We start from the raw sequence: 115343 nt of genomic DNA, 5'->3' as shown, positions 1-115343 counted from the left end.
ATCTAAGTTAAAATTTGAATTTATGTTGTTAAGTATTAAATTTCTTGCTTTGTAAGGTGATACATCTTCATATTTCATTTCACGATCATCTACAGGTATTCCGCTTACCATAACATGAAACTGATAATTTGGGCTCTGATTATACCCATTCACAATATAATAACCGTTTTTTTTCATAACAATATTCTTATTTTTATGAATCCAGATATCGTCATATGAAAATTGTTCATCATAAACAATATCGGTACCTGCTCCTTTATTAGCCTCAGGTATAAATCTGAATATACTTTCATAATATTTATTCCACCATTTTATTATATTTTTTAAATCAGGTATATCATTTCTCATTTCGTTAAATTTGGAATGATCTTCTTTAATCTGTTTGATGATTTTAAGAGTCCTTCTGGTATTATTAAAAGATTTAGTGAACCATGTCCCCTGTTCTTCCTTTAGAAAATTTTCTTTTACTGTTTTGGTTAAATTTATGGAAAATTTATCGGCAATTAAAGCTGCATAAACACCTATATATCCTGAATTAAAAATTCTTTCTTTTTCTGGTAACCTTTTTGAAATAAAAGTTATAAAATCTTCGAAATTTTTAATCTTTGCCAGATCAGCTTTATTTCCTATTTCACTTTTAAATATTATAAATAAATTGCTTTTGCTTGTCATATTCCTCCCAATTCTGCCAAATCTTTGAATAAAATTCTTTAAATCCAATCCAGTCTCTATGATAAAATTATTAAATTTTTTAGGAGGGTTAATACCTTGTTCTATTATGTTTGAACCAATAACAATCCTTGGTCCTTGTTCAAATATATTCATATATGATTCATATTCAGGATCATGGAAAGCATCAACTAGTGCTATTTGATCATCACTGATATGAGATTTTATAACTTTATAAATAGAATCAATGTTTCGAATTGAGTCAGCAATTATAAACCAGTAGCCAGATTTTAGCAAATCAATATTTTGCTCAATAAAATTGGCTGTATTATGATTATCTGGAATTGATATCGATATGGGGCCCTGTAGAAGCACATTGTCATTTTGTTGATAGCTTCTTTCCACATTAATAATCTCAGTATTGCATTCGCCAAAAAGTTCTATTATTAAGTTTTTAATATATATAGGGATTGTTGCACTTGAGAACATTATCTTTATGTTCTTATTTATTAATTTTAATACAGCTAATAATATATTTAACTGGTCTCTTGTATAAATATGAATTTCATCAACTATTATAATTTTTAAGCCGTTTATTATAAAATCAGTTAGTGAATCTGAACTTCTGCCATTTTTATAGTTATTTAACATAATATAATAAAAAATTTCAGGATTTGATATTATTATTTTTTTTCCTGTTATAATATTTTTGATTGCATCATCTTTTGTGCACTCTGCATAGCCACTATTTTTAAAATATTTTATTTCATTATTAATGGCATTTGAGTTTAAAATACTGACAGCTGTATCGGTTTTAAAATTTTCATAAACCTCATTCGAAAGGAGGTTATTTGGGAGTAATATTAAAATAAATCCCTGTGTAAGCATTTTTTTGAATCCATATGTTTTCCCAGATCCTGTTGGAGCATTTAATATTGCAATTTCTTTTTTATTTGTTGCAAAATCTTCCATTTTTTGCTGGAAATCACGGCTTATATATGTTGGAACAAGATCTAATTTAATCATCATATGCCCTAACAACCTCATCTTTTGTATAATAACCCATTAAATAATATTGTAAAACTAAATGAGATACATAATCTGATTTTTTCTCAATATGCTTGCCCAAAATATTTTGAACTGTATATAAGTTGATTACAGCTTTAATATCTACATTTGTTCTGGCTATCTTGAGCATGCCTGTTCTATTGTTCCCCACTCTTACAACTTCGGGTATTTTTAAATTTTTAAAATACTCTGAATCATAAAGCAAATAGGAATAAAAAACATTTCCTGGTTTTATTGGTTGCACAAAAAAGAAATTTTTATACATTAATGATCCGGTTTTAAATGTTGGATCAACGTTGGAACCATTATAATCTGCTCCTTGCATGGTATTCCTTATCATATTCTTCATAAATACAGTTTCATTACCGGATTCAAGAGCCATTTTTTCGGAAATTGCAGTAGTAAGCCAGAATGGAAACTCCAAGAGTTCCCTATAAGTTGGCCTTGTTTTGTTTAATTCAGGAAATTTAAATAACCCCATCTGCCTTAGGAAGGCATACTTTAAAGCGATATCTCCAATAAAATTAGATGTTCTCATACCTCCAGCTGCCGCAATATAAAAATATTGTATTGGTGATATTACAGTCATTTTAATGGGAATACACTGCATTTAAATCACTTCCAGAACTCTTTCCAGTCATTTTCCATTTTGGCATTAATAACCTCGCAGAGGCTCTGCAGTTCTTTACTATTATTTTTTATAGCTATTACTTCATTTAAAAAGTTTTCCAGGTCATCTCCCATTATGACGTTTTCTTCCCCATAGAAGGAAAGCATTGAAGATTTAATCAAGTTTTCTCCTTCATATTTACCTGATTCCCATGCCTGTTGCATAAGTTCGTAAGATGAAATGGGTTTATCTCCTTTTGAAAAGCCAATAGCAACTATGTGATTTGCAACATTATCACCCAATATCGCCGTTCTTGCACCATATCTTGTTGTACCCAATATTGCAATAAGTTCAAGTTTTAGCAATTCTAGGGAACAATTTTCAAGGGTTACAAACCTTATAAACTTAACACCGGGCTTTATGTATGGAATATTATAAATTGCATTTGATTCTGTTTTCCCCTCAATTGAATGCAATATGGTGCCATCCTCCGATAAAGTGTTGTGTGTAATTCTTGTTGATATCTCCCCAAGTGGTTCAAAGCTGTATGCCCAATCATAGAAACATCTTGAGGCAATTGATCCCATATCCTTACCTGATCCAATGGATGTATCTCCATATAAAAGGCTTACTGGATTTTTTAGATATGTTTTTACTTTATTCATGTTTCTGGCATATCCATCCGGTATCACATTTCCGACCTTGCGAAGTTCAGATAGGAGATAACTTCTTTCAGCCGCTCTCCATTTCTGTGCCGGCACCAGGGCCCTCTCATCATTAAGAAAGTTTTCACTTGTTAATTCTGTGGCATCATTGTTTCTTGATATCATAAATCCTATGGTCTCAGAGATTATCCCTATTTTGGCATAGTATCCATGATTTTTCTTTAGATCAATATTCTCTATTTGTGCAAGCAATCCTCTACTTATTATTTCATTTATTTTACTTATCATTTACCCACCTCTTTTTTTTCTCCATACGCTTTCCATTTTTTATCTGATGCTATATAATATTCTATTTCAAATCCGTCGATTAGATAGGATCTGGTATTTCCCACAGGAATTCTACCCTTAAATTCAGTCATAATTAAATTAATAAGTTCATTTGCAAAATCATTGATTTTGTTGATGTCAGGTTTATATTTTGAATTTGGATTATCACGCAAATACAACCTATTCATTCCTGAATATAAATGCCCGGATACGAATTCCTTTAGTTCCTCCAGATTTTTTGCATTAGTCTCAGCTTTCATCTTTTCAAGCACTTCAAGGCTCTCCCGTAACATCCATCCCCTATCACTTGAACTGCTATCATATCTTAAAAGATAAAGATCTGCAGCTATATTACCTAAATTTTCAATTTCTTTCATCATTTCACCTCTTTTATCATAAACAAGTTTGTGAAAAACATCATAATCGTCTGTTGAGTCTGAAAATCTATAATGGCCTTCAAATATCTGTTTATGAACATAAGAATTAAGCGAGAGATTATTCCTTATATAATCTCTTATAACATTTGCACAGTTATCATAATCAAAATTATTATTTGTTTTTGATACACTCATGAAGAAGGACATCTGGTTTTTAACTGAAGCTAAATTGTTGCACCTCAATTTATTCCATTTCATGCTATTTAATATTGAACTTTCGATTTCCATATTTATTGTTTCGTTCCATGTATTATAAAATAAATTATTAGAAAAGCTAATTAAAACGTGTAGTTTTGACTTGCTTGCTATATCTATGCACATCCTTAAATTTTTTATAAAGTCTGCATCACTTTTTGGATCTGGAAGATATATAAAGTAAGTTGTATCAAACTTAAAATTGTTCATTTTAGCATTATTTTCTTCAATGGTTAATCTAATGTTTCCAACCTGTAATACATCGGTTTCATTAAAGACCTGTAAAAATTTTCCAATGTCCATAAAAGGCACGGCTCCAGGAAATGCTAAAAACAGAACAGTCGATGAATATTTACTATATAATTTCGGCGCAATAATTGATCTTATTGAAAATTCGAATATAGAATACTCATCTATATAACCATTGGCTATTCCAGAAGTAATGATTCTATTGTTGAAAGAATTAGTGCCAATTCCAAATAGATTTTCTTTTGATGCTATTCCACTTTTTCCCTCTTTTCTAGGATATCCATTTATCATAGACATGTTTTTTTTGTCCGGCACTTCTGGGAGATTTAATTCATTATATCCAAGTATTATATTAATAAGTTCTCTAATCAATTTTTGATTTTTTTCACTGTCAAATTCAATGTTAATTTGTTTTAATACACCATTTAAAATGTTATCCCAATTTATGTTTTCGTTATCAATTATTAAGGGTATTAAAAGTGCAGATTTTTCCTGATTATTCTTTGGCAATATATTGGATAATAAATTTTTATTGGACTCAAGTTGAGATTCAAGTAATGACCTAATAAAATTTATATCTTCTCCGGCAAGATCTGAATTTAATTGAATAAATCTAATTAAAAATGTATGCAGTCTTTCTGTTATTTTATCAGCTTCAAAATCCTGTATCTCGTCAAGCTCTAAATAATCCCTTATGGAACGTTCTTTCTTTTTGGTCTGTGTTACACTTGGCAAATCCTTATAGAAATTAATTTTATAGGATTTTAGTTTGGAAAGAATTAGATCCGAATACATTTCTGCATTTTTACGAAAATCGTCTTTTAATATAATATTTTCTAAATGGACGACCTGTTTAAACTTATCATTGTCTAAAACAAATTTTTTAAGTGTCTCTAAAGATATAAATCCTATTTTATTGCTTGATATGTCCACTCTTCTGTCTGTAAATGCTATACCATTTTCTAGATGAGCAATATTGCTAATTTTATTCATGACCAGCTTGGCAAGTTCATCATAATTTAATTCAATTGGATTTTCGCTCACATAGTAGATTGTATTTAAAGTAGACCATAAATAGAATCCATCATTGATATTCTCTTTTCCCCTCTTTATGATTTCTTCTGTTAGTACCACTTTAAGTATGGACGTCAAGGTAATATATGGAGTCGCATTTATTCGAATTTTATGTATATTATTTTTAGGTATAACCGGTTCATTGTTATATTTGATATCGTGCAGAACCGGATTATCCTCTAGAAAAATTGAGGAGAGCTGATCAGCAAGTCTTGAAAAGTTACTTTCAAATGATAGATCTGATTCTGGATTTATATCTATTGAATTTGCATGAAACTGTGTCCCTTTTTCTGTTGAAAAAGCAATAAAATATACATCGTTAGAAGTAAGTTTTAGATCAGTTAATTGGTCTTTAAAATCGTTGATAAGTTCACTTAATATGTCTTTATTATCCATATTTATATTATTGCTGTAATCCTGAAGTTTGTTATAATCATGGAACATATATCCTAAAATAGATCTTTTTAACCTTAGTTCAGTTTTTTCAATGTCATTTGGTTTTGATTTTGTATATTTATAATCTGCTATTTTCAATGCCATTGCTGTCCCACTAAAGATATGTGCAGCATAAAACATATCTGGCTTATTTTTGTAACTTTCCCTTTCATCTCCGCCCTTCGCACATTTCATCCATTCCGGGTTATTCCAAATTTTTGAAAAAAGATTTTCAACTGCCCAATCCATTACATCTGTTATGAAATCGTTCCTAAATGTCATTATATTGCTCAAATTTGCATTTTTATGTTCTTCCATTCAAATCTCCTCCCAGCAACCAAGACCAAGGGATGTTTTTGAACCCAAACCTCTATAATATAATAAAGATAGAGCATCTGGTGTTCCTCGAATTCTGCCGTGTAGATTGAAGCCAGTAGTAATACTCTCCTTTTTCCCATTGCTAGAAATCCTAATTGTCTTTTTTTGGACTTTTAGATCTTCAAATGTAACCTTTGGATTTGGTATTCCAAAATAATTTTTTAATTGATGATATGCCAGTAAATTAAGATTATCTGATACCTCACCCTCATTGCTTAAATATAGTTTTTTATCTTTAAAATTTCTAACAAGAACAGGAGATATGCTTTTAAATTCAATATCATTACGATTTAAATCTAAATTGTTATTAACAGATTTGACACTTTCTATTTTATATGATGTACCTTTAATTTCAATTATAGGGTTTTCGAGGATACCCAACCTTAAATAAGAAATTAAAGCATCATCTATGGATCTGAATATAATATATCCTTGAGGTATATCAAGCCCATTAGCACCATAATTAAACCCCTTTGTAGTTATAATATTACTAAATGTATATAATCCAATTTGGGAGCTGGAATGTAATTTTCTAATATTATTCTGATAAAGTAATAGTTTTTTGTATAAGGATATCCCTATAAAATAATTATATTCGTAAGGTATAATTTTACCATTTTGGCGTTTAATAATCAGTTTGATAGTCTGCATAGTAAACTTAATATATACGAAATATATTAATCTTTCTATGGTACAAAATGACGAAATAAATTCTTCGCTTAAAAATATCGATTTTATAACCTTTGTTGGATTTAAAAGACATCTGGTCTTGAGGTTCCTAGAAGATAATTTAAAGAATTATTTTCCAAATAATATTTATGTTTTTACATCAAATATGGATGAACCATTAGATGAAAATTTTAGAACAAAGCAAGAGATACTCCTGGAATTAGAAAAACTGGCTGATCGGAGACAAATAAATATAAAAAAATATTTTCAAAATGATTTGTGGAATATAAAATATTATTATAAAACTCTAAATTCATTGCCTAATAAGACCCGATATATAATAAATATAAGCGCAGGTCCATCCGTTTTTGCTGCAGCAGGGATGTTATGGGCTTTACAACATAATTATTATGTTTCTTATAGCGTGGAGCATTATGAACACAGGCAATTAATTTCCTGCGTATTTAGGAATATAAATATGAGATCAGTATCAAATTTAACATTTAATACAAATAATGTTGATAAATTTATAATAGAAGCACTTAAAAATGGGATGAATAATACAAATGGAATCAGGCTATTTTTATTAAAAAATTATAATTATCAGACTGGATTAAGAAATATCCAAGAACATATAAAAAAACTTGAAGAATTAGGGCTTATAAGATTGAGTGGAAATAAAGGCTGGGAAATCAATTTTTCAGATGATTTAGAAGCTTTAGGCTATACTGTTCCTAGCTTTTTAAAAAGATAAGTAGCCTTTAATAATTTTTAACGTTATATGGAATATAAAGTTAAAATATAACCTTAATAGGATTGACAAAAAATAATTCCATATAGTGATTGAAATGTAATACCATTTAAAATAGAACCTTAATAGGATTGACATAGAAATATGTCATTAAATGAATTTATATAAATAGCGTGTAAAATAGAACCTTAATAGGATTGTAAAGGCTTTTCCCATATAAATTATTTATGTCATCTGTTTGTATAAGTCTTATAGAACCTCCTTATAATTATTGTGTGATTACTTTATTGTTAAACGGAATCCTGGTATATCATACTCTACTGATTCCGTAATACTTAATACAAATACTATTATTCTTTATTTACTGTTTCCCTTCTTAAATCGAAGAATAGTCCATCCAACATTACAGCAATATACCTATTATCAGGCTTTCGAGTAACAAATTTATTTACCCCTTCCAATGTTAAATCTGTTATTTTTGATATTGATGATGAATATTTATTATTGAATATATCCTTTAATATATTGGTATTCTTCTTTTTGACGAACCATTTAAATACATTGATGTTATAATTTCTCACGGCATACTTTTTGATTTAATTCTATTATGGGACTGTGGAATTTATTAGCCACGTTTACTGGTTTGATAAATCCTTAATCTCATAGTACTTTGTTTTTATATTCGTCTTAGAATAAACCTTTTTTATTTCGAGTTTTCCTCTAAATATTGATCACACACCCTATTTTCATAAGTATTCCTCCTTTTATTTAATGATCATTTAATAATTAACATCGGAATTTATAATTACACAAAATATGGGACACAACCTTTACCCTCTCATAAGTCGACGAAAATTACTATAATTATTAAATATAAATTATATTTTTAAATAAATAATTACATTCGAATTCAATCAAAAAATATTTATTATGTTATATATTATAACTTTATGCAATGCCTGGAATTCAATTCGGTAACAAAAAAATATGGAGATAAATATGCCCTAAATAATGTTTCATTTTCACTTGAATGCAATAAAAGCTATTCATTAATAGGTCCAAACGGTGCAGGAAAAAGTACAATATTAAAAATAATTTCCGGCCTTATAAGCCCTGATGCAGGAAATGTATCAATAAAGGGCAATAAACCAGGGTCCGATGAGGCAAAAAAAATTACAGGATATCTTGCCGAGGAGGCGTTACCGTATATTAATTTAACAGTTAAGGAAAATTTGCTTTACATAGGGTCTTTAAGGAAAGTTAATGATTTAGAAAAAAGAATTTCATTTTTAATAGACCTATTCGGCCTTGATTCTTATTTAAATTCCATGGTGTCAAATCTATCAAGGGGAACAAAGCAGAGACTCTCCCTGGCATTGTCAATAATACATAATCCTGAAATTGTTCTTCTTGATGAGCCATTCAATTATATAGATATACCAACACAGGAAAAGATTATAAAATATTTTAAAACAATGAATTCAACATTTTTAATTTCAACCCATGTGATGTCAATTGCAGAAAATTTTACGGAAAATATCATAATGATAAATAATGGTAATATAATATTTAATGGAAAATTATCGGAAATCGAGGAAATGAAATCAGGTAATGAGACAATAGAAAGTTTGATAGCAAGGATGATGTCATGAAATATACATTGACAAGATTATTTTTAAAAACAAAAATTCCCTTGGGCTACTATATTCTGATAATAATTGTAACATTAATGGTTATTCCAGCCTTATTTACATTTTATTCAGCCAATATTAACATCCATCAGGAAAAAATTGCAACACTTTTAATCTCCATAATTGCCATTATAATTGTTATGTTCTCAAATTTGTATACAAATAAATCCGACCGTGATTTTTTACTGGATATGCCATTAAAAAAAAGAGATATTTTAAAGGCATATTATGCATATAATTTTATATTAATGTATGTTCCCATCATATTACTTATGCTATTCTCAACACTTTCAATTAATTCTGGTTTAATATTTTTCTTAATGTCATATAATATATTATTATTTTTTACTTGCATTAATATGAGTATTATTTATAAATACATTTTAAGGCATGGATATTTTATTCCACCATTATTTTTTATTTTTCTGATACTTCCGGAGTTTATTAATTTCAAATACAGCATAACATCAATATTTTACGGCCATATAATAAATGGTATACTAATCCTGATAATTCTATATATCTTAACATTATTTTATATAATAAAAAATGGTAATAAATTTAATTTGTATTACAGGGAAGACAAAATTAAAAATAATGTAAAGCCTATGAATATTTCAGGATCGCCATTAAGGGCCCTTTACATGAAAAATGGTTTTTATATAAATACATTATATGCATATAGAACATTTTCAAATGTAAAAATACACTATATTAGAACAGAAATATACAAACCTGTTTTAATATTTTCATTTATAGGCATTATTTATTTTATATTAAACATTAAATTATACAATACATTTTTAATTTTGCTTATTGACCTTTATATACCATTTTTACCGGGACTTGTGTATTCCATGCTTATATCCCAGTGGCCGGTATTGCTTGAAAGGCCCTGGCTTTCATTTACATCGATGAATGCATATAAATATATCAAAAATTTAGTTATATCCGTAATATTGTCAGTTTTTATTGCAACATGTCCAATGATTTTATTTTCAGGACTTCTGCTTATTTTTCATTTTAATATATTATATATAATGATATTCTTATATCTGCTGGTAATGCCATCCATAACAGCTGCAATAATCATATATTCATACATGCTTATCGCACCTATTCAGATAACAGATTATGATAATATACGCAATTTTGCCAGTAGCGGACAGAATATGGAACGGTTAATCCCCTTTTTTATTCTTTATATTTCCTTTACAATAACATTTTTGCTTTCAATATTTTTAAAAAATATAATTTACATATCATTATTTTACCTAATAATTATAATAATAACATTTTCAATCCTCAATTCAAAAAGGATAATAAATTATATGGCAAATAAATTAATAAATGCAGATTTAATATAAATAACCAAATTTTAAGGTTATATAAAATTGATAAATTCCATGTTATTTTCTATTTCCTTTATATTTTTCCTTGAAAATAAATGAAATCATATATGAAAATAAGTACAGCATATAAATAGAATTCAAATTATGATTATAATAATAGTTTAAAATTTGCAAATAATAATTTAAAAATTATTGCGCATAATTCAATTTTTAGAAAAACATTTTCAGAGGATAAAAATGGTTTATTTGAAATAAGCCCGGATTTCACTGAAAACGAATTAAAAGAACACGGTGCAAAGTTTATTCCAGTTGAAAAACCTTAAAATATTTGATAACAACATAATTGTATGAGGTGAGATACCAAGAAACTTGGGTCCAACCCATAATGGCCACAGGTTTGATGAAAACGGTGGGGAAGATTTAATAAAGGATGATATGGCACTTTATTTACAAACAAAGAACGGACTTGCTATGATAACTGGATGCGGCCATTCAGGCATAGAAAACATAATGGAATACGGCATTGAAATAACAGGAAAAATAAAATACATGCAATAATGGGTGGCCTTCATTTTCTTGGCATTGATGATGAAAGAATATTAAGAACATACATAAACTTGTATGATAAATTATTAAATTTAGTTCAAACAATTAACCATCTAACACTATTCGGGTTTAAATGTTACTATTAACATAAAATATCCAAATATACCATAAACTTTAAACTCTAATGTTTCATCAAGTAAGGAAATTCATAATTTTAAATTAAAAATAATTTATAAAATATTTAGTTTGTTCTCCTTAATTTTATTGATTAATCTTTTATCCGATGTAATTAGTGGTATTGATAATGTTATAGCCAAAAAAACATAAGATGAATCATAAACTGTAATGCCCATCTTCACGGATAAGGAAAAAGCACCCTTAACAATTTCATTAAAGCTGTGTATTTTCATTAAATTTAAAAATGAATAAGCTTTATTCATAATGGTCTCGCCGTCATCAATGGTTATATTATTTCTCTGTATCCTCTTCCATACAGTATTTAAAGATTCGTAATAGGTAAGATCTAATATATGAAAATAATCAAAATTGGATATTTTATTTTCTATATTTTCTGTTGTGCTATCTTCCATTAAAAGCGACATTAAGGCTGACGTATCAAGAACTGCCTCCTTTTTATCTATCACGGTCATCCCTAATTAATTTGTATGAATCATCAAAAATACCATATTTTGCTTTCATTTTATTCCTGTTGTTATTTATATCATTTAATTCTTCCTTTATATGTTCCTTTTTAACCAATAATTCAAGATAGTTTCGAACCTCATTGTTATAATTTATATTATATTCTTTTAATTCTTTTTTTAATTCTTTAGGTATTCTTATAGAAATAATATCCATATTTATTATATATTATAAGATTATATAAAGTTTTCATTCTAGTTTATAATAATGTTTACAGACTTGTATAACCAAGACAGACTATAATAAACTAATAAGCTCTGGTTTAAACAATTAACTATTAACACTCAAATTATATAATGCCATGAACATAAAAATATCTAAATATACTATAAACTTTAAATTCTAATTTTTCATCAAGCAGGAAAATTAAAAATTTTAAATTAAAAAATAATCATCTATAAAATATTTGGGCTGTTTTCCCTCATTTTATTAATTAATCTATTATTTAATGTAATTAATGGTATTAATAGTTTTATAGCCAAAAAACATGGGGTGGATTATAAATTATGATGCGTATCTGAACTGATAATGAAAAGGCAGCATTAATACTTTCATTAAAGTTATGTATTTTTAGTAAATTTAAAAATGAACAGGTTTTATTTATAATGACCATAAAGTCATCATTACCCATATTATCTCCATGTATCATCTTCCATAAAGTTTTGAAAGATTCATGGCAGGTAAGATCTAATATATTAAAATGCCTAAATAATGTTTAATAAACCTTAATAATTTATTAATCATAAAATTATATAAAATTTATAAATTCCATATTATTTTTGATTTCAATCATTTTTTTGCCTGATAGGATATAAAAATCATATAATATAAGCAAGACAGAATATAAATAAAATGCAAAATAAATCAAATCACTTGATGTGAAAATAATTATGAATGGAAATATAAATGGTATGGAAACTATTATCATAGGTGTTAATGCCTTCCTAAAATTGTTCATGACCAGTGAACTGCTAGGATATGAGGATAAATCAAGGGCCTGAAAGGGATAAGATATGCCAGAAATATATATTCCTGCAAGCATCATGGATGCGGGAATGGTTAAAGAGTATATTAATAACATTAGGTTAAAATTATCAGGATGAAATAAATAAACAAGGCCCATTGATAAAATAAGGGGGGACATCATCATGGGTATTGCCAGGGACCTTGATATCATGTAATGCCTTATGTATCTGCACGGATTCATGATTGAAAATGCCAGCCATGCCCTTTCAGATGCCCACGGTGTGGCAATTCTGAATATTAGTGGATAGAATGTAAGCTCCCATGTATAAAGAAACAGGTCAAACCTTGGAATGCCTGTAAAATCAAAAATATAATTTAGCATAAAATATCCTGTGCCCAAACCTGCATATATTATTAACCAGAAATATATGTTTCTCGAAAAATGGTAACGTTTTTTGGATATGCCAAAAAGGTATACTGTGTTTGAATATATTGTATTTAGCTTATATATCACATTTAATGGTTTTCCTCTTAAATTTCTTGATTTATATGTTTTTTCCGATGGTTTTTCATACATCAGGAAATCAAGTTTATAAGACCTTGAAAATATGTAATAGAAGATTATAATAAAGATAATTATTGATGATGCACTTCCATATATAATATTTCCAAAAAATACTGAATTTATATTAAATTTATAATTATATATTAATGGGCTGAATAAATATATAATGAATAATATTAATGGATACTTTTTATGAATCATGTATGAAGAAATATATGATAAACCAATGGATATTAGATATAACAATAACGCATCAAAAATTCCTATAATTATTTTATATGAATTAAGTGCAAGCCCTATTAAATATAAAAATATTATAAATACAATTGAATATTTTATGGATGAGAAGAAGAAATATGACTTAAACAGATCTTTCTTTTTCAATGGAATATTTAGGAGAAAATCATTATCTGACTGTATAATTATATTGCCGGACAAAAATAATGGAATTATTATAAAGGTTGATATGAGTACAATTACGAGATACCCCAGTATATAAGGCCTTTGAAAATTATATCTGAAATATAAAATATTCACAAAAAATGAAAATATTAAAAGAATCAAATAAAATATGTATCTTGGCGATTTCATTCTTGTTTTAATTATGAATTTTGTAAGGTTTGAAAGCACACAAATATAACATAAAATAAGATAAAAATTTTTTGGCGGAATACACAATTTTTTTTAAATTTACCATAAATTTAACCATTTCAATGAAATTATTACATTTGAAATGGTTTGTATATAAATATTATAATAATAGAAAAAAGGATTAAAAAGTTGAGTTTAAAAAAAATATTTTTTATATCCTTTTGATGATTTTCAGCCTACTGTATATTCTCGTGATAGAGCATTTTTCTTCCAAGGTATGAATATATTAAGCCTATTATAAGCCACACCACAAATGTTATGCTCGCAATTATAACCACAGAATTAATGCTTATAAAGCTTCCATAGAATACAAAGGCAAGAATAACTATGGATATTGCCGGAAGTATCACATCAGCAGCGATATTCAATTTAAGTTTTAACTTATATACAATTCCAGGAAGGGACGCATTTGCAATCATATGAACTGCAAGGGCACCAAGTGTTGAGGCTATTCCAGTGAATAAAAATGCGTTAAAACCGCCAAGGGTGACCACACTTACAGTACCTATTATAAACGCTATGATAACCATTAATCCGGCCGCCCTGTGTGGTGTTCTTCTTTCTGCGTGCACGCTGGAAAGTATCCCTGGAAGAACATTATCCCTGCTCATTGAGAATACGACCCTTGACAGTGAGTTGGTGAAAACCACAGAATCGGTAAATAAACTGTTTATAAAAAAAGCTGTTATTATTATTGCACCTATTAACCCTATATAGTTCTTTGTAAGTATTATTCCGGGAACTAGTTCAGTAGAATAGCTTAACATATTTGCCGGACCCCAGCCCACTGTAAATGCATATGATGCAAGTATAAAGAACAGTCCAAGGACAACAGAAGAGGCAAGGACACCACGGCCTATGACCTTTTTTGCATTTTTTGCCTCCTCACCCAGAGGGGTGGCAGTTCCAAAACCTGTAAATGCAGTGTACATAAATAAAACTCCAAGCATAACACCTGTAAAGCCATGGGATGCATATACTGGTGTAAAAACAGAAAATGTATTTACGGTTGGCTTTGATATTATTATTATAATGCTTATTGCTGAAACAACAGCAACCTCAAGGCTGGCCATAACCATTGCATATCTCACAGAATTTTTTACACCTGAGAATGAAACGAAGTAACCAAATGCCAGCACAATTATTAGCAAAATCACCCACGAATATGACGGTATGGTTATTCCAAATACCGATGAAAGCAATGCTGGAAGGAATATGGCTATACTCAAACCTATGAATGCCAGGGACATTACCTGATATAATATGTACATCCATCCGGTATATATGCCCGCAAAATTTCCTAGCCCCTCCCTGGAATATGCATAGTATCCGCCGGCGCCGGCCACATGTCTGGAAATTCTGTTTATAATCACAGCATTAATAAATACAATTACAAATGCGACCACAGCTGATAGTGGCAGTGATCCGAGGGCAAATGCGGCAGAGCCCGTCAGAGTTGCAACTGCCGCACCAGCGGGGGCAGATCCAGCCACTCCCTGAAAAATAACATCATATACATTTAATGTATCTCTTTTCAATGTTTTTGCTGATCCTTGCATGATATCTCACCCCATAAATAAATCTGGATTTATGGTTATTGCAGGGAATATTTATGCACATTTATGTCCGTATATAATATTTTATTAAGGTCAGTTTTATTGAATTTTTTATGGTTATATATTTTTTTATATTGATTTTTAATTGCATGTAATTTTAATTTACTTAAATGTTTATTATGATAGACTATAACATGCATTGTTCCCTGTTCCATATATAGCCTATTCTGTATGCATTTATTGTATTTCTATGTATTTATTTTATTACAATAAAAATTTTTGAAATGTAACTAAATAAAATATACAAAATTTATTATTTATCGTTTTAATTTCCCGAAAATTAGGGATTTATACCATATTTGAAGGGGGTTCTCCGGATAAATTATTAGACGTGATATCCAGGTATCCATGCAGTTCGGTTATTTCAGTATTACATATTTTAAATTTTTATCAGTTTTCACCATCAATAATTTTACATTTAAATTTTGAATTTATATTCAGACTGTTCATAAATTTACTATTTTTCTTACATATTCATGGTTCTCAATAAAATATTTTCGTATCTCTAAAGCTGTTTTAAAGCCATTTAGATTAATATTCCAGAATAAGATTCCTAAATATTCTTATTATGTATGCATATATATGATTTCAAGGCCCAATTCTTAGGTTACCGGGATAATAAATTTAAATTCTTTATTGTTGAAAAAATTTTTCAAATTTTACATTATAAATTAAATCTTTTTTTGACCACATTTATAACATCATATATATTTACTATGGAAAAATCCTTATGATCTGCATCCTTTTTTGCACCATGGGTTACAAGAACCGCAGTCATACCAAGCCTTTTTGCGGGTATGAGATCATTATCGATATCACCAACCGCAACAGCATTATTGGCACTAACATTCATTATTTCCAGCGCCTTTAAATATGGTTCCACATCAGGTTTTCCATTTTTTACATCGTCCATTGTTACTATCGCATCAACATTAATTTTTAGCCTGCTGACCATGGCCCTTCTTGACGATGTTACTATGGCAATCTTAAATCCCATGTTTTTTAATTCTTTAAATGTTTTATCAACATCTGGAAAGAATTTTACGTAATTAATGTAATTTCCAAAATATTCCTCCTCACTTTTTTCTATATTTGGGTCCCTGCCATTAACTGCCTTGATGAGCATTGTGCCCGGATATCCAATTAATAATCTAATAATTTCCGGGTCGGTATCAATTCCATAATCATGAAGTGCCTGCTTCCATGCCTTAATTCTGTATTCCACCGAATCCCATATCGTGCCATCTAGATCAAAAATAATGCCATATGTTGGAATTCCCATTATTTGGTATTGAATGTATGTTATTAATTTTAATTGTTAAACAATCTTAATTTAATCAAATAAAATTCCATGAAATTATTTGATTATACAATATTATAAATATGCCTGTTTCAAATTTTCTCGCTTTTTGAAAAATTTTATCAAATAATACTATTAATACATTAGATATATTTATTAATACCAACTTCATTATTTTTTATGGAACCAAAAAAAATTTTTGATCTGTCTGTGGAAATTAAAACAAATATGCCGTGCTGGCCAACAAATCCACTTGTAAGGGTGGATCCAATAGGTCTCCTTGCCAGGGATGGTTATACCGTTGAGAAATACGAATCTGTCACGCATACCGGTACACATATTGATGCGCCCTACCATATGATAGACAATGGAACCACGGTGGATAGGATCCCTCTAACACAGCTTGCAGGTCCTGGATACTGCATCAGACCTCAATACGATGGAGATGAAATTCATGCAGATGCACTTAAAAAGATCTGGAAAAGGGAATATGATGGAAAAATTATACTGGTAAACACTGGATGGGATAAAAAAAGGGGTTACACAAAGGAATTCCAGTATGAATTTCCGGGATTTTCATACGATGCTGTTGATTTTCTTCTGGAACATAAACCAAAGGTTCTTGGTATAGATACTCTTGGAATAGACCCATATTCACATGCTGATTTTGGTGTTCATAAGGCACTGCTTGCAAAAAATATGGCGTTTATTGAGGATTTAACAAATCTTGATCTCCTTGAGGAGGGTAAGGAATACTTTGTTGTTGCTTTACCGTTAAAACTTTATGGGGCAAGCGGTTCAATGGCAAGGGTAATTGCCATGGAATTTTAATATTATTTTAAATAATCTTTATAAATTATATTTAATATATTTAAATAGTATGTCAATATCTTAAATCCATGGTCAGCGTTAAAAAAGATTCAGAAAAAAAGGTTTATGGAACATACAGCAACCGGTATTTTGATTCGCCGGTGCCGGAAAATAAATTTCCAGAAAATGGAATGCCTTCCCAGGCAGCATATGAAATGATTCATCAGGAATTAAATCTGGATGGAATACCGGAGCTTAACCTTGCCACATTTGTTACAACCTATATGGAACCGGAAGCGGATAAACTTTACATGGAAAATGCCCATAAGAATTTTATTGACTCTTTTGAATACCCGCAGATAAAAAAGGAGGAAAATAGAATAGTGAATATACTGGCCAGGCTCTATAATGCACCTGAGGAAAATGAATTTATAGGTACCTCAACAATTGGATCATCAGAGGCAATAATGCTTGCACTTCTGGCGCATAAATGGAACTGGAAGCAAAAAATGAAATCAAAAAATAAGGATTATTCAAGTCCCAATATTGTATTTGGTGCAGACACCCATGTTGTGTGGGACAAATTTGCAAAATACTTTGATGTTGAACCGAGAATAGTGCCCATAGATAAAAAAACCATGGTATCAAGCCCTGAGGAATTAATTAAAAACATTGATGAAAATACAATAGCCGTTGGTGCCGTGCTTGGAACAACATTTACTGGAGCATTTGATGATGTTCTTTTACTGAATAAAATGCTTAATGAATATGAGGAAAAAACCGGAAATTTTATACCATTGCATGTTGATGCTGCCAGCGCTGGATTTATAACACCCTTTATTGAGCCCGATCTTCTATGGGATTTCAGGCTAAATCATGTGGCCTCAATAAACGTCTCGGGGCATAAATTTGGACTTGTATATCCAGGTCTTGGCTGGCTTATATTCAGGGATAAAAAGTATCTCCCAGAAGACCTTATATTTTATGTTAATTATCTGGGAAATGAGATGCCCACATATACCCTGAATTTCTCCAGGAGTGCATCAAATATTGCCGCACAGTATTACAATATATTACGAATGGGGATATCAGGATATAAAAGAATTGCAGAAAATATGATGGCAAATGCCCGGTATCTGGCAAGTGAGATTAAAAAAATGGATAACATTGAACTTGTAAGCTCAGCAGAACATATACCGGTAATAACCTTCAAACAGAAACATAAGGATGCCTTTGATCTCTTTGACCTATCATCGGAATTAAGAAAGTTCGGATGGATCATACCTGCCTACTCTCTTCCTGATAATGCCAGCGGTACTGTTTTAATGAGAATAGTTGTGAGGGAAAGCTTTTCAAGGGATATGGCTAATTTATTGATAAATAACATAAAACAGGCACTAAATAATATGGGAAGAAGGCAAAAATTTGAAATGAAATCACCTAGAAGGGGACATGCGGTTACCTAAAAGTATTCTAATATATTTTATATATTAAATAAATCATTAATGGGTCATTTAATGAAAATACTGGAAATTGCATACAAACCTCCAGAATTTGGCGGTGGGATTGAGAGATTCGTAAATGGTCTTTCCAAATATTTAACTTTAAATGGAAACGAGGTTTCCATTATGATTTCCGGGACGGAAAATAAGATATATATAAAGAATAATATTAAATTCATTCAGATTAAGGTTAAATTTCCTTATTTTAAAAAACTCATTTATAATATAAAAGTTTATTTTTATGTTAAAAAAAACATGAAAAAATATGATATGGCGCATATTAACGGTGACAATGGATGTTTTATTTCCAGAATTAATGATTTAAACAAAATCATGACCCTGCACGGAACATCACTATTTTCTGCCGGTGTAAAACAAAATTATACTAAAAAATCTGTAATTAAATGGGGTTTAATCCATCCAAATTTATTTTTTTCATATCTAATGGAAAGATATTCTGTTAGGCATTGCAACACTGTTATAACCGTATCTGCCAGTCTTTTGGATACCTTAAAAAAATTGTATTCTAAAAACGATATAACAGCGATTAATATTGGTATTAATACAGGTTATTTCAGGCCAGGAAATAAAATTCAAATTAGGCATGAATTAAACATGGAAAATAAAGTAATTTATGCACTCTGGGTGGGCATGTCTCCAGAGAGAAAAAGGCTTAATTTTGCCATAGAATTAATTAAAAATTCAAAAAATATACATCTTATATGCATAGGCAACACTGAAAAATATGCTGGTAATGATAGAATCCACATTCTGGGCCGTGTATCCGACGACATTTTATTAAAATATTATCAGGCCTGTGATTTACTTTTATTGCCATCTGTTTCAGAGGCTTTTAGCCTGACCATCGTCGAGGGGATGGCATGCGGTCTTGTTCCCGTGACGGGTAAAAACGTTTACATGCCCGGTCTTAAGAATAATATAAATTCGTTCATTGCCGGTACAGATGATGATTATAAAGATATAATAACGAAGATTGAGGATAAACCTGATATATTAATTAAAATGTCTGAAAACGCTATTAAAACGGCATATGAATATTCAGATGAGAAAACATATTCCAGATACCTGGATGTAATGCAAAAAATAGTATATAAAAAATAATTTATACAGAATTCTTATAGCATTTTTAATGGAATCAGATTTTATCTCTGTTATAATACCGTCATATAAACCAAATAATCTTGTATATAAGGCCATAGAAAGTGCATTAAACCAGTCTCTGGGCAGGGATTTTTATGAAATAATTGTAGTTTTAAATTATGAGGATCAAAAAATTTCAGAAATGGAAAATGAGCATTTAATAAAAGTTTTGCATGTAAATGATCTTTCCCTATCCTCAAAGTATATTGCTGCACTGAGGATCAGCCATGGAAATATTTTATCATTTCTGGATTATGATGATCTTTTTTACAGCAATAAACTCGAGTATGTATATAATAGCTTTAAAAATAATAAAAATCTGGTTTACTTTCATAATAGATGCACATTTATCAATGATGAGGGGAATAGCATTGATGAATATTATTACAGCCCTGATTTTAATTTATCATCAATTTCCATTAAAAAAGATATAATAAATATGGAATATCTATCAAAGGTAAGGGCCCTGTATGATACCTTTTTTTATTATATATCCCTTGACTCCGGTGGGGAAATAGAACTCAGCCGTGAATTTTTAACATATTATAGATTCCATGAAAGTACCAGCAATACAAATTTGCGTGGAATAGATAGATGGAAAATAAAAATGGAAACATATTTAAGATACCTGAATTCTCTGGAAACCATGTATAAATTTTTAAAAACCAAAAAGTCCCGGATGCTTGCCAGGGATTATATAATATCATTAAAAATAGAATTAAACATGCTTTCAGGGTTATTAAACTCAGGAATAAAATACGATCTGAACTATGATGATGTCCTTCACTGGCTTTCTGTGGCAAGCTATAAGGGAAACAGATTTCATTATCCATTTAAATTCATAAAAATATTTCAGTATAAACTTCCATTAAAATACAATAGAAGGGTTGAGGATTATCTTTTAAAGATATAGGAAGATATTTATAATGAACAATTGCATTCCATCTTATGGCCATGCCTAAAATTTTACAGATATGCCACGGGCAGATCATACCTGAATACATTAGTGCATATTCATTAAGATGCCATAACCTTCTTAAAAATTATGAAAATAGGCTTTTGGTTTCTGCTGGCGGGCCTGTGCTGGTTGATAAAAATATGGGTAATTCCAGGCAGTACAGGTCAGTTTTAATTATGATTATGTCCTATTTAAAGGGAAACCGGTCATTTGAAGTTTTTCTCTCCATGGGCAAATATTTACGTAAAAAATATGTCCATGAGGTTATAAAGGAAATTAAAAAAAGTGATATTATAATATTTGAGGGGCCCTGGCAGTATCAACTCTTCAGGCCATACATAAAAGATAAATTTATAATATACGATGCACACAACTATGAAACGGGGCTCAGATCTGGCAACCCCTATGAAAATTATGTCTCCAAAATAGAGCAGGAATTGTTGAAAAATGCGCATATGATATTATCACTTTCAGTAAATGATATAATGGAGTTCAAAAAAATTATAGATGAGTCCAAACTATTCTATATACCACTGCTAACTGAAAATAAAAATATAGAATGGAATGGTATGGAAACAAATAATATAGTATTTATCGGGTCCCTGTACCAGGCCAATATAGATGCTGTCAGGCATATTTTAGAAATGTCCGCAAAACTTCCTGAATTTAATTTTATTATAATAGGAAATGTAAAAAATTATAAATTTAAGGAGTCACAAAAAAATGTGAAATTCCTTGGAGTAATAGATGATGCCAAAAAGGATATGGTGTTAAGATCAGCATGCATGGCTGTTAATCCTGTGATCGAGGGCAGTGGAAGAAATTTAAAGGTCCTTGATTATCTTTCATATGGCATACCGGTGGTATCAACAAAAATTGGCTTAAGAAGCTATGAGGAATATAATACTGATAATAACATAATCATATGTGATATACAGGAATTTCCAGAAAAAATAAGATATTTATGTAAAAATAGAGAATTACTAAGGATACAGTCATTTAAAAGCCTTGAGATGTACAAAAAAATTATAAAGTCTGAGGGAAATATAAATACAGCTAAAATAATTTTAAATGAATATAAAAAATTAAATCATGATATTAATTGATCGTTCAATAAAAAATCCTCGAAATTATATTCATCCCTATTTTTATTTTTTATGGCCTGTAATTTTATTATTTCATTATCTAGAAATAATTTTATCTGTATTTTATTATTTTTATAATATAGAATTAATGGAAATTCCTCTGTGTATTTAAATTTAGCCCCAGGATAAATACCTAAAAGATGCCTGAAAGCCTCGTTGTATGCAAGCCTTACAATATCAGATTCTGGATTGTTTAATGTAAAACAGTTGTCTGATGTAAATATTTTAAAATAATTTCTATTTTCACCTGATTTAACTGTATATATTAATCCAGAATCTATTAAAGCGTTAAGGATTTGATTCAATTCATTTTTATTAAGTGCAAATCTATGCATTAATGATTGCATATTTAATTCCATTGCAGGGTTCTCAAGAAGGAATTTAGAGACATTAAAAAGCCTGTGCTTATTTATGCAGTACTTTATGGATAATCTGCCGATTATTTCATTGAGAAACATCATGGGATTTATGTCATCGTGAATATAAAAATCAATAAAACCGCCATGCCTTAGGTAATAGATTAAATCTTTTTTGAATCTTTCATTAACAGTTTTGTAATCCATTGGGGTATCAAAAACATCCAGGTGCCTTTCATGTAAATTGATTTTATTTTTTAAATCCAGAATTGTACAGCTATAACCTGAACGCAGTACGGATATGCCAGCTAGGGATGGTTTAACCATTATATGTTCTCCATCATGGACCTGCAAATAGGCTGGAATGCTGTGATTATACCTTCCAAATTCTGCTATGTAAACTTTTTCCTGAAATGCGGGCAAATTCTTTATTAGAAATTTTAAATCGGATTTATATGGAAAATCTTTATTAGATGCAGATTTAATTTGCACACATTTTATACCTTCAAGCATAGTTATTCTTTTATTATTTTATGGCTTATTAATTTTTCTGTAACATTAAGCCTGCTGTCGTATATCTTTTATATGTTAATATTAAAAATACATAAGGTTTAGCAGATTTTAATATATGTTTTGCATACATTATCGCTAAAAGTTATTGATATATTAATAAGGCATTGAAAGATAAGAATTACAGTAAAGAAAAATGTCCTATGAGATTCTAGGCATAATAACATTATTTTAGCCAAAAAAGAATTATTCAAAATACCTGTATTTTTTATACAATATTTATATATTTTTAGATTTTTATAAGTTTAAACCATCCATAATGAATGCCAAAAAGTAGGTACCCTAAATAAATACACAAAATATTATACACGGGCATGACCATAAACAGTATTAATACTGGAACCTGGTAAATAAAGTAAATAAAAAAATTTATTCTTCTTCCACATCTTTGAACGTGTGTGCCTCCTCATTTTCGTTTATTGTCTCATCCTCTATATATTCAAGAGATTTATCCTTTGTTTCTATTGCAAGTATGTAAAGTATTATACCTGCTATTACCGGCATTATTGTATCGAAAAGCACCGAATTAATCGGGCCCAAAAAGGCATATAGTGCAAAGGCACCAGCCGCTGTTGGGAACTCCCATAATTTGTCCCATCCCATTGATAATCCTCTGTTTCTTGTACCTCCAAGTTCGGCAGCAGGAACATATTGAAGGGTACCTATTGTTCCAACGTTAATAAAATAAAATATCGCAAACATTGACATTATAAGTGGAAGGGTGGCAAAATGAAGTGTAAATGCCACATACATTACTCCCATGGGTATGGAGCTTAATATAAACCCAGCGACGCCAATGTTTTTTCTTCCGATTTTATCTACTGTGATCATAACAATAAAGGTTCCTAAGAGTCCAAGGGCTGCACTTATAACAGAACCAAGTAATGATAAGGTGGATGTCGCGCCAAGATCACTAAGAAATTTTGGTTCATAAACAGAAACCAGGTTAATGGTCATTGAATAGGCTGTTCCAAGCCAGAATATGTAAATTAATGCCCTGGCATTTGGCCTTGAAAAGAATTTCTTTATATTATCCTTTATGGATGTCTCCTCGCCAAGGTCATTCTTATCGACGTTTACCTTTATTCCGTAATTATTGAGCCTCTTTTTAATACTTTTAACACGCTCTTCTTTTCCATTTTCCACTGCCCATCTTAAGCTTTCTGGCATTGATTTTCTCAGGAAGAATAATATAAATACTGGTATGGCAGCAGTTATAAATATGTATCTCCATGCAAGATAAACACCAACAAGTACTGTTAATGCAAGGCCCTCGCCTATTGCCAGTAAGGCTCCAAGTGTGAAAAAGAATTTTTGAAATGATAACTGCTTTCCACGATCTTTTATGGGTGAGTATTCAGATATTAACGGTAGGGCAGCAACATAGTCTATGCCTATAAAGAAACCCAGTAAAAGCCTGGAGAAAAAGAAGAATGTGCCTGAAAATGATATGGCACTGATCAGTGCAAATACGCCCATGCCTATTGTATCATATACAAACAGTGTTTTTCTGCCTATTTTATCAGAAAATATGCCACCTATCATTCCTCCGGCGCCAACACCTATCCAGTATGATGCAAGTATTAGTGAAGACATGATTGCTGATAGATGGAATAAAACTGCAATTGCCAGTAATGCCGTTGATGCACCAAATTCATTGAAACCATCTGTAAAAGGACCAACTGCAGCCAGTACTGAAAGTTTTTTCTGGAACTTATCCGTAACTCTATCATCCAAAAACTGGTAATCCATAAATATATAATAAATCATCATATAAAAAATTTATTAATTAATACTCAAAAAATTATATAATCTAGAGATATTATAGAAGTTAACTGAAATTATATTTAAAGATTTATTTAATTTTTTTATTTCAATATATCGTAAAATTTATATGAAAATCCTTAAAACTCACAATATATAATAATAAAATTTTAATTTAATTCATGGAATTATCCATGAATTTTTCTGTAGAAAAATATTTAATAAATATAAAAAAATATAAAATAATGAGGGCGGCAATACTGGAGTCCCAAAAAAATTTAAAAATCAGGGATATAAAGAACCCGGATTATGTACCGGATGGATATGTAAAGATAAGGGTAAAATCAGTGGGTATCTGTGGTTCTGATGTTCATTATTATTCCAGTGGAAGGATTGGTGATTTTATTTTAAAATCCCCAATGATACTTGGCCATGAAACTGGAGGAATAGCAGAATCTGATGGTGATAATATTAAACGTGGTGATGTTGTTGCCATAGAACCCGGAATACCATGCGGGAAATGCATTTATTGCAGATCTGGAAGATACAATCTATGTTCCGATATTAAATTCTTTGCCACACCTCCGGTTGATGGTTCAATGAGGGAATATATTGTTCATCCTGAGGGCTTTGTTTATAATGCTAAAGGGCTTTCAACCTCAGAGGCAAGCCTTGCAGAGCCAATGTCTGTTGGTGTTTACGCAGTAAGAAAGTCCCTTATAGGACCCGGTGATTCTGTACTCATTACAGGATCCGGTTCCGTTGGTATATTGACTGCATTTGTTGCGGAATCAAGTGGTGCCAGTGTAACATTAAGTGATGTGGATCCAAAAAAGATGGATTATGCCAGTAAATGTGGCTTTAATGCCTATTTGAATGATAAAATTAGGGACAAATTTGATGCTGTTTTTGAATGCAGTGGATTTGCCTCAGAATTTGCCCTTGAACATGTAAAAAGGGGCGGTGACATTTTTCTGATTGGAATGGGTAATGAAGATGGCCTAAACAATTTAAAAATAACATCAAATGAGATCACTGTTCATGGGATTTTTAGATACAGGAATACATTTGAAACTGCCATTAGCATAATAAAAAAATACCGTGAAAGGATGAAACCTCTTACAGAAAAACACATAGGCCTGGAACAGCTTCCTGATTACCTTGAAAACGGTGAGTATGCAAAATATATTAAAACTATAGTTGATTTATAGATTCATTAAATTTTTAAACCAGATTTATTAAATAAGTTTATATAAAAAAATATATTAAATTCATAAATGTCTTATCTCGGCATAGATGTGGGTACAAATGCAATAAAGGCAGTTATGATTGACAGTTCAGGAAACATAATTTTTGAAAAATCAATAGATTATAAGATTTATTTTAATAATTGTTATGCAGAGGAAAACCCATATGACTGGATAAACGGATTTAAAAAAATCATGGAATCACTGCCTGAAAGGCCAGAATCAATGGCCTTTACAGGCCAGATGCACACATTTGTAATAACAGACGACTACGAAAAGCCAGTGAGAAATGCCATTTTATGGTCAGATTTCCGAGGATATAAATACTCACAATTTCTTATCAAAAAATATGGGTTAAAAAATTTAATTAATGAAACTGGAAATTACCCACTCTCAAATTTCAGCCTGCTTAAACTTTTATGGATAAAATATAATGAAAAACAAAATTTTAAAAAGATGAAAAATGCATTTATAGCAAAGGATTTTGTTAAATATTATTTAACAGGGAAAAAATCCATAGATGTAACTGATGCATCAGGCACATATCTTTTAAATGTTAAAAAAAGATCATGGACCCGGATATTTGAACATTTAGACATATATCCAGAAATATTCGGGGATTTAAATGAATCATACGATACTGATTCATATTATGATGGAATAGAAATAAGGGCCGGTGCAGGTGATCAGGAGGCATCTGCCATAGGGATGGGGCTTGGACCAAATGACCTCGGTATAACACTTGGCACATCCGGTGTCGTTTTTAAGCTTTTAAAGGAATATAAAATTCCCAAAAATAATTCACTGCATTTATTCTGCCATGCACAAAAAAATAAATGGCATTTAATGGGTGTAACACAGTCAGGTGCATTATCATTAAAATGGATAAATAGCATTTTAAATTTAGGTTATAAGGAATCAGAGAAACTCGCCATGTCTTCAGACCCTGGAAGCAATGGCATTCTATTTTTTCCATACCTTAACGGTGAGAGATCACCATTTAATTCAAGCACCGTTCGTGCATCATTCTCCGGCATTAGTTCAGGCAGCAGCAGAAATGACATAATAAGGTCTGTAATGGAGGGCATAGCATTTAATTTAAAACATGTATATAAAGAGATGAATCAGGGGGCAGAAAAAATAGTAATATCCGGTGGTGGTGCAGAAAGCAAACTGCTGGTTCAAATAATATCAGATGTTTTCAATAAAACTGTTTATTTAGGCAATGTGAACAGCACAGCATACGGCGCTGCCCTAATATCAATGGGGCATGACGTTAAACAGGATTATCATGAAGTTTTTGAACCATCCCAAAATGCTGCATTGTACCAGGAACTATTTTTAAAATATTTAAGGTCTTCAAGCTTTATAAGAAAAATTTAGTTTAAATTCAATGAATTATTTATAAAAATATAATAAACACTTAAATATAAATTATGTATGTAAATTAGGTTACAATGAAAATATTTCTGGATTCAGCAAATATTGATGAAATAAATAATATAGCCCGTTACGGCATTCTGGATGGCATAACAACAAATCCGTCAATCTTATCTAAGGAAGTGGATGACAATAATGATACTGCGGGGATCATTAACAATATTATAAAACATGTTAATGGTGAGGTGCACATACAGGTAACATCAGATGAATACGACACCATTTTAAAACAGGCGATGAAAATACATTCTCTTGGACTTAATGTAATAGTTAAGATTCCAGTTACACAAAATGGGATGGCTGCAATGGCCTCATTAAGATCCAGGGGCATTAAAATTAACGCAACCACAATATTTACCCCTCTGCAGGCTTTGGCCGCAGCAAAAAATAATGCTGAATATTCAACTGTATATTTAAGCAGCATAGATGATTCAGGTAACAGTTCATATAAGGTTATTCAAACAATAAGAACCATGTTTAATAATTATAATATGAAAACAAAAATAATGGGGGCTGCAATTAAAAATCCAGTTCAGATTATCGAGTGCGGAATGGCAGGTGTTGACGCTGTTACAGCACCATATGGAGTATTAAAGCAGATGCTCGACCACCCGGAAACATTAATGAATGTTAACAGATTTATAAAGGACTGGAATTTAATACCCCAGAACAGTAAAACATTTTTTAACCAATGATTTGGATTCCAGCATTTTTAAAAGTATGAATGAAGTATATAAGATGTTTTTACTTTTTATAATAAAAAAACATTAAGTATTTTCATTATATTATAAAAATTATGGAAATAAATAATGTAAAAGTCTGCCCACATTGCAATATTGATATGCAATTAAAGAATGCTCCCTACCATCAAAATAATGAATATATAGGGGATTTTGAGGCGTATGTTTGCCCCAGCTGCCACAGGGTATATTACACATCCAAAGGATTTTCTGATATGGGAAGTGTATTAATGAGGAAAAAATAAATAAATTTAATTTTATGGTAAATGTTATTTATAGTTCTATTATATTTAAGTTATGGAACATTACGATGTAATTACAATAGGTGCTGGTGGGGCATGCTATCCTGCCGCCTTCAGGCTTGACCAGTCCGGTTACAGTGTGTTAATGGTCGACAAAAAGGGTGTCCTATCTGGAAACTGTCTTTCAGAGGGATGTGTCCCATCAAAAACAATCATTGAAAACGTGCACAATTACGCCAGAGTTAAAAAATTTTATAGCTTTAATATTGACTATGAAAAAATAATTGAAAGAAAGGATTCAGTTCAGAAAATAAGATATGCCAATCACGATCGTGAGATTAAAAATTCAGGAGTTACGCTTTTAAGGGGTGCAGCGTCCATTGTTGACGAACATACAGTAAAGGTTAATGCTGATGGCGTGGAAAAGCTTTACAGTGCAGACTATATAATAATAGGCACTGGAACAGATACATTTGTTCCAGACATACCAGGAAAGGAATATGCATATGTAAGTGGTGATATATTCAGAATAAATCCAAGTTTTAGAAAAATTCCCGATTCTGTTGTTATAATAGGTGGCGGATACATTGGCCTTGAAACAGCATCATTTTTATCAATCCTTGGTTCCAGGGTAAAACTGGTTGAGGTAAAGGACAGAATTCTTATAGATATGGATAAGGAAATTATTGATAAGCTCTATCCCCTGCTGCCGGAGATGGATGTTTATTTTAATAATGAGGTTAAATCAATAGAAAAGGTCAATGAAAGGTATAAGGTTAATTTGTTACAGGATAATGGTAACAGGGAGAGCATTTATGCTGATGCGGTAATAATGGCAACAGGTCGTGAACCTGTTTTCCCGGATGGACTTGATAAAATTGGAATAGTATATGATAGACATGGCATAAAGGTAAATTCTGGAATGCAGACGAATATAAAAAATATTTATGCCACAGGGGATGTGAATGGCATTACACCGTTATTCCATGCGGCAAAACGCCAGAGCCTGGTTGCGGCCCATAATATAATGTCTGATGGAAAATTAACTGATTACTATGACCCATTAAGTGTGCCGTATACATTATATACCATACCACAGATGTCCTATGTTGGCATTACACCTGAATATGCCATAAGAAATAATATTGAATACACAGAGGTTAAATATGATCTGAAGGAGGATACACTTGCCGAGGCCTTTGATGAAATGTACGGAGAAATAACATTGCTTGTTGACAAACGTATGAAAATTATAGGTGGTTATGCAATAGGAAACGATGCAGGGAACGTCATTAATGAAATAGCACTTGCAGTTAAAAATGGCCTTACAGCAAGGGATTTTGCAGAGATGGCACACCAGCACCCAATGACGTTTGAGGGGCTTGATACCGCTGCGAGAAAACTATTTTAAAGACATAACTTTTTATAAATTCTTTTAATTTCATTTAACGGTATGCCTATCCATGATGGCCTGTTTTTAATTTCATATAATAGTTCATATGAGGCTTTTTGAAGCAAAAAGAGGTCAATGGAGTTAAATAAATACTCTGGCATAATACCGATACTGCACATCACATTTTTATATGCATTTAGGAATTTTACTGAAACATTATCTAATATATCATTTATATCATCGGGCCTGATGCATGATGATGAATAAATAAGGTAGCTCAATGATCTGAGCATGCCCGCAACATCTCTCAGGGGTATCTGCCTTACGGATCTTTCTGAAAGTTTTCTAAGGGGTTCTCCCTCAAAATCAATAACATAGTACTTTTCTGAATATATTATCTGGCCCAGATGATAATCACCATGTATCCTTATCTTATATATACCGGTGTAATCGAGACTTTTTATCATAATATTTAATTTATTTTTTAAACTTTCTATAATGCTATCTTCTATAAGTCCAGATTCTCTCAGATTATTAATTGTTTCTTCCATAACAGAATAAAAATCATCCATGGTGGCCAGAACCGGAATAAAATCCTCCTCACCTGAATAAAAAAGTACCCTGTGCATCCTTCCTGTTAATGTTCCAAGGTCACCTGCCATTCCAGTTAAAAAACCTTTTATTTTTTTCTCCAGTTCACTGTAATCTGAGGCCTCACTGCATATAGATGATATTTTTTTATTTGAATATGACCATAAATCTATTGAATTATAAATATATTCTGATATATTTATTAAGTAAATATTCCCGGAACGTGATGTGTAAACGGCATATCCCATGGGTGCAGGCACATTATCAAATCCATTTTTTATCAATACAACAGACATTCTTATATCAGGGTTCTCACCATACTGAAGAAATCTGTAATTTTTGCAGATTATATTTCCCATGATGAATGAACTGTTACTCTGTTCTGCCTTTATTGTCGCAAAATTGTTAGAATTGTTAAAATTGAAAAACTGTGTTTTTATGAATCCTAAAATGCCATTTTTTCCCTTTAATTCAGTTTCAGACATGAATAGCCTTAAAATGGCATCTGCATAATCTTTGGAATAAAATGCATCATAAATTTTATTGTTATCCTGGCAGGAAATTAAAATTTCTCCGGAGCCTATGCTAACAGGGAAATAATAAAGATAACTGCCCATATTTGTCTGGAATTTTAATATCAAAAGTAGAAAATTATCAACATTAAATGAATCATAAACACTTACACCTGTAATTTCATCATTTTTATTTGAAAACCACCTCCGTGATTTTATGTAATTTATTACCTCATTATTTAAGATTGATTCAGGATTGATCATAATCATCCACCAGGTCAAATGAATCGTCGCGTTCGGGCACTATTAAATTAAACCAGAAAAATGACCTTGGGGTCATTGTGATGAAATAATTTAGGTCACCTATTCTTGGAAATGCTGCCTTTGTTATGGCCTCTATTGGCTTCAATCCTGCATATTCATGCAAATCTAGTTCAACATAGGTTGGACTTCTGGAGAGGTTAAAAAGGCATAGCATTCTCTGGTTTTCATATTCCCTTATATAAACAAGAACCCTTTTGTTTTTCTGATTTATAAATTTGATTGACCCCCTGCCAAGAAGTTCCTTGTAATCCTTTCTTATATTGATTATTTTGATCATCCATTTTAATAACGATGAATTCAGCCGCATCTCGGCCTCAACATTTACGCTCTCATAATTATAATTTGGATTTGTAATGACGGGTGAGTAAAGTTCCTCGGAATCTGCGGTTGAGAATCCAGCATTTCTATCATATGACCACTGCATGGGCGTCCTTACACCGTTTCTGTCACCCAAATAAATATTATCACCCATGCCTATCTCATCACCGTAATATATAATTGGCGTTCCAGGCAGTGAGAATATTAATGCATTAAGGAGTTCTATTGTATTTATATCATTATCCACAAGGGGTGCAAGCCTGCGCCTGATTCCAAGATTAAGCCTCATTTTTGGCAGCTTGGCATATTCCCTGAACATTATATCCCTTTCGGCATCAGTAACCATTTCGAGTGTGAGCTCATCATGGTTCCTTAAAAACGTGCACCAGTCGCAGTTATCTGGAACCGGAAGCGTCTGGTTTATAATATCCTCTATCGGATAATAATCCCTTTTTGCAAGTGCAATAAAAATTCTTGGCATCAATGGAAAATTAAATGCCATATGGAATTCATCCCCATTGCCAAAATATGCCCTTGCATCCGTTGGCCACTGATTCGCCTCGGCCAAAAGTATTGTTCCAGGATATTCACTATCCATCATTTTTCTTATTTCCTTGAAGAAATTATGTGTTTCTGGAAGGTTTTCACAGTTGGTACCCTCACGCTTGAAAAGATTTGGCACGGCATCCGCCCTGAAGCCATCCAGGCCAAGGTTCAGCCAGTACCTGATAATTTTTTTTACCTCCTCCCTTACCTCGGGATTATCATAATTAAGATCTGGCTGTGATGAATAAAATCTGTGGAAATAGTACTGTCCCGATTCCTGGTCATATGCCCAGTTGGATTTTTCAGTGTCTATGAATATTATTCTGGCCTCCTTGAATTTATCAGGAGTATCACTCCATATAAACCAGTTTCTTTTTGGGCTGTCCCTGCTTTTTCTGGCCTCCACAAACCATGGATGCTGGTCTGATACATGGTTTAAAACCAGATCGGCTATTACCCTTATATTCATTGAGTGCGCTGTTTCTATAAACTGTTTAAAATCATCTATGGTACCGTATTCTGGTAGGATTGAATAGTAATCTGATATATCATAACCATCATCCTTAAGGGGCGATTTATAGAAGGGTAAAAGCCACAAAGCGTCAACACCAAGGTTTTTAAGGTAACCAAGTTTCATTGTGAGCCCCCTAAAATCGCCAATTCCATCACCGTTGGAATCATAAAATGATTTTACAGGGACCTCATAGAATATGGCATCCCTGTACCATAGTTTATTGCCGTCATCTAGCATTTTATCACCATTATATGTGCCTGCCTTTTTCCAGGAATAAGCCGGACATAATTATATTCGCCATTCCACTTATATTTATTGTTATTTAGGACATCAACTGCATCATAAATATAATTATTAATTTTAAGCGTCCCCAATGGAACCCTTACATAACCAGACTGTACATTATCAGTATCCATATTTAGTATCACAAGAACTATATTTTTAAAATCCTGAGAATATCGTGCATACGCCAGTATGGAATTATTCGTTGTTTCACAGAAATATATATTACCATGTGTTTTTAACGCAGGATTTTCCTCCCTTATTATATTAAGCTTTGAAATTATATCTTTGATATTACCAGGAGAATCAAAATCTCTATGTTTTATTTCATATTTTTCAGAATTTAAATATTCTTCAGTATCCCCCAGATGATCATTTTCACATAATTCAAATCCTGAGTAAATGCCCCATAATGGCGATAGCGTTGATGCCAGAACCGCCCTTATGATAAATTCATTTCTTCCCTTCCATAGATCCTTTCCAAGAATATCCGGTGTATTGGTAAACAGCATTGGCCTGAAAAAGTAATTTAATGGTTCTGAATTTAATTCAGAAAAATAGGATGTAATTTCTTCAGGCGTAACGCGCCATGTAAAATATGTGTATGACATTGTAAATCCACGCTTTGAAAGCTCAAACATTAGGTTCTCCTTTGTAAATGCCTCGGCAAGAAAAACAACATCCGGATACCTTGACTTAATCTCATTTAAAAGCCATTCCCAGAAATCCAGTGGTTTTGTGTGCGGGTTATCTATTCTGAAAATTCTTATGCCATGGTTTATCCAGTATATAATAATATTTCTCATCTCATTCCATAGTGCCTTTTTATTTTTTATTTCAAAATTTAAAGGATAAATATCATAATATTTTTTTGGCGGATTTTCTGCATATCTTATGGAACCATCAAGCCTGTGGTAAAACCATTCAGGATGATCATGAACATAGGGATGATCAGGCGAACACTGAAATGCAATGTCCATGGCTATTTTAATGCCGAGTTTTTCGGCCGATTTTACCAGGTCTTCAAAATCGTCCATGGTACCAAGCTCGGGATTAATTGAATAATGGCCCCCTGAGGAATTGCCTATTGCCCATGGGCTTCCAGGGTCACCAGGTGATGCAGTTCTGGAACCGTTTTTTCCACGCCTGTTTGTTATCCCAATTGGATGTATTGGCGTTAAATATATTACATTAAAATTCATGGATTTTACATAGCCTAAATGATTAATTAAATCCCTAAGCGTTCCTGATCTGCCATTATTTCCAAGAGACCTTGGAAAGAGCTCATACCATGAGGCATAGCCACCATAAACTGGATCAGATATGAGCCCGAGATTTTTGCAGTAACTAGTTTTTTCAGGTTTTTTCTGATATTTTTTGACTATGGCAGAAAAATTTTGATCCTTAAGCATCTCTATTTTTTTATCCACATTTAATTTTTTAAATTCATTTATGCTTGACCTTAAAAATTTTTTATCATCCCCCCTTGAATTATTATAAGAATATCTTATAATTTCCATGATAACTTTTAGGTCCTCCTCCACATTTTCCCCTGCATTATACCATGATTGTATATCCTTCAGGAGGCTGCCGTATGAATCCTTCCATGCCTCAATTGTATATTCATAGAAACCAATGCCATCCGTTTTAAATTTTGCGGTAAATATATCATTTGGATTTGAGTCCATTGGGATTATATTCCACCTTCTCTTACCCTTTTTCCTGTATTTTAGCACAGCATATACAAGGTCATGCCCGCTCTTAAAAATCTCTGCACTCACATAAAAATCCTGTCCTTCTATTGTTTTTGCCGGATACCTTCCACAATTGATTTCAGGCCTTACATTCTCTATTGCAATTGGAGCCGTCATAACGCATCATTCCTCAGATAAATGGCTGATAATGGTGGCAAATTTATCTCTATTGAATATTTTCTCCCATGCATTGAATAATTGCATGATTCTATATTTTTATTTATATGATTTGAACCGCCGTACCTTGATGAATCGCTATTAAAAATTTCTGTATATGTTCCAGGACTGTCAACACCTATTGCATAATTTTCCCTTTCAACAGGTGTAAAATTAAATATGCATACTATATTTCCCCTCATAAAACTGATCACGGTATTATTTACATCATTAAAATCTATCCATGAAAAGTTTTCATCTATATGGAGGTCGTCATATTCTTTATATAAACTGTTGAGGTCATTAATAAGGTTTAATAAACCCTCCTCAGATTTTCCAATGGCATTCCACTGAAGCTGTGAATTTGAATCCCATTCATTCTTCTGTGCAAATTCATTTCCCATGAATAGTAATTTTTTGCCCGGATATGCAAACATATAAGACATAAACAATCTAATATTGGATATTTTTAGGTTATAATCACCGGGCATCTTCTGATAAAGTGAACCTTTGCCATAAACAACCTCATCGTGTGATATTGGCAATATAAACCTCTCACTGTATGCATACATTACTGTAAAGGTTAATTTCCCAATGTTATATTTCCTGTAAAGAGGGTCTGTATGAAAAAAATCCAGTGTATCATGCATCCATCCCATATTCCATTTGTAATCAAAGCCAATGCCAGACCTTGACGTTATTCCCTTATATGTGCTTGATTCCTCGGCAACTGTTATGACCCCATGATACTTTTCATGCACCGTTGAATTAAGCTCTGTTAATAGTGATACAGCCTCAAGGTTTATGTTTCCACCGTATATATTTGGAATCCATTCCCCTGGTTTTCTGGAGAAATCCAGATATATCATTGATGTTACCGCATCAACCCTGATGCCATCTATATGAAATTCATCAATCCAGTACATAATTGCAGAGATTAAAAATGACCTGACCTCATTTTTGCCAAAATCAAATATATTTGTTCCCCAGTCCGGGGTTCTTCCCTTTCTGGGATCTGCGTAATCATACAGGTGTGTGCCATCAAACATGTATAATCCATAATCATCATCCGGAAAATGTGCCGCAACAAAGTCAAGTATTACCCCAATGCCATTCCTGTGCAGTTCATTTATAAGGTATTTTAAATCCTCCGGCCTGCCGTATCTTGATGTGGGTGCATAATAATTCACGGCCTGGTATCCCCAGGATATATCCAGCGGGTATTCAGTTAATGGCATAAATTCCACATAATTAAATCCGGTTTTTTTAAGATATTCAATCAGCATTGGTGCTATTTCCCTGTAACTGTAATATTTATCGCCATTTTTCCTCCAGGAACCAAGGTGCATTTCATAAATTGATACGGGATCATTGTATCCCAAAATATTTCTTTTATTTATCCATTCGCTGTCATTCCAGTTAAAATCATGGCCGATTACTATTGAGGATGTTCTTGGTCTTTTTTCAGTATAAAATGCATATGGGTCTGTTTTCATTTTAATCCCAAAACTGCTTGTATTTATTGCATATTTATAAACCTCATTTTCTGAAATACCTGGTATAAAAATAGACCATATGCCTGAGTCATTTATGTTAATCATTGGATGCATTCCGGGAGTCCAGTGGTTGAAATTTCCAACAACTGAAACTGAAAGGGCGGAGGGTGCCCAAACAGTGAAATTGCAGCCAGAAACCCCATCAATTTCAATTAAATGTGAACCAAAGGTCTTATATGATTCAAAAAGTTTGCCCTCCTTAAAAAGGTAAATATCATAATCAGATACTGCAGGCCTGAAGTTATATGGATCGTAATACTTATGCTCATAACCTGAACTGTCAGTATATGAAATCATATACTTATTAATCTTATCATTAAAATTGGCCTGAAATATTTTATTATCGGTCTCAATCATTTTATATTTTTTATCATTAATAATTACGTAGGCATTAACAGCTATTGGTAGATATGCCCTTATAACATAACTTCCATTCTCAAAGTGCATGCCAAGATGTTTTTCCGGATGGTTACATTTGACATTTTTCAGGCACTCATATATCCCAGACATGATAATTTAATATAATTATTTTATATATTAATTTAACCTGAGATATTTTTATGAATATTTTAAATGATAAATTTATATTAATTATACCGTAAATCAGTCCAGAATGGATTCAATTATCTTTTTTTCTGCATTTCTTATGTGGAATAAAACCGTTGGCTTTGAGAGTCCGTATTCATCTGCTATGTTTTGCAGGCTGTATGTTCTTGGCCATTCATAATATCCATTCTGAAGTGCTTCCTTTATAAGTTTTCTCTCCAGTGCGGTTATTTTTAATGTGTGAACCATGGAATATATCTTTTTTGAAATATCAAGGATGCCATCCCCTGATTTTAGATTTACGTAATCGTATTCTATTATTTTATTATGCGATTTTGATATTGAATTAAATATGCCTTCAATAGAATTTTTATCATATGTAACTATAAAATAATGTTCAAGACCTGTGAAAGAAAAAAAGGGGAAAATTGGCATGGCATCATTTTCAGCAATTGCATTCATGATGCCATGGCCCCTTTTATTCCCACTGAATGCTATAAAATTCTTTCCAGCAGTGAATTTAATTTTATTAAAATCTTTATGATATTTTTCCTTAAAATCATCATTTACTGCAAAGTATCCGAAAATAGAATTAAAATATTTACCTGTCTTTCCCACATAGGATAGTATTATTTTTGAATCATTATTATATGTTGATTCAGAAAGGCTGCAGCTGCTTTTAGTCTTTACATTTATTAAATACATGTTTGTTTAAGTATTTAATAATATTTAAAGTATGTGCATGGCTTAAATAAGATATATAATAATTTTAATAAAAATAATGTTCATTTAATATTTAATTTTTAGATAACATTATCCCTGCACTCATCATTTACAGGTATTATATCCATATTTTTTGTATAATTTATTACACAAATAAATTCTAAATCCTCACTGCCATTATTTATTAATTCATGTTTAAATCTGGAATCTATAAAAATAAAATCTCCAGATTTTAATTCCATTGAATCATTGTTAACGCAGGCAATGCACTTTCCCCTTATTATGTATAAACTTTCGTAATAATCATGGTAATGCATCTGTATTATACCATTTGGTTTTATAATAAATCTTCTCATGGCATAAGATTTTTCCTGCCTGTCCGTGATAAGCCACTGTATGTATGCATCCCTTGAATTGCCTATTTTGACCTCAGAGCTTTTAACATCGTTTATATTTCCCCTATAATATCCATCCATATTATTATAATAAAATATTCGTATAAAATGTTATTTTATTAAATATTCTAAATAATATGAGGAAATGTTTTTAATAAGTTAAACACTTTAAGTTTATGCAGCTTCTGCAGGGTGTTAAGGAGGCAATAATATCTGACAATATTAATCATAATATAACAAAAATACTGGAGGATAGCATAAAAAAGAAAACTTTTGATGTTCCGGATTATTTATATGTAACAGACCTGATAAATCCAGTCAATTCATATTATTCAAGAAAATACAAGGAAATCGAAATTAGCAATGACATATATTTAAGAATGAAGCTTGGTGAGGAATACCATTTCATGGCCAGGGGCTGGTTCGAGCAGATGGATGGTTTTTCGGGTTATGAAATACCAGTGAACGGCTCCCATCTTAATTTAAATGTTGTTGGCAGAATTGATTTTATGATAAATAATTCAGTTATTGAATTTAAGCTTAAAAGCAGGGAAAACATAGAAATTGAAGACCTTTATAAAGATTATTTATCCGACCTTGAGCAGCTGTTATTTTACTCAGTTTTAAATAAAAATTACAGTGACATAAACTATCTTGTTTTTTACTCGTCTGGAAATTTTTATGCCTATAAAATTCATATTAAAAACAGGGATAATATAATAAATGAGATGGTTTACAGAATTGATTTAATAAAGCGTGGCCTGTATAATGATGATATTTCAAATTTTCCAAGATGCACTTATTTTACGCATGGATGCCCTTTTCAGGAAAATAATGTCTGCAATTGCAGTAAATTAAAATTAAAGGATGATAAATGGATAATTAATTCAATTAATATATCAGAGGATGGGGAACTTGAGAATAGTTTAAATAATTATTCCATTGAGAATACAAGGCTGGATATAAGGAACATCGATTTAATATATCCAAGGAGATATTACCATAGGATAAGAAATGACAGGGAGATACAGGCAGAGAATAGATTAAAATCAACATTTAATTATGATAAGAATAATATAAAATTTTTTATGATGGATGCCATAGAAACATCTGCACTTGCAATATCCTCACAGGAATATGCATTAAAAAATTCGGTAAATACACTTGGGCTATCAGGTTATGAAAAATATTTGATAAAAAACATTTACGATGAAACCTCAATTGTGCCATATATTCTAAAGATAAATAATTCTGTTTATACAAGCAATATACCTGATACATACTATTCAGAGCTTGCTGTAATATGCGCAAAAAGGAATATAAATTCTGGATTAATAATTATTGTCTACCCAAAACTTAACAATTCGGTAATTGTGCATGAGATCATATTTAATAATGAAAAACTTATAAATTTATGCCTTACTAAAATTGAGGATATAAAATCAGCTGTTAAAAATTCATATCCTTATAAACTTGACATGTGCCCGCAATTTACCATAAACTCGTGTAATATAGAAAACTGCAGCTGTAAAATGGAAATATACAAAAATTTAAAAAATAGCTAAATTTTTAATTTTTTTCTCAAAAATTACGGTAAATGTTTATATGTTTAAAGGTAAAGTTTTAATAATAATTGTATATATATTTTTATGATTATGAGGGATTCTGAAAAAACTGGCGATTATAATAAGATTGCCATGGAAATATCCAGAAAATATAAGGGGAAAATAAGAATACTGCCCAAGGTTCCAATAAACAGCCTTGACGATTTTTCTTCCCTTTATACACCAGGTATAGCGGAGGTATCCAGGCAGATTAAGAATAATGATGATCTGGTTTATGAATTAACAGGCAAATGGAATTCGGTTGCCATACTAACAGATGGCACCAGGGTATTAGGCCTGGGAAATGTTGGAACCCACGCATCCATACCTGTTATGGAGGGGAAGGCCCTGCTTTTTAATTACCTGGGAGGTGTAAATGCTGTACCAATACCGTTAAATGTTAAAAATAATGATGAGTTTATAACGGCTGCAAGGGCCATTGAGCCTTATTTTGGCGGCTATAATTTAGAGGATATAGAATCACCAAGATGCTTCTTTCTGCTGGAAAATCTTCAGAAGCAGATGGATATACCTGTATGGCACGATGACCAGCTGGGAACAGCATCAATAACACTTGCAGGAATTATTAATTCATTAAGGCTTGTTAATAAGAAAAAGGAGGATGTTAGGATTGTATTTAATGGTGCAGGTGCGGCCAACATTGCGGCAATATATCTATTCGAGGCCGCAGGGTTTAAAAAGGAAAATATGGTTGTTATAGACTCCCATGGAATTCTGGAGCCGGAACGTGAGGATATAGATTCATTAATGTTAAAAAATCCCTGGAAATACCACATTGCGCTTGAAACAAATAGGGAAAGAATCAGGGGGAATACAGATAATGCATTCAGGGGTGCTGATATTATAATATCAGCTTCAAAATCCGAGCCTGGCACAATAAAAGCAGACTGGATAAAATCCATGAATAGGGATCCAATTGTTTTTGCCCTTGCCAACCCCCTGCCAGAGATATGGCCACAGGATGCAATAAATGCCGGCGCCAGAATAGTTGCAACAGGCAGAAGCGATTTTCCAAACCAGATAAACAACAGCCTTGTTTTTCCGGGTGTCTTCAGGGGTGTTCTGGATGCACGGTCTAAGGGTGTTAATTTTAGGGTCATGGTTGCAGCATCTCAGGCAATTGCCGATTATGTAAGTGACATATCATATGATAAAATAGTTCCAACAATGGATGACCTTAATTTATTCCCGGAGGTTGCGGCAACAGTTGCAAGGAAAACTGTGGATGAGGGCCTTGCAAGGAAAACTGATTCCCGTGAGGGATTTTTAAAAACTGCAACAGAAATAATCGGTTCAAACAGAAAAATCTATAAAAAGCTGTTTAATGAAAAGGACGGTGAGTAAATGGATTATAAGATCAGGGAAATGACAGATAATGATATAGATCAGGCAATGGACTTGCTGTTAAGACTCAAGAGATTAAATTCAGAATTTGATTATGCATTAAGGGTGTCATCAAATAATGAGCAGGAGATCAGGGAAAAATTAAAAAAAATAGTTAATGACCGTGATAATCATATTTCACTGGTTATAGAATCAAATAAAAAGATTGTTGGAATTTTGATTTCTGATATAATATTCAGAATATATTATGACCCAAAATATGAGGCCAGAATAAGGGAAATTTATGTGCTTCCAGAATTCCGTTCAAAGGGCATTGGCAAGGAGTTTATCGATAAATTTACAGATGTTGTCAATGACCGTGGAATTAACATGGTAACTGCGGAATTTCCATCCCTCAACACAATGGCCATTAATTTTTATAAAAACCTTGGTTTCAGGGAATTAATAAAAATATATTCAAAAATACAATAATGCAAATTATAAATAATCAAACAAATTTTCATTAATTTATTTTTTTCCCTGTAATATTAATCCCGCATTTTGTCCCAAAAACTCCAATAGTCTTATAATATATTTTTATAAAAACTATTGTTTTTATTCTTTCCATTTGATACAATTCGATTTTCCTGATGCAGTGCTGGTATTGAGAGTAATTGTGACAAATTGTTTCAATGTTTTTATAATACTATTTTTATTTTAATTGAGAGATACAAATATCAAAAATCAAAACGGCGGATTTTTATTACATGCATAAAATACTTTGTATTAATTGATTAAATATTTTATTTTATGATATAATAAAATAAAAAATGATTGTATACAGAAATATGTTATTCATAATATTATTAAAAATATCTTATAACATAAAATCTTATATATAATTATATTACATAAATTAAATATGAGGATAGGAATAACCACCGATGAAAATAACAATTTAATAAAGCTGGAGGATTCCAGATATTTTTTAATTTTTGATGATGAAACAAAAAAGGAGGAAAGATACGACTCACCTGCATATAAAATAACGCCAAAGGGACAAGCACGAGATGTTGGAATGGATGAATTGTTAAAATATAAACCTGAGATGATGGTAATAACATCAGATTCATTATGCAAATGCACATATGCAACGTCACTACTGGCCAAGGTTAGATATATATTAATAGATGAAAAAATGAATGCAAAGGACATAGAAAACAGAATAAATGAATTTAAGAATAAAGCCCTTGACGTGCTAGAGCCAGAGTTATATAACAGATAAAAATTTATTTATCATTAAATATTAAATCCAATATTATATTAAAAAATTTATTTAATCTGTTCTGATATATACTTGAGTATATTTCCAGATTTTATGTAATTTAATTCTGCATCAGTATATATCAGTGCCTTTCCATGAATTTCATTACTGTTTATTCTTATGGTTAAATCCTGATTTTTATTTATATTTTCAATGCCATCTATGCTTATTAGCTCATCACCCTTTAGTTCAGGCATTTTATCGATCTGGACTGGTATTACTCCCATGTCCACAAGATTGTTTCTGTGTATTCTTTCAAAGCTCTCGGCAATTACTGCCTTTATGCCAAGCAATGCTGTAACCTTTGCTGCCCAGTCTCTGGAGCTTCCTGATCCGTACTGTTTTCCTGCAAATATGACCAGCGGAACATTTTCACTTTTATACTTCATTGCAGCATCATAGAAAGACATTTCCTCGCCTGATGGGTAAAATATTGTGTACCCACCGGTTTTATCAACCATTAGATTCCTTATTTTTGGATTTGAGAAGCCACCGCGCATCATTACCTCATGATTACCGCGCCTTGCACCGAATGTATTCATTTCAGACACACCAAGCGAGGAAAGGTATTTACCTGCAACAGAGTCCTTTGCTATTGGCCCTGCTGGTGAGATGTGATCTGTTGTAATCTTATCACCAAATATTGCAAATATTCTGGCATTTTTTATGTTTTTTACAGGATCAAGATAAAGCCATGGTGGCTCCCTAATATATGTTGAGGAATCATCAAATGTAAATAATGTGCTTTTTGACGATTTTAATGAATTCCAGTTTGCGTCACCCTCGAAAACCTCGGCATATTCCTTTCTGTATGCCTCGGGATCCATTGCCAGATAAAAGTATTTTTTAATCTCCTCACTGGATGGCCATACATCCCTTAGGTAAACCGGTCTGTCGCCATCAAAACCTATGGGCTCATTTTCAAAATCTATGTCAACCCTGCCTGCTATGGCAAAGGCAACCACAAGAACAGGGGATGCGAGAAAGGCCCCTGCTATGTATGGGTTAATCCTGCCCTCAAAGTTTCTGTTTCCGCTTAAAACTGCATATGTTTTTATATTATTTTTTAAGATATCTTTCTGTACCTCAGGTATGAGAGGCCCGCTGTTGCCTATGCATGTTGTGCAGCCATATCCAACTATATCAAAGCCTACTTTATTTAAATAGTCAAGAAGGCCTGCGGCCTTAAGGTAATCTGTAACAACCCTTGAACCTGGAGCCAGGCTTGTTTTTACATAATCCTTTGATGTTAAATGGTGTTCATATGCCTTTTTGGCAAGTATGCCGGCGCCAAGCATAACTGTGGGATCGGATGTATTTGTACAGCTGGTTATTGCAGCAATCACAACAGACCCATCATTAACAACATCACCATGGTTGTTTTCTATTAGACCCTTTACTGTACCTCTAAGATCCTTTAATTCAACAAGCTCATCCGGGTTTTTTGGACCTGCCACAGAACTTTTTATTTCTGAGAGATCAATATCTATAACCCTATTATACCTCTTCGGACCATTATAAAATAATCCCTGCGCCTTAAAATAGGCCTCAACTGAATCAGCATCCCTGTTTGTTGCCCTTATATACTGAAGTGTTTCATTATCCACAGGGAAATAACCGATGGTTGCACCGTATTCCGGGGCCATGTTTGCAATTGTTGCCCGGTCCTGTGCGGTGAGTTCATTAATATTTCCAAAAAATTCAACAAATTTATTAACAACGTTCTCAGACCTTAGCCTTTTGGTTATATAAAGCACGGTATCTGTTGGCGTTACCCCGGCATTTAATTTTCCCTTTAAGTTTACACCTATTACCTCTGGAACAGTCATAAAATATGGCTCATTAAGCATGGATGCCTCGGCCTCAAGACCACCGACGCCCCAGCCAAGCACACCGATACCTCCTATCATTGTTGTATGTGAATCTGCACCTATAAGGCTTTCAGGGAATATTGTGCCGTCCTTTTTGACAGCAAGTGAGGAAAAATATTCAAGATTTATTTGATGTATTATGCCATGGCCTGGCGGGACTATTCTAACATTTTCAAATGATTCCTTTGCCCATTTAAGAAAATTATATCTTTCTATGTTTCTTTCAAATTCGTCCTTCATGTTAATTATTATCGGCTCTGTATCCTTAAATGTATCAACAATTACTGAATGATCGATAACCATATCTGACTGCACTGCCGGATTTAATTTTTCAGGGCTTACATTTTTACTGTTCAAATATGACCTCATTGCTGCAAGGTCTAAAAGTATTGGTATTCCGGTATAATCCTGAAACACAACCCTGGATGGTTTGAACGCAATTTCTGATCCTGTTTTCATTGATGCGGTATTATCAATAGATTTTTCATTTATATCAATTCCATCAAAATTTCTCATCATATTCTCAAGTAAAATTTTAAAGGAGTATGGAAGGCTGTCAACATCGTACTTTTCATTGAGCTGCGCGAGAGGGTAATACCTGTATTCATTTCCGTTTATTTTTATTGTATCAGTTTTAAATTCCATATCTCAATATATGTATATTAAATTTTAACTTTATTATTGGATGATTACTGCCTTAATTAAATCCAACTTAAAATTCAATGTATTTTGTATATCATAGAAAAATATATAAGATAATAAAATTTATTGAAACAAGGGATTTTAATGGATAAAATAATTTTTACCGGCGAAAAATGGCGGGTTCCAGACAATCCAGTTATACTTTATACGGATGGTGATGGCATTGGCCCTGAAATCATGGATGCAACCAGAAAGGTCGTTGATGCTGCGGTTAAGAAGGCTTACAAAAATAAAAAAATAGCATGGAGGGAGGTCCTGGTGGGCGATAAGGCCCTGAATCTAAAGGGCGATAGGTTTCCTGAGGAATCCATAAAGGATATAATGGAATACAGGATATTACTGAAGGCCCCACTTGGAACCCCTGTGGGCACAGGTTTCAAGTCCATAAATGTAAGAATACGGCAGATGCTAGATTTATATTCAAACATAAGGCCGGTAAAGTATGTGAATGGCCTTCAGAGTCCGCTTGAGCACCCAGAAAATGTTAATTTAACAATTTTCAGGGAGAATACAGATGACCTGTACATGGGTTATGAGTGGAAATATGATAGCAGGGAGGCACAGGAAATAAAGGCATTTTTTAAGGAAAAATTGGGCATAGATCTTGGTGATGATACTGGCATAGGGCTGAAGCCAATGAATAAATATAAAACACAGAGAATAACAAGGGCGGCAATTAAATTTGCAATATCAGAAAATAAGAAAAAGGTCACAATTATGCACAAGGGCAATGTAATGAAGTATACAGAAGGTGCATTTAGGGAATGGGCATATGAAACCGCATTAAATGAATTTTCTGATTATGTTTCACAGGATGGCAGTAAAAAAATACTTATAAATGACATAATAGCAGATAATATGTTCCAGCAAATTATAACAAGACCCGGGGAATATGATGTTATTCTTGCTCCAAATATTGATGGTGACTATATATCTGATGCCGCCGGGGCACTTATTGGAAATATAGGCACACTGGGGGGCGCCAATGTTGGTGACGATGGTGCCATGTTCGAGGCAGTGCATGGAACAGCCCCAAAGTATGCAGGTAAAAATATAGCAGACCCACTTGGGCTCATAAGGGGTGCCCAGCTTATGCTGAAATATATGGGCTGGACAGAGGCAGAGGATATAATTGAAAGGGCTGTAAACAAGGCAATAGAGGAAAAAACTGTAACTGCAGACCTTGCAAAATTCTTTAATGTGAATCCACTTGGAACAGCAGAATATGGTCAGAGGCTTGTTGAAAACATAAATTCATTTTAAAAATTATTTTGTATATATTTTATTAATTCATCATTCAATTTTATATCAGCATATTTTATATTCTGCATTACATGTTCAGGATTTGATGCACGCGGAATTGGAAAAACATTATCACTTATGCTTGTAAGGTACGAAAGGGCTATGCTTGTACTGGGTACATCCCCAATTTTTGACCTTATATAATTAAATTTTTCCTCAAGATTCTTATTCCTTGCTGTTTTACCATGGGCTATGGGAAAATACGCCATTAATGCAATATTATTCTTCTTTAAATAATCTAAAATATTATTCTCAACGTTTCTGTGCAATATATTATAATTAAGCTGCACGGCGCATAAATTGTATTTTTTAAGATTTTCCACAGTGTATTTAATAAGCTTAAAACTAAAATTGCTTACACCTATATTTCTTATTAATCCAGCCTCTGTTAATTCCTCCATTTTTTTTAATGTTTTCTTAAGATCAACCGCATAGTTTGGAAAATGTATTATGTATAAATCCACATAATCCATATTTAAATTTTTTAGGCTTCTTTTCAGTGCCCTTTCAAGGGATTTTGGTGATAAATGTGTTGGAAGCACCTTTGTTGATATAAATATTTCATCACGCTTGAAATTTTTTACCGCCTCGGATACAATACCCTCTGTATGATAAAATTCAGCAGTGTCTATTAAATTAATTCCATTTTCCAGACCAGTTTTAATGGCATTAATCTTTGTTTTCTTATTTGAATATATCCCGGCATATGTTTTAAAGATCCACCGCATATCATAATATGTTCCCATTCCTATTGCCGATGCTTTAAAGCCTGATGTGCCAAAGTCTCTGTAAATCATGTAATAAAATGCATTATATCCTTAAAAATATTTTTAACCATACTTTTAGCCTGAAAAATAATATTAAATATGGTCTAATCATTTAATTTCGATATATATGAATCTCTATGAATACATGGGGAAGGAAATTTTTAAAAAATATGGAATACCAGTTCCAGATGGCTATGTTGTTTCTGATATTAATGAGATCAGGCCCTATCAATATCCAGTGGCCGTAAAATCCCAGATACTTTCAGGAAAGCGTGGCAAATCAGGTGGTATAAAATTTGCCAAATCACAGGAGGATCTAAAAGAGGCTGCAAAAACCCTGCTGGGAACAACTATAAACGGTTTAAAGGTAAATAAACTATTAATAGAGAGAATGATAAATATTAAAAAAGAGTTATATTTAAGCATAACCCTTGATAGATCATCAAAGGGGCCACTTTTAATGGCATCTCCTGATGGCGGGATGGATATAGAGAGTGTACCAGACAGCAGAATAATAAAAATAAAGATAGACCCATTAATGGGATATTCTGATTATATATCACGGGAGGTTTCTGAATTTCTGGGCCTTTCCGGCAGTTTGAAGTCGCAGCTTGGTACTTTAATAGGATTACTTTATAATGCATTTAAAAAGGAGGATTCTCTACTGATGGAGATAAATCCTCTTATAATCGATTCATCAGATAATATTATTGCCGGTGATTCCAAGGTAATTATAGATGATAGTTCCCTATACAGGCATAAGCAGTATATTTTCCCTGATCCTGAGAAGACAGAGCTCGAAAATGAATCAGCATCAAAAAGCTTTACATTCATTGAAATGGATGGTGACATCGGTGTAATAGCCAATGGTGCGGGGCTTACAATGGCGACGCTGGATGCCCTGACGCTTCACAAACTCAGGCCAAGAAATTTCCTTGACCTAGGTGGAACTGACAGTACGGGTATAGTTGAGGATGCATTCTCATTTGTTTTGAGGGCAGATCCAAAAATATTTTTTGTGAATATATTTGGCGGTGTTACCAAGGCTGATACGGTGGCCAATGGCATAGTTGCAGCAAAGAATAAATTCAATATAAAACAGAAAATTGTTGTTAGGCTTAGCGGTGTTCATGAGGATGAGGGCAGGAGGATTCTTATGGACAATGGCATAGATGCCTATTCAAATATGAATGATGCAATCAATGAGCTTGTGAAATTAAATGGGGGTAATTAAAATGGTGCTTATAACAAAAAATACAAGGGTAATAGTTCAGGGAATGACCGGTCACCAGGGTTCATTTCATTCAGGTGAAATGATAAAATTTGGGACAAATGTTGTTGCAGGAGTTTCTCCGGGAAAATCTGGCGGCACTGTCAATGGCATAAAAATATATGAAACTGTTATGGACACACTTGAACTTATGCCTGAAGCCTCAATGCTGGCAGTGCCGGCTCCTTTTGTCAGGGATGCCGCCTTTGAGGCAATTGATAATGGACTTAAGCTTATATACATACTGGCAGAACACGTTCCTGTACATGACACCATGGAAATTGTTGCAGAGGCAAACAGAAAGGGTGTAACAGTTATAGGCCCAAACAGCCCCGGAATTACGGTTCCTGGTGAGGCAAAAATAGGGATCATGCCCAACCATATATTTAGAAAAGGAGACGTTGCAATTGCATCAAGAAGTGGAACATTAACATATGAAATTGTTAAGGCTGTTACTGATGCTGGATTTGGTGAGAGTACAGTAATAGGACTGGGAGGAGACCCTATTGTTGGCCTTACCTTCCTTGATGTAATAAAAATGTATAACGAGGATAAAAACACCAAAAGGATTGTGCTTGTTGGTGAGATTGGTGGAAGTGAGGAGGAAAGGGCTGCCAGATATGTAAAGGAAAATGTCAAAAAGCCTGTTGTTGGTTACATAACCGGAAGGAGTGCACCACCAGGAAAAAGAATGGGGCATGCAGGTGCAATAATTGAACGTGGGACAGGCACTGCAGAATCAAAAATAAAAGCGTTTATGGATGCTGGAATTAATGTTGCAGATTATCCGGATGATATACCCAAGCTTTTAAAATAATTTTTATAAACATTTTCAAAAAAAATATACCTTTAATTACATTATAAAAATTAGTATGATATGAAAATATTATTTCAAATATCTGAAAGTGAGAAAATACCTTTGTCATATCTGGCAATATCCAATATGGCAAAAATGAATGATGTTGAAGACATTGTTGCAGTTTATTCAGAAACTGGTATATTTGGCGTTCTTAAATCCGAATCTGAAAATATAAACAATTTGCTTGGCAATCATAAAATAAATGTATACGCATGCGGTGTTGCAATGAAATCAAACAACCTTTCAGATGCTGATCTGGCACCCGGTGTTAAAATCGCTCCTGTTAGCTTTTATGAAATTGCAAAAAGGCAAAAGGATGGCTATATCTACCTAAGGCTTTAAAATTTTAATTTTTATCTTCCAGCTTCAAAGTATCCTGCCCCAGTTATGGTATAATATCTTTATTTAAACCATGATTTTATTAATAAAAATTTTTTATACTTAATAATATTATAACATTAAATTGATAATAAATATACATGTGTACAGGGGAACAAAAAATAGACGAATAAAAGAAAATGGTCTTGATGTATACATGGATGAGCCGATGGAAAATAACCGGGCAAATGCAGGTATTATAAAACAGCTATCCAAATTTTATAATGTTAATTCAAAGGATATAAAGATAATCTCTGGCCTTAAATCTAATAATGTAATACTTTTACTGTAAATTCAAATGACCCTTTACCATTATACCTAATCAACCAGCCTTATCAGTGAATCACCATTGGGAAATGCACCTATCTTTTTAATCCATCTCTTTAATTCCCTGTTGAATCTCTCTGTTACATTGTTTGTATGCAGCTTTCTCTGATGTTCTTTTGGAAATGATATGTATGAATATAAAGAATCATACCATTTATAGAACATGTCAATGGACTTATTTAACTTCATTTCCTCCATCCTATCCATGGCCATCCTAAATAACGATTCATCCATTAGTGCCTCTGACACTATTTTTGATACATCCTTCCAATACTCATTATTCATTGTCTTTCTTAGATTCTTCATGAAATGGAAATGGCAGTACTGCCACAGTGATCCGGGGAATGATTCTTTTACTGCCTTCATTATTCCCCTATGGCCATCTGATATTACCAGTTGTACTCCTGTTAATCCCCTTTCCTTAAGCCTGAAGAAGTTGCTCCAGTCCATTTCATCCTCTGAATTATAAATATCCATTGATAATATCTGCCTTATACCATTGGTGTTTACACCTATTGATGTGTATAATGCCATTGATTTATATTTACTATTTTCCCTGACCTTAAAATAAGCAGCATCTATGTATAAATATTTTATTTTATCCTCTATTCTATTCTCTAAGAACTCCTTAACCTTGGTATCAAGCTGCCTATTCAGTGATGATACGTACTCAGGAGATACATTTACACCTAAATTATTTATTATACTGTTTACTGATCTTTGACACACCATTGATGTATGATTCTGCTATTACAGAGTTTAAAGCCCTTTCCACATTTGAATACCTGTCAAATATCTTGATTGTGAATGATCCTGACCTTATATCAGGCTTGTCCAATATTAATTCACCATCCAAAGTCTTTAATTTCCTCTTCTTGTAACCATTCCTGTAGCCTGTCCTTTTATTATTCCTTTCATATCTTACAGCATTTAACTGTTCAATGGCCTCTTCATCCATTACATTGTTTAGAAACCATGTAATCAGTTCCTTCTTTCCCTCTTTTCCGTCATTTATGAAAACCTTTATTAATTCCTCTATACTTATTAATTGATTCTTTGCATTTGTCATTTTTTCATTTCCTAATGAATTTATGATATTGCAAAGAGTCATTTTAAATTTACAGTAGATTAATTACATTATCGAAATAAATCCCGTTTTAATAATAAAGATTACGTAATTACATAGAAAATTTCTATATTATCAAGAATTTTATTTGCATTGACTTAAATTTAAATATTAGTTGAATATAAAGTATTATACTTATGTCTCAACAAAAATTTATTGATAGAGAAGAGGAAATGGAGATATTAAAAAATCAGTATGATATGGAAGGATCAGGGCTTATTGTTATATATGGAAGAAGAAGGGTTGGTAAAACAGAACTTATAAATAATTTTATGTCAGGCCATGGTTTATATTTTCTTGCAACCAATGAGGGGGATACTGAAAATATAAGAAATTTTCAGAAATTATTATCAGAGTTTTTAAATGACAAAAGCATTGAATATGCCTATTATAATGACTGGTATTCACTTTTTTCATCCATTGTTAATAACAAAAATTTTATAGAGAAAACAAAAAAATCAAAAATTATTATTGCAATTGATGAATTTCCATATTTAATAGAGGCAAACAGGTCTATACCATCTATTTTTCAGAAAATTTATGATTCATTTCTTAAAAATAATAATGTTTTTTTAATTCTTTCAGGGTCATCTGTAAGCATAATGGAAAATGATGTTTTATCATATAAATCCCCGTTATATGGCAGAAGAACCGGGCAGATTAGAATTAAACCATTAAAATTTAAATTTATTAATAATTTTCTGAAATACAACATTGAAGATCTATGCAATAGCTATTTTGTCCTTGGTGGAATACCAGAATATATATTAAAGTTTAATACCAATTTATCATTCTGGAATAATTTAAAAAACAATTTTTTAAACCGTGGCAGCTATCTTTACGAGGAGGCAGAGTTTTTATTAAGAGGCGAGTTAAGGGAGGCCAGGAATTACTTTACAATTTTAAAGGCAATAGCAATTGGAAATCACAGGCTGAATGAGATATGCTCATATACCGGAATGGATAAAAGCATGGTATCAAAATATATTGATGTTTTGATATCCCTTGATTTTATAGAACCGGAAATACCATTTGGGTCAGATAAAAATTTTAAACGCAGGCTTTACTGGATTAAGGACAATTATTTATCATTCTGGTTCCGCTACATATTGCCAAATAAAAGCGAAATAGAAAATTCAAGAACAGAAAGGGTGTTTAATTATATAAAAAATGATTTTAATACATACGCGGGAGAAAAATTTGAATATTTAATAAGGTCATTAATATACGATGGCCTTACCGGAAAATATTATGACAATGTATCAAGGTGGTGGGGTAAAAACAAATTAAAGAATAAAGGAAATGATATTGAGGAAATAGACATAGTTGCGTATTCATCAGAAAGAAATGAACTGTTATTTGGTGAATGCAAGTGGACAAATAAAAAGATATCAGCATCATTAATAGACAAATTAATGGAAAAATCTAAAATTTTGCTTAAAAATTATAATAACTGTAATGTTATATATGCTTTATTTTCCAAATCTGGCTTTATTGAAAATAAAAACACCATAAAAAATAAAAACATAATTTTAATGGATTTAAATGATGTAAAGAATTTTATTGAAAAAAATAAAAGTTAATACACGCTTTAAAGCTGGTTGTGTATATTTTACCTATATATTACATAATGGTACATAATTATATATAAATATTCACATTAACAGTTTCAACCCTATTACCTCATTTAAATGCTTTAATCCTGATGCCCTGGTATTGATTTTTTAAGTATGCAAGAGCATACTATGCCTTTGACATACCCACGGGCCTTGAAATTGATAAAATTTTTTATTTAAATTTATATAGGTTAATGGAGAATATGCTATTATTTTTATATTGTTTTTGTCGCAAGTCAGAAATCTAAGCATTTTTGTTTAAGAATCACTATCCAACATCAAAACAATCAGAATTTTTACACAGATACCTTTTAATAAACTAATAAAACTAATTAAAAACAAAGGAGAAGAGAATGGAATAGATGTTATTTTCAGGAAGAATCATACACTTCTAAATGCTCTTTTCTTGATAATGAAACAATAGAAAAACATGATAAATATCTTGGAAAAAGAATAAAAAGAGGATTGTTTAAATCTGCAAAAGGAATTTTAATAAATCCAGATATTAACGGTTCTTACAATATAATAAAAAAGGCATTCCAGAATGCATTTGACGGGATAGGCGGGTTAAGGGTTAATCCTGAAAGTTTAAGCATCTTTAAATTATTAGAGATGACAACTTTCAAAGATGGATGTTAACAAATGTTAACAGAAATCTTAACCTAATATTATGATTTGAACCATGATTTTATTAATAAAAATTTTTTTATACTCAATAATATTATAACTTTAAATTGATAATAAATATACATGTGTACAGGGGGCCAAAAAATATACGCATAAAGGAAAACGGTCTTGATGTATACACTGCCGAACCAATGGAAAATAACCGGGCAAATGCAGATATTATAAAACAGTTATCCAAATTTTATAATGTTAATTCAACGGATATAAAGATAATCTCTGGCCTTAAATCTAAAAAGAAGTCCATTTTAATTAAAAACAAATAAGGTTTACTCGTGTTTATATTTCATCTTTTAATTATTTCCCTGTATGCATCCAAATTTATACTTTCATCTATTGTTTCCATCTTTCTCCTCAGTTCTCCCGGAATTTTTGATATATAAATATCATCCTTAATGATAAAGGCGTTAACAGATGAAAGTTCCAAAAGTAAAGATTCAATATAGCTCATTCTGCCCGGGTGTATAAATGTCGAATGCCTAAAAAATGATAAATAAAAATTAAGCGCTATTGTGTTTATTATTACATAGCCATCTATCGCCCTGCTATCAATCCAGTAAACGCTATCAGAATAAAGCCTGAATTTTGAGTATGATACAATACGGTCTATAAAATTCCTTAGGTTGATTGCCTGATAAATAAGATTATGATTTATGTCAAGGTTTGATATGGCCATTTTTAAATTTCTTACCTTCTTAAATTCAATAAAATCCACATCCTCATTTCCCTCATAAAATATATAATATAACAATTTTCCAATCCTTTTTTCTGAGAAAAATATGCTTTTTTTTAAAAGTTCATTATAATCCCTGTAAAGTATAATCTTCTCCATTTTAAATCTGTTTTTAATTTTTATAATATCATTTTCATTTCCCTCTATTATGAAATTAATATTATTTTTCATAAGTTTTTGTATGTTTTTTGGTGTATTAAAACCGGATTCCAGAATCAAAACACCACCATTATTAACAGACCTGGTCATATTAATGAACTTTTCAATATTGTAAAATTTATCGGTAATATAATCTGAATTTATTATATTAAGGCTGATGGCATCTATAAGTATATCCAAAATAACCACATTAAATTCATTTTTTTCCTCAATCTGTGATATTATTGATATCTCAATGTGAAGCAAAAGCATATCCTCTTTTATCTCCATAAGGTTCTCAAATTTATCACGTCTCCTTGACAGATACCTTAAAACATAACTTATATTGTTATTCATAATCTTAAGGCGTGGCCATATTAGGCTAAGTATGCTTCTTTTATAGTAATATCTTGAGTAACCAAGCGGGGATTTATAAAGTGCAATTATTAATGCAAGTGCCTTAATTTCATTATTGTATTTGTCAAATATATTATCTATTTTATCAAGTGACTGCCTGTTAAGGGTCATAATTGCCGCTATGTCCCCATACTGTAATGCCCTGTCAGGAACCACGAACTTTTGGTTTATAACTATATTCCCGTTATCCAGCCTTCCCAGATATCTTGTTTTTTTAATCTCCCTTTTATTCCTTTTATCCCAGATGTTTAAAGTATAGTATGCATAATATTTATTTTTAATATTTTTAATTTCAATCTGGCCAGATCTGCTCATAAAATATATAAGCCTTGGTAATATATTAAATGTTTTTCCAGGATATAATAGATTTATATATTACAATTAAAAGTGTTAACCTCCATTTTTTAAATTTAATATATAAATGCTTGTTAATATAAATTAGTGATAAAAAATGGTCAAATTTATAGAGAGTGCAAAAAATCATAAATCAAAAAGAAATAAGATAATACTAATAGCAGGGATAATCATTGCACTTCTATTGTCCATGACTGCGGGTTACATGGCACTAAACTCATCAACTGTTACTGCAAAACCTGTGACACTGACTGATTTCGGGATTACAGCATCTGAAATGATTTTAACAAATGCAACAATTACGACATTAAATGTTAGTGGACAAACTGAATATCATGTTGTAATGCAAAAGGTATCAATAAGCAACCTTGTTTTAAAAAAGTATATTAACGGGTCATTGTACGCAACAATTAAATCATCGATGGCAACAGGATTAAATGTTACACTGTATGCAACACACATATATGCAAATAATACATCGTATACGAACCTTATTATAAATGAGCAGCCAAATTTTACCATAACAGCAAGTCAGATAATAATGTATAATGCCACAATAAATGCAACTTACCAGAAAGCCTCATCATTTAGCATGTCAAAAACAAACCTTGGATTCAACAGCCCTAATTTTATACTGGCTGCATACACGGTGAAGTCCAGGTGATTTAATGATGGAAGAAATTACTGAAAAACTGGATGATATACTAAAATTAAATTATCCACCATGGGTACACAGGCACATTGATATACCAAAGATAAGCTTATATGATGCCTTTTCCCGGTCTGTGGATAAATATAAGAATAATATAGCAGTAGACTTCATGGGACTTAAAATAAGCTATGGGCAATTAAGGGATGAGGTGGATGCCCTTTCATTCAGGTTATCTGAACTTGGAATAACAAAGGGAGACAGAATTGCAGTTATGCTGCCAAATATACCACAGTACATCATATTTTTCTTTGCAATATCCAAGCTTGGTGCAATTATCGTCCAGGTTAACCCATTATATACAGAGAAGGAGATAAGGGAGGAACTATATGATTCTGGGGCACGTTCAATGGTTGTCATGGATGAATTTATAAATAAGGTAATAAAATTTTATCCTGCACATTTAAAAAATATTTTTGTTGTAAGGGTTAAGGATTATCTTCCCGGTGTAATATCTGCAATTTATTCCCTGATAACCATAAGAAAAAGGCCAAAAATTCCTGCAGCAGATAAGATATATATCTGTAAGAGGCCAAATAGAATAAAAGTATCTCCTGAACAAGTACATATAGACCCTCAGAATGATCCTGCCCTGTTCCAGTACACTGGAGGCACAACAGGCGTTCCAAAGGCTGCGGTGCTAACACATTATAATTTAATAGCAAACGCATACCAGATAATAGAATGGCTTCCACCGAAGTACAAGGAGAATTTATCATATCTATCATCAATACCATTTTTTCATGTTTACGGCATGATGACCGCAATGCTAACACCATTGATACAGGGATCCAAAATTATTCTTGTACCAGACCCAAGGGATATTAAAATGACAATTAATTTAATGGAAAGAAAAAAACCAACGGCATTTCCTGGAATACCAACGTTATACCATTCAATTACCCAGTTTAAGAATATTGAGAAGAGGAATATCAGGGATGTAAGGGTATGCATTTCCGGGGCCGCACCCCTGCCTGTGGAACTGCAGAAAAAGTTTGAGGAACTTACAGGTGCAAAGCTTGTTGAGGGCTACGGCCTCAGTGAGTGCTCACCCGTGGCTAACATCACACCAATTTACGAAGAAGACAGTGATAAATACATAAGGCCAGGTTCAGTTGGCATGCCTGTTCCAGACACATATGAAAAGATCGTTTCAATAGACGATGGCATTACCGAGGTGCCCATTGGGTCTCCGGGTGAGCTGTTAATTAAGGGTCCGCAGGTCATGAAGGGCTACTGGAACAGGCCCGATGAGAATAATAATGTTTTAAGCGATGGCTGGCTCCATACAGGTGACATAGCAAAAATGGACAATGATGGCTATGTTTACATACTTGACAGGAAGAAGGACATGATCATAGCCGGAGGCTATAATATATACCCCAGGGAGATAGAGGAGGTTTTATACCAGAATCCCAGGATATCAGAATGTGCTGTAATAGGCATAAGGGATGAGCACCGTGGTGAAACGGTAAAGGCTGTAATAGTAAGGAATGATAATACATTAACTGAGAAGGATGTTATTGATTTCTGCAGGGATAAGCTTGCAGTTTACAAGGTGCCAAAAATCATAGAATTCAGGGATGAGCTGCCAAAAACACTTGTTGGAAAGGTGGATAAGAAGGCATTGCGTGGTGAAAATGAGAACAAATAAAAAATATCTAAAAATTGTGGTCATTTCACTGGCATTAATAATCATATTAAGCTTTATTCCCTATTATGGAAGTTTTCTACATCAGGGCAGGAATGGAAATGAAAACAATTCCAGTACGGCCAGTGACCCACAAAATTTCTTTTTTATAAATATAACCAAAATAACACTTCATGATGCAGTTATTACACCAGAGTTGAATGGAACCTACCATATTACAGCTGCCTCTGCGTCATTTAATAATCTTACCCTGCAGCACACCGTATTGGGAAATAAAATTATAACCATAACAGCACCATATGGAAATATTACAGGCCTGAATGTATGGTCAAACACCCTTAGCTTTTCAGCAATTAACACACTGGTAAATGGTATATTAAATGTAATAACCACCATAACTGGAATTTTAAGCGGGAATCTAACCGTGTATAATCTATCAATTGAGGCAACCTATTTTAGTGCATCTAGCCAGCAATTAAATAATGGAAATGTAACATTATAATGGATTTTATTAGATATTATTTTTAAAATTTTAATTTTACATATATAAAGAAATTCTTAGCCTAGATATTTACTATAAATTTAAATAACCAATTGTTAATTATAATTATGCATGGCCTTATTTTGATAATTCATAAATGTATTAATTAGAAAACAAAACCTTATAATTTAAATTTGGGCAATAAAATAATAGAGATATAATTTCCATTTAACAGGAATTATATACTATTTAAAGATGAATTTTTATGACTTTATTCTGCACTGAAGAATGGGCTGAAGAATTTGTTGACCTATTAAATAATAATAAAGAATATTATATTAATGGAAAAGACTGGAACGATACAATTACCTTTGGAATAAATGCAGATGACAAACATCCAGAAAACTGGTATCTTTATTTAAAACTTTCCGGAGGAAAATGCATTGAGTATAAATGTTCTGAAAATCTTAACAAGCTCCCCGAATCAACATTTTTATATTATGGAACCTATTCAAACTGGATAAAATTAATAAAATCACAGATTGATCCCATACAGGGATTAATTACTGGTGAGTTCCATCTGAGGGGACCAATGATGAAGATTATGAATTATACAAAGGCTGCAGAGGAAATGGTTTCAACTGCAAGCAAAATTAAAACTGAATTCTTATAATTAACACCAAAAAATAATTTGATATTTATCCATTTATGATATTTAGCATTTCAAGTGCATTTTTTGGTGCCATTGCGTTGTAATCATTATTAAAATAAATAAATGCTTTTTCAGGCTTTATGTTTATGATTTCATTATAGAAGGCTTTTAATTTATTACTTGAATAATCTGTTGCATAACCGTTTTCATCACCATGAAGCCTAAAATATATTATATTATCATCAGGGAATATCAGTGGTAAATCTTTAGAACTTACCGAGGCGACATGTATGCCATTGGCAATTATATTTTTTATTATATTCATATCAAACCATCCACGGTGTCGGAACTCAACAATTCCTCCAGCAGGAATATTGTTTAAAATTCTTTCTAGATTTTCATCTGTATATTTAAATGATGGCGGCATTTGGTATAATATAAATGCCAGTTTCTCCTTCAGATTCTTTATTGCCCCTAAAAATGTATTAAGGGTATCAGTACAGTCATTCAATTTTTGAATGTGGGTTATATATCTATTTGCCTTAACACTAAATAAAAAATTTTTTGGAGACATTTTATACCATTTAATTACACGCTTGGCATCTGGCATGGAATAAAACGTTGAATTAATTTCAACAGTGTTAAACCTTTCTGAATAGTATTCGAACCATCTCCTTTTGTTCAGATTTGATGGATAAAAAAGGCTATTCCAGTGAAGGTAAAACCATCCCGAGCAGCCCACATGAAATTCTATCATAATTTGTTAATATCAATTAATATAAAAGTTTTGAAGCATATTTTAAAATAATGTAATAAAATATAAATAATATAATATAAATTTTAATTCTTATTACATAATTCAGAGTTTGGATTTTTTAGCTACTAAAAATTTATATATTTATCTTATATGGCAACTTGGTGGTTTAATCGATTATAATAATTCTAAAAAGGGTCTTATAGAAATATTATCGTCAACTGTAATATGGGGTTCCATACCTGTTTTTGCCATCTGGTCAATGCTCCCATCACCCGTTTTTGTTTTCTTTAGAGTTTTAATATCATTTCTGTTATTATCAATAATATTAAGGAAGAATCTGATAAAAATATTAAAGAAATTATCCAATTTTTATGTAATTTTATCCGGTATATTATTATCATTAAACTGGGTTTTTTTATTTTATGCAGTTTTTATGATCCCTGTTTCAGAGGCAATAATATTTTATTATACTGGCCCGGTTATAGCCATATTATTCTCACCATTTTTGAAGGAAAAAATAAATAATGGTGGGTTATTGAATATTTTTGTATCCTTCACAGGAATAATAATAATGTCACTGGGGTCATTGAATTTAAATATAATTGGCATAATATTGGCATTGCTATCTGGGATAACATACGGTTTATTATCTGTAACAAGCAAATTTTCCTCCAGATATGTAAATTCAATAGATTTGGTGTTTCTGCAGTCGGTAATATCAGCAATAATATTATTACCGTTTTTATTTATAACCAAATTCATAATAAACTATGATGTAATAATAATTATAATAATATCAGGATCCGTGCAGACTGTCCTTGCATTATTTTTATGGTATGATTCATTAAAAAATTTAAACATACAAATAGTTTCAATACTGAGCTATCTTGATCCTGTTTTTGCAATAATATTTGCACTGATATTATTAGGGCAGATACCGTCATTGTATACAATAATAGGAGGCTTGCTATTAATAGGCAGTGGAATAATAACCACTGGCAGTACCATCAGAAGATACAATGTAAAATCGTTTAATGTCATGGATAGGCCATAAATATAATTTAAAGTCCAATTAAGAGCAGTTAATTTATACATTTAAATATTATAAATAATAAATAACAATATCAAATCATTGAGGGTGGATTAAAAAATTAAAGATGGTTATTTATTTTTAATCATAAAATATGGGTTTTTCTGTTTGTTTGCATAGACTATTTTATTGGAAGTTTCAAGAATTTCCTTAATCCTTTCCTGTGAAATTTTCATTTTTTTCCTTCCATATGAATAAAGATCATAGGTTCTAAATAAAAACCTTGGAAAGGAAAAAAAATCCCTCAGATATACCGGCATCATTTTTAATATGAACTGTGTTCCATTATCTATTAATTTTTTCTTAATCCCGCCGAGCCTGTCATTACGTATCTTTCCTATAATAAATTTATAAATATAAAATGAATATGATGCATAGAACTGTATAATCTGGTCCAGAACAGGGCCAACCTTTGTTTTCATTACGGGAGTTAAAACATCATACCTGTCCCAGTCAAGTGTAAACAATTCATTATTTTTTAGTGCATTATCGAATATCCTTGTTCCTGGCAATGGGGTGTATATTGAAAATTGAACGGCATCTGCACCAGCCCTTCCAAGCTTTCTGGAAAACCTCACGGTTGATATGGCATCCCTTAACCTCTCATATGGTGCACCTATCATCATACCCACCAGAACAACTATATTATTCTGGGACAGTATCCTTACAGCATCCACCGACTGCGGTGTAAACTCACCCTTATGCATTTTTTTAAGAATTTCCTTGCTTCCGGATTCAACACCCAGGAATGATATACCCATGCCAGCCTCTGCTGCAAGTTTAATTAATTCAGGATTTTTTGATGTGACATCAGCACGCATTTGAACTATCCACTTCATATCTATTTTTTCTTCTATTATTCTTTTAAATAACTCCTCACGCTGCTTAACATTTGGGAAGACTATGAAGATATCATCTGTAAAAAATATCCATGTGTACCCTGCCCTTTTGGCCCTCTTCATCTCCTCTATGATGCGGTCATTTGATTTATTGCGCCACTTATTTCCCCATGTGGGAGTTACAGAGCAGAAATCACATGCATATGGGCATCCACGTGAGGTTTCAAGGCACATAACCTTTTCATGCTCACCATATACCTTAAATGTATATTTACTGCTGTCCAGGAGCTCCAGTGGTGGATATGGCAATGAGTCAAGATCCGATATTAGTTCCCTGGGTTCAGTTTTTAATATTCTATTACCATTTCTGTAATAAATTCCCTTAACAGTGGAAAAATCGTGGTGATTAATTATGGCCATGGCTATATCATAAATTGTTTCATCACCCTCACCAAGAACTGAAATGTCAAAACCAGAATTTATGATTTCTACAGGAAGAAATGTTGCATGATGCCCGCCTGCAACCATAACCGTATCAGGTAAACTTTCCTTAATTTTTCTGGCTATATATCCTGCATTGTTATGTGCGGCAGTTGCGTGCAGTGTTATTCCAACAAGGTCTGGTTTATAATTTACTGAGGCTGAAACAACATCATCCAGTGTAAGATTATCACCCTCCATATCTATAATTTTAACCTCTGCTTCAGGTATCCGTAATATTTCTCCAGCAAGGTCTAAAAGGCCCAGCGGTGCGGGAAGAAATCCCCATTTTGTCATATATGCACTGCCAGTTGCATTGCTAGGCCTTATGAATAATGCCTTAAATGCCATATTAAAAAATGAATTAACAATTTAAATACTTTTCTTAATCATTAAATATACACAAAATACTTATTTAATGAAGAGTTTATACCTGAATATTTTATATAAAATAGCTTAGTCCCATAATTTAAATAAGGATAAAATTTGCATTTTATTATATGTCCATTAAAAATAATATATATTATTATCTATACCCATGAGGGTGCAAAGATATTGAATAATTACATTATTGGAGATTATAAGCAACAAAAAGAGATTTATAAAGATTTCCTGAAAAACATAGTCGATAAATTTATTAAAAAAAATTATAAAAAACCATTTATAATAGGTTTAACAGGCAGCGTTGCATCCGGAAAGACAACATTATCATATATATTCCAGGAAATACTTAAAAATATGCTACCCGGTAAAAATATATGCCGTGTTAGCACAGACAATTTTTTAAAAAGTAATGAAGAGCTTATCAGGGAAAATATCCTTAACCGGAAAGGATTCCCTGAAAGTTATAAAAATGAACTGTTCTGCCAATTTTTTATGCTAATAAAATCTGGTATTAAATTTATATCCATACCTGTATATTCACATTTATATTATGACATAATACAGGAAAATTACATTATAAGAGACCCAGATATTATAATTCTGGAAGGCCTTGGTTTTGGAAATAATTTCAATAAATGCCACGTTTATGAACATGTGGATGTATTAATATTCATTAAGGCAAGGATGAATTATGTAAGGTCATGGTATATATCAAGATTTTATAATCTTATATATGAATCAAATAATGACCCCAAAAGCTTTTACTACAAATTTAGGTCAATGAATGATGATGAAATTATGAAAATCATAAATTACGCATGGTATAAAATAAATCTCCCAAATTATTATAAAAACATTGTTAGGCTGCAGAAAAAATCTAACTTTATTATTGTTAAAACAGCAAATCATGTTGTATTGAATATAATAGACAATAATCAATAAAAAATAAATTTATTGCATAAATTTTATCTATTACATTGCCATGCTATAGCATGGAAGATGATATGAACATACATAATAGCAAAATGCTTGGAGGTCATTTAAGATGGACCGTCATACTTTTTGCCTTTGGAATAATAACATTTGATTATATTGATAGGGGGATAGTATCAACAGCCCTGCCAATACTTACATCTGAATTTAATTTAAATCCTTATTTTCAGGCTCTGGTGGGGGATGGCTTTACCTATGGCTATTTAATTATGAATCCTGTGGTGGGCTATTTTCTGGATAGATTTGGTGCAAAGAAAGTATTTGCGTATTCCGGCACAGGCTGGGGAATTGTGCAGTTAACTGCTGCAGGTGCCTTTTCCGGAATATATCTTGTTATTAATAGAATTCTTCTAGGCATAGGTGAGGCTGTTGGTTTTCCCGGAATAACAAAAATAACCGCTGAATGGATGACAAAAAGTGAAAAGGCGCGAAGTGGCACAATTGGTGATTCTGGTGTTAATGCAGGTGTGGTTCTGGGAACGCTATTACTTCTTGCACTGACGTATGTGGTGAATAATAATCTGGCTTGGAGGCTGGCATTTATAATCAGTGGCGGGTTAACAATATTTTTAATACTTTTACTTGCATATTTTCTCTATGATTCTCCAGAAAAGGATCCAAGAATTAGCAGGGAAGAATTAAATTATATAATAAAGAACCGGGATGATATAAAGGAGCAGAAAAAACTTCCGGTACGGTCATGGCTGGTTACCAGAGATTACTGGGGAACAATGATGGGACTTGGAGCTCAGGCAGGGATATTTTTTGGCCTTTTAACCTGGCTTCCACTGTATCTTTTTTATGCCAGGCATCAATCATTAAATTTAACCCTTGGTTACACAGCATTAGTATGGGGAATGGGATTTATTGGAGAAATAATTGGTGGTTTTATTGTTGATTATTTGAACAGATCATACGGTCCAAACAGGGGAATGAAGGTGGGATTTTCTGTCAGTTCACTGGGTGTTACATTTGGAATACTTGCCACAATATATGCAACAAGTGCATTTGAGGCTGTCTTAATTCTGGCCATTACATTCTTCCTTTTAAGATGGTCAGGCATACAGTGGGCGGTTAGCTCCTTCATTGTTCCAAGGGCCTATGCAGGCCAGTGGGGTGGACATATAGGATTTTGGGAAACACTCTGGGGAATAATTATTCCACTGGTTTTTGGTGCAACTGTTGCAGTTACAAAGGCATATACAGAGGGCATGTTTATATTTGTTTTCATAGGTATTATCTACTTTTTGGGTGCGGTGGTTGTGACAAGATATAAAAAATTAAAATCTTACAATGTTGATTGAATTCCCATAAAGGAAAATAGAACAATCATAATTAATTCGGCAAATTCACATATCAATCAAATGGGAAGCCACTGAGCTTAATATATATGAATTTTTAAAATTTTTATTGGTAAATTTTTTTTTACTTTCTAGATTATATACCAATATTAAATTACAAATTTATGGTTAAAACAATAGAATTGAGAGTTTATGGAATGACGTGTGATGACTGTGTGCTTCATGTTAAAACAGGCCTTTTAGGTGCAAGCGGTGTCAAAGACGCGGAGGTTTCCTTAAAGGATGGCATGGCACTGGTGCATGCTGATGATACAGTAAAGCCAGAAACACTCCTAAGCCTTGATGTTTTCAGAGGGAAGTATAAGGCACAGTTGAGAAGTGTTAAGAATGAATGAATACGATCTTGCAATTATAGGCTGGGGTGCTGCAGGATTTGCAGCGGCCATCAAGGCAAGCGAACTAACAAATAACGAGATGAAAATAGCCCTGATCGGCCATGGAAATCTTGGCGGTACATGTGTTAATGTTGGGTGTGTTCCCTCAAAATATTTAATAGAGGCATCAAAAGTTTATAAAAACCTTAAAAATCCATTATATGCAGGTATATCAGGTGATGGAAGCCTTAATTTTAGGGAATTTATGGAATCTCTAAGAAATTTTGTTTCAGATGAGAGAACAATAAAATACGAAAATGTTATAAAAAATTTTAAAAATGTGGACCTAATCAACGGGAGTGCGTATTTTAAGAATAATAATACAGTTTATGTAAATGATACTGAAATAAGGGCAACAAATTTTATTATTGCCACTGGGTCAAGGCCTTTAATACCTGATATCATGGGGCTCAATAATAATTATTATACAAGTGATAATATCTGGACAATTAAAGATCTTCCGGAAAAGATTGCAATACTGGGGAGTGGTGAGGTTGCCATAGAACTGGCCTATGCATTTTCAAGTTTTGGATCTGAGGTTCATATTTTTAATAGGTCCAATAGAATTTTAAAGAACTTTGATGATGATATAACATCAGAATTAATAAAGAGTTTAAAGGAAAATCATATAAATTTTCACCTTGGAAGTAAAATTTTTAAGATTAATGATTCCGGTTCCGGCGAAACATCCATACAAACAGAGGATGGAATTTATAAGGGTTTCTCACATATACTGGTTGCCACGGGAAGAATTCCAAATATAGACTCACTCAATCTTGATAAAGCAGGCATAATGTATAAAAATGGCATAATCGTTGATAATCATCTTAAAACGACAAATGATATTGTATATGCCGCCGGCGATTGTGTGGATCAGCCAATTAAACTGGAAACACTGGCAGGCAAGCAGGGTGTTACTGCAGTAAATAATATCCTGGGCGGAAGCGAAAGCATTGACCTGCACGAGGTTCCATGGGCTGTTTTCTGTGAACCCAATGTTGCCTCAATAGGATACACCGAGAAGGAATTAAGAGATAAAAATATAAAATACAGCACCCGAATAATAGGGCTAAAAAACGTTGTTAAGGCAAATATATTAAAAAACAATAGTGGTCTGGCAAAGATTATTGCAGATGATGAAAATAAAATACTTGGCATTCATGTGCTTGCACCCAATGCTGCGGAGTTTATCATAGAAGGAGTTTACATTATAAAAAATAAACTAACATATAATGACCTTATAAATTCCATGCACATATTTCCAACGGTATCTGAATCCATTAAAATATGCGGACAGTCATTTATAAGGGATGTATCCAAAATGAGCTGCTGCATGGATTAATACAGTATCAAATTCTGAATACCATATTATTTAAGTTTTTTAATTATTATATCATAATAATATTTTTTATAATATAAAGTAGATTGTATTTTGTCCAAACATTTATTTTAATTTTAGCAAACTTTTTATAATTATAGATATTTATTATACTATGGAAAGTAATTTACCTTTTAATGAAAAACACAGCATAAACATGGTACATTATTTTGAGACCTATAAAAAATCCCTTGAGAATCCGGATGAATTCTGGAATGAACATGCATCCATAATAGACTGGTTCTCACCATACACAAAGGTTCTTGATGATTCAAAAAAGCCATTCTACAGATGGTTTATAAATGGAAAGACGAATATGTCATATAACTGCCTTGACAGGCATATAAACACGTATAAAAGGAACAAGGTTGCATTTATCTGGGTATCAGAATCGGGGAATGAAAAGGTTGTAACATACTATGGATTATACAAGAGGGTAAATGCATTTGCCAGGGCATTATTAAACCTTGGAATAAAGAGGGGTGATAATGTTACAATATATCTGCCAATGATTTTAGAGGCACCGGTTGCAATGCTTGCATGTGCAAGAATCGGTGCGGTGTTCAATGTTGTATTCTCAGGCTTTGGAGAGGAGGCACTTGCACAGAGGATAAATGATTCAAGATCAAAAACAGTAATAACAGCAGATGGTGCATACAGAAAGGGCAAATTAATAGATTTAAAGAGTATAGTGGACCGTGCTGCTGATTTAAGCACCGGCATAGACAATGTAATAGTTGTAAGGAATGCAAATAATAAAATAAGCATGGTCAGTGACCGTGATTATTACTATGATGAAATTCTGGAGGATTCATATGTTGAACCCGAAAGGATGGATTCAAATGACCCATTATTTATTCTATACACATCGGGAACAACAGGAAAGCCAAAGGGCATAGTGCATGGCAATGGCGGATATCCTGTGTGGGTTGCAAACACACTTAAATGGGCATTTGATCCAAAGGAAGAAGACAGATACTGGTGCACAGCAGACTTTGGATGGATAACTGGCCATAGTTTTGCGGTGTTCGGGCCCTTAATACTTGGATTAACATCAATAATATACGAGGGTGCAATAGATTATCCAAAACCTGATAGAATGTGGGAAATCATAGAAAGGTATGGTGTAAACATACTATACACATCACCAACGGCAATAAGGTTATTAATGAAATATGGTGAAAAATATCCGGAATCACATGATTTATCATCGCTAAAATATCTGGGCACAGCAGGGGAGCCAATAAACCCTGCGGCATGGCACTGGTACTATGAGGTAATAGGCAAGAATCGGTGCCCAATAATAGACACATACTGGCAGACTGAAACTGCAGGACCTGTTCTGTCACCATCCATATATCTTGGGCTTCCAGACCTTAAACCAGGTTCTGCAACATTTCCAATGCCGGGCATAGAACCTGATGTGCTGGATGAAAATGGAAAGAGGGTCAGGGATGGTGAAAAGGGATATATGGTAATAAAAAGGCCATGGCCAGGCATGATGCTTACAGTAAATGGTGATGAGAATAAATATAGAACCAACTACTTCCCGTTTAATGATGAGATTTATAAAATGGGAGATTATGCCATAAGGGATTCAGATGGATATTATTGGCTGCTTGGAAGGAGTGATGAGGTATTAAAGGTCTCAGGGCACAGGATAGGTACAATAGAGATAGAGGATGAGCTTGTATCCATGAAAGAGATAGCAGAGGCTGCAGTATTTGGAAAGCCTGATACTGTGAAGGGTGATGCAATAATAGCATTTGTTACATTAAAGGACGGCTATGAAAAATCCTCGGAGTTAATAGAGAAAATAAAGAGGAAGGTTAGAAATGACCTTGGCCCAATAATGGTTCCGGAGGAGATACACATAGTGAATTCACTTCCAAAGACAAGGTCAGGAAAGATAATGAGGAGGCTTATAAGGTCCGTTTATCTTGGTGAAGAATATGGGGATACAAGCACCCTGGAAAATGAGGCCTCATTAAATGATATTAAGAGCATAAAGATCAGATGATTATTCAAATATTAAATAACCACCAGAATTTCTCCATACCATATGTTTTCTTTCTGGAAGCACTGTTTTATTGGAAAGACCAAAAACAAAGGATTCATACTCGCCTCCCTCACCAGCTATATTTATTCCATATTTTTTGTGCAAATCCTTTAAATGCTCTAAATATTCATTATTAATTTCCTTGCCCAGATCATTTTGTGTGAAACCCTCGGCTGATACTGAAACAATCATTGCCCTTATATTCCTTAATAAAAGTTCATTTATTACCATTTCCTGATCAAGGCGCCATAAGGGCGAGTATACTATAACATTATTTTTATAACAATTTTTTTCAATTCTTGTTTTTTGGTAATCAGATGCAATTGCCCCTGTAACGAGTGCCAAATTCTCAAGGCTACCAAGATAATCCTCAAACTCTTCCTCCCTAATGTATTTTATTTTAATTCCAAGAAGGGATGCAGCATGCCGTGAATTCTCTGCATTTGGATAATGAAACATCATTGAATATTCCTCCGGTATTATTGTAATTCCATACTCTATTTCATATCCCTGTTCAAGGGCAATCATTGCTGAAAGGAAGGAGTCCTTGCCTCCTGAAAATAGTGAAACTGATCTCATAAAGGCTGATTATATTCATGCTGATAATATTATTGTTAATATTAAAAAGCAAGAAAAACAATTAGTAAGCAAAAAAGTATTAATATTAAGATAAAATTTAAAGGTGTGAGGCTGTGAGGTTCATATATATTTATTTAATTTTAACAATTCTTGCGATTCTATCATTTATTTATTATGTTTTAAATGTTTATTATGCTGAGAAATACAGACCTGAGATAAGCAATAAAAAGCCTGATATTTCTGAGGCAACCATATTAATTCCGGTTTATAATGAGGATGAAAATATTTTTAGAAATGTCTTAAGGAGTGTTAAATCACAGGGAGTAAAATTTGTTGTTGTCGGTGATGCGTGCAATGAACCATATAAATCCATAACAGAGGAATACGGAGGTAAGTTCATTCTTCTGGAACAGCACGGTGGAAAAAGAGCCGCCATGGTGGAGGGAATCAAACATATAAATACAAAATATGTTATGTTTCTTGACAGTGATACAGAACTGCCAGATAATGCAGTGTATGATGTTCTTAAATATTTTAATAAGAATGTTGGTGGCGTTAGTGTTAATATCAGGATTAGAAATAATGGAAATAAAATATCATATGCATCAGAATTTATAGAAAGAACCAGGGAGATAGTATTCAGGGCAATGTCATACCATGGAAGCATAATGATAGCGGTGGGCAACTGTGCTACATATAAAACAGGTATAATCAAACCGTTTTTGCTATCAGATGAATTCAAAAATAAGCATGTGATGGGCAGAAAAACCGTTCTGGGTGATGATATTCAGATAACCAGTTACCTTATTAAAAATGGCTATAAGGTTGTTAAGGATTACAACGTTACAGTAGAGACATCAGCTCAGGATAATTTTAAAAAATTTATTCATCAGCAAATCAGGTGGGCAAAAAATGGATGGTACTACTTTTTTAAAAATCTTTCCAACGGTACAACAAAAAAGGCCGGGTGGTTCTATGCATTTAATGTGCTTTATTTATACATAGTGCCGGTGGCCGGTTTCCTCTTATTGCTTTACAGGCTTTATTTTATGACCATACATTTTGGATACTATGATTCATTAACCCTGCACAGGTTTTTAAGGCACATTATGTTCCAGATACTTCCACTGGAGCTGACACATAAAATTAGAAATCCAGCGGTGATATTTTATGCTCTTAACAAACTCTTTATAGATTTTCTTGGAATAGCCGGTAACTCTATATTTGTTATGGCTGTAATGGCAAGGGTACCAAAGGAAAGGCTTAGAACAATATCATATGGTGCTCTTGGAATCCTGATAATGTTCTTTGCGAATCTTTATGGACTTTTAACATTCTGGAAGCAATCAAAATGGGCAACAAGATAAAATGATATCCCCTAAGGGCATAAATTACATCCAGTTCAGGTCCACTCTTTTTTATGTAAATTAATATATCATAAACTTTATGTTTTCATCCCCCTTATGGAGGGGACTTCACACCTTAAAATTAAAATTTATTCAAAATTCAAAATCAACATTAACCTTTATAATATCACCATCTTTTAGTGACAGGGCCTGCCTCAAATATTTATCAGAAATTACCTCAATAATATCTGTGTAAACGCTCCTTTCAGGAAATATGAGATAGCATTTTATCCCATCAATATGTGCATTAAAGCATTTTACACCACCAAAGGTCCTCTCACGATCCTTAAATCCGGATATAATAATTCCATCGGCACCACGCACCTGCCTCAAAATATTTTCATATTCCGGATTTATTTTTATGTTTAATGTGCCTGGAAATGGCTCCATTTTTAATTTTTCCTTAAACTGATCCATGTAACCTTTCTTGGATATATAGTATTTCCCCTCTCCAAGGCCATTTTGTACCGTACCCTCCATTTCAAATGATTGATTGATCTTTAATATTGAATAAAGTTCATTTAATTCTCTGTAAAGTAAATCAAGTGCCTTTTCCTGTATTATTATCTTTTGCCTTCTATTTTCCATTGTTCTGTCTATATATTTCTCCTTTATTAATTCAAGAATTATTCTTGATGCCGTTTGCTGGCTAACGCCCATCTTCCTTGCCAGCTCTGATGATGAAATATATGCAATATTTTTGCTACCTGCAAGATTTTTTAATTCTTTTATTGCTGAATATAAGGTTTCGTTCATGCAGGTTAATATTTTTTAAGTATAATAGTATTGTTTATTATAATTAAATAAAAAAGCATACTGATTCCAACATTAGGATGTTAAGTTTCTGTGCGGTTTATTATAAATAATTTTAGACCTTATTTAATTTTATACAATGAATAATTTTGAGTTAAAGGAAAATTTACGATATTTAATTAAATATTATTTTAATCGTAATAAGATTTGAATAAAATGATTAATTAAATTTTTTTTGCATTTTCATTAATAAAAATCAACAAAAAAATCATGATTTTATGCATATAATTCTTATTTCCTAAAAGCAATATTTTTAATATTCCGCGGGATAACGGTTTATGGGGCTTAAAATAATTGTTTCCATAAAGCAGGTCCCGGATGCAGATGATTTAAGAATTGATCCGGTGACAAACAACCTGATAAGGGAGGGTGTTCCAGCCATTATTAATCCCCCTGACCTCCATGCAATAGAGGAGGCTATAAGGTTAAAGGAAAAATATGGTGGTACGGTAACAATAGTTTCAATGGGGCCGCCCAGAGGAGACATTTCAATTAAGGAGGCAATAGCCATGGGTGCAGATGATGCCTATCTTGTAACAGATGCTGCCATGGCAGGGTCTGATACATGGGCAACATCCTATACAGTAGCACAGGCCATAAAAAAGCTTGGTGGTGCAGATGTAATTCTTTTTGGCAGAAGGGCAGTTGATGGTGAAACCCAGCAGGTTGGCCCGCAGACCGCCGTCTGGCTTAATGTTCCGGCTGTGGCCTATACAGATAAAATTATTGAAATAGACCAGAAAAATAAAAAGGCAGTATTACAGAGAACCACGGAATTCAACACAGAAATACTTGAGGTTCCCATACCGTTTGTTGCCACCATATCTGAGATTTCAAATACGCCAAGGGAGCCGACACTTGAGGGTTTAATAAAGGCCAAAAATTACAATGTATCAAGGCTGTCCAAAACAGATATAAACGCGGATCCCAAGCACATTGGGCTGGCAGCATCACCAACAAAGGTTATCAGGGTAAGGCCCCCACCAAAGATGAGAAATCCAGAAATTATTAAAAATGAGGATATTAATAAAACCGTTGACTGGATTATTTCAAAAATTAAAATAGCGGCCACCGGGATGAAATCATCCGGTGAGGATTATGTTAAGCCCAAGCCTGTTGCAAAGGCCACCGGTAAAATCTGGGTTTACATGGATCATACAAATGGTGACATTAATAAAACCTCACTTGAGATTCTTGGAGCAGCCAGAAGGGTGGCTGATCTAATGGACACACAGCTTGGGGCGGCGGTAATAGGTGACGATGCAGAGAATATTGTGGACATGGCATTTAAGTATGGTGCTGATGAGGCCTTTTACTGTGAAACCCCTGGTGTTGAATATTACGATAATGATGTTTACACAAGGGCTCTTGAAACACTGATAAAAAAATACATGCCAGATGCCATATTCTTTCCGGGTACATCAAATGCAAGGGAGCTGGCATCCACCACCGCAATAAAGGTTGATACCGGTTTAATAGCCGACTGCATTATATTTGATGTTGACGAAAAGGGCCAGCTGCTGTCAACAAGGCCAGACTTTGGTGGAAAGGAAACCTCCACAATTATCTGCCCCAATAACAAACCTGTAATGGTAACAACAAGGTCCGGAGTTTTTTCTGCATTAAAGGAGCGCGATTACAGGGGAAAAGTTCAAACGGAAACATTAACGGATACATCAACAAGATTCAAAATAAAGGATTTTAAGAGCATAGAGTATAATAATCCACTGCTTGGTTCAAAAATAGTTGTTGGCGTTGGCAGGGGAATTGTTAATAAGGAAAACATTAAACTGGCCGAGGATCTGGCAGACAAACTCCACGCAGTTGTTGGTGTTAGCAAGCCCCTGGCAGATGCTGGCTGGTATCCAAAGGATCATCAGGTGGGCCAGACAGGTACAACAATAAGGCCTGATCTCTACATAGCCCTTGGAATATCAGGGGCAATACAGCATCTTGTTGGAATTCAGGGGTCAAAAAAAATACTTGCAATTAACACAGATGAAACTGCTCCTATATTTGATAACTGTGATTACGGCGTGGTTGGAGATATATTCCAGATAGTGCCAGAACTGATTAAAAAAATTGGTGATATAAATGCTTAATTATGATGTTGTTGTTGTTGGCTGCGGCCCTGCTGGGTCAGCTGCTGCATTAAGGGCTGCAAAGGCAGGTAAAAAGGTGCTGGCAATTGAGAGGGGCCCGGAACCAGGTTCAAAAAATGTATCCGGTGCAATGATAAGGAAGGACTATGTTTCTTCTGTATTTGGTGATGGCCTTCCATTTGAAAGGGAGGTTCAGAGAATAAAACTATCATTATATAATGGTGATAGTCCTGTGGATATTGAGTTTTCTCCGGAAAATTTGGTTACAACGGGGAGGCTAAAATTTGATAAATGGCTTTCATCTGTTGCTGAAAATGCCGGGGCCATGGTTATAAGCAAAACAACCGGGCTTGAATTAAAATGGGAGAATGGAACTGCAAAATCACTTGTTACAGACCGCGGTGAGGTTACAGCAGATGCCTTTGTGCTTGCTGAGGGCGTAAATTCATTGCTTTCAATGAAATCAGGCATAAAAAAGGATTTTACCCCTGATACTGCGGTACAGGCCGTAAAGGAGGTTTATGCAGTGAAAAAGGAGGATATAAATTCAATGTTCAATCTTCCTGATGAATCTAAGGGACTTGCATGGAGATTTGTCATGACAGACCCGCTTATAGCAGGATTCCTATATACCTATAAGGACAGTGTTGCGGTTGGAATTGGATCACCAATAAAAGAGCTTGTTTCAAGAAAAATGAGGCCAGAAAAAGTACTTGATGATTTTCTGGATAAAACCGGACTTGCAAAAAAATTTGAGGGCTATTCATTAAGAGAATATTCTGCGAAAGTCATACCTGAGGGCGGTTTTCCATCAATGAATCCAGGAAAGGGAAATGTGTATTTATGTGGTGATGCCCTTGGACTTGTGGACCCACTTACATTCGATGGCATAAGCCCTGCAATAGCCTCAGGAACACTTGCAGGGGATGCTGCAGCGTCTGGATTATCCCAGGACATATACCATTATAATCTGGTTAAGGACCCGGAGATATCAAAAATAGTAAAGGAAAGGCCACTGGAAGGGCGCATGCTTGGAACTGATGCTGCATCAGGATACATTAATATGCTGTCTTCGGCATTAAACAGCTGGGCTTCCGGGGATCTTCTTGGCATAGGAAAAATAATATCCTCAAATTTCAGAAACGTTATGCCAGACCTTATAGAATTTATGACGAAAATGAGGTGATAAAATGAGAACGGAGGAAAAACTGTACACATTAAGGTATAAGAAGGATGAAAAGCCACACCTTTCCATAAGGGATTCCGGACTGTGCCTTGAATGTGAAAAGGAAAATGGAAATCCACAGCCATGTATATTAATATGCCCCGCAGGTGTGTATACATGGGAGGATAAAAAAATAGTTGTTGGTTATGAAAACTGTGTGGAATGCGGTGCCTGCAGGATAGCCTGCCCATACGATAATATTAACTGGGAATATCCCAGATTTGGCAGGGGTATTGCATTAAGATATGCATAGATTTATTTTTTTATTTTTAAATTTTAAGATGTAAAAATTATTTCTTTACAACCTTTTATGCGTTTAATAATATCATTTTATAATAAAAATTGCATCGTTCCATTGCCGAGTTTTATGAGAGTTTTAAAAAATTTAATAATTCTATTAAGTATTATAATCAAAATACATTAATTTAATTCATCATAATTCTCCATAATATATGAATCCACGGCCCTTCTTCCACTGATCATTGCAGATCTTATATCATACTGGTTTTTATCAAATATATTTATATTGTATGAATCCTGTTTAATGAATTTAATTCCATGCCTTTCTGCAAGTTTGATGTAAAATTCCCTTCTTGACCTTTCGAGGATTTCCAGTGATTCTGGATTGATAATTACTGTATTTTTTTTCGAAATTTCCAGTGCATCATCAAAGTATCTGTATATATTTGTGTTAATTGAAACATCCCCCATATTTTTAATATCAGGATAAACCTTATCAGGAGAACAGTCTATTCCTGATGTTCCCCTTGATTTTTCTACTGTTATCCCGCGCCTATCAAGTTCATTTAAATAATAATCCACAAGTGCCTTAAATTCAGTTCTTTTATGTGGTTCTAAAATATCGTTAATCTGCCCACCGGGGACATTTTCCTCATAAATCACTGGTTTTAATCCAAGTGAAAGTGCATAAAGTGCGGCCTCCAAACCTTTTATACCCGCACCATCTATTTCTATTTCTCCAATTAATTTTTTGTTCCTTCTTATGGTGCTGTACAGCTCAAGGCCTGTATCAATGTTGACAGTGCAGCGTACCTCGTTAAGACCTAACCTCCTGCAGTCCTGATTGCACCTGATGCATGGCCTTGGATTGTGACCGTGCAATAATTTATACGGAAAGTATGGATCAGCCAGGGCCTCACGGCCGGTTGCTACAAAATCTGCCTTCTTCAATATTTCGTTCGCATCGGCAGCATTTATTACAGAACCAACCAGAATGGTTGTTTTATCCGGTCTCCTTGGAAGCCTTGCATAAATATGATTATGTTCATAATAGAATGGTGCAGACGATGCTGGGGGTGCGAATCTGCCAGCAGAGTAATGAATATAATCAATTTTCCTTATTGATTCACCCACCTTTAAACCGTAATCGGGACCGTAGCCATCAGGGTCATTTTCATACAGGCTCAGTCTTATTCCTAATGGTATATCATAATAATTCTTTATATTTTCAGTCATTTCGTTAATTATCCTAAGCCGGTTTTCCAATGAACCACCGTATTTATCATCCCTTTTATTAAGGGCAGGGGATATGAATTCCTCAAGCAAATAACCATGGGCCCCATGAAGCTCTATCCCATCAAATCCTGATTTGTATGCTATGTCTGCTGCCCTGTAGAATTTTTCCTGAACATTAATTATATCCTCAATACTCATGGTCTGAGGCACATTCCCCATATAATCCATGGCTGTCGGTGCAAATATTTTTTTGGTATTAAGGCCCTGTAAGGCCTTGGCACCTGAATGAACAAGCTGAACAAAAATTCTGGAATCGTATTTATGCATTCTCTCGGTTAACCTGAAAAATTTTGGAGTCTGTGAGTAAGAAAACATCCCTAGCTGGTTTGGCGATCCCTTACCATTTAGTTCATCCACATATGTATATTCAGTAATTATTAATCCATAACCACCACGTGCACGTTCTTCCAGATATGCTATGTGATCCTCATTTGTATTGCCATCTGGAGAGGCCAGATTGGAGATCATTGGCGCCATGACAAGCCTGTTTTTAATTTCCAAATTACCTATGGTTCCGGTGCTAAAAACATCCATGTTTTTGTATATTCGTATTCATTTAAAAGTGTTTATTATATGAAAATAATAACATCATGTTTTATATTAAAAGTTTGAAAAACAAAATTAAAAATTAATTTATGCATTATCTATATATAATATTTTAATAAAAATAATTTTATAAAAAAGTTATTTCTGATTAAATAGATAACTGTCTTATATGATAATATCACAAAATTATTTAAAGTTTATATGTGAACATTTGCCTAACATTATACTTTTCTTTATTTATGCAATTTGGAATTATGGCAATAATAAAGGCAGAAAAGGTAAGCAAAAAAGTAGTTATAGTTGGAAACCTGAACAGACAAAAGATAGTTAATTCCCTCCTTGAGAACCCAGTAAAAATATCAGAATTTGCGGGTTACACTGCATACACAGGCAAATATGGCAATGAGGATATTACCACAGTCTTTCATGGAATAGGAATTCCATCATTAACACTGGTAACAGACGATTTAATATCTCTTGGTGCCAGAGAGATAGTAAGATTCGGATCAGCCACAGCAGTATCAGACAGCATGGAACCGGGCACTGTGGTTCTTCCCATTGGATATTCTTATAACCCTGGAGGCACATTTAAACAGTATCTGAATTCTGACTTTTCAATGGCCCTTACACCAGACTTTGAATTTCTTGCCTCTGAAAGGGAAAAATTGAATAACGCTAATATTAAAACTGAAATAGGAAATGTATTTACAAGTGATGCATTATTTGCCCACACACCAGAGTTTATTAAAAAATTGTCAGAAACTGGTCACATTGCAGTTGAACTTGAAGGTGCCGGACTTTACTTTATTTCAAGGCTTAAAAATGTAAGGGCACTATCAGTGCATTTAATTTACTCCAATGCAGTAACCGGGAAATCAATGGAACAAAACAATATTAATGAATCAGAAAATAAAATAGCCAAAACTATACTGAACCTTCTCACAGGAAAAAATTAATTTTTTATAATTTTTAGGAAATTACATTAGGTTGTTTAAACATACGTCAGCTCACTATATGCATTATTTTCCTACCTTGGACCCCACTCATTTTATTTTTCATTACAACTCAGTGGTATGCAATTATTATTTTCAACATATAAAAGACATAAGAGGAGAGAATCATGAAATTATAAATATAAATTTAAATTCAATGGACAAATTAAAAAATTATATTCAATAAATATCTTGAAATAAAAAATGATAGGAATTTATTAATATCAATATATAATGAAGATTACAAGGGTAAAAAATTAAGAAAATTGTGTTGTTATATTCCTCCGGGAGGTAAATGGTGGTTAATATGAAGCATATTATGGAGGGCTTTGATAAATTTATTTCATATAAAGAAGCTGTTAATATTTTTAATTCTATTAAATGGGAATATCCAGCATATGAGAATGTAGGTATAAACAATTCTATTAATAGAATTATATATAATGATATTTTATCAAATATGGATGTACCTGAATTTGATAAAAGTGCTGTTGATGGCTATGCTGTTAGATCGGTGGATACATTAAATGCCTCTGTGAATAACCCTTCAAAGTTAACTATAATTGGGTCAGAATCCGCAGAGGAAAAATTTGATCAGAATTTAAATATAAATGAATGCATAGAGGTTTACACCGGTTCAGAGATTCCACAGGGTGCGGATTCAGTAATAAAGGTAGAGGAAACAGAAAGGTCTGGTAATTATATATATGTTTATTCCTATTCTGGTGAAAATAAAAATATATTCAAAAAGGGTGAGGATTTATCCAAAAATTACAGAATACTTAAAAAGGGCGATAAAATACTGCCCCAGCATTTAGCTGCAATGGCATCAGTTAAAATAAATAATGTTAATGTATATAAAAAAATAGTAATAGGCATAATTAACACAGGAAATGAAATTATAAACAAAAAAATAGTAAATTCCACAGGTATTCTCCTTAAAAATTATTATTCAAGGCCATATACTGAAGTAGTGGACGGTGGCATATGCGGTGATGATGAGGAATGCATAATTAACCATATAAATAAAATAATTGATAAGTGCAATATAATTATAATTACTGGAGGTACGAGTCTTGGAAGAAGGGATAAAACAACAGATGCAGTGTCCAGAATTGGGAGTATTCTCTTTTCTGGTGTGGCAATAAAACCTGGCAGAACAGTTGCATTATTTAATATAAAAAATAAGCCAGTTATTTCGGTATCTGGATTGCCTGTTGCAGCACTCATCTCATCATTGGTATTTGTAAATATGTATATAAAAAAAATATCTAATTTTGATATTTATGATAAAATAAATGGAATTCTTGATGAAAATATACATAATAAAATAGGATTTACAACATTTCAAATATGCAGAGCATATACAGTAAATAATAGAATTCATATCAAACCATTAAGAACAACAGGTTCCGGCATATTATCATCAATAATATATGGAAATTCCATTGTTATGGTTCCAGATTATAAAGAAGGAATAGAGGCCGGTAATATAATAAATGCATATAAAATAGGTGATATAGAATGGGACTAATATTCCATGATTTAATAAAATTTGATGATGCTTATAAAATAATAAATGAAAATATGGAAAAATTATCAGATTCTGAGATTATTAATTTAAGTGAAGCATACAATAGAATAAGCGCAGAGGACATTTACAGCAAAAATAATTTACCTTTATATTCAAGATCACAGGTTGATGGCTATGCCGTTATATCATCTGATATTAAGGATGCAAGTTATAATAATCCTGTTAAACTTTTGCTTTCAGGCGAAACATTTATTGGTGAAACACCTGTGAATCATCCCGGAAGCGGGAAATGCATAAAGGTTCCAACAGGCGGTGCAATACCAATAGGGTCAGATGCCATGGTTCCATTTGAGGATACAAATATAAATGGAAATACTGTAATATTTTATAAATCTGTTCCAAAATTTAATGAAATTTCAAATGCAGGTATTGATGTTATAAAGGGTGAAAAAATATTAAACAAATACACAATGCTGGATTCAAGGCATATAGCAGTGCTGGCAGCCACAGGTCTTGATAAAATAAAGGTTCTAAGGAAAATTAACATAGGAATAATAAGCACCGGAAATGAATTAATTTATCCCGGTGATAATTATATAGATGGGAAAATATATGATTCCAACGCTATGGCAATAGAATCAGAACTTAACAGCCTTAATAATTTTAATGTAAAAAATTATGGAATACTATCAGATGATTATGAATTAATAAAAAATGCAATTGATAAATCGGTAAATAATAACGATATAACAATTACAATTGGGAGTACATCTGCAGGCGATAAGGACATGGTTTATAAAATATTGGGTGAATATACTCCAGGGATATTATTCCATGGCGTTAGGGTAAAACCAGGGAAACCATTTATTTTTGCAAAATCAGGCAAAAAAATAATCTTTGGTCTTCCTGGTTTCCCGGTTTCTTCCATGATGATTTTGTATTCACTTATTATACCGAATATATTCAGCATTTTTAATTATAATTATAATTATAATAAAATAAATGCATATACAAAAGAAAATTTTGAGCTGCATGTTGGCAACACTGATTTGCTTTTAATAAAATTATTAAAAAAGGATAAAAAATATTATGCATATCAGGTTCATGGCAATTCAGGGTCAATATCCCGAATAATGAGGGCCAACGGTTTTTCTATCATAAATTCAACGTCAGAATATTTAAAGAAAAATACAGAAATTAAAGTTAATATTTTTAATAATAACATACCTGATATTCTTATATACGGTCAGTATTCACCATTAATTGAGGATATGCCGTATAATATAAGATTAAAATCAATATTCATAGAATCAGGATACAATGACATTATAAGATCCATGGAGAATAATGAGGCTGATCTATATATTTTAAATTATAAAAATAACCCTGAAAATAAAAACTATGATATAATTAAAATTGGTACACCATACGGTTTTGTTTACAGCAAAAGAAATTATGACACAGCTGCGATTTTATATAAGGGATCAGGCCTGTATGATTACTCGTATGATAAATTGAATACCAAAAATATTATTTATCTTGATAATCCCAATATAATAGCCGATTACGTCAAAAATAAGCGTTGCGATGTCGGGATAACATATAAGAATTATGCTGAATATTATAATTTGAATTTTGATTTCATTGATAATATTTATTTTTATTTTTATATAAATAAGAACAGTATTTATTATAATGAATTAAAAGCATTTATTAATGATAATCTATGATGGCAATAATATTTGCTAAAAAAAGTGAAAGATTAAAAGACAAGCATAATAAAATAATATGCAATGAAACGATGATAAATAGAATTTCTAGAATATTATATGAAACAGGTCTATTTGATAAAATTACACTCTTTACAAAAAATTTTTCTTTGCAGTGCAAATACTGTGATGTATTATATGATCATACAAATGGCGTTTTAATAAATTCAATACTTTACTGCATTAAAAATTTCAAAGAATTTTTTGCCGTCGGCGGGGATATGCCGCTTATAGATCATGATATAATAAAGGAATTGATTGATAATTATAATAAAAATACAGTATCGGTTTTAAATCATAATTATTATGAACCATTATTTTCTATATACAATTATAAAATATATGATAAAATGGAAAATTACATAAACTCTGGAGGCAGCAGTGTTAAAAAATTTATGGAACTAAATAACATAAGTTATATTAAAAAAGATACAATAAAATTAAAAAGTGTTAATTATTATGATGACTTAATTTTTGTAAACAAATACTTAAACTGTATTTAAAATAATGCTTAATAATTTATCAAAATCATCTGGGTAAATAATGCATTTTTTATTGTATTCATTATTGTTTGCTTTTATTATATAATTATGTTCATATTTTAAAAAATCTTCATTACCAAGCACAAGGAATTTTATGGCTTTTTTATATGATTTAAAACCCTCAATAAATATTATATCCGCATTATTTTCAGCTATTATATCATCAATATTTAAATGAGAATTAATCATCTTATATGACTTTGACGGCGTTAATCCATATGTAATATAAGCACCTGCATTTTCCATTTTCCATGTATCCTTGTTTTCTGTATCCAGAGATATATTATCATGTGGTATATCCTTTATATACATTATTTTAAAATCCTTATGCAAGCGTTTTATTAAATCATATATTACTGTTGTTTTTCCAGATTTTGAGGACCCAAAAAAGGAAAAAATTGCCATCCATAATACATAAAAATTAGATATAAAATATTTATCAAAGAAATAAATGATATCCAAGTGCAAAATTCATTGCTGCTGCAAACATGAGATACATTAGCCATATGCCGGTTATAAACTGAAAGAATGCTTTTGTTCTTCCCCATGTCTTTGAATGAGCAAGACTTGCAGGTATATCATTTATATATATTAACGCCAGAAGTACAAAGAGTATACCAACAGGTACATCCTTTCCCAAAAAGAATATTAAAGCACCCACTATGGATATCCAGAGGAAACCGATGGCCATGAAGCCATCCACAGTTGTATCTGCATCCTTGTATTTATTATATCCAAGTGCAAACCAATGAACACCATATGCCGTAAAGGCAAGGGCAGCCATATAAAGTATTGGTGAAGATCTGAAGGCATGAAAAATTGTTAACCCCAACCAAAGGTATGTTCCTGTGAGAAATTGCATAAAACCAGGCATCATTATTCCCCATAAACCCATGGAATGATTTACCCTCTCATTAGCCTCTTTAGGGTATTTAAAAAGGCCTGCACCGCCATAAACAAAATAGCCTATTCCTAGACCAAAAAATCCAACCGCCAATGGAGGCAAAGCTGCATACATGTTTTATCTAAAATAAATTATAATTGATTATTTAAAAATTTATACAATATTCTGAGTATAAATGTATAAATAATAGTAATTTATAATTAATTAGATGATTTAATGCCAGAATTAAGAGTTTTTATAGATAAAAATGAATATAATGTCGAAAAAGGTAAAACTATTCTAGAAACCATGATGGAAAATAATATAGATATACCGCATGTATGCTTTAACCCAGCTCTTGGACCAATAGAATCATGTGATACATGCATTGTTAAAGCAAATGGCAAATTTGTAAGGGCATGCTCCACAGAAATTGAGGATAATATGAATATATGTTATGAGATAGAAGATGTAAAATCAAGGCAGTTAGAAGCAGTGAATAGATTACTTACGAGACACAATTTACACTGCACTGTATGTGAAAATAATAACGGTGACTGTGCATTGCATAATGCAGTTGATAAGTTAAATTTGGAAAGGCAAAAATATCCGTTTGAAAAAAAGGGGTATGAACCGGATTATTCAAATCCATTTTACAGGTATGATCCAGATGAATGTATATTATGTGGGCGGTGTGTTGAGGCATGCCAGGATGTTGAGGTAAATGAGACTTTAAGCATAGACTGGTCACTTGAGAAACCACGTGTTATATGGGATGATAATAAACCAATAAATGAGTCTTCATGTGTTTCATGTGGCCACTGTGTTACCGTTTGCCCTGTAAATGCCTTGATGGAAAAATCAATGCTGGAAGAGGCGGGCTATTTTACATCGCTAACAAAAAAAGCCAAAGATAATTTGGTGGATTTTGGAAAAGGATTGGAGAAACCAATAGGTATTGGCATGATAATGAAAATAAGCAACATTGAGGCACAGATGAGAAATGAACAGATAAAAAAGACAAAAACTGTATGTACATACTGTGGTGTTGGATGTTCATTCACTATGTGGACCAAGGGAAGAAAAATTTTGAAGGTACAGCCGGAGATTGAATCACCGGCGAATGGTATATCCACATGCATAAAGGGTAAATTTGGATGGGATTTTGTAAACAGCAAGGAAAGATTAAAAAAGCCACTTATAAGGAAAAATGGCAAATTTATTGAGACATCATGGTCAGATGCAATAAGGTTCGCTGCCAATGGATTAAAAAAGGTTTCTGAAAAATACGGCAATGAATCAATAATGTTTATAGCATCATCAAAGGGAACTAATGAAGAAGCATATTTAATGCAGAAACTTGCAAGACAGATATTTCACAACAATAACATTGATAATTCCTCAAGGTTTTGTCAGGCTCCTGCAACAACAGGACTGTGGAGAACTGTAGGTTATGGTGGTGATGCAGGATCAATAATGGATATTTACAAATCTGATCTTGTGTTTATAATAGGGGCAAATACAGCAGAATCCCATCCAGTTATTGCAACAAGAATAAAAAGGGCGCATAAATTAAATGGGCAGAAATTAATAGTTTCTGATTTAAGAAAAAATGAGATGGCAGAACGTGCAGATATATATTTGCATCCTGCACCTGGAACTGACATTGTACTGCTTTCCGCCATAACAAAATATATTATAGATAAAAAATGGCATGATAAAAAATTCATAGATGAAAGAGTAAATAATTTTGATGATTATTATAAAAGTCTATCATCATTTACACTGGAAAATGCTGAAAAAATAACAGGAATACCAAGGAATCAGATTATAAAAACTGCAGAGATGATTCATAGTGTTAAAAATATGTGCATACTATGGGCCATGGGTGTTACACAGCATTCTGCAGGGTCTGATGAATCAACTGCAATATCTAATTTATTACTGATAACCGGCAATTACGGAAGACCAGGCACAGGAGCGTATCCTTTAAGGGGACATAACAATGTACAGGGTGCAAGTGATTTCGGTGCAATGCCAACTTATCTGCCTGGATATCAGCCAATAAATGATAAAAATGTTATACAAAAATTTGAGAAGGCGTGGAATACAAAGCTTTCGGTTAAGCCAGGAATAGATAATGTATCATGCATAGAAAACATAGATAACGATAAAATAAAAGCAATGTATATTGTTGGACAGGAATTTGCCAGTACTGGTCCAGATTCTGAAATGGTAAGAAAATCACTTGAAAATCTTGAATTCTTAATAGTTGAGGATGTATTTTTCTCAGAAACTGCAAAATTTGCAGATGTTGTTTTGCCGGCAAGCGTAAGCCTTGAAAAGGAAGGTACATTTGTGAATACTGAAAGAAGGATACAGAGATTGTACAGAGTCATGGAACCATATGCTGAAACCAGACCTGACTGGGAAATAATTCAGGATATTGCAAATGAGCTTGGAGCGGGATGGAATTATAAAAATCCATCTGATATAATGGATGAGGCATCTGAATTGTGCCCCATATTTAAGGGCGTTAATTATTCCAGGCTCGAAGGATTTAAGAGCCTTCAGTGGCCCATGAAGGAAAATGGTGAGGATTCTGAATATTTATATGAGGATAGATTCAATTTCCCTGATGGCAAGGCAAGACTATACATACTTAAATACAGGCCTCCATTAATGGAGGATGAAGAATACCCGCTTCACCTAAACAATGGAAGAATGCTTGAGCATTTCCATGAGGGAAATGAAACATTTAAAACCCCCGGTATAAGGGAAAAAGTGCCTGACACCTTTGTTGAGATATCAAATGACCTGGCAAAGGATTATGGCATAGAATCCGGTGATTATGTAAAAATAGTCTCAAAGTGGGGCAGTGTAAAGGTACGTGCCCTTGTAACCGATAGAGTGAGTGGAAATGAGCTGTATATGCCTATGAATGCTGCATATGACGAGGAGGGCATAAACATGCTTACGTCATATAACCGCGATCCTGATTCAGATACACCGTCATATAAGGAATTGCCTGTTAAAATAATTAAATTAAAAGATAAGGGTCCATCTCCACTTCCAAAAACAAATCCAAGATTTGGAAAACGTGTTCCACAAAAAGGAATAAACATAGAAATGAAGTGGAAGAGAACAGATTATGTAAAATTAACGGATGATTAAAATGGCAAAACCAATAGAATATATTGAGGAAAATGAAAAAAACGAAATGGATATAACAGACATGCTGCCTGAGGAATATAAGGAAAGTTTCAGCAACCTTCTTAAAACAGTTAAAAATCTTAACGATTCCGGGTTTTTTTCACTTATTAATGCATTAACATCAAATTATAAATATATCATAGACACATTATCAGACCAGCTAGAATCAGAGGATACAAAAAGATCCATGACAAATATTTTTAGTATATTCCAGCTTTTATCAAAACTGGACACAGATAAAACTGTAAATTACATGTCAGAACTTGGAAATGCAATAAGTAATGCTAAAATTCCTGATAGAAGATATGGGCTTATGGATATAGCGAGGACTATAAATAATAATGATACTGCCAGGACTATTATATTACTGTTGAAGATACTATCAGATACATTTGGTAAAAAATGAATCCATATATTAATAAAAAAATTATAAAATGTATCGATGGAAATAAATATTTTACAAATGATTACATAACATCAGAAGAACCCCTGGAAATAAGATTATCAGATGGCAAAAACACAGAGCCGGTGTCGGTTATAATGAGAACACCGGTTGATGATTTCCCACTTGCCGTTGGATTTTTATTTGATGAAGGAATGTTAAAAATAAAAGATTTTCAAGGCGTAAATTATGATTATGGAGCTAAAATAAACGAAAAAAATAATATAGTTATAGTAAGTGTAAATAAAATTGATTATGATTTAACAAATCAGAGAAATTTTTACGTTAATTCAAGCTGCGGTGTATGCGGTAAAACAAATATAGAGAATGTTTTTATAAAAAATTCCAAATTTGTGAAAATAAAAGATAGGGTAGAACATAATCTGATTTCTTTGTTACCAAAAAAAATGAGGGAAAATCAGGAGATATTCAGATATACAGGTGGTATACATGCCGCTGCCATATTTGATTATAATGGAAATTTGATATCCATATCTGAGGATATAGGAAGGCATAATGCCGTTGATAAATCCATAGGAAAACTTCTTCTCAATGGTATATCAAGGATGGAGGACACAATAATGCAGGTGAGTGGTCGGGCAAGTTTTGAAATAGTACAGAAAGCGGCTATGTTTGGCATATCAATTATTAGTTCAGTCTCTGCACCCTCATCGCTTGCGGTGGAACTTGCAGATACATTTAATATTACATTAATTTCTTTTGCACGCGATAATAAATTTAATATATATACTCATGATGAAAGAATACTTTAAAATAACATTATAAATTTTATATTAATCATCTTGATGTTGGATATATAATCATATTTATTAGTATAAAGACCCATAATAAAAAAATGCCCCAGGATCCCGGAAATGATTCCTTCACTGCATTGATTATTCCCCTATGGCCATCTGATATTACCAGCTTTGCTCCTGTCAATCCCTTTCCTTGAGTTTAAAGAAGAAATTATTCCAGTCCATCCCATCCTCTGAATTATAAATATTAATGGAAAGAATCTGTCTTATTCTATTGCTGTTTACACCTATTGATGTGTATAATGCCATTGATTTATATTTATTATTTTCCCTTACCCTAAAGTATGATGCATCTATATAGGTATATTATTTTATCATCTATCCTTGTTTCTAAGACTTCCTTAACCTTGGCATCCAGTTCCTTATTCAGTGATGATACATACTCAGTAGATACACTGACACCAAGATTATTTATTATACTGTTAACAGATCTTGTTGATACACCATTAATGTATGATTCTGCTATTACAGAGTTTAATGCCCTTTCAACAGTGGAGTATTTGTCGAATACCTTAGTTGTAAAAGATCCTGACCTTATATCAGGCTTGTCTAATGTTAATTCACCATCCAAAGTCTTTAATTTCCTTTTTTGGTTCCATTCCTGTAGCCTGTCCTTTTATTATTCCTTTAAGATCTTACAGCATTTAACTTTCAAATGGACTGATCCATTACATTGTTTAAGAACCATGTAATCAGTTCCTTCTTTCCATCTTTTCTGTCATTTATGAAAACCTTTATTAATTCCTCTATACTTATTAATTGACTCTTTTCATTTGTCATTTTGTTTACCTCATTATAATATTGCAAATAGTCATTTTAAATTTACAGCAAAAGAATTACACTATCATCCTTTTTAATGATCATATCATTATTAACATGGGGTTTATAAATACACAAAATACGGTACACAACCACTCATTATCAAAAGAGCTTAATATTTCTAAGGAGACATTAATAAATTATTTTGGTTATTTAGAATATTCATTGATTATTAAATTGATATTAAATTTTAGAAGATCATTTACATCAGCATCACGGAAAATGAAAAAGGTATATTTTTATAATTCAGCCTTTGTATGCAATTATAAAAACATTATGGATTATAGTTATTATGAAAAATAGTTATTATGAAAAATTAATAGAAAATTTTGTCATGCAGGAACTTGATTCGAAATATTATTTCAGGGATAAAAATTATGAAATAGACTTTATTTTAAAAAATGGTAATATTATACCTGTGGAGGTTAAATATAGAAATAATGTAGAGATAAAAAATTTTATAAAAGTTTTAAAAAACTAAATTTAAATTATGGTGTAATTATAAGCAAGGATGAATTCAGGGAAGAAATTATTGATAACATCAAAATTAAAATTTTACCGGTATGGTATTTACCCATAATTAATATTAAAATTTTAAAATAAAATAATTATATGCTATGTTAATCCAAACTTTTATAATATCTTATTTTAAGCTTTTATATGGCATAAGTTAATAATCAAAAAAATAACGAACCATATAAATAATACCATTAAATAATGGTTTATGAATAAACTAAACAACAGCAAACATGTTTTTCTCTTATATTCCATAATATTAATTTTAATGGCAATCTCAATGAGATCAACTAACAATATGGTTGTGACAACCGTGCCTTTATTCTCCAAATACATTCTTCACTTTTCCTATATATTAACCGCACTTGTTACTGCAGTAATATATCTTGGCACTGTAATAGCCACATCATTTTTGAATCCATTAATGAACGCCCGGTTAAGGAAAAAGGTATTTGTCTTCTCAAATTTTTTATTAACATTGTTTTTAATACTTTACTATTTATCAAATAGCATAAGCGTTTTTATTATTTCATTTTTAATTGGGCTGGCATACGGTATAATTCTGCCAAATATAGTTACATCTGCAAGCCTCTATCCTGATCAAACAGGCAGGGAAAGGCTTTTAAGCATCTATTCCGTTGGTCTAAGTTTTAGCCTTGTCTTTGGCCCAACCCTGGAATCCTATTTGCTCAAAATTATAAGTTATAGAACTATATTTCTTTTCTTTGCACCAATTGGCATCATAGGATTTATATCATCATTTTTCATGGAATTCCCGGAAAATAAAAGGGAAACACATGGGAAATCCATTAGACATAATAGTGGCCTATGGACATCAATACTAACAATAACCACCTATAATGTTCCATTTGCCGCCCTGACCGTTTTTCTTGCCATATTTGCAGAAACAAGATTCCAGGTAAGCAGATACATGGCATACCTTCCATTTGTATTCTTCTTTACAGTATCGTTTTTTGTTAGGATTTACCTTAGCATAAGGCCAATAAAAAATATCAGGTACGCAATAATTATTGCCCCGGCAATAACAGTTATAGCCCTAATACTGTTCCCGTTTCTTCCAAATTATGATACATTTATACTTGTTATGATGCTTCTGGGTATACCGCACGGTTCCATATTTCCACTATCCACCATTGAAATATCACGTGGATCATCCATATATGAAAGGAATGCGATAAATTCTTATTTCTATTCCTATAACATGAGCCTTTTCATGATTATACCATTAATCTTTGCGGCCATAATACCTTACATAGGCTTTGAAAAAACCTTTGCGATTCTAATTATCCCTGTTATTATTTCAGTGGCAGTAATTATTAAGAAATTCTGGAAGGACGATAAAATCTTCGGGGTTAATAAAAGCATGCTTTAACATAAATTTTATAAAAACCATTATATTATCTAATCTGTTATATTATAATTTAATATAATCAAATATTATATTTAACCCATGATTTCTGATGATACTTTGAGGGAGGGAATGCAGGCACCAGGCATTGCATTCACTGTAAATGAAAAAATAAAACTTGCCACAATGATATCTGATGCTGGAATTAAAAAAGCCCTGGTTTCATATCCATCTGCCCACGAGTCTGAAAAGTATGTAACTCAGGAAATAGTTAAAAGGGGAATTTTTAAGGATGTTTATGGTCTTGGAAGAACATTAAAATCTGATATAGACGAAATATACTCCACTGGAGCAAATATATCCCTGCATTTACCCTTCATAATAAAAGATATTAACACAATTTTGGAAAATATAAGGTATGCATCAAGGCTTTGCAGAAAACTTGAGGTCGCCCTGGTTGATATTGACCAGTACACCATAAATGATTTAATAAAAATATCAAGGTTAATACATGACTCAGGTGCTGATATTATCCAGATTCCAGATACAAAGGGAATTACGGAACCAAATAAATATGGAACGATAATTAAAAGGATTAAAAATGAGGTAAAAACATCACTGGAAATACACTGCCATAATGATTATGGATATTCAATAGCCAATGCAATTGAGGGATTAAAAAACGGTGCAGATTATGTTGATGCAAGTGTATTTGGCCTCGGTGAGAGGAATGGCATCACAGATATTGCAGTCATATCAAATTACCTGAATAACCTGGGTAAAACCAGTATAAATATGGAGAAAATGAAGACTTTATACAGTTTCATGCATGACCTAATAACAGAAAAGGCAGGCCAGCAATTTTTTTATGATAATATACCAGTTTTTGGCAAAAATATAAATTACAATACTGCAGGGACACATGCCTCTTATGGCAATATTTTTACCGGTACTGATTATTCAGTAAATGTTTATACAGGGAAGGCCATGATAAGGAATATTTTGGCAATTAATAATTTAAACCTTAGCGATGAAAATCTTAATTTATTAATAAAAAAGATAAAAGACCTATCATCAGATACTGGAATGGTGTTAAGTGCGGAGGAAATAATTAAGCTGGCCGGTGATTTAAATTGATTACCGTGCTTGAAATTGGCCAGGTGGTTGCAGGCCCAACTGCAGGTTTAATATTTTCAGATCTTGGGTTCAGGGTAATTAAGATTGAGAATCCCAATGGTGGCGATATATCAAGAAAATTGACAGGTTCAAGCTCTGGTACCTTTGAATATTATAATCGGGGCAAGGAGAGCATTGCACTGGATTTCAGGACAGATACTGGCAAAAAAATACTGGAAGGCCTAATAAAAAATGCAGATATAATTGTTGAAAATCTAGGTCCTGGATCTATGGATAAAATAATTAATCAGGACCGCATAAAACAGTTAAACCCAAAAATAATATATTTATCAATAAAGGGCTATATGTGCGGGCCGTATGAAAATAGAAAATCGCTTGATTTCCCAATAGAAATAGAATCTGGCATTGCATATATGACCGGACTTAAAAATAAACCAATGAGGATAGGTTCATCAGCCATAGATATGGCCACTGCCATGATGGGTGTAATGCTAGTCCTTGATAAACTCAGAAGGCATGAATCAGGGTTCATAAAAATAGGTTTGTTTGAAACCGCCATGTTTCTTGTGGGTCAGCACATTGTAACATACCAGAAGGAGAAAAGGGATTTAATGCCATTAAATGAGGAAAATTTTGCATGGGGAATATATGATTTTTTTATGTCTTCTGATAACAAAAAAATCTTTATAGCAATATCAACGGATACTCAATGGGGTGATTTCTGCAGGGCATTTAATATACCTCCAAGGGATGAATACAAATCCAACATTCAAAGATATAACCAGCGTGATAAATTAATTCCGGAAATCCAGAAAATTTTAATTTCATATAATTTAAATGACATAATTTTAAGACTGAATAAATTTAATATAAGCTACGGAATTTTAAACAGGCCGTGGGATTTATTAAAAAATGAACACGCACTTATGCACATGGTTAATGCAGAATATAATGGCACTGATTTTATTATGCCATATGTTCCCGGTACAAGAAATAATAAAAAAAATATAGAAAACCTTGGATGCTCGTCATTAAAAATTCTAAGAGAACTTGGCTATACAGCTGAGGAAATTAAAAATTTTATAGATTCCGGTGTAATTAAATAACATTTATTATCTCATTAAATATTAAAATGCGTTAAAAGTTTTATTTAATATGTTAGAATATGTATTTTAATACTATTATATATTTGTAATTACATGGATGGGAAACCATACGCTGGTAGCGTGTCTGATAGACTGGAAAGACTCCCATGGTCAGGTGTTCACAGGAATTTTCTGCTTATGGTCGCCGGTGGTGAATGGGCAGAGACACTCATGCTTCTGGGAAATGGTGCCATACTGGCACTCATGGTAAGCGTGCTTCATTTCAGTACAACTGTTGGTACACTCATAATCCCAACTGCATTTTTCCTTGGAGAATTTACTGGAAGCATTTTCTTTGGATGGCTTGCCGATAGAAGGGGCAGAAAATTTGTGTTTTTATACAATCTGCTTGTATTTTCAACAGGAATGTTTATTGCAGGCCTAATGAGTAATTATCTTGCCATGGCAATATTTATTTTTATAGGTGGCATTGGTGTCGGTGGGGAATTCCCTCTTGTTGATTCATTTACAACAGAAATGATGCCGGGCAAGGTCAGGGGAAACAGACTTGCACTTGTTTACACAATTGCTGTTACCGCCGGTCCATTTATAGCATTTCTGACATTTGCAATGCAAAAATATGCACCACCATTTTACTCATGGAGAATTATATTCTGGTTCATGGGTGCTGTTGGAATTGCAATATGGGCAGTAAGAACCAGGCTTAAGGAATCGCCAAGATGGCTTGAAACTCAGGGCAAATATAAAGAGGCTGATGAAATAACCACTGAATGGGAGGACAAGACCAAAAAGGACCTAAAGTTAAGCAAGCTACCGCCTGTGGAAACAGAAACAGAGGTAAATGAGGCTAAAAGCAGGTTTAAGGATATATTTGAACCTGATTTAAGAGAGAGAACAACAATGATGCTTATATTCCAGTTCTTTCAGTCTGGAATATTTTATGGATTTACTGCACTTGCACCAACGTTTTTGATAGCAAAAGGTTACACAATAGCATCAACCCTTGAGTTTACATTTCTGATATTCGCTGGCTTCTTCTTTGGATCGGTGTTTAATTTATTTATAGTGGATAAGATCGAAAGGAAATGGGGAATTATATTAACAGCTATTCTTGCAGGGGTCTTTGGAACTTTATTTGGAATTGCCACAAATGTTTACATGGTGATTATATTTGGTTTCATAACAACGTTTATTCTCTGGAACTTTTCAAACTTTTTCCATGCATACCAGGCAGAAATATTTCCAACAAGGGTAAGGCCAACCGCGGCAGGCACGGTTTATTCCGTAAGCAGGGTATCCACATCAATACTGGTTTTATTCATAGCGGCAGTTATACTTCCTCATGGGGTGCTCGCCAGCTTTGGAATAATATGGGTCTTCATTGCCATAGTTGTAATTGACCTTGCACTGATAGGTCCAAAATCAACCGGCAAACAGGTTGAAAAAATTATAGAATAATTTTTTTATTTTTCCCCGTAAATATAGGAGAATTTATTATGCGCATTTTTTGTTATACTGGCCGTAAATCCATATTTTTCCAGTTTGGCCTTTACAACCTCCGGATCTGCATATGATTTAACAGCTATTCTTTTAATCTTTTCAAATGAATCGTTTTCCTCTGATAAAAATTTGTTTTCACATGTTTTTGCATCTATATAAACATAATCTGCATCATTGCAGTACTTTTCAAATATTTCTGAGAGTTTAATATTTTTACCATCGGAGTATTCACAGTTAATGAATTTTATTCTCCTATCAACCTCATTTATGTTTAAATTTTTCACGGCGTTTTTATTATGATTTATTCCATAAATTTTTCCAGAGGTGTTAAGTGCTGCATAAAGAAGGGAATCCCCATTATCCTCTGAGATTATTAATACATCAGGGTTGTTTCCTGTTAAAAATGAAAGACGGTCAAATATGAATACGTCAGAAAAGTCAGGGTCTGAATCAAGGTTACACATCATTAGCTGGCCATATTTATACTTAAAATTAATGCAGTCTGGAAGCTTTGTATCCTCAAATGTAAAAAAATCTAAATTCTTCCCGCACTGGCCATAGTATTTGCATATTGCATAAAGCATTGCCTTTTCATGGTTCCATATTGCCCGCCTGTTTGGAATGGCATTAACTATTATTCTGTCCTTTTTTGCTGTAATTTCCCTTGCAACAGCAAAGGCATTTTTATATGCATGCTTGCAGATCCTGTAATTTTCAAGAAATCCCATTTTACCCATATAGTTACAAACTTTAAAAATTTATACTATTTATTTGTGCAACATTTGGATTTTATTATCCACCACTTACCTGCGGAAAAACAGCTATATTATCGGAATCTTTTAACCTCTGGCCATTATAATATTCCTCATTAACAGCAAAGAATATCTGCCTTCTGTCCAATAATTCTGGATATTTTTTAAATAGTATGGTTTTTAATTCATTTATATCATCTGAATTTATTTCTATACACTCCTCATCACGGCCTGTAATGTCCCTTATGCTTGCAAAATACCTAACATTTATTTTCATAATAATCACCTCCAGTAGGGTATTCTGTTTTTCACAGCCTTGATAAACTCTTCATCAAGTGACCTTTGATTGTTAAGCTTATCCTTTATATTAAAATAATCATTTTCTCTAAGCAAACATGTTTTAAAATTGCCATCTGCTGTTACCCTCAATCTGGTGCAGTGTTTGCAGAAATCCTTATTATGCATTGGTTTTACAAATTCCACCTTAACCTCGCCGTCCAATGTATTCAATATATACCTTTCACGGTTATGCAGTTCATTTCTTTCCATATAAATCGAGCGTTTTTTTATTTTTTCCTCAATTGGCTCAAGGCTGACATGATATTTTAAATAATCACCTGAATTTTCCCTGCCACGGGACGTTTCAAACTCTATTAACTGGAGTATTGCGTGATTTTTTGCACAGAAGTTTATCATGGAATCTATCTGGTCCTCATTGATGCCCTTGAGAACAACAAAATTAACCTTGACTGGTGTTAAGCCTGCATTGTTTGCCGCCTGTATGCCTCTTTTAACAGTGTCAAGATAATCCCTCCTAACGTTTGTAATTTTTTCAAAGGTGTAATCATCATTGGAATGCATTGATATATTTACCCTATCGAGGCCGGCATCTTTTAATTTCACCGCCAGTATTGGGAGCAAAACTCCATTTGTGGTCATTGATATACTTCCATTAATATGCTTCCTTGTCCTTCTTATTATTTCAAGTATATCGTTTCTGAGTGTGGGCTCACCGCCTGTGAATTTTACCTTATTAACACCATGTGAGGCAGCCACCTCAACTATTTTTTCTATATTCTCCGGCGTTAAAAACGACATATTCCTTTCCGTGCCCTCCATGTGGCAGAAAAAGCAGTTAAAATTGCATATGGCATTTAGCTGTATTCTCAGGCTTGTAACAGGCCTGCCATAATTATCAAAGACAGTATTTTTGGAAATAAGTCCGTTTATCATTGCATAATAATTGCCTTGTTGATATTTAAACATTTATTTACAAAATAAATGAAGAAAAATAGATGTATCTAACAAAAGTCCCTAAAAGAGATAATATTAACAAAAATTTATAATTATGATATTTATATAATATAATGGATGATAATAATACCCTGGACCAAATCAATGAGATAAAAATTTTTCACCACTTTGCTGCACGATTGACATACAGGGATAACCAACTGAAATTTTTAAAAAATTCTGATAATATTAATCCATCAGAAAAAATAACAGCAGATTATGAAATATTTAAAAATATTATAAATAAAAAAATTATAAATTTACATGATTATAAAAATAATAATACAGTATTTGACTTTACATCCAATGATAATGATTCAAAAATTCTAATGGACATTTTAAAAAGAAAAAACCAGCTTCTTTCCAGTTTGGAGGCGGGGAAACTTTACACATTTAAGGCCGGATATTTTGAAAACGTGCATTTATTAGAAAAGGATGAAATGAATGATGTTGGGACATATAACATAGAAGTATATTTTTTTTTAAAAATTTATAACATAAAAGGTTCTAAAATAAAATTTGATCCTGTGGTTACAATCCATTCAATATTAATTCCAACTGGAGATTACAGCTTATTGAAATTCAAATTCCGCCGTGTTGCATCTCCAGAAAATGACATTGTGGCCTTGGGGAAAAATTTTGGTTTATTGTATAATTTTTCTAAGGAATATAAAAACGAGGCAAATATAAAAAACCTTGGAATTTATTTAATACAGCATCAGTTTTTGGACAGATTTAACAGAGCTATAAATGATAATCCATTTGGCGATGTTTATACCCTTGGATATCACACCGTGGCAGATATTTCAATAAATCCGGTACTTTTTAATATTATCTCACCAGATCCAATAAACAGGTTCATTAGTTACAGCAGTCATGATTATACCACTGAGGATGAAAGAAATAAAACGTGTACAATGGTAAGATTTTTACTTGAGTTTTTTTATATAAATACCGGTTTTTTATCAATTGATGGTGATGAAAAGGATAATATAAGGTTTAAAATAAGTAGGCAGGGTTTTGATAGATTTTTCGTTAAAAAAATCACCGCCAGCATGTATACATATTATGAGGGGAATTCTACGGTATATTTTTTCCATAACATCGTTGTCAGGCTTTCAGCTGGACAATCACTAAATCAGTATCTGCCCGGTGGTGGACTGATTATAAGCCATATTGTGGAATATCTTAAACTTGTAATAGACAGCTATTCAAAATTCATTTATGGCCGTAGATACAGGGAAGTTTTAAAACATGCCCCAGAGGTACTGGATGAATATAATGTTTACAATGTTGTTAAGACTATGATACATATTGGAAATGAGTTGAATTTGCTTGAGATTTCCAATGGTGTTAGGGATTTATATTTAAATCTGGAAGAGAGGCTGAATATTATAGGAATAAAAATAAATGAGGAGCAGAGAATTTATGGGTATCTATCATTAATTACTGCCATACTTTCAATAACCATAGCAGTGCTTATTGGATTACGCATAATAAAATTTTAAATTGGGTTTACATATTGTTTGGTTTAAATAATTTCAAAAACAATGTGTATTGAGCCCGCCGGGATTCGAACCCGGATTATAGGCTCCGGAGGCCTATATGATAATCCATTACACCACGGGCCCAGTTGCATAATTGCTTTATAAGATAAAAAAATTAAGATTTATAACCTATATCCCTTAATAATTTATGCCTCTTCTTTTTTGCAGCCTCATCCTCGACACCCAGTGGAGAGTACCCATCAGAAACACCAAGTACAGCGTTGCCATTATCGGTTCTGGCAATTATAACCTTTAATGGATTGGCAGTTGCGGCATATATGGTGCCAACCTCCTGGCATAATTTGATGGCGTTTAAAACATTTATGGGATATGCATTTTTCAGATATATTAGGAATGTATGCCCTGCAGAAATCTTCCTTATATTCTCAATGCCCAGATTTATTAGAAACTCATCATTACCCTCATATCTTATTAATCTCTCACCTGATGCCTCCGAAAAAACTATTGCATAAGAACTCTGTGGCACCGTTGTTTTTATAATCTCATTAAGATCCTCAACAGTTTTTATAAAGTGTGAGTAGCCCAGTATTATATTGGTATTTTCCGGTATATCTATATCTATTTCATCCATTTCCATAAATATATATGCCTAAAAATGTTATTAAATTTATGTATTGTTAATTTTTTCCATTGAACCCGGTCTGATAAAGACAAGTCCAACCAGGACAATAATGGATGAAATAAATAACACAATTCCCATATTTACTCCGAGATTTTTCCCAAGGATTACTGTAATTATTGGTCCAAAGCCCCCGCCAAAAAACCTGCCCACCAGAAGTGTAAAATTGGCACCGGATGCTCTTATATTGGGTGGGTAAAGGCTGCTTATCCATATTCCAAAAAAGGAAAAAAAGGCCGATGACATAAATAAAAGTATTAAAAATAACTCGTTTAGAAACCTTAATCCACCGTGTGCGTTTATTAGTATAAAAATTAATGAAAATATTAATGATGCGGCTGCAAATGGGTACATTACATCCTTTGCATTTTTGCGCTCATACATGTAACCTGAAAATGTGTAAAATATGGTTGCTGCAAATGTTCCTATTATTATAATAAAATAATAATTGTATACATTAAGGTTTTCAAGTTCTGTTGGGGCAAGGCTGAACAATGGTATTATGAAAAGAAATGACCCCAGGGAAATCAATGAACCAAAAATTGTTATATTACGGACCCGGCCAGTAAATATTTTACCTATTTCTATTTTGTAATTCCCATTGCTTGAATTTTTATATTTTAACCATATTGACGATTCAGGTATTTTATTGTATAATATTAATGATATAATGCTTATTACACCTATGACGATGAAAAATATCCTGAAATTCAATGAAAGCACCTCTATAATTATATATGCAGAAAAGGCACCGAGAAGGGACCCTATGGCGTATAAGCCCTGCATGAACCCCCCTGTCATTCCCCTGTGCATGGTATTTTCGAACTCTGAGACAAGTGCATAGCTTATTCCATTCTCACCGTTAACCCCCATTCCAACGAGAAACCATAAAAAATAAAGTTCATAAACACTGTTAATAAGACCTGCAAAAATGGTACCCAGTGAATAAATAATGACCGATATAATTATTGCCCTTTTTCTGCCTATTTTATCGGCAACCATACCAAATATGAAACCACCTATGGCACCACCTATCCATGAAAGCGTAATTGCAAGTGTCACAACTGAAACAGGAACATGGAAGTACAGTGATACAGGTACCAAAACAAATGTAATTGAATACATTGCATATGCGGAAAGCAGGAAAAATAATAATATTATTATTAATTTGTAATTGAACTTCATTACTGTGTAATTAAAATATATTATTTATTCTTTAATTATATGAAAAAATTTTTACCATAAAATTTATGTTTTTGTATATCTGTTTATATATGTATTGCCAGATTTTTTATACATTCCTGAAAAAATTATTATTGCAAGTACTGAAAAAATCCCAAATGTTGCAATTAATGACCATGTTATTATTCCATTATAATGAAATGTGTACATAATATATGTCCCTATGGATGGGCCAAAGGCACGGCCGATTGAATTGAACATTGAATTAAATCCCATATATCTTCCGGTTTTTTCATGAGAAACCATTTTTGATATGACAGTATTTATTGTTGGGGTTGTTAAATTTTCACCTATGGTTATAATAACCATGTCAAGCATTAAATCAATTACATTTGTTGAAAATGCCACAATAAAATATCCAAGGGCATAGAATAATGCCCCGGCCATAAAGGTAATTATATCGCCAAAGCGTGAAAATAGTTTTATTAATGGATACTGGCCAATAACCACCACAAGACCGTTTACAGCATATATATAACCAAGGTATGAGACATTAATTTTTATGACTATTTCACTGTATAATGGCAGGGATACTGAAAACTGTGATGATAAAAGTATTACAAAAAATGTGGCTATGCTGAAAATAAAAAGGTATTTGTCATAGACAATGAATGGATTGCCACCGCTAACTGTTTTGCGGAGAGTGTTTGGGTTTTTGACAAATATAATAATTACCGACTGCAATATACTTGCAAGGACAAGAGAATAGAAAATATATACAATTCCTGTGTTATATATTAATGACCCAATAAATGGACCAATGGCCCAGCCGACGTTGGATAGAATTCTGTAAACAGAATATGCACCCTCTCGCTCATCACTTAGGGTTACATCAGATATTAATGCACTTGCAGATGGATACACCAGTGAACCTGAAAATGAGGAAAATATAAACAATATTATTGTTATTAAATATGCATTAAACTGGAATGATAGCGCTATAAAAAGATAAATAAAAATTCCAGAAATGCTTCCCAGCATTAATGTAAATTTCCTGCCCATTAAATCTGCAAGATACCCGCCAATGAGACTAAATACCATTGACATTAAGGATAGAAGTGTAAATACTATGCCGACAATATAAATAGCCAGATGAAGATAAAGACTTAAAAATATGGCCATGAATGGCCAGGATGCGCCCATTCCAATTGACCGCATCATCGATGATAAACTCACAACAATAACCTGCCTGTTGTGAATTGTAGAATTAATGGAAATCATTACAGCTAATTGTAAATAATTATAATAATATTATTCATGATACAAATAATTTCAGAATATATTTAATATTTTAAAACACAATTATCAACATTTATTTATTAAAACATTATATTATATTCATGTATAACAATGATATTAGAGGTTCTTCAGAAACAAGAAAAAAGATTATTGAGTCTGCAATAAGCATATTCTCTAAATATGGATATTCCGGTGCATCAATGGAGAAAATTACAGAAAAAGCAGGAATTTCAAAGGGATTAATATTCTGGTACTTTAAGAAAAAGGAGGATTTAATTATAGAGATTGCAAAAATGAGCCTCCCCCTGGATGTTATTAATGATGCGCTAATGAAATATTCAGGTATTGAATTACTGGAAAATATTGGAAAAAATTATTTTAAAAAATATGCCAGCAACGATATGAGAAGTCTATTTCTATATACCCTTTCCTCGGGTTCAGTTTATCCTATAATTTCAGATAATATAAAGGATATCTGTACAAACATTGTAAGGGAAATAGCCCAAAAAACGTGCAATGATAATAGCATAAAATGTGAGATTAAGGTGAGGCAGTTTCTTGGAGCCCTGTTATGCTACATTATAAATCCATCGGAAATAGGGGAAGAAATTTATCTGAAAACTCTGGTAGAAAACTATGAAAAAATATAATAAGGTTTATAATGTATATAATATTTTTAACAATAATGGAAGAAAAAATAGATTATTTCAACAGACACTACATGGATTATGATAAATGGTATGACCTGCATTTAAAGGAGTATAATGATCAAATAAATTTTATAAGATCGGTAATTCCTGAAGGCAATGGGATTGAAATAGGGGTTGGCACCGGTCGCTTTGCATATGCCCTGAATATAAAATATGGTATAGATATTTCAGAATCCATGGTATCACTTGCAAAAATGCGTGGAATAAATGCTCTTGTTGCATCAGCATATTCAATTCCATATCCTGATAAATATTTTGATTTTTCATTAAATATGGTTACAATTTGTTTCCTGGATTTCCCTGAAAAGGCAATTATGGAGGCAAAAAGAGTATCAAAAGATTGCATTACAGTAATACTTGATAAAAATTGTGAATACGTAAATAATATAATTAAAAATCCTGCTGGCTTTTACAGATATGCAAAATTTTACTCTTTTGAGGAGATAATGAATATATATAAAAATACTGGATTTAAACATATTAAATATAAAATTCATGATTTTTATACAAATAATAATGTTAAATATCGGCTGGTGGCAGTTTCAGGAAAATAATCAGGTGATTACATGCAACTAAAAAAGACCGTAACAAAAAAGGATGCTGTAATGATTAATCTTGGTGCAATCATAGGTGCAGGCATCTTTGTAATAATTGGTCTGGCATCCTATAAGGCGGGGCCGGCAGTGATCATATCCATATTATTTTCAGGCATTATTGCAATGTTCACCGGGCTAAGCTTTTCAGAAATTGCCAGGCACGTTGCCAAGGAGGGTGGTGTTTATGAATATGCAAAAAGTGTTGTATCGCCATCTGTGGGCTTTGTTGGTGGGTGGATGTGGACATTTGGCAATATAATAGGTATTTCTGCAGTTTCTTTAAGCTTTGGTAGCTATTTCGATGAATTGTTTGGATTGAATTATAATCCTGTAATTCTTGCAATACTTTGTATTATTACCTTTATGGTATTAAATATAATAGGCATAAAAAATTCAGCAAAAACCATAACTGTTCTTGTTATTATAAATGTTGCCGTGCTTATAATCTTCATTTTTTCAGGAATAACAAGGTTCAGTGCATCCAATTTTAATGATTTTATTCCCCATGGTTATTCTGGAATAATAACAGGCACTGCGCTTATATTTTTTGCATTTACTGGATTTTCAAGGGTTACAACAATAAGTGATGAGGTAATCAATCCTGAAAAAACAATTCCGTTTGCCATAATAACATCAATTATAATATCATCTATACTCTATATTACGGTTGCCCTTGTGCTATTAGGCCTTAAGCCCTATTATGCCTATTCAACATCGTCATCACCATTAACACTTGCAATATCATCATTGAAAAGCAGATATCTGGATATCATCATATCTATTGGTGGCGTAACCGCAACTGCAGGCGTCACCCTCACGGGGATACTTGGAACCTCAAGGGTTCTATTTGCTATGGGCCGTGACAAAGAGCTTCCTGAAAAGATCGGGTATATAGATAAATTTTCAACACCTGATATTGCAATAGTATTATCTTCATTGCTTGGCATAATATTCCTTATTTTCGTTTCATTTGGAACAATAGTTGAGGCATCAAATTCCTCGGTTTTAATTTCATATATTATAATTAATTTTTCTGCAATTGTTCTATATTATGAGTTGAAAAAAACTTCATCAGGAAATGGGATGATAAAAAGCCATTATTTTTTAATAATACCCATTCTTGGCATTTCAACAATAATATTAATAATACTCTTTATAAATCTGTACAGCCTGATGATCACGTCAATAATATTAACAGTATCAGTTGTTTATTATGCTGTGAAATCGAGATTCTATAAAGGAAAACCAGTGCCGGGGCACAGTGAGGTGAGGGCATTTGGAAGGATAATGAGGTTTTCAAAAGAATTTAAAAGGAATAAAACATAATATTTTGCTAAACTTTAATATTATAAAACAATATGTAAACATATGATAAAAATCCAGAATGACCCAATAAACATTGAGGATATCCAGAGGGAAATAAAAGACGATTATTCCGGTGCCGATGTAATTTTCCTTGGCACGGTGAGAAAGACAGACGAATCTAAAAAAAATATTAAGGCACTTTACTATGAATCATATGATGCCATGGCCGAAAAAAGCATCAATAAAATCATTGACGATGCGAAAAAAATGTATGATATAAATAAGGTTTGTGTCATACAGAGAAAGGGTTATGTTAGGCTCAATGAGATTTCAATAGGCATTGGTGTATCATCATTTCATAGAAAGGATGCATTCATGGCCTGTGAATACATTATAGATAAAATAAAGGAACTGCCACCAATATGGAAGAAGGACATATATGACGATGGAACAGAGGAATGGAAGTCTGAATTATAGGGAGGATATTTAAATGATTCTTGTCTTTGACGGCACATCTGATTCAAGGGAGCTCTGCATGCAGTTAATATCAGAAGGATATGATTTAATATGCTCTGTTGTAACCGGGGAGGCGGCAAAAAAGCTTGAATCATTAAATATCAGGCATATAAATGGAAGGCTGGACAGGCAGAATATGATTGATTTTATTAACAATAATAAGATAAATGCGGTAATAGACGCCACACATCCATTTGCTGAAAGCATCCATAAAACAGCACTGGATGTCTCAAATGAATTAAACATGCTTCACATAAGGTTTGAGAGAAAGCCGGTTAAAATTAATTCAAAAAATGTGCTTTATGCCGGTTTTAATGAAATTAATGATCTGCTTAACGATTCAAGGAATATTTTTGTAACGACAGGGATAAAAACTGTTAAATTTTATGAAATTGATGCCAGTAAAAACTATTATTTCAGGATTATACCTGATCCTGAAAATATAAGGGCTCTTATAGACCATGGGGTACCACAGTCAAACATTATTGCCATTGAGGGGAAATTGAATTATATGGTTAATTATTCAATTATGCAGTATTTTAATATAGATACAATGGTTACAAAGGACAGTGGCTTTTTATCGGAACCAAAAATAAATGCTGCACTTGACCTTGGCATAAAAACAATAATAATTAAAAGACCGGATTACAAATATAAAAATATGGCATACACATATAAAGATGTGTTAAAAATATTAAAAGAGGGTGGTATATATCCTGAATCCTGAAGAGATATATTCAAAAAGTTTTGGCATTATAAAAAATATTATGGGGCTCGATGATTCATTAAAATCAAAAATAATAATGAGGGCAGCACATGCCACGGGCGATATTGATGCCGCCAGATCAATAATATTTTCCGAAAATTTTGAAGATGGCCTGTTTGACCAGAATTATAATATAGTAACAGACATAAATATGGTAAAATACGGAATAGGCAGTAATAAAACATACTGCCATATAAATGATGATGATGTCATTGAGTCATCAAAATCCATGCATATATCAAGGTCATATATTGCCATTAAAAAGGCCTGCAGGGAAATGCCGGAAGCGGTCTATGTCATAGGTGATGCCCCAACTGCATTAATATCAATAATTGAGGAAATTAATAATAAAAAATGCAATCCCCATATGGTAATAGGGGTTCCAGTTGGCTTTGTATCTGCCCTGGAAAGCAAGCAGTTACTATTAAAAGTTAAAATACCATTTATTACTAATTTAAGCATAAAGGGAGGATCGGCAATGGGTGCTGCCATTGCAAATGCCATTTTAAGTGATAAAAATGTACATAGAGGATATACCTGAGGGAAATCTAAGATACGGATACACCACAGGTGCATGTGCAACAGCTGCAACAAAGGCGGCATTGATAGGCCTTATTACCGGAAACATACCTGATGAGGTTACCATAGAACTTCCTGTCAAAAAGAACGCTGTTTTTAAAATCAGCCATAAAAGGCTGGAAAATGATTATGCAGAGGCCTCAGTGCTAAAGGATGGCGGTGATGATCCAGATGTAACCACCGGACTTTTTATATATTCAAGGGTTTATATGTCACCCGGGAAAGATATAAAGATCCTTGGTGGAAAGGGTATCGGGGTTGTCACGCGGGAGGGTCTTCCGGTAAGGCCCGGGAATTCCGCCATTAATCCGGTTCCAATGAGGATGATAAGGGGTACTGCAATGAAGGTTCTTAATGACCATGGCATAAATAATGGGTTAAGCATACTGATATACGCTCCAGGTGGAAATGAGGTGGCCAGAAGAACCTGCAACCCAAAGCTTGGTATAATAGGTGGAATATCAATACTTGGTACTACCGGTATAGTGACACCTTTCTCAACATCATCCTGGAAGGCATCAATTGTTTTGGCCCTACGTGTGGCCATAAAAAACAGTATAAAAGACTTTGTATTTACAACCGGTGGGAGAAGTGATTCTGAGGCAAAAAAAATTTTAAATGGGTATCCAGAGGAAAGCTTTATTGAAATAGGTGATTTTGCCGGATTTTCTGTCAAGCGTGCCATGGATGTGGGTGCAAATAGTGTCACCATAGTTGGAATGCCGGGGAAAATGTCCAAGCTGGCCATGGGTTGCATGGACCTTCATGCACATTCCAGCAGCGTTGATTTCAATTTTCTGTCTGATATTGCAAAAAAAATAAAAATGGATAAAAAATTAATTGAAAAAATAGGCAATTCAAATACCGTTGCGGAGGTTATGCAGATAATCAATTATAATAATGAATTTATTAATTATCTAAAAAATTTAATAATTCAAAGACTAACAGAATACACAAATAACAGATTAAAAATAGACGCAATAATAATAAGGAGTGATAATGGTGTTTAATATTTTATATATTTTATTTATGTAGTTATGAATATAAATTAAAAAATAAATAATCACAAATTTTAAACCTCTGTGATAAATAGTAATGCTGAAAGGGTTGCCCTTGATCAAAAATTCACATTGAAAAATTCCTTTTTAAGAGGATTTCCAATGCTGGTTATTCCACCTGTTTTGCTTGTTATCATATTATACCTTCATAATTTTTATTATCTTGAATACTTCCATGTGGTTGCAGGGTCCATGTGGACCGGTATGGATCTGGTAATGGGTATTTTTTTCTCATACGTAATGAAAGGCCTTAATAATATTGAGAGGGCAAGACTGTCAACAAGAATCACACCAACAATGCTATTTTTCATGCCGGCTATTTCATCTGTAACGATCACCGCAGGCATAGAGCTGGTTATTTTTTTGAAATTTTCATTTTCGTCATTATATATTATAATAGCATTAATCATCGCCTTTATCTTATTAATTCAGGGAATTGGAATATTTCTGCCCAATGAATTAAGGGTTTACAGTGAGATACTGCATGGTGGTAAAAATGTGGAAAAAATTGTAAGGCTTACAATGTTTAACCTGAGACTTTCATTAAGCCAGGTCATTCTTCAGATAGCCATAATTTTTATCATGGCAGGCCTTGCCACAGGGGTGTTTAATTGAGAAATTCGGAACTTTTAAAAAATTTTACCATAACAATAATTTTTTCATTTCTATTAATTACTATACCGGCATTTATTGGCAATATTCTTTTAATAGACTATATACATGTCCTAATTGGTGCAATATGGACAGGCACAGATGTTTTCCTGGGTCTGATTTTTTATATAGTTTTAAACGGGCTTGATGATAATATAAGGTCCAGGGTCGCGGTAAGGATTCTGCCAATGACTCTTTATTTTATCCCTGCAGCATCTGTTATTACCCCGGTGCTGGGCTTCATACTTTCATTAAAAGAGGGTATATTTAAATTAAATTATTTATTTATACCCATAATTGCACTGGCATTTATCCTGTTTTTAATGAGCTTTATCCTAATTTTTAGATACTCGATGAAAATTTACGTTGAAAATAAAAGTAAAAATTGTATTACAAAAATTTCAGGATTCCTTAGGGTTATAAATATAACAGCATCAGTACAGCTGGTTATACAGGTTGTTATAATATCATTAATGGCGTATATTGTTGTTTTCTTATAAAATTTAAATTAGCCCTAAATATTAAGTATTTTAAGCCCAAATAATAAATGATTTAAGCACCATAAATTAATTTATGCTCATAAATTAATATTATATATCCATTATTATTATAAAAATATGGCTGATGTATACTATGATGATATAAATGTTGGGGATAGGTATTCCAGCAGTGTTGGACGGACCATTACAGATATGGATAATATATGGTTTACATTATTAACAAATAATAATAACCAGATCCATTTTAATGCAGATTATACCAAAAAGTATTATCCAGGAGAACCTTTTAATGGAAGGCTTGTTGTAAACGGAATGCTAACCATAGCAGTTGTGGTTGGCCTTGTTGTGGAATACACAAGCAAAAATGGTTTTATGCTTGGAATTGACGGAGTTAAATACATGCATCCGGTTTTCGCTGGTGATACATTATATGCAAGTGCTGAGGTCATAGAGAAGCGTGAATCAAGATCAAAAAAGGGATTCGGAATTATAAAGATTAAAACAACAGGATATAACCAGAACTCAGAGGAGGTGATTGAATTCACCAGGACATTTATGATACCAAAGAAAGAGAGTAAATGGTGATATAATGAAAACAAGGTCCCAGCTATATGTTCCGGCCAATAATGAAAAAATGGTTATTAATTCCCTAAGGTTAAATGCAGATATAATTATATATGATCTGGAGGACGCAGTACCGGATGATAAAAAAGATTCTGCAAGGTCATATATTCTGGAATTTCTTAAAACAAATATTATTAAAAAAGCTGTTGCAATAAGAATTAACTCAATGGAAACACCCTATTTTTATAATGATATAACTTCATTATTAAAAACTGATGCCAAAATAGATTATATTATGATCCCAAAGGCATGTACTGGTATAAAACATATTTACAGGCTTCTTGGCATACCTTTAATCCCCTTAATAGAAACAGCTGAAGGTTTTACAAAAATTAATGACATAGCACATGAGGATGGAGTTTCAATGATTTCATGGGCAGCTGCTGATTTTTCATTGTCAGTTTCTGGAAATATTGATGGCTATGCACAGAACACATATATTGCAACTGCCGTTGCAGTCGCTGCCAGATCAGCAGGCATATTACCAATAGATAAGGTTTACTTTGATCTAAACAATATAAACGGCTTTAGGGATGAGGCTGTAAGGTCAAAAAATCTGGGTTTTGCAGGAAAGCAGGTTATACATCCAACACAGATAGATATTGCAAACAGCGTTTATGCCCCGTCAGAAGAGGAAATAAACTGGGCAAAAATGGTAATAGAAGAATATAATAAATCAGCCTCCCAGGGCCGGGGTGCACTGAGGATCGATGGAAGGTTAATAGATTCGGTGCATATAAGGATGGCAAGAAATATACTGGATCAGGCAGATATGGACCATTAAAATAATTAAAAATTTTAATAGGGGTGAAATTAATGAGAATTCCGCCGAAACTTGAGAGTAAGGTTATGGACCCTGAGGATGTGTTTAAAAAAATATTAAAAAATAAAAAATCGATAGCATTCGGGGGCATGGGAGGGCAGTCTGTTCCAAAAATTATACCGCTAATTTTTAAAGAACATCCACAGTATTTTAAAGGAATTCAGGTTTATTCTGGTGGCGGTATGACAAAATCGTTTGATGATGCCATGAGAAATATTGAAATATCCCGGCGTTTTTATTATTTAAGTGATAAAAAAAGCAGGGATGATGTCAATAACGGGAAAACCATGATGATGGATTATAGTGTATACAAGTATTCAAAACTTTTGAGTCTTAATTCAATGGATAAAATAGATGTTGCGGTCCTTGAGGCAACAGAAGTAAACAGTAAAGGTATAATACTTTCGCTTTCAGTGGATGCAACGCCAGCCCTATGCAATGCATCAAAAAAGATAATTATAGAGATTAACAGAAGCAAGCCTGTTTTAACGGGGCTCCATGATATAACTGATATTAATTCGGTAAGGGAGCATCAGTTCAAAAAAATTATTTCCCGTATAGGAAAAAGAGAGTTAAGAATAAATCAAAATAAAATAGCAGCAATAATTTATTCTGATGGCAGTGAAGAAAGTGCAGCCTCGTACGGAAAACCTCCAGAGGAAATCAATTCAATAGCAGAGAATATTTGGAGCATGCTTGATGAAAAGATTAAGTTTAAAAACACCATGCCAGTTCAGGTTGGGGCCGGGTCCATAGCCTCCTCACTTATTGATAAATCACCATTTAATGACCTAAAAATATGGTGCGAAATAGCACCTGCAAGATGGACTGAATACATTGGACATAAAATCAAATACATAAGCGCATCCGCAATTTATACACTACAGGGAGAGGAAGTTTACACAAAAAAATTTATGGAAAATTATCTTGATTATTCAGGAAATATTGTTCTCAGACCAAATTACATTACAAACAGTCCCGAGATAATTTCAGGTCTGGGTGTAATAGTATTACAGCAGGCAATAGAAATTGATATTTTTGGATCGGCCAATGTTTCCCACATAAGAGAAAATATATACAATGGTGTGGGTGGTTCAATAGATTTTTGCAGTTCAGGTAAGTATGTTGCCATTGTGATGCCATCCACTGCCATGAATGGAAAAATATCCAGAATAGTGCCGATGCTATCATGTGTTGACATTCCAAGAATGCTCGTCGATTTTGTTGTAACTGAGATAGGAATTGCAGATCTTCGCTGGAAGGACCCAAGGGAAAGAGCTGTGGAGATTATAAAAAATTGTGTACACCCAAATTTTAAAGATTCATTACTAAGGTATATGAATTACTTAAATGCCGGACATTTACCATATAATATAAATGAAATTATAAAATGGAATAAAAATTAATATGATTTTGGCATGTTTAACACATTATGGCCCAGATATGATAGAACCAGATTATTTGTTATGGGCGCGACCTTATATAACCTTGCCTCCCTGAATTTTCTTTCTATGCCTGTATCAACAGCAACCCCATATCCACCATAAGTATCCATGGCAACATTGGCAGCCTGCCATGCATATTCTGATGCCAGATATTTTGCAGAATTTGCAAGCTCGCCAACAATTTTAATATCCCCACCGGAATCATAGAGTGATGCAGCCTGCCATCTTAATGCAGATACGGAGAGCATCTTTGCATATATATCAGCTATTGGGAACTGCACACCCTGATTTTCACCAATGGGCCTGTCAAATACCACCCTTGATGATGCATAACCTGCAGATTTTTCAATAAACCATCGCATATCTCCTATGCTTTCCGATGCGATTAGGATCCTTTCGGGATTAAGCACGTGCATTAAGTATCCAAAACCCCTGTTTTCCTCTCCAATTAAATTTTCTTCGGGCACCGTTATATTATTTATAAATACCTGATATGTCTGGCTATTAAACATTGTTTTAATTCTGGTGTATTCTATTTCTTTCTTTTGTTCAGGGCCCAGCAAAAATAGGCTTATACCATCTGTTTTTTTCTGGACATCATCATACCTTTTGGTTCTTGCAACGATTAATATCCAATCAGATTCCTCAATTCTGGATGTAAAAATTTTCTGGCCATTTATTATATAATTATTCCCATCCTTTTTTGCAAAGGTTTTGATTTCAGGCGTATTTGATCCTGCATCGGGTTCAGTAAGCCCCATGCTCTGCATTCTAATTTTCCCGCTTCCCAGTGCTGGAAAAAGTTTCTTTTTCATTTCCACACTTGCGAATTTTGACAGTAGCCATGACATGTAATACTGGCCATGAAAGGGCTGTGAATTCCCACCTGATGCATTAATCTCCTCAAGAATAAGTGATGCCTCCCTTATTCCAAGACCGGCACCACCATATTCAACTGGTATTGGAACATTAAAAAGGCCCAGTTCAGTAAATTTTTTCACAAACTCCTCTGGATAAAGATGTGACTCATCCAGTTTCGCCCAGTAGTTTTCACCGTATTCTTCAAGCATACCCCTGATGGAATTCAGGAGAAGATTCTGTTCTTCTGTAAGATCCCTTGGATAATTTAAAACCATGTAATATTAATAAAAAAATAAATTTAAGTATTACTATAAGAAAATAAATATATCAGGCTGATATTGTCTCGAGCTGCTGCCTTGTGGCTATGGAACCACCAACAACAAGTATTATTCCAGCTATAAATGTTGTTATGCCTATAAATGTGAAACCACCAAAGAAACCTATCTGGGCAACCCATAGTGGAAGATAAAGAGCACCAATTGCCCCACCTATATGCCCAAGCCCATCTCCCATGGCGAAACCTGATGTACGTGCCCTCGTAGGGTAGCTTTCGGATGTGTACATGTATGCTATGCCGATTAAAAAGGCCAGTGAATAGGATGCTATGAAGCTTCCAGAAATAAGTGCTATTGAATTTATTCTGCTACCAAATATAACCATGCCAATCAGCCATAAAATTGATCCTATAAAGACTATGTATTTCCTCTCTATTTTATCAGATATAACCCAAGACGATAATGCACCAACAGGATATCCAATTGCACCTATGGCCAGATAAAGGATTGAGCTTGCCAGTGAAATGCCTGAATCTGAAAGTATTGTTGCAGCATCTCCAAGAAATGCATAGTTTCCAATGTACCACAGACCCCACCATAGCCCAAAAACAAGCATTCTTAATCTGTATGGCTTTTGCCATAAATAATAAAATGATAGCCTCGTCGTTTCTGTTTTAACGTTTATTTTATTTATTTCATCATCAGTAAGAGCAGGAAGCTCCTCACCCTTTTGTTTTAAGTACTGCTCAAAATGGGATACAACGTCATCAGCCTTATTCAGCTCGCCATGGCTTACAAGCCATCTGGGAGATCTTGGAAGCTGGGCCCTTAAAATTACAGCAATGACTGCTATTAAACCGCCAATAAAGAATAAAAGCCTCCATCCAAAATAGAATGGCGGCACAATTGCAAGTGCCACAAAAGGTGTGACAGCCTGACCAAGAATACCAAGGAAAAATGTTATCTGTGCAAGATGCCCGCGTCTGTCTGCAGGTGCAAATTCGCCAATATATGCAGGAATTAGATTTAAATCTGCACCGAGGCCAAGGCCTGTAATAAACCTGAAGATTATAAGCATGTCAAGATTTAGGGATGCGGCATCTCCAAAGGAACCAAGTGCCATTAAAGCCATGGTTAGTATTAACATGGGATACCTTCCATACCTGTCTGAAAGATATCCAATTATAAAGGATCCTATAACATATCCTATAAGACCTATGGATAGTGCAAGAAACAGGCTTTCGGAACCTGTTAAATGAAACTGTGGGGCTATTGCTGGCATGGCAAATCCTATATCGGTAACATCATAAAAGGTGAAAAAATAACCAATGGCTATTATTGCTAGAAAAGATGGTGGTAGTGGCCATTTATCTATTCTCTGCATTCTTGCTATTATAGATTTGGCTTCAAACTCTTTATTATTTGCTGCCATAAAATATTAATTTTATGATATATTTAAACATATTTAAAAGGAATAAATTATTATAATTAAAATTTACTATATTTATTTAATTTATTCGTTATTTATTCTTACTGTATAATATTAAGTAATAAAAAAATACATAATAAAATAATAAATTAACATTAAATATTTATTGTGCTTAAAAATTTATAATTCATGCCTTCAAATTTTGATAATGAATATGCAGAAAAGATATTGAATGGATATAATGTACTGGATTTTACAACCAATATATCTGGTCCCAGTGCAACAGCAATTTTAAGCGACCTTGGTGCAAACGTAATAAAGATTGAGAAACTTCCAGGCGGTGATGATTCAAGATCCATGGAACCCTCGATTGGAGATAAATCTGCATATTTTATTGCAATTAACAGGGGTAAAAAATCCCTGGCGGTAAACATAAAAACCAGAGAGGGACGCAAGATACTGAATAAAATTATAATAAATTCTGATATTATTGTGGAAAATTTTCGCACGGATACTGTTAATTCTTTGGGTCTTGGATATGAAAATATTAAAAAAATTAATGATAAAATTATATATGCATCAATAAGGTCATATGGAAACACAGGTCCATTAATGAACAATCCAGGATACGATGCAATCATACAGGCTGAAACTGGTATAATGAGTGTGAATGGTGCCAGAGCTGGAAAGCCGGCAAGGGTGGCCGTTTCAGTTCTTGATGTGGGTTCTGCCATGTGGCTTGCCATGGGGATACTTGGTGCAGTTATTTATCGTGAAAGAACAGGCAAGGGAATGGAGGTAACTACATCACTTTATGAGACTGGACTTTACTGGATGAATTACTATATAGAATCATATCAAATAACAAAAAAAATACCCAAAAGGGCTGGAAGTGAGCATATGTCCTTTGCACCTTATGGTGCCTTTTTGGCTAGAGATGGATATATTGTCATAGGAATTTCCAACGATAATCTTTTTTCAAGGCTTTCCGAGGCAATTGGAATGCCGGAACTTAAAAATAATCCAGACTACATAACAAACAGGGAAAGGGTCAGACATAGAAAAAAATTAAACCGCCTGCTTGGATCAGTGTTTATTAAAAATACAAGTAGATACTGGATGGATTTATTAAAAAGATACAAGGTTCCGTGTGCAAGGGTAAAAGATGTAAGTGAGGTATTAAAAGATGGGCAAACGAGTGCAATAAATCCATTTCAGGTTATAAATGAAAGTGGTCGTAAATTGAAAATCCAACCAGTGCCGTTTAAACTAAATAATAAATATTTTAAAATAGAAAGACCATCCCCAAGTAATGGAGAAAATACATATGAAATACTTTATAAACTTGGGTACAGTCAGGATGAGATAAAAAAATTAACCTCACTTGGCATAATAAAAATCTAGATTTTCCTGATTCGGAGTTCAATATCCTCATTCTTTTTATATTCAATAAGATTAAAACCAGTATAATCCAGTATTTTTATAAATTTTTCAATGTCATAATTGAACCTATTCGAATCCAGAATTAACTTAACCTCGTCGTTTGTATATATATCAAAATATAAACCCTTAAGTGAGCCGATAAGATAATTGAAAGGATCACCACCACATGTTATTCTTCTGTAATCCTCTATGATCATAAATGAATAAAGCCACAGGAAATAAAAATAATATGTTACAAATATTATTACAAAATTATCATAAATGTTATTAAAATAACGAATTCAATATATAATAATTTTTATTAATGCAATTTTTGCATGTTTCAATATATTATTATTTTAATTTATAATATATAATACGGTGATTAATATGGCCGTTAAGCTTGGTGATAAGGCACCAGAGTTTGTTGTTAATACAACCAAGGGACCGCTGGCTCTATCTGACTTCCGTGGTAAATGGATTGTTCTGTTTTCACACCCTGCTGATTTCACGCCGGTGTGCACCACAGAATTTATGGGATTTGCGGAAAGATATGATGAGTTTAAAAAGTTAAATGCAGTTCTAATAGGTCTAAGCGTTGATAGCCTGCAGAGTCACATAGAATGGCTGAAAGACATAAAGGAAAAATTTGGTGTAGATATTCCATTCCCGGTGATAGCAGACATAAATAAGGAGGTTGCTAGCCAATATAATCTCATAGATGAAAAGGCAGGCAACACGGTTAGGGGTGTATTTATAATAGACCCCAACGGCATAGTCCGCTGGATGATATATTATCCGGCTGAAACTGGAAGGAATATAAACGAAATCCTAAGAAGCCTTAGGGCCCTGCAGCTGAACTGGGATAAAAAACTAGCCACTCCAGTGAACTGGAATCCAGGGGATAGGGGTATAGTACCACAGCCGTCCACACTTGAGGATGCATATAAGAGGATAAACAGCGGAGAAAAGGTTTGGTATCTTAAATACCAGGAGGTTTAAAAATTTAATTTAATTTTGATATTTCCTCCTCTATTTTTTTATAATCAGGCTCCTTTGAGGCATCCTCACTAACCCATTTATACCTTATAATCCCATCCTTGTCTATAACAAATACAGATCTTTTTGACGCCGACAGATTTTTTATGTTCAAAAAGCTATCATAAAGGGCCCCATACTTTTTGGATATTTCCCTTCCGGAATCACTTAAAAGATCAAACTGAAGTTTGTTTTTTTCTGCAAATTCCTTCAATGAAAATGGAGAGTCAACGCTTATGCCTATTACCTTTGCCTTAAATCTGTTAAAATTTGCCATTGAATCCCTGAATGTGCACATTTCCTTTGTGCATACAGATGTAAATGCCCCAGGGAAAAATGCAAGAACCACTGTATTTCCCTTAAAATCAGACAGTTTCCTCATTTTTAATCCAGTGTCAGGCGCTTCAAAATCCGGTGCTTTCTCACCAACATCTACCATGATATTTTAATATATATGAATATAAAAATATAATGTATTTGAAATAATTAATTAAAGCAAAATAAAATAATTCCCAAATAGAAATTATGGTGGATAATTTTATTTTTTTTACCTTATGCTTAGATTTTTTATAATTATACAGATAGCAAGGGCCTTAAACTCTATTAATCATTAGATAACATATTAATAAAATTTAATTATATATTTATCAGATAAAGCAAGTTTATAAATATAAAAATATTATCATTGTAATGAATATAA

111 protein-coding genes, 1 tRNA gene and 2 pseudogenes (2 of these 114 cut by a window edge) are annotated in these 115343 nt (G+C 32.8%); 69 read left to right on the top strand and 45 right to left on the bottom strand.

What is annotated here, in order from left to right:
* The 5 genes in view from cas3 to cas6 are tightly spaced (at most 32 nt apart) and all read right to left on the bottom strand, a layout consistent with a single transcriptional unit that may run on beyond the window.
* On the bottom strand, positions 1-1698 hold the 5' portion of the coding sequence (gene cas3 / locus TZ01_RS03150) for a type I-D CRISPR-associated helicase Cas3' (protein ID WP_048101311.1). 102 nt of this gene lie to the left of the window's left edge; 1698 of the gene's 1800 nt are visible here — the first part of the coding sequence; it begins with the start codon at positions 1696-1698; its stop codon lies off the left edge, out of view.
* Positions 1688-2347 carry a type I-D CRISPR-associated protein Cas5/Csc1 gene (cas5d, locus tag TZ01_RS03145; RefSeq protein WP_082180431.1) on the bottom strand — a complete coding sequence of 220 codons (660 nt, stop codon included), beginning with the start codon at positions 2345-2347 and terminating at the stop codon, positions 1688-1690. The genes cas3 and cas5d overlap by 11 nt, the downstream gene beginning before the upstream one ends.
* A 5-nt stretch (positions 2348-2352) precedes the next feature.
* Positions 2353-3264, bottom strand: coding sequence for a type I-D CRISPR-associated protein Cas7/Csc2 (gene cas7d, locus TZ01_RS03140; protein ID WP_231563404.1), 912 nt, complete (start codon positions 3262-3264; stop codon positions 2353-2355).
* A 32-nt stretch (positions 3265-3296) separates the two neighbouring features.
* Positions 3297-6047: a hypothetical protein gene (locus TZ01_RS03135; RefSeq protein ID WP_054964024.1), complete on the bottom strand. Its 2751-nt coding sequence runs from the start codon at positions 6045-6047 to the stop codon at positions 3297-3299.
* Positions 6048-6758: a CRISPR-associated endoribonuclease Cas6 gene (gene cas6, locus TZ01_RS03130; RefSeq protein ID WP_048101307.1), complete on the bottom strand. Its 711-nt coding sequence runs from the start codon at positions 6756-6758 to the stop codon at positions 6048-6050.
* Positions 6759-6795: 37 nt separating this feature from the next.
* On the opposite strand from cas6, the gene TZ01_RS03125 reads away from it, so the two are divergent.
* Positions 6796-7530 (top strand): hypothetical protein, encoded by a 735-nt coding sequence (locus TZ01_RS03125; RefSeq protein ID WP_048101306.1) that lies wholly within the window; start codon positions 6796-6798, stop codon positions 7528-7530.
* A 347-nt stretch (positions 7531-7877) separates the two neighbouring features.
* Here TZ01_RS03125 and TZ01_RS03120 read toward each other — a convergent pair whose 3' ends face one another.
* Entirely contained in the window at positions 7878-8108 is a 231-nt protein-coding gene (locus TZ01_RS03120; protein WP_048101305.1) for a transposase, read from the bottom strand.
* A 369-nt stretch (positions 8109-8477) separates the two neighbouring features.
* On the opposite strand from TZ01_RS03120, the gene TZ01_RS03115 reads away from it, so the two are divergent.
* The 3 genes from TZ01_RS03115 to TZ01_RS03105 all read left to right on the top strand — a co-directional run bounded on the left by TZ01_RS03115 (position 8478) and on the right by TZ01_RS03105 (position 11128).
* Positions 8478-9179, top strand: a complete 702-nt coding sequence (locus TZ01_RS03115; RefSeq protein WP_048101304.1) for an ABC transporter ATP-binding protein — start codon at positions 8478-8480, stop codon at positions 9177-9179.
* Positions 9176-10585, top strand: coding sequence for a hypothetical protein (locus TZ01_RS03110; protein ID WP_048101303.1), 1410 nt, complete (start codon positions 9176-9178; stop codon positions 10583-10585). Before TZ01_RS03115 ends, TZ01_RS03110 begins: the two co-directional genes overlap by 4 nt.
* 354 nt (positions 10586-10939) lie before the next feature.
* Positions 10940-11128, top strand: a complete 189-nt coding sequence (locus tag TZ01_RS03105) for a hypothetical protein (RefSeq protein WP_048101302.1) — start codon at positions 10940-10942, stop codon at positions 11126-11128.
* A gap of 218 nt (positions 11129-11346) precedes the next feature.
* On the opposite strand, the gene TZ01_RS03100 is transcribed toward TZ01_RS03105, so the two are convergent.
* The 5 genes from TZ01_RS03100 to TZ01_RS03080 form a co-directional block, all read right to left on the bottom strand.
* Positions 11347-11760: a type II toxin-antitoxin system VapC family toxin gene (locus TZ01_RS03100; RefSeq protein WP_048101301.1), complete on the bottom strand. Its 414-nt coding sequence runs from the start codon at positions 11758-11760 to the stop codon at positions 11347-11349.
* Positions 11750-11974, bottom strand: coding sequence for a hypothetical protein (locus TZ01_RS03095; protein WP_048101300.1), 225 nt, complete (start codon positions 11972-11974; stop codon positions 11750-11752). The genes TZ01_RS03100 and TZ01_RS03095 overlap by 11 nt, the downstream gene beginning before the upstream one ends.
* Before the next feature lie 592 nt (positions 11975-12566).
* Entirely contained in the window at positions 12567-13979 is a 1413-nt protein-coding gene (locus TZ01_RS03090) for a hypothetical protein (protein WP_048101299.1), read from the bottom strand.
* A 197-nt stretch (positions 13980-14176) separates the two neighbouring features.
* Positions 14177-15559: an APC family permease gene (locus TZ01_RS03085; protein WP_048101298.1), complete on the bottom strand. Its 1383-nt coding sequence runs from the start codon at positions 15557-15559 to the stop codon at positions 14177-14179.
* 721 nt (positions 15560-16280) lie between these two features.
* Positions 16281-16898, bottom strand: a complete 618-nt coding sequence (locus TZ01_RS03080) for an HAD family hydrolase (protein ID WP_048101297.1) — start codon at positions 16896-16898, stop codon at positions 16281-16283.
* A gap of 198 nt (positions 16899-17096) precedes the next feature.
* Between TZ01_RS03080 and TZ01_RS03075 the strand changes: the two genes are divergently transcribed.
* The 5 genes from TZ01_RS03075 to TZ01_RS03055 all read left to right on the top strand — a co-directional run bounded on the left by TZ01_RS03075 (position 17097) and on the right by TZ01_RS03055 (position 22453).
* Positions 17097-17747, top strand: a complete 651-nt coding sequence (locus TZ01_RS03075) for a cyclase family protein (protein WP_048101296.1) — start codon at positions 17097-17099, stop codon at positions 17745-17747.
* Positions 17748-17815: 68 nt separating this feature from the next.
* Positions 17816-19192 (top strand): glutamate decarboxylase, encoded by a 1377-nt coding sequence (locus TZ01_RS03070; protein ID WP_048101295.1) that lies wholly within the window; start codon positions 17816-17818, stop codon positions 19190-19192.
* Positions 19193-19243: 51 nt separating this feature from the next.
* Positions 19244-20350: a glycosyltransferase family 4 protein gene (locus TZ01_RS03065; protein WP_048101294.1), complete on the top strand. Its 1107-nt coding sequence runs from the start codon at positions 19244-19246 to the stop codon at positions 20348-20350.
* 28 nt (positions 20351-20378) lie between these two features.
* Positions 20379-21302: a glycosyltransferase family 2 protein gene (locus TZ01_RS09155; protein ID WP_052656714.1), complete on the top strand. Its 924-nt coding sequence runs from the start codon at positions 20379-20381 to the stop codon at positions 21300-21302.
* 35 nt (positions 21303-21337) lie between these two features.
* Entirely contained in the window at positions 21338-22453 is a 1116-nt protein-coding gene (locus tag TZ01_RS03055) for a glycosyltransferase (RefSeq protein ID WP_048101293.1), read from the top strand.
* On the opposite strand, the gene TZ01_RS03050 is transcribed toward TZ01_RS03055, so the two are convergent.
* Together TZ01_RS03050 and TZ01_RS03045 are read right to left on the bottom strand one after the other, a co-directional pair.
* The gene (locus TZ01_RS03050) at positions 22438-23340 is read right to left on the bottom strand and encodes a hypothetical protein (protein WP_156150289.1); all 903 of its coding nucleotides are present in this window, start codon (positions 23338-23340) and stop codon (positions 22438-22440) included. The genes TZ01_RS03055 and TZ01_RS03050 overlap by 16 nt on opposite strands.
* Positions 23341-23787: 447 nt before the next feature.
* On the bottom strand, positions 23788-25170 hold the full coding sequence (locus tag TZ01_RS03045; RefSeq protein ID WP_048101383.1) for an MFS transporter: 1383 nt from the start codon (positions 25168-25170) through the stop codon (positions 23788-23790).
* 206 nt (positions 25171-25376) lie between these two features.
* On the opposite strand from TZ01_RS03045, the gene TZ01_RS03040 reads away from it, so the two are divergent.
* From TZ01_RS03040 to TZ01_RS03020, 5 genes are all read left to right on the top strand, one after another.
* Complete coding sequence (locus tag TZ01_RS03040) at positions 25377-26393, top strand: alcohol dehydrogenase catalytic domain-containing protein (protein ID WP_169749781.1); 1017 nt, start codon at positions 25377-25379, stop codon at positions 26391-26393.
* A 66-nt stretch (positions 26394-26459) separates the two neighbouring features.
* Positions 26460-27812 (top strand): xylulokinase, encoded by a 1353-nt coding sequence (locus TZ01_RS03035; RefSeq protein ID WP_052656710.1) that lies wholly within the window; start codon positions 26460-26462, stop codon positions 27810-27812.
* Positions 27813-27886: 74 nt separating this feature from the next.
* Complete coding sequence (locus TZ01_RS03030; RefSeq protein WP_048101291.1) at positions 27887-28564, top strand: transaldolase family protein; 678 nt, start codon at positions 27887-27889, stop codon at positions 28562-28564.
* A gap of 101 nt (positions 28565-28665) precedes the next feature.
* Positions 28666-28854: a hypothetical protein gene (locus TZ01_RS03025; RefSeq protein ID WP_048101290.1), complete on the top strand. Its 189-nt coding sequence runs from the start codon at positions 28666-28668 to the stop codon at positions 28852-28854.
* A gap of 52 nt (positions 28855-28906) precedes the next feature.
* Positions 28907-30262: a dihydrolipoyl dehydrogenase gene (locus TZ01_RS03020; protein WP_048101289.1), complete on the top strand. Its 1356-nt coding sequence runs from the start codon at positions 28907-28909 to the stop codon at positions 30260-30262.
* On the opposite strand, the gene TZ01_RS03015 is transcribed toward TZ01_RS03020, so the two are convergent.
* The 6 genes from TZ01_RS03015 to TZ01_RS02990 all read right to left on the bottom strand — a co-directional run bounded on the left by TZ01_RS03015 (position 30259) and on the right by TZ01_RS02990 (position 38542).
* Complete coding sequence (locus tag TZ01_RS03015) at positions 30259-31611, bottom strand: hypothetical protein (protein WP_156150288.1); 1353 nt, start codon at positions 31609-31611, stop codon at positions 30259-30261. The genes TZ01_RS03020 and TZ01_RS03015 overlap by 4 nt on opposite strands.
* Positions 31598-33286 carry a maltose alpha-D-glucosyltransferase gene (gene treS, locus TZ01_RS03010; RefSeq protein WP_048101287.1) on the bottom strand — a complete coding sequence of 563 codons (1689 nt, stop codon included), beginning with the start codon at positions 33284-33286 and terminating at the stop codon, positions 31598-31600. The genes TZ01_RS03015 and treS overlap by 14 nt, the downstream gene beginning before the upstream one ends.
* Complete coding sequence (locus tag TZ01_RS03005; RefSeq protein WP_048101286.1) at positions 33280-35202, bottom strand: alpha-1,4-glucan--maltose-1-phosphate maltosyltransferase; 1923 nt, start codon at positions 35200-35202, stop codon at positions 33280-33282. Before TZ01_RS03005 ends, treS begins: the two co-directional genes overlap by 7 nt.
* Positions 35199-37307, bottom strand: a complete 2109-nt coding sequence (glgB, locus tag TZ01_RS03000; RefSeq protein ID WP_048101285.1) for a 1,4-alpha-glucan branching protein GlgB — start codon at positions 37305-37307, stop codon at positions 35199-35201. Before glgB ends, TZ01_RS03005 begins: the two co-directional genes overlap by 4 nt.
* 93 nt (positions 37308-37400) lie before the next feature.
* Positions 37401-38048, bottom strand: a complete 648-nt coding sequence (locus tag TZ01_RS02995; RefSeq protein ID WP_048101284.1) for a helix-turn-helix domain-containing protein — start codon at positions 38046-38048, stop codon at positions 37401-37403.
* 98 nt (positions 38049-38146) lie between these two features.
* Positions 38147-38542, bottom strand: coding sequence for a cupin domain-containing protein (locus TZ01_RS02990; RefSeq protein WP_048101283.1), 396 nt, complete (start codon positions 38540-38542; stop codon positions 38147-38149).
* 95 nt (positions 38543-38637) lie between these two features.
* Here TZ01_RS02990 and TZ01_RS02985 point away from each other — a divergent pair, with 95 nt between their 5' ends.
* From TZ01_RS02985 to TZ01_RS02970, 4 genes are all read left to right on the top strand, one after another.
* Positions 38638-40026 (top strand): hypothetical protein, encoded by a 1389-nt coding sequence (locus tag TZ01_RS02985; RefSeq protein WP_048101282.1) that lies wholly within the window; start codon positions 38638-38640, stop codon positions 40024-40026.
* 84 nt (positions 40027-40110) lie between these two features.
* Positions 40111-41430 (top strand): NADP-dependent malic enzyme, encoded by a 1320-nt coding sequence (locus TZ01_RS02980; protein WP_048101281.1) that lies wholly within the window; start codon positions 40111-40113, stop codon positions 41428-41430.
* Positions 41431-41901, top strand: coding sequence for a GNAT family N-acetyltransferase (locus tag TZ01_RS02975; protein ID WP_048101280.1), 471 nt, complete (start codon positions 41431-41433; stop codon positions 41899-41901).
* A 430-nt stretch (positions 41902-42331) separates the two neighbouring features.
* Entirely contained in the window at positions 42332-42694 is a 363-nt protein-coding gene (locus TZ01_RS02970) for a hypothetical protein (protein WP_048101279.1), read from the top strand.
* A gap of 47 nt (positions 42695-42741) precedes the next feature.
* Here the strand turns inward: TZ01_RS02970 and acnA are convergent, their stop codons facing one another.
* Positions 42742-45249 carry an aconitate hydratase AcnA gene (gene acnA / locus TZ01_RS02965; RefSeq protein WP_048101278.1) on the bottom strand — a complete coding sequence of 836 codons (2508 nt, stop codon included), beginning with the start codon at positions 45247-45249 and terminating at the stop codon, positions 42742-42744.
* A 141-nt stretch (positions 45250-45390) separates the two neighbouring features.
* Between acnA and TZ01_RS02960 the strand changes: the two genes are divergently transcribed.
* The gene (locus TZ01_RS02960) at positions 45391-46569 is read left to right on the top strand and encodes an NADP-dependent isocitrate dehydrogenase (RefSeq protein ID WP_048101277.1); all 1179 of its coding nucleotides are present in this window, start codon (positions 45391-45393) and stop codon (positions 46567-46569) included.
* Here TZ01_RS02960 and TZ01_RS02955 read toward each other — a convergent pair.
* A complete protein-coding gene (locus TZ01_RS02955; RefSeq protein WP_048101276.1) occupies positions 46566-47405 on the bottom strand; it encodes an aldo/keto reductase in 840 nt (279 codons plus the stop codon). The two genes, TZ01_RS02960 and TZ01_RS02955, sit on opposite strands and share 4 nt — an antisense overlap.
* 97 nt (positions 47406-47502) lie before the next feature.
* Between TZ01_RS02955 and sucC the strand changes: the two genes are divergently transcribed.
* From sucC to TZ01_RS02935, 4 genes are all read left to right on the top strand, one after another.
* Positions 47503-48609, top strand: a complete 1107-nt coding sequence (gene sucC / locus TZ01_RS02950; protein WP_048101275.1) for an ADP-forming succinate--CoA ligase subunit beta — start codon at positions 47503-47505, stop codon at positions 48607-48609.
* A gap of 1 nt (position 48610) precedes the next feature.
* Positions 48611-49462, top strand: a complete 852-nt coding sequence (gene sucD / locus TZ01_RS02945; RefSeq protein ID WP_082180440.1) for a succinate--CoA ligase subunit alpha — start codon at positions 48611-48613, stop codon at positions 49460-49462.
* 60 nt (positions 49463-49522) lie between these two features.
* Positions 49523-49846, top strand: coding sequence for a DsrE family protein (locus TZ01_RS02940; protein ID WP_048101273.1), 324 nt, complete (start codon positions 49523-49525; stop codon positions 49844-49846).
* 121 nt (positions 49847-49967) lie between these two features.
* Complete coding sequence (locus TZ01_RS02935) at positions 49968-50174, top strand: DUF167 family protein (protein ID WP_048101272.1); 207 nt, start codon at positions 49968-49970, stop codon at positions 50172-50174.
* Positions 50175-50200: 26 nt separating this feature from the next.
* Here TZ01_RS02935 and TZ01_RS02930 read toward each other — a convergent pair.
* Positions 50201-51278: pseudogene (locus tag TZ01_RS02930) on the bottom strand (IS256 family transposase).
* 194 nt (positions 51279-51472) lie between these two features.
* Here TZ01_RS02930 and TZ01_RS02925 point away from each other — a divergent pair.
* From TZ01_RS02925 to TZ01_RS02920, 3 genes are all read left to right on the top strand, one after another.
* Positions 51473-52918: an ATP-binding protein gene (locus TZ01_RS02925; RefSeq protein WP_048101271.1), complete on the top strand. Its 1446-nt coding sequence runs from the start codon at positions 51473-51475 to the stop codon at positions 52916-52918.
* A 498-nt stretch (positions 52919-53416) separates the two neighbouring features.
* On the top strand, positions 53417-53590 hold the full coding sequence (locus TZ01_RS09535; RefSeq protein WP_156150287.1) for a hypothetical protein: 174 nt from the start codon (positions 53417-53419) through the stop codon (positions 53588-53590).
* A 95-nt stretch (positions 53591-53685) separates the two neighbouring features.
* The gene (locus TZ01_RS02920; RefSeq protein WP_048101270.1) at positions 53686-53901 is read left to right on the top strand and encodes a DUF167 family protein; all 216 of its coding nucleotides are present in this window, start codon (positions 53686-53688) and stop codon (positions 53899-53901) included.
* Between the two features lie 20 nt (positions 53902-53921).
* Here TZ01_RS02920 and TZ01_RS02915 read toward each other — a convergent pair whose 3' ends face one another.
* Positions 53922-55238 (bottom strand): hypothetical protein, encoded by a 1317-nt coding sequence (locus TZ01_RS02915; protein ID WP_048101269.1) that lies wholly within the window; start codon positions 55236-55238, stop codon positions 53922-53924.
* A gap of 136 nt (positions 55239-55374) precedes the next feature.
* Between TZ01_RS02915 and TZ01_RS02910 the strand changes: the two genes are divergently transcribed.
* The 4 genes from TZ01_RS02910 (at position 55375) to TZ01_RS02895 (ending at position 58791) form a co-directional block, all read left to right on the top strand.
* Positions 55375-55941, top strand: a complete 567-nt coding sequence (locus tag TZ01_RS02910) for a hypothetical protein (RefSeq protein ID WP_048101268.1) — start codon at positions 55375-55377, stop codon at positions 55939-55941.
* A gap of 4 nt (positions 55942-55945) precedes the next feature.
* Entirely contained in the window at positions 55946-57640 is a 1695-nt protein-coding gene (locus tag TZ01_RS02905; RefSeq protein ID WP_231563403.1) for a long-chain fatty acid--CoA ligase, read from the top strand.
* Positions 57627-58139 carry a hypothetical protein gene (locus TZ01_RS02900; protein WP_048101267.1) on the top strand — a complete coding sequence of 171 codons (513 nt, stop codon included), beginning with the start codon at positions 57627-57629 and terminating at the stop codon, positions 58137-58139. The genes TZ01_RS02905 and TZ01_RS02900 overlap by 14 nt, the downstream gene beginning before the upstream one ends.
* A gap of 244 nt (positions 58140-58383) precedes the next feature.
* Complete coding sequence (locus TZ01_RS02895; RefSeq protein WP_048101266.1) at positions 58384-58791, top strand: SCP2 sterol-binding domain-containing protein; 408 nt, start codon at positions 58384-58386, stop codon at positions 58789-58791.
* Between the two features lie 25 nt (positions 58792-58816).
* Here TZ01_RS02895 and TZ01_RS02890 read toward each other — a convergent pair whose 3' ends face one another.
* Complete coding sequence (locus TZ01_RS02890; protein WP_048101265.1) at positions 58817-59527, bottom strand: DUF72 domain-containing protein; 711 nt, start codon at positions 59525-59527, stop codon at positions 58817-58819.
* A gap of 109 nt (positions 59528-59636) precedes the next feature.
* Here TZ01_RS02890 and TZ01_RS02885 point away from each other — a divergent pair, with 109 nt between their 5' ends.
* A complete protein-coding gene (locus tag TZ01_RS02885; protein WP_197065849.1) occupies positions 59637-60581 on the top strand; it encodes a DMT family transporter in 945 nt (314 codons plus the stop codon).
* 107 nt (positions 60582-60688) lie between these two features.
* Here TZ01_RS02885 and TZ01_RS02880 read toward each other — a convergent pair whose 3' ends face one another.
* Positions 60689-62287, bottom strand: coding sequence for a B12-binding domain-containing radical SAM protein (locus TZ01_RS02880; protein WP_048101264.1), 1599 nt, complete (start codon positions 62285-62287; stop codon positions 60689-60691).
* 204 nt (positions 62288-62491) lie between these two features.
* Here TZ01_RS02880 and TZ01_RS02875 point away from each other — a divergent pair, with 204 nt between their 5' ends.
* The 5 genes from TZ01_RS02875 (at position 62492) to acs (ending at position 68446) form a co-directional block, all read left to right on the top strand.
* Positions 62492-63262 (top strand): type I pantothenate kinase, encoded by a 771-nt coding sequence (locus tag TZ01_RS02875; RefSeq protein ID WP_162216748.1) that lies wholly within the window; start codon positions 62492-62494, stop codon positions 63260-63262.
* A gap of 50 nt (positions 63263-63312) precedes the next feature.
* Positions 63313-64617 carry an MFS transporter gene (locus TZ01_RS02870; RefSeq protein WP_231563402.1) on the top strand — a complete coding sequence of 435 codons (1305 nt, stop codon included), beginning with the start codon at positions 63313-63315 and terminating at the stop codon, positions 64615-64617.
* 161 nt (positions 64618-64778) lie between these two features.
* Positions 64779-65009, top strand: coding sequence for a cation transporter (locus TZ01_RS02865; RefSeq protein ID WP_048101262.1), 231 nt, complete (start codon positions 64779-64781; stop codon positions 65007-65009).
* Positions 65002-66390 carry a mercury(II) reductase gene (merA, locus tag TZ01_RS02860; RefSeq protein WP_048101261.1) on the top strand — a complete coding sequence of 463 codons (1389 nt, stop codon included), beginning with the start codon at positions 65002-65004 and terminating at the stop codon, positions 66388-66390. The genes TZ01_RS02865 and merA overlap by 8 nt, the downstream gene beginning before the upstream one ends.
* A gap of 151 nt (positions 66391-66541) precedes the next feature.
* On the top strand, positions 66542-68446 hold the full coding sequence (acs, locus tag TZ01_RS02855; protein ID WP_048101260.1) for an acetate--CoA ligase: 1905 nt from the start codon (positions 66542-66544) through the stop codon (positions 68444-68446).
* Here the strand turns inward: acs and TZ01_RS02850 are convergent, their stop codons facing one another.
* Positions 68447-69064 (bottom strand): diphthine--ammonia ligase, encoded by a 618-nt coding sequence (locus TZ01_RS02850; protein WP_048101259.1) that lies wholly within the window; start codon positions 69062-69064, stop codon positions 68447-68449.
* 113 nt (positions 69065-69177) lie between these two features.
* Here TZ01_RS02850 and TZ01_RS02845 point away from each other — a divergent pair, with 113 nt between their 5' ends.
* Positions 69178-70431: a glycosyltransferase family 2 protein gene (locus TZ01_RS02845; protein WP_048101258.1), complete on the top strand. Its 1254-nt coding sequence runs from the start codon at positions 69178-69180 to the stop codon at positions 70429-70431.
* A 132-nt stretch (positions 70432-70563) separates the two neighbouring features.
* Here the strand turns inward: TZ01_RS02845 and TZ01_RS02840 are convergent, their stop codons facing one another.
* Positions 70564-71226 (bottom strand): winged helix-turn-helix domain-containing protein/riboflavin kinase, encoded by a 663-nt coding sequence (locus TZ01_RS02840; RefSeq protein WP_048101257.1) that lies wholly within the window; start codon positions 71224-71226, stop codon positions 70564-70566.
* A gap of 335 nt (positions 71227-71561) precedes the next feature.
* On the opposite strand from TZ01_RS02840, the gene TZ01_RS02835 reads away from it, so the two are divergent.
* From TZ01_RS02835 to TZ01_RS02825, 3 genes are read left to right on the top strand one after another with little or no spacing between them, the layout of a single operon-like run.
* Positions 71562-73385, top strand: a complete 1824-nt coding sequence (locus TZ01_RS02835; protein WP_048101256.1) for an FAD-binding protein — start codon at positions 71562-71564, stop codon at positions 73383-73385.
* Entirely contained in the window at positions 73378-74571 is a 1194-nt protein-coding gene (locus TZ01_RS02830) for an NAD(P)/FAD-dependent oxidoreductase (protein ID WP_048101255.1), read from the top strand. The genes TZ01_RS02835 and TZ01_RS02830 overlap by 8 nt, the downstream gene beginning before the upstream one ends.
* A 4-nt stretch (positions 74572-74575) precedes the next feature.
* On the top strand, positions 74576-74863 hold the full coding sequence (locus tag TZ01_RS02825; RefSeq protein WP_048101254.1) for a ferredoxin family protein: 288 nt from the start codon (positions 74576-74578) through the stop codon (positions 74861-74863).
* A gap of 167 nt (positions 74864-75030) precedes the next feature.
* Here TZ01_RS02825 and TZ01_RS02820 read toward each other — a convergent pair whose 3' ends face one another.
* Positions 75031-76680 carry an NADH:flavin oxidoreductase gene (locus TZ01_RS02820; RefSeq protein ID WP_048101253.1) on the bottom strand — a complete coding sequence of 550 codons (1650 nt, stop codon included), beginning with the start codon at positions 76678-76680 and terminating at the stop codon, positions 75031-75033.
* A 266-nt stretch (positions 76681-76946) separates the two neighbouring features.
* On the opposite strand from TZ01_RS02820, the gene TZ01_RS02815 reads away from it, so the two are divergent.
* The 4 genes from TZ01_RS02815 (at position 76947) to TZ01_RS02800 (ending at position 81490) form a co-directional block, all read left to right on the top strand.
* Positions 76947-77648 carry a purine-nucleoside phosphorylase gene (locus TZ01_RS02815; RefSeq protein ID WP_048101377.1) on the top strand — a complete coding sequence of 234 codons (702 nt, stop codon included), beginning with the start codon at positions 76947-76949 and terminating at the stop codon, positions 77646-77648.
* Positions 77649-77991: 343 nt separating this feature from the next.
* The gene (locus TZ01_RS02810) at positions 77992-79218 is read left to right on the top strand and encodes a molybdopterin molybdotransferase MoeA (protein ID WP_055032253.1); all 1227 of its coding nucleotides are present in this window, start codon (positions 77992-77994) and stop codon (positions 79216-79218) included.
* Entirely contained in the window at positions 79209-80948 is a 1740-nt protein-coding gene (locus TZ01_RS02805) for a molybdopterin-binding protein (protein ID WP_048101251.1), read from the top strand. Before TZ01_RS02810 ends, TZ01_RS02805 begins: the two co-directional genes overlap by 10 nt.
* Complete coding sequence (locus TZ01_RS02800; protein ID WP_048101250.1) at positions 80945-81490, top strand: molybdenum cofactor guanylyltransferase; 546 nt, start codon at positions 80945-80947, stop codon at positions 81488-81490. The genes TZ01_RS02805 and TZ01_RS02800 overlap by 4 nt, the downstream gene beginning before the upstream one ends.
* Here TZ01_RS02800 and TZ01_RS02795 read toward each other — a convergent pair.
* Together TZ01_RS02795 and TZ01_RS02790 are read right to left on the bottom strand one after the other, a co-directional pair.
* Positions 81476-81934 (bottom strand): molybdopterin-guanine dinucleotide biosynthesis protein B, encoded by a 459-nt coding sequence (locus TZ01_RS02795; RefSeq protein ID WP_048101249.1) that lies wholly within the window; start codon positions 81932-81934, stop codon positions 81476-81478. The two genes, TZ01_RS02800 and TZ01_RS02795, sit on opposite strands and share 15 nt — an antisense overlap.
* A 34-nt stretch (positions 81935-81968) precedes the next feature.
* Positions 81969-82547, bottom strand: coding sequence for a hypothetical protein (locus tag TZ01_RS02790; RefSeq protein ID WP_048101248.1), 579 nt, complete (start codon positions 82545-82547; stop codon positions 81969-81971).
* Positions 82548-82649: 102 nt separating this feature from the next.
* On the opposite strand from TZ01_RS02790, the gene fdhF reads away from it, so the two are divergent.
* The 3 genes from fdhF to fdhD are packed head-to-tail and all read left to right on the top strand — an operon-like array spanning position 82650 to position 86840.
* Complete coding sequence (gene fdhF, locus TZ01_RS02785; protein ID WP_048101247.1) at positions 82650-85586, top strand: formate dehydrogenase subunit alpha; 2937 nt, start codon at positions 82650-82652, stop codon at positions 85584-85586.
* A gap of 1 nt (position 85587) precedes the next feature.
* On the top strand, positions 85588-86031 hold the full coding sequence (locus TZ01_RS02780) for a DUF1641 domain-containing protein (RefSeq protein WP_156150286.1): 444 nt from the start codon (positions 85588-85590) through the stop codon (positions 86029-86031).
* Entirely contained in the window at positions 86028-86840 is an 813-nt protein-coding gene (gene fdhD, locus TZ01_RS02775; protein ID WP_052656705.1) for a formate dehydrogenase accessory sulfurtransferase FdhD, read from the top strand. The genes TZ01_RS02780 and fdhD overlap by 4 nt, the downstream gene beginning before the upstream one ends.
* Positions 86841-86865: 25 nt before the next feature.
* On the opposite strand, the gene TZ01_RS10025 is transcribed toward fdhD, so the two are convergent.
* The 4 genes and pseudogenes from TZ01_RS10025 to TZ01_RS09930 form a co-directional block, all read right to left on the bottom strand.
* Positions 86866-87009: a hypothetical protein gene (locus tag TZ01_RS10025; RefSeq protein ID WP_156150285.1), complete on the bottom strand. Its 144-nt coding sequence runs from the start codon at positions 87007-87009 to the stop codon at positions 86866-86868.
* Positions 87006-87134, bottom strand: a complete 129-nt coding sequence (locus TZ01_RS10020) for a transposase (protein WP_269082533.1) — start codon at positions 87132-87134, stop codon at positions 87006-87008. Before TZ01_RS10020 ends, TZ01_RS10025 begins: the two co-directional genes overlap by 4 nt.
* A gap of 28 nt (positions 87135-87162) precedes the next feature.
* Positions 87163-87465 (bottom strand): annotated as a pseudogene (locus TZ01_RS09935) (transposase); the annotation flags it as partial.
* Between the two features lie 71 nt (positions 87466-87536).
* Positions 87537-87665, bottom strand: coding sequence for a hypothetical protein (locus TZ01_RS09930; protein WP_255350855.1), 129 nt, complete (start codon positions 87663-87665; stop codon positions 87537-87539).
* Between the two features lie 96 nt (positions 87666-87761).
* On the opposite strand from TZ01_RS09930, the gene TZ01_RS10015 reads away from it, so the two are divergent.
* The 6 genes from TZ01_RS10015 to TZ01_RS02740 all read left to right on the top strand — a co-directional run bounded on the left by TZ01_RS10015 (position 87762) and on the right by TZ01_RS02740 (position 93290).
* Positions 87762-88007 (top strand): DUF4143 domain-containing protein, encoded by a 246-nt coding sequence (locus TZ01_RS10015; protein ID WP_048101245.1) that lies wholly within the window; start codon positions 87762-87764, stop codon positions 88005-88007.
* Positions 87997-88185 carry a DUF4143 domain-containing protein gene (locus TZ01_RS02760; RefSeq protein ID WP_048101244.1) on the top strand — a complete coding sequence of 63 codons (189 nt, stop codon included), beginning with the start codon at positions 87997-87999 and terminating at the stop codon, positions 88183-88185. Before TZ01_RS10015 ends, TZ01_RS02760 begins: the two co-directional genes overlap by 11 nt.
* Before the next feature lie 243 nt (positions 88186-88428).
* On the top strand, positions 88429-89613 hold the full coding sequence (locus TZ01_RS02755; RefSeq protein WP_048101243.1) for an MFS transporter: 1185 nt from the start codon (positions 88429-88431) through the stop codon (positions 89611-89613).
* 78 nt (positions 89614-89691) lie between these two features.
* Complete coding sequence (locus TZ01_RS02750) at positions 89692-90726, top strand: hypothetical protein (protein WP_048101242.1); 1035 nt, start codon at positions 89692-89694, stop codon at positions 90724-90726.
* Positions 90727-90731: 5 nt separating this feature from the next.
* Positions 90732-91832 carry a CaiB/BaiF CoA-transferase family protein gene (locus tag TZ01_RS02745; RefSeq protein ID WP_231563410.1) on the top strand — a complete coding sequence of 367 codons (1101 nt, stop codon included), beginning with the start codon at positions 90732-90734 and terminating at the stop codon, positions 91830-91832.
* A 93-nt stretch (positions 91833-91925) separates the two neighbouring features.
* A complete protein-coding gene (locus tag TZ01_RS02740) occupies positions 91926-93290 on the top strand; it encodes an MFS transporter (RefSeq protein ID WP_048101241.1) in 1365 nt (454 codons plus the stop codon).
* A 5-nt stretch (positions 93291-93295) separates the two neighbouring features.
* Here the strand turns inward: TZ01_RS02740 and TZ01_RS02735 are convergent, their stop codons facing one another.
* From TZ01_RS02735 to moaA, 3 genes are all read right to left on the bottom strand, one after another.
* The gene (locus TZ01_RS02735; RefSeq protein WP_054964017.1) at positions 93296-94060 is read right to left on the bottom strand and encodes a hypothetical protein; all 765 of its coding nucleotides are present in this window, start codon (positions 94058-94060) and stop codon (positions 93296-93298) included.
* A gap of 64 nt (positions 94061-94124) precedes the next feature.
* Positions 94125-94361: a molybdopterin converting factor subunit 1 gene (gene moaD, locus TZ01_RS02730; protein WP_048101239.1), complete on the bottom strand. Its 237-nt coding sequence runs from the start codon at positions 94359-94361 to the stop codon at positions 94125-94127.
* A 5-nt stretch (positions 94362-94366) separates the two neighbouring features.
* Entirely contained in the window at positions 94367-95317 is a 951-nt protein-coding gene (gene moaA / locus TZ01_RS02725; protein WP_048101238.1) for a GTP 3',8-cyclase MoaA, read from the bottom strand.
* A gap of 134 nt (positions 95318-95451) precedes the next feature.
* Between moaA and TZ01_RS02720 the strand changes: the two genes are divergently transcribed.
* Complete coding sequence (locus TZ01_RS02720; RefSeq protein ID WP_048101237.1) at positions 95452-96885, top strand: hypothetical protein; 1434 nt, start codon at positions 95452-95454, stop codon at positions 96883-96885.
* 50 nt (positions 96886-96935) lie between these two features.
* Here the strand turns inward: TZ01_RS02720 and TZ01_RS02715 are convergent.
* From TZ01_RS02715 to TZ01_RS02700, 4 genes are all read right to left on the bottom strand, one after another.
* Positions 96936-97008, bottom strand: a tRNA-Arg gene (locus tag TZ01_RS02715).
* Positions 97009-97039: 31 nt separating this feature from the next.
* Positions 97040-97522 (bottom strand): adenosine-specific kinase, encoded by a 483-nt coding sequence (locus TZ01_RS02710; RefSeq protein WP_197065848.1) that lies wholly within the window; start codon positions 97520-97522, stop codon positions 97040-97042.
* Between the two features lie 30 nt (positions 97523-97552).
* Entirely contained in the window at positions 97553-98749 is a 1197-nt protein-coding gene (locus TZ01_RS02705) for an MFS transporter (protein WP_048101235.1), read from the bottom strand.
* A gap of 63 nt (positions 98750-98812) precedes the next feature.
* Positions 98813-100027: an MFS transporter gene (locus tag TZ01_RS02700; RefSeq protein ID WP_048101234.1), complete on the bottom strand. Its 1215-nt coding sequence runs from the start codon at positions 100025-100027 to the stop codon at positions 98813-98815.
* 119 nt (positions 100028-100146) lie between these two features.
* On the opposite strand from TZ01_RS02700, the gene TZ01_RS02695 reads away from it, so the two are divergent.
* From TZ01_RS02695 to TZ01_RS02640, 12 genes are all read left to right on the top strand, one after another.
* Positions 100147-100695 (top strand): TetR/AcrR family transcriptional regulator, encoded by a 549-nt coding sequence (locus tag TZ01_RS02695; protein ID WP_048101233.1) that lies wholly within the window; start codon positions 100147-100149, stop codon positions 100693-100695.
* 35 nt (positions 100696-100730) lie between these two features.
* The gene (locus TZ01_RS02690) at positions 100731-101309 is read left to right on the top strand and encodes a class I SAM-dependent methyltransferase (protein WP_048101374.1); all 579 of its coding nucleotides are present in this window, start codon (positions 100731-100733) and stop codon (positions 101307-101309) included.
* Positions 101310-101321: 12 nt separating this feature from the next.
* Complete coding sequence (locus TZ01_RS02685) at positions 101322-102677, top strand: APC family permease (RefSeq protein ID WP_048101232.1); 1356 nt, start codon at positions 101322-101324, stop codon at positions 102675-102677.
* 42 nt (positions 102678-102719) lie between these two features.
* The gene (locus TZ01_RS02680; protein ID WP_048101231.1) at positions 102720-103133 is read left to right on the top strand and encodes a molybdenum cofactor biosynthesis protein MoaE; all 414 of its coding nucleotides are present in this window, start codon (positions 102720-102722) and stop codon (positions 103131-103133) included.
* A 13-nt stretch (positions 103134-103146) separates the two neighbouring features.
* Positions 103147-103899: a precorrin-6A reductase gene (gene cobK, locus TZ01_RS02675; RefSeq protein WP_048101230.1), complete on the top strand. Its 753-nt coding sequence runs from the start codon at positions 103147-103149 to the stop codon at positions 103897-103899.
* On the top strand, positions 103877-104479 hold the full coding sequence (locus tag TZ01_RS02670) for a precorrin-8X methylmutase (RefSeq protein ID WP_048101229.1): 603 nt from the start codon (positions 103877-103879) through the stop codon (positions 104477-104479). Before cobK ends, TZ01_RS02670 begins: the two co-directional genes overlap by 23 nt.
* Positions 104457-105527, top strand: a complete 1071-nt coding sequence (locus TZ01_RS02665; protein ID WP_048101228.1) for a cobalt-precorrin-5B (C(1))-methyltransferase — start codon at positions 104457-104459, stop codon at positions 105525-105527. The genes TZ01_RS02670 and TZ01_RS02665 overlap by 23 nt, the downstream gene beginning before the upstream one ends.
* Positions 105528-105599: 72 nt before the next feature.
* Entirely contained in the window at positions 105600-106190 is a 591-nt protein-coding gene (locus TZ01_RS02660; RefSeq protein WP_052656701.1) for a hypothetical protein, read from the top strand.
* Positions 106187-106726, top strand: coding sequence for a hypothetical protein (locus TZ01_RS02655; protein ID WP_052656700.1), 540 nt, complete (start codon positions 106187-106189; stop codon positions 106724-106726). The genes TZ01_RS02660 and TZ01_RS02655 overlap by 4 nt, the downstream gene beginning before the upstream one ends.
* Positions 106727-106843: 117 nt before the next feature.
* Positions 106844-107311 carry a MaoC family dehydratase gene (locus TZ01_RS02650; protein WP_048101227.1) on the top strand — a complete coding sequence of 156 codons (468 nt, stop codon included), beginning with the start codon at positions 106844-106846 and terminating at the stop codon, positions 107309-107311.
* Positions 107312-107315: 4 nt separating this feature from the next.
* Positions 107316-108134, top strand: coding sequence for a CoA ester lyase (locus tag TZ01_RS02645; protein ID WP_048101226.1), 819 nt, complete (start codon positions 107316-107318; stop codon positions 108132-108134).
* A 32-nt stretch (positions 108135-108166) separates the two neighbouring features.
* Complete coding sequence (locus TZ01_RS02640; RefSeq protein ID WP_048101225.1) at positions 108167-109579, top strand: acetyl-CoA hydrolase/transferase C-terminal domain-containing protein; 1413 nt, start codon at positions 108167-108169, stop codon at positions 109577-109579.
* On the opposite strand, the gene TZ01_RS02635 is transcribed toward TZ01_RS02640, so the two are convergent.
* Both TZ01_RS02635 and TZ01_RS02630 read right to left on the bottom strand, forming a co-directional pair.
* A complete protein-coding gene (locus TZ01_RS02635; RefSeq protein WP_048101224.1) occupies positions 109576-110754 on the bottom strand; it encodes an acyl-CoA dehydrogenase family protein in 1179 nt (392 codons plus the stop codon). The genes TZ01_RS02640 and TZ01_RS02635 overlap by 4 nt on opposite strands.
* Positions 110755-110806: 52 nt before the next feature.
* Positions 110807-112186, bottom strand: coding sequence for an MFS transporter (locus TZ01_RS02630; protein WP_048101223.1), 1380 nt, complete (start codon positions 112184-112186; stop codon positions 110807-110809).
* A 186-nt stretch (positions 112187-112372) separates the two neighbouring features.
* Here TZ01_RS02630 and TZ01_RS02625 point away from each other — a divergent pair, with 186 nt between their 5' ends.
* Complete coding sequence (locus tag TZ01_RS02625; RefSeq protein WP_048101222.1) at positions 112373-113587, top strand: CaiB/BaiF CoA-transferase family protein; 1215 nt, start codon at positions 112373-112375, stop codon at positions 113585-113587.
* Here TZ01_RS02625 and TZ01_RS02620 read toward each other — a convergent pair.
* Positions 113584-113823 carry a hypothetical protein gene (locus tag TZ01_RS02620; RefSeq protein ID WP_048101221.1) on the bottom strand — a complete coding sequence of 80 codons (240 nt, stop codon included), beginning with the start codon at positions 113821-113823 and terminating at the stop codon, positions 113584-113586. The genes TZ01_RS02625 and TZ01_RS02620 overlap by 4 nt on opposite strands.
* A gap of 172 nt (positions 113824-113995) precedes the next feature.
* On the opposite strand from TZ01_RS02620, the gene TZ01_RS02615 reads away from it, so the two are divergent.
* Positions 113996-114607, top strand: a complete 612-nt coding sequence (locus TZ01_RS02615) for a peroxiredoxin (RefSeq protein ID WP_048101220.1) — start codon at positions 113996-113998, stop codon at positions 114605-114607.
* Between the two features lie 4 nt (positions 114608-114611).
* Here the strand turns inward: TZ01_RS02615 and TZ01_RS02610 are convergent, their stop codons facing one another.
* Positions 114612-115082, bottom strand: coding sequence for a peroxiredoxin (locus TZ01_RS02610; protein WP_048101219.1), 471 nt, complete (start codon positions 115080-115082; stop codon positions 114612-114614).
* Between the two features lie 251 nt (positions 115083-115333).
* Here TZ01_RS02610 and TZ01_RS02605 point away from each other — a divergent pair, with 251 nt between their 5' ends.
* On the top strand, positions 115334-115343 hold the 5' end (the start) of the coding sequence (locus tag TZ01_RS02605) for an FAD-binding oxidoreductase (RefSeq protein WP_048101218.1). The gene runs 1394 nt beyond the window's last position; only the first 10 of its 1404 coding nucleotides appear in the window; it begins with the start codon at positions 115334-115336; the stop codon falls past the right edge of the window.

It is taken from the genome of Acidiplasma sp. MBA-1 (genome assembly GCF_000949015.1).
Lineage (GTDB): Archaea > Thermoplasmatota > Thermoplasmata > Thermoplasmatales > Thermoplasmataceae > Acidiplasma > Acidiplasma aeolicum.
This window is presented reverse-complemented; position numbering and strand designations above follow the sequence as displayed.

What these genes read in the sequence shown, in the direction of transcription:
- cas5d (WP_082180431.1), bottom strand. Translation starts at nt 2,347, where the DNA reads ATGCAGTGTATTCCCATTAAAATGACTGTAATATCACCAATACAATAT.
- TZ01_RS03135 (WP_054964024.1), bottom strand. Translation starts at nt 6,047, where the DNA reads ATGGAAGAACATAAAAATGCAAATTTGAGCAATATAATGACATTTAGG.
- cas6 (WP_048101307.1), bottom strand. Translation starts at nt 6,758, where the DNA reads ATGCAGACTATCAAACTGATTATTAAACGCCAAAATGGTAAAATTATA.
- TZ01_RS03125 (WP_048101306.1), top strand. Translation starts at nt 6,796, where the DNA reads ATGGTACAAAATGACGAAATAAATTCTTCGCTTAAAAATATCGATTTT.
- TZ01_RS03115 (WP_048101304.1), top strand. Translation starts at nt 8,478, where the DNA reads ATGCAATGCCTGGAATTCAATTCGGTAACAAAAAAATATGGAGATAAA.
- TZ01_RS03110 (WP_048101303.1), top strand. Translation starts at nt 9,176, where the DNA reads ATGAAATATACATTGACAAGATTATTTTTAAAAACAAAAATTCCCTTG.
- TZ01_RS03095 (WP_048101300.1), bottom strand. Translation starts at nt 11,974, where the DNA reads ATGGATATTATTTCTATAAGAATACCTAAAGAATTAAAAAAAGAATTA.
- TZ01_RS03085 (WP_048101298.1), bottom strand. Translation starts at nt 15,559, where the DNA reads ATGCAAGGATCAGCAAAAACATTGAAAAGAGATACATTAAATGTATAT.
- TZ01_RS03080 (WP_048101297.1), bottom strand. Translation starts at nt 16,898, where the DNA reads ATGGGAATTCCAACATATGGCATTATTTTTGATCTAGATGGCACGATA.
- TZ01_RS03075 (WP_048101296.1), top strand. Translation starts at nt 17,097, where the DNA reads ATGGAACCAAAAAAAATTTTTGATCTGTCTGTGGAAATTAAAACAAAT.
- TZ01_RS03070 (WP_048101295.1), top strand. Translation starts at nt 17,816, where the DNA reads ATGGTCAGCGTTAAAAAAGATTCAGAAAAAAAGGTTTATGGAACATAC.
- TZ01_RS03065 (WP_048101294.1), top strand. Translation starts at nt 19,244, where the DNA reads ATGAAAATACTGGAAATTGCATACAAACCTCCAGAATTTGGCGGTGGG.
- TZ01_RS09155 (WP_052656714.1), top strand. Translation starts at nt 20,379, where the DNA reads ATGGAATCAGATTTTATCTCTGTTATAATACCGTCATATAAACCAAAT.
- TZ01_RS03055 (WP_048101293.1), top strand. Translation starts at nt 21,338, where the DNA reads ATGGCCATGCCTAAAATTTTACAGATATGCCACGGGCAGATCATACCT.
- TZ01_RS03045 (WP_048101383.1), bottom strand. Translation starts at nt 25,170, where the DNA reads ATGGATTACCAGTTTTTGGATGATAGAGTTACGGATAAGTTCCAGAAA.
- TZ01_RS03040 (WP_169749781.1), top strand. Translation starts at nt 25,377, where the DNA reads ATGAATTTTTCTGTAGAAAAATATTTAATAAATATAAAAAAATATAAA.
- TZ01_RS03035 (WP_052656710.1), top strand. Translation starts at nt 26,460, where the DNA reads ATGTCTTATCTCGGCATAGATGTGGGTACAAATGCAATAAAGGCAGTT.
- TZ01_RS03030 (WP_048101291.1), top strand. Translation starts at nt 27,887, where the DNA reads ATGAAAATATTTCTGGATTCAGCAAATATTGATGAAATAAATAATATA.
- TZ01_RS03025 (WP_048101290.1), top strand. Translation starts at nt 28,666, where the DNA reads ATGGAAATAAATAATGTAAAAGTCTGCCCACATTGCAATATTGATATG.
- TZ01_RS03020 (WP_048101289.1), top strand. Translation starts at nt 28,907, where the DNA reads ATGGAACATTACGATGTAATTACAATAGGTGCTGGTGGGGCATGCTAT.
- TZ01_RS03015 (WP_156150288.1), bottom strand. Translation starts at nt 31,611, where the DNA reads ATGATCAATCCTGAATCAATCTTAAATAATGAGGTAATAAATTACATA.
- treS (WP_048101287.1), bottom strand. Translation starts at nt 33,286, where the DNA reads ATGCTAGATGACGGCAATAAACTATGGTACAGGGATGCCATATTCTAT.
- TZ01_RS03005 (WP_048101286.1), bottom strand. Translation starts at nt 35,202, where the DNA reads ATGACGGCTCCAATTGCAATAGAGAATGTAAGGCCTGAAATCAATTGT.
- glgB (WP_048101285.1), bottom strand. Translation starts at nt 37,307, where the DNA reads ATGTCTGGGATATATGAGTGCCTGAAAAATGTCAAATGTAACCATCCG.
- TZ01_RS02995 (WP_048101284.1), bottom strand. Translation starts at nt 38,048, where the DNA reads ATGTATTTAATAAATGTAAAGACTAAAAGCAGCTGCAGCCTTTCTGAA.
- TZ01_RS02990 (WP_048101283.1), bottom strand. Translation starts at nt 38,542, where the DNA reads ATGGATGGATATTATAGGGGAAATATAAACGATGTTAAAAGCTCTGAG.
- TZ01_RS02985 (WP_048101282.1), top strand. Translation starts at nt 38,638, where the DNA reads ATGCAGCTTCTGCAGGGTGTTAAGGAGGCAATAATATCTGACAATATT.
- TZ01_RS02980 (WP_048101281.1), top strand. Translation starts at nt 40,111, where the DNA reads ATGATTATGAGGGATTCTGAAAAAACTGGCGATTATAATAAGATTGCC.
- TZ01_RS02975 (WP_048101280.1), top strand. Translation starts at nt 41,431, where the DNA reads ATGGATTATAAGATCAGGGAAATGACAGATAATGATATAGATCAGGCA.
- TZ01_RS02970 (WP_048101279.1), top strand. Translation starts at nt 42,332, where the DNA reads ATGAGGATAGGAATAACCACCGATGAAAATAACAATTTAATAAAGCTG.
- acnA (WP_048101278.1), bottom strand. Translation starts at nt 45,249, where the DNA reads ATGGAATTTAAAACTGATACAATAAAAATAAACGGAAATGAATACAGG.
- TZ01_RS02960 (WP_048101277.1), top strand. Translation starts at nt 45,391, where the DNA reads ATGGATAAAATAATTTTTACCGGCGAAAAATGGCGGGTTCCAGACAAT.
- TZ01_RS02955 (WP_048101276.1), bottom strand. Translation starts at nt 47,405, where the DNA reads ATGATTTACAGAGACTTTGGCACATCAGGCTTTAAAGCATCGGCAATA.
- sucC (WP_048101275.1), top strand. Translation starts at nt 47,503, where the DNA reads ATGAATCTCTATGAATACATGGGGAAGGAAATTTTTAAAAAATATGGA.
- sucD (WP_082180440.1), top strand. Translation starts at nt 48,611, where the DNA reads ATGGTGCTTATAACAAAAAATACAAGGGTAATAGTTCAGGGAATGACC.
- TZ01_RS02940 (WP_048101273.1), top strand. Translation starts at nt 49,523, where the DNA reads ATGAAAATATTATTTCAAATATCTGAAAGTGAGAAAATACCTTTGTCA.
- TZ01_RS02925 (WP_048101271.1), top strand. Translation starts at nt 51,473, where the DNA reads ATGTCTCAACAAAAATTTATTGATAGAGAAGAGGAAATGGAGATATTA.
- TZ01_RS02915 (WP_048101269.1), bottom strand. Translation starts at nt 55,238, where the DNA reads ATGAGCAGATCTGGCCAGATTGAAATTAAAAATATTAAAAATAAATAT.
- TZ01_RS02910 (WP_048101268.1), top strand. Translation starts at nt 55,375, where the DNA reads ATGGTCAAATTTATAGAGAGTGCAAAAAATCATAAATCAAAAAGAAAT.
- TZ01_RS02905 (WP_231563403.1), top strand. Translation starts at nt 55,946, where the DNA reads ATGATGGAAGAAATTACTGAAAAACTGGATGATATACTAAAATTAAAT.
- TZ01_RS02900 (WP_048101267.1), top strand. Translation starts at nt 57,627, where the DNA reads ATGAGAACAAATAAAAAATATCTAAAAATTGTGGTCATTTCACTGGCA.
- TZ01_RS02895 (WP_048101266.1), top strand. Translation starts at nt 58,384, where the DNA reads ATGACTTTATTCTGCACTGAAGAATGGGCTGAAGAATTTGTTGACCTA.
- TZ01_RS02890 (WP_048101265.1), bottom strand. Translation starts at nt 59,527, where the DNA reads ATGATAGAATTTCATGTGGGCTGCTCGGGATGGTTTTACCTTCACTGG.
- TZ01_RS02880 (WP_048101264.1), bottom strand. Translation starts at nt 62,287, where the DNA reads ATGGCATTTAAGGCATTATTCATAAGGCCTAGCAATGCAACTGGCAGT.
- TZ01_RS02870 (WP_231563402.1), top strand. Translation starts at nt 63,313, where the DNA reads ATGGAAGATGATATGAACATACATAATAGCAAAATGCTTGGAGGTCAT.
- TZ01_RS02865 (WP_048101262.1), top strand. Translation starts at nt 64,779, where the DNA reads ATGGTTAAAACAATAGAATTGAGAGTTTATGGAATGACGTGTGATGAC.
- merA (WP_048101261.1), top strand. Translation starts at nt 65,002, where the DNA reads ATGAATGAATACGATCTTGCAATTATAGGCTGGGGTGCTGCAGGATTT.
- acs (WP_048101260.1), top strand. Translation starts at nt 66,542, where the DNA reads ATGGAAAGTAATTTACCTTTTAATGAAAAACACAGCATAAACATGGTA.
- TZ01_RS02850 (WP_048101259.1), bottom strand. Translation starts at nt 69,064, where the DNA reads ATGAGATCAGTTTCACTATTTTCAGGAGGCAAGGACTCCTTCCTTTCA.
- TZ01_RS02840 (WP_048101257.1), bottom strand. Translation starts at nt 71,226, where the DNA reads ATGAACGAAACCTTATATTCAGCAATAAAAGAATTAAAAAATCTTGCA.
- TZ01_RS02835 (WP_048101256.1), top strand. Translation starts at nt 71,562, where the DNA reads ATGGGGCTTAAAATAATTGTTTCCATAAAGCAGGTCCCGGATGCAGAT.
- TZ01_RS02830 (WP_048101255.1), top strand. Translation starts at nt 73,378, where the DNA reads ATGCTTAATTATGATGTTGTTGTTGTTGGCTGCGGCCCTGCTGGGTCA.
- TZ01_RS02825 (WP_048101254.1), top strand. Translation starts at nt 74,576, where the DNA reads ATGAGAACGGAGGAAAAACTGTACACATTAAGGTATAAGAAGGATGAA.
- TZ01_RS02820 (WP_048101253.1), bottom strand. Translation starts at nt 76,680, where the DNA reads ATGGATGTTTTTAGCACCGGAACCATAGGTAATTTGGAAATTAAAAAC.
- TZ01_RS02815 (WP_048101377.1), top strand. Translation starts at nt 76,947, where the DNA reads ATGGCAATAATAAAGGCAGAAAAGGTAAGCAAAAAAGTAGTTATAGTT.
- TZ01_RS02810 (WP_055032253.1), top strand. Translation starts at nt 77,992, where the DNA reads ATGAAGCATATTATGGAGGGCTTTGATAAATTTATTTCATATAAAGAA.
- TZ01_RS02805 (WP_048101251.1), top strand. Translation starts at nt 79,209, where the DNA reads ATGGGACTAATATTCCATGATTTAATAAAATTTGATGATGCTTATAAA.
- TZ01_RS02800 (WP_048101250.1), top strand. Translation starts at nt 80,945, where the DNA reads ATGATGGCAATAATATTTGCTAAAAAAAGTGAAAGATTAAAAGACAAG.
- TZ01_RS02795 (WP_048101249.1), bottom strand. Translation starts at nt 81,934, where the DNA reads ATGGCAATTTTTTCCTTTTTTGGGTCCTCAAAATCTGGAAAAACAACA.
- TZ01_RS02790 (WP_048101248.1), bottom strand. Translation starts at nt 82,547, where the DNA reads ATGTATGCAGCTTTGCCTCCATTGGCGGTTGGATTTTTTGGTCTAGGA.
- fdhF (WP_048101247.1), top strand. Translation starts at nt 82,650, where the DNA reads ATGCCAGAATTAAGAGTTTTTATAGATAAAAATGAATATAATGTCGAA.
- TZ01_RS02780 (WP_156150286.1), top strand. Translation starts at nt 85,588, where the DNA reads ATGGCAAAACCAATAGAATATATTGAGGAAAATGAAAAAAACGAAATG.
- fdhD (WP_052656705.1), top strand. Translation starts at nt 86,028, where the DNA reads ATGAATCCATATATTAATAAAAAAATTATAAAATGTATCGATGGAAAT.
- TZ01_RS10020 (WP_269082533.1), bottom strand. Translation starts at nt 87,134, where the DNA reads ATGGCATTATACACATCAATAGGTGTAAACAGCAATAGAATAAGACAG.
- TZ01_RS09930 (WP_255350855.1), bottom strand. Translation starts at nt 87,665, where the DNA reads ATGACAAATGAAAAGAGTCAATTAATAAGTATAGAGGAATTAATAAAG.
- TZ01_RS10015 (WP_048101245.1), top strand. Translation starts at nt 87,762, where the DNA reads ATGGGGTTTATAAATACACAAAATACGGTACACAACCACTCATTATCA.
- TZ01_RS02760 (WP_048101244.1), top strand. Translation starts at nt 87,997, where the DNA reads ATGAAAAATAGTTATTATGAAAAATTAATAGAAAATTTTGTCATGCAG.
- TZ01_RS02755 (WP_048101243.1), top strand. Translation starts at nt 88,429, where the DNA reads ATGAATAAACTAAACAACAGCAAACATGTTTTTCTCTTATATTCCATA.
- TZ01_RS02750 (WP_048101242.1), top strand. Translation starts at nt 89,692, where the DNA reads ATGATTTCTGATGATACTTTGAGGGAGGGAATGCAGGCACCAGGCATT.
- TZ01_RS02740 (WP_048101241.1), top strand. Translation starts at nt 91,926, where the DNA reads ATGGATGGGAAACCATACGCTGGTAGCGTGTCTGATAGACTGGAAAGA.
- TZ01_RS02735 (WP_054964017.1), bottom strand. Translation starts at nt 94,060, where the DNA reads ATGGGATTTCTTGAAAATTACAGGATCTGCAAGCATGCATATAAAAAT.
- moaD (WP_048101239.1), bottom strand. Translation starts at nt 94,361, where the DNA reads ATGAAAATAAATGTTAGGTATTTTGCAAGCATAAGGGACATTACAGGC.
- moaA (WP_048101238.1), bottom strand. Translation starts at nt 95,317, where the DNA reads ATGATAAACGGACTTATTTCCAAAAATACTGTCTTTGATAATTATGGC.
- TZ01_RS02720 (WP_048101237.1), top strand. Translation starts at nt 95,452, where the DNA reads ATGGATGATAATAATACCCTGGACCAAATCAATGAGATAAAAATTTTT.
- TZ01_RS02710 (WP_197065848.1), bottom strand. Translation starts at nt 97,522, where the DNA reads ATGGAAATGGATGAAATAGATATAGATATACCGGAAAATACCAATATA.
- TZ01_RS02705 (WP_048101235.1), bottom strand. Translation starts at nt 98,749, where the DNA reads ATGAAGTTCAATTACAAATTAATAATAATATTATTATTTTTCCTGCTT.
- TZ01_RS02700 (WP_048101234.1), bottom strand. Translation starts at nt 100,027, where the DNA reads ATGATTTCCATTAATTCTACAATTCACAACAGGCAGGTTATTGTTGTG.
- TZ01_RS02695 (WP_048101233.1), top strand. Translation starts at nt 100,147, where the DNA reads ATGTATAACAATGATATTAGAGGTTCTTCAGAAACAAGAAAAAAGATT.
- TZ01_RS02690 (WP_048101374.1), top strand. Translation starts at nt 100,731, where the DNA reads ATGGAAGAAAAAATAGATTATTTCAACAGACACTACATGGATTATGAT.
- TZ01_RS02685 (WP_048101232.1), top strand. Translation starts at nt 101,322, where the DNA reads ATGCAACTAAAAAAGACCGTAACAAAAAAGGATGCTGTAATGATTAAT.
- TZ01_RS02680 (WP_048101231.1), top strand. Translation starts at nt 102,720, where the DNA reads ATGATAAAAATCCAGAATGACCCAATAAACATTGAGGATATCCAGAGG.
- cobK (WP_048101230.1), top strand. Translation starts at nt 103,147, where the DNA reads ATGATTCTTGTCTTTGACGGCACATCTGATTCAAGGGAGCTCTGCATG.
- TZ01_RS02665 (WP_048101228.1), top strand. Translation starts at nt 104,457, where the DNA reads ATGTACATAGAGGATATACCTGAGGGAAATCTAAGATACGGATACACC.
- TZ01_RS02650 (WP_048101227.1), top strand. Translation starts at nt 106,844, where the DNA reads ATGGCTGATGTATACTATGATGATATAAATGTTGGGGATAGGTATTCC.
- TZ01_RS02645 (WP_048101226.1), top strand. Translation starts at nt 107,316, where the DNA reads ATGAAAACAAGGTCCCAGCTATATGTTCCGGCCAATAATGAAAAAATG.
- TZ01_RS02640 (WP_048101225.1), top strand. Translation starts at nt 108,167, where the DNA reads ATGAGAATTCCGCCGAAACTTGAGAGTAAGGTTATGGACCCTGAGGAT.
- TZ01_RS02635 (WP_048101224.1), bottom strand. Translation starts at nt 110,754, where the DNA reads ATGGTTTTAAATTATCCAAGGGATCTTACAGAAGAACAGAATCTTCTC.
- TZ01_RS02630 (WP_048101223.1), bottom strand. Translation starts at nt 112,186, where the DNA reads ATGGCAGCAAATAATAAAGAGTTTGAAGCCAAATCTATAATAGCAAGA.
- TZ01_RS02625 (WP_048101222.1), top strand. Translation starts at nt 112,373, where the DNA reads ATGCCTTCAAATTTTGATAATGAATATGCAGAAAAGATATTGAATGGA.
- TZ01_RS02620 (WP_048101221.1), bottom strand. Translation starts at nt 113,823, where the DNA reads ATGATCATAGAGGATTACAGAAGAATAACATGTGGTGGTGATCCTTTC.
- TZ01_RS02615 (WP_048101220.1), top strand. Translation starts at nt 113,996, where the DNA reads ATGGCCGTTAAGCTTGGTGATAAGGCACCAGAGTTTGTTGTTAATACA.
- TZ01_RS02610 (WP_048101219.1), bottom strand. Translation starts at nt 115,082, where the DNA reads ATGGTAGATGTTGGTGAGAAAGCACCGGATTTTGAAGCGCCTGACACT.